Here is a 115343-nt window from a genome sequence, read left to right as displayed (position 1 = left end):
CACGTGGTAGCGGCAAGGGGCGGCGGGGTCATCCTCCGCCAGCGGCAGGTACAAACCGGTCAAAAGCCCCATAAATGCCATGCGCTCATCGTCGTTGAGCGTTTGCCACCACAGGCGCAGCACATCCGGTACATAGCTACGCAACAGCGCCAGCGTACCGTCCGGGTAACGACAGCGCAGACGTTGCTGCCAGAAATCAGCCACTGGTGTCAGTGACTGCTCGCTATGCATCAACATCACGCCCTGATGGCGCGCAGGTTGCGTATCCGCCAGCCAGTGCAGCAGTGTTTCCCCCGGCCCGCCTTCGTCTACCTGCACCACCATCGGCGCCCAGCGCTGCCAGTCATCACCGGCACCTTCAAAGCGTAAGGGTTGCCACATCTGCGCCGCTCGCGGCTGAAACGCGCGCCAGAAATCCGGCAATGCCGGATACTGCATCGGATCGACAATGGCATACAGCGGCAGCGAGCAACGCTGACTGAGTTCAAACAGGGTATAGCCCGTTATCGTCATGATTTTTTCACTGGGATAATTAATCGATATTTAAATAAGGAGAAAACCGGAATGAGAACAGCGACAAACGTCGTCAGAGGAAATGAATTCCACCACGACGGCGAACAAAAATAATCTATTGCTAGTGAAATACGAACCGACTGACCAGCGATGCTGTTTTAAAGTAATTCGCCTTTGGCGCGGCGTTCCCTGACTTCTGTCGGGGATAAGGGTGGAAATTTAATACCGCGTTGTTGTAACTGTTGTTTTACCTTTAACAACCAAGAATAATTTGGAGAATTGTTAGCAACTATCGATAAACTCTCATGAACTCTCCACGCCAAACTCCCCCCGTAGCGGAGTAAGTATCGACTTTAGCGCCGTGCTCAATGAGCCAATAAACGGTTTCATACTCATTAATATAAGCCGCATATAGAGCACTGTTTCGCTTCTGTGCATCCTCCAAATTAAGATCAGCACCCCGTGTTACTAGAAGCTTAATATCATCCCATCGCGACTCATTGATGGCACTAAATAGAACAGGTGATTTACCTGCATCCATAGAATTTGGATCGCCACCAGCATCCAACATCATTTTCAGCCATTCAGGTGATTTCGCACCAGCCACCATATTGACGGCAGATGAACCTGTACCGGTCCGAAAATTAGGATCCGCCCCCAGCTTTAACGCCAGTCTGGCTCCGGCCTGATCCTGCTGCATTATCAACCATAGCAGCGGCGTAATCCCTTCCTTACCCTGAATATTCAAGTTCAGCCCCTGAGCAAGCTGACGCCGGGCTTCCACTTCATCACCTTTACGGATGGCCTGCAATAATGTCGCCATCGGTGGCTGGAACAATTCACTGGCCTGCATACTGCGCCCTCCGGCCTGACAGGCGGTTAGCAGCGGCAAACAGGCCAGCAGCCAATGCCACCATTTCAAAGCGACTCTCCCTTTTCCCATTTATCCTGAACCTCTGCCGGAGACAGCGGGGGGAATTTAATACCGCGTTGCTGTAATTGCTGTTTGACTTTTAATAACCAGGGATATTGTGGAGAACTCTGTGCCATGATTGACAAACTTTCATGCACCCGCCAGGCCAGACTGCCACCTGTTGCAGAATAGGTATCAACTTTAGCGCCACGCTCAATTAGCCAATATACAATCTCATACTTATTTAAATATGCTGCATAGTGAGCACTTGTTGTTTTCTGTCCATCAACCAAATTAATATCAGCACCACGCTCTACCAGCAGTTTGATATCAGCCCAACGTTCTTCACCTATCGCACTAAATAACGCCGGTTGCTCAAGTCGTCCAATGGCATTCGGATTTCCCCCGGCATCCAGAACAATACGCAGCCAGTCTGGATCCCGCGCACCGGATACCCGGTTTACCGCACTGTCGCCTGAGCCGTCTTTGTAATTTGGATCGGCACCCAGTTTTAACGCCAGACGCACCGCATCCTTATCCTGCGTTTCATAAATCAACCATAGCAGCGGCGTAATCCCTTCCTTACCCTGAATATTCAAGTTCAGCCCCTGAGCAAGCTGACGCCGGGCTTCCGCTTCATCACCTTTACGGATAGTTTGCAATAATGTCGCCATCGGTGGCTGGAACAATTCACTGGCCTGCATACTGCGCCCTCCTGCCTGACAGGCGGTGAGCAGCGGCAAACAGGCCAACAGCCAATGCCACCATTTCAAAGCGTCTCTCCCTTTTCCCATTTATCCTGAACCTCTGCCGGAGATAACGGGGGGAACTTAATACCGCGTTGCTGTAATTGCTGTTTGACTTTTAATAACCAGGGATATTGTGGCGAACTCTGCGCCATGATTGACAAACTTTCATGCACCCGCCAGGCCAGACTGCCACCCGTTGCAGAATAAGTATCGACTTTAGCACCACGCTCAATTAGCCAATATACAATCTCATATTGATTGATATAAGCAGCATAAAGCGCGCTATTCCTTTTCTGCTTGTCTTCTAAATTGATATCCCCACCACGCTCTACTAACAGTTTGATATCAGCCCAGCGTTCTTCATTAATAGCACTAAATAATGCCGGTTGACCTAGTCGCCCAATGGCATTCGGATTTCCCCCAGCATCCAGAACAATGCGCAGCCAGTCTGGATCTCGCACACCGGATACTCGGTTTACTACACTGTCACCTGCGCCGTCTTTATAATTTGGATCGGCACCCAGTTTTAATGCCAGACGCACCGCCTCCTTATCCTGCGTTTCATAAATCAACCATAGCAGCGGCGTAATCCCTTCCTTACCCTGAATATTCAAGTTCAGCCCCTGAGCAAGCTGACGCCGGGCTTCCGCTTCATCACCTTTACGGATGGTCTGCAATAGTGTCGCCATCGGTGGCTGGAACAATTCACTGGCCTGCATACTGCGCCCTCCGGCTTGACAGGCGGTGAGTATTCCCGCAAAAAATACAGCGATCCATTTGATTTTCTGTAACCATCGCATTATGCCCCCTTAAGCGTACTGGTAATTTTTCCAATATCGTCCTTTTTCTCTTTCTCTATACCCGCAATAACCTGATCCATACCATGACGCGCTAGCGGCGACCCACCAGATGCAGGCAAAGGCATCATCTCTCCTGCTGCTTTGGGAAGCCCGCCGCTCAACAACGCAGCAACACCGACAGCGCCCCCTATCGCCGCGCCAACGCCCCCCCCAACCAGCGCACCAGCCCCCGACAGTAGACCGGGAACGGCCGCTTTGCCATAGGTTTGCACCATAGTCAGAATCTCGCCATCTACTGCCTGTGTCTTAATCAGGGAACTGGTAGTAGCCATATCTGCACCACCATTTTGAACTATTGTATTAGAATGCAATCCAGCTGCATTGAAGGTATAACCAACTAACTTGGTCGCACTCACAGCAGCAGAGGCTAATCCTCCCCCTAAAGAATGCCCAACAATGACTGGTGGAGATTTTGATAGTACTTCCTTCACCTGAGTAGCTAAATCCATGGCTTGTTTATATTGTGTCGTCTTTAAACCCATGCCTTGACCTGCATTAGTTAACCAATCTTTGGCCCCCGTTACAGCATTATTTGTGCCTCGAAAAGTAAGCATGGTTTCATCATTTATTGCAGATTTAAATAATGCGGCACCAAATCCTGAATCTGGATCCGTAAATACAGTACCTTCTAACTTTGGCAACTGCTCTATAGTTAAACGTTCCAACCCGACCGGTGGCTTTGGCAATACCGTTCTGGCCTTACGTGCTACCTCATCCACCGGATAAACATACTGCGCCGCCTCCGCGCGCAGTATGCTGTCGTTATTAAACGCCAGTCGGGTGGCGGCGTCTTTCAGGTCCGGCATGGTTGCCGCCTGCTGCGCCAGCTTCGCGCGCGCCAGATAGCGATCCTTACGCTGCAATATCGTCAGCGCCTCATCCAGCACCGGCAACTCGGCGGTCGCAGCCCATTCCATCATGGCGGGCAGCAGCATCGGCGTCAGCGCCAGCAGCGGAGCGCGGCTTTTCGCCGATTGTTCCGCACAGGATTTGACCGGCGACTGGTAAGGCGAATCGCCAATAATCACATCTCCGCTGCCGGCCGCCACCGATCCACCGCAGCCGATGGCATCGCCGATACGTGCGGCCAGCTTGCCGTTGATAATTACCGTACCGGAACCGGCGGAAATGGCCCGGTTGTGAACCCCGTGCGGCATATTCGGACACGGACAGGCATGCAGCAACACCGCATCGCCCTTACGTGCCGCCGGTTTGCCATTGATAATCACATCGCCACTCCCCGCAATCACCGGGGTGGCGGGAAAGCAGCCGTGACCGGCACAGCTGTCCCCTAAACGCGCAGCTCCTGGCATGGTGGCTCCTTAACGCCGATCCGGGGCATCCGGCAACGTCGGTCTGGTGGGTGCCTCCGGCTCGATGGACACCGGTGCCGTGCCCGCCCCTGCCGAACCGCCGTCGTTGATTTTCACCAACGTGCCGGAGATGGTGACGCCAGCGCCGTCGATTTTGATAAACCCGCCCGGCGCCTTGATGGTCAGCGACTGCCCGGCTTCCAGCACGATATCCGCCGCTTTGAGGTAGCTGTCGGTATTGACCAGCACGCGCTGATGCGCGCCAATCAATGTCTCTTCTGAACCGGACAGCGTCGTCTGGCGGCTGCCTTCAATACGAGTGATCTCGCCGCCGCCGATAAAGCGTTTGAATGACTGGGTGATGCTCTGTATCAGATGACGGCCGATCGACTGATGATGGTCCTGCCCAATCTGTTCAAAATCATCCTGTCCGATGGTGCGATGGCTATGCCTGTCCACCCGCTGGAACTGGTCCTTCGCCACGCTCAGATGCTGATCCAGCCCGACGCTCTGGCGATGAATGTTATTAATCACCGCGTCCATGTCTTTCTGAGCATGCAGGTAAATCTGCTCCCGGGTGGCCTCATCTTCGAAACGAAGTTCGTTGAAACCACTGCCTTTGTGGGTATCGGTTCGCAGCGTGGTGCGTGTTTTGTGTTCCGGCAGCACATACGGCGTGGGGTTGGTGGCATGAAACGTCCGACCGGTGATCAGCGGCTGGTCTGGGTCACCTTCCAGAAAACTCACCACCACTTCATGGCCGATGCGCGGAATAGCGATCAACCCGTACTGGCCGCCGGCCCAGCCCTGACTGACACGCACCCAGCACGAGCTCTGGTCGTCGCTGGCGCCGTAGCGGTCCCACGGGAATTGCAGTTTCACCCGACCGAACTGGTCGCAGTAAATCTCTTCCCCCGCCGGACCGACGACGGTGGCGATCTGCGGGCCGTCCACCATCGGTTTGTACGGCAACGCCGCCCGCCAGGTAGTCGCGCCCTTCACCACCTCGAAGCTGTTGCTGAGTGTGGTCGGCTCGCCGCCGCTTTCCTCTTCCAGCGCCTGCGGTTGCTGACCGCTGTGGGTCACCGCCACCACCTGCCAGGCGAGATTGAACGCCGGATTCGGGTGTTCGGTGAGAGTAAAGGTGCTGCCCGGCCGCAGTTCGGCGGCGTTGGATTCACCCACGCCGGTTATCGCATCCGCACGCAGCGCGTCCAGCCGGTAGCCGGTAAACGCCTTGCCGCTCGGGTCCTGCTTGAAACGGCCGGGGTAGTCGAAGTGCTGGTAGGACTCACGTTGGTGATCCAGCTCGTTACTGGTCTTCTTGTGGGACAACCCATACGCTGGGGTTTTAAAGCTGTAATCCTTCAGTTCCACCTCGGCGGTGCTTACCGCTTCGGCGTAGCGGAAACGGCGCACGTAAGCGCCTTCGGACAACCCTTGGGTGGCGAGATTGAAGAACAGCGCCGGGCCTTTGGCCAGCGCGCCGGCGTCGTCGGCGAACACCACCCGGTGCTTGCCGGCTTCAAACTCGTGGAAGTAGAACATCCCCTCTTCCGCCGCCAGCCGGTTGATGAACGCCAGGTCGCTTTCGCGGTACTGCACGCAGTATTCACGCACCGCGTGCTCGTGGCGCAGCGAAAAAGCAAAATCGCTGATACCGGCTTCCTGCAACAATTGCGTGATGATCTCGTCCGGCTTCTTGGTCTGGAAAATACGGGCGTTGGTGCGCAGCCCCAGCCGCCACAGCGCCGGGCGCACGTCCGCCTGATAGCGGGTGCGGCGAAAGCCGGTGTCGCCCTGGGCAAAGCGGCTGACGATGCCGCTGACCCGGCGCTGCAGCTCGCCTTCGTACCACACCATCAGCTCGCACGGCTGGTCCAGCACCGCGCCAAAATCAATATCCGCCTGGCTGCTGGCAAGGCTCAACGACAGCGCGAACGGCTGGTTCAGCGCCTCGCTCAGTTCGAAATCCACCACCGCGAAGGTGGTTTCCGCCAATGCGCCGATTTTCACGGTAAACTGCAATCCTGTACTGTTGGCCACCCCGCTTCCTCCTTTTCCCGGCTCCATAGCTACCGCACACCCGGCGGATGCCGTGCGTCAGCGCAAAATCATGATCAATACGACTGCACTCAGCGATGGGCGCGCCATCGCTCAGCGCAGACAAAAACGGAAAAACCCGGACCGCAGTCCGGGTTAAGGCGGCATTACGCTTCGATCGGCGCGCGCCAGTCGTCGGAACCGGAAGTGCCGGCGACGGTGTGCTCCCAATCAACTTTGCGGTAGGCCAGCGACACTTCGATCAGCTGGGTGTAATCCTGCTTGGACGGGTCCTGACAGTGCGGCATCTGGTTGTTGATGTCGACGATGGTGGCGTCGGTGAGGGTGGTGGTGAAAAAATGCTCCTGTTTGCCTTCCACGGACGTGCGGTACCACTTCAGGGTCACGGTCGGCAGCATTTCGCCGGACGCCAGCGCGTTATACAGCAGCGGCACGGCCTTGTTCAGGGCGACGGTGAATTTGAACGGTTTGTGCACACGCTGACCGGACGGCTGGCCGGACTGCGGGTCGGTCGGCACAGTGACGATGTGGTTGAATTCCTGTACCAGCATCTCGTCTTCGTGGCCCTGCACGTAGATGTTGCCGACGGAGTCGGAGGTGAAGGCACCGGCAGTGATATTGCCCTGAGTTTTACCTTCGATGCTGATATAGCATGGAGTTGGCATAGTCTTGCTCCTTGTTGTTGAACATGTGTTTGACTTCACCGTTCATAGAGCAATGACCATGCCACTTTTTATTTATTTGTTTTAAAAGGGAAAATCCACATCGCCATTTTCCCTAAGTCAAATTTGAGCAAAAAATTGCGCAGACCTCCCGAAAAAACGGCATCCATTGCGCAAACAGGGATTTATGCTGGAAAGTGAGCAAGAAGTTGCGCAGATTTTGCATTTATTCTTATGCGGATTGTTTAGTGAACAAAAAAATCAGAAAATTTGTGATTTTAGTCACAAATAATTTTTCTTAATTTTACTGCCATCGCTGCCGATACCGAGCCACAGAGCAAGTTATTCAATCTGTAAGGCAACCATCCTTTTCACGCTCATTAATGGAATATGTGAGGACATTGACATGATTCACCAGCAAAACACTGCCCCGGCTATCGGTATCGATCTCGGCACCACCAATAGCCTGATCGGTGTTTGGCAGGAGGGCAAAGCGCACCTGATTCCCAATGCGCTCAATGAATACCTGACGCCTTCGGTCGTCAGTCTTGATGAGGACGGCGCCATACTGGTCGGCCGACCGGCCGTCTCCCGCCTGACGACCCACCCTCACCTGTCCGCCGCATTGTTCAAACGCCATATGGGCAGCAGGAAAACCTTCCGGCTGGGTGATCACGCGTTTGACTCCGCAGAATTATCGGCACTGGTGCTGAAATCGCTCAAGGCCGACGCTGAAAGTTATCTCGGCCACCCGATCAAAGACGTGGTGATTTCCGTTCCCGCCTATTTCAGCGACGAGCAACGCAAGCAAACGCGGTTTGCCGCCGAACTGGCGGAGTTGAACGCCGTCCGGCTGATCAATGAACCCACCGCGGCGTCGATGGCCTATGGGCTGCACACGCAAAATCTGGGGCGCACGCTGGTGTTTGATCTGGGCGGCGGCACCTTCGACGTCACGGTGCTGGAATACGCCTTTCCGTTGATCGAAGTGCACAGTTCCGCCGGCGATAACTATCTGGGCGGCGAAGATTTCACGCAGTTGATCGTCAAAGCCGCGCTGAAGACATGGCAACTGGAAGAGAGCCAGATTCCCGCCACGGAGCTGGCGCAGCTTTACAACCTGGCCGAACAGTGGAAATGCCGGCCGGCGGCCGAACAGACCAAAACCCTGTGCTGGCGCTGGCAGGAGCGGGAATGGCGTCTGGAACTGGATGACGCCGCCGCGGAAGCCATCTGGCTACCGCTGTTAAACCGGTTGCGCGCGCCGATTGAGCAGGCGCTGCACGACGCCCGGCTGAAACCGGAGCAACTGGATCACATCGTGCTGGTCGGAGGCGCGTCGCGTATGCCGGTGATTCAGAGGCTGGTGGTGCGGCTATTTGGCAAACTGCCCTATCAGCATCTGGACGCCAGCACGGTGGTGGCGCAAGGCGCCGCGGCGCAGGCGGCCTGTCGGCTGCGCAATGAAGATATCGAAGAAGTGATTCTCACCGATGTCTGCCCGTATACGCTGGGCATCCGTACCGCCAACGATCACCAGAGCGGCCTGTTCTCGCCGATTCTGGAACGCAACACGGTGGTGCCGACCTCGCGGGTTGAGACGTTTTCCACCTCACGGCCCGGCCAGACGGCGATCAGCATCGCCATCTATCAGGGAGAAAGCCCGTACGTGGAGAACAATATTCTGATTGATGAGTTCGACATGACCATCCAGCCGAAGGACCACCCGCAGTCTATCGAAGTCCGCTTCAGTTACGACATCAACGGCCTGCTGGAAGTGGATATCAACCTGCCCGACAGCGGCGACACCTTTACCAAAATGATCGATCGCAGCCCGGTGGGGCTAAGCGCGGCGCAACGCGAGCAAAGCCAGCAACGGCTGAAAGCCCTGAAAATTCACCCGCGCGATAATCTGGTCAACCGTAATCTGCTTGCCCGACTGGAGAAAGCCTGGGCGCAGACGCGGGCCGACGAGCGAGCGCAAATCGGCATCTGGCTGCGGGAATTCGAGCAGGCGCTGGCCGCCCAGCATACGCCTCGCATTCAGGAAACCCGCGTTCGTCTGGAACGCGCGCTGGACGAGTGGGATAGATAGACAATTCGTTCGATAAATCCGCTCTATAAACACCAATAAAGGAGCTGAAGGCCCCTTTAATTGTCTGATTGCTGACAAAATCCTTAAGTACAGGATGAAGCATTTTCCTGGCGTCAAAAACTGTGCTGAGGTGGGTGACTTCGCCGGATGCGCGGCAGGGACGCCGCGCAAGCCCGTGCCGCGTCTGACAAAAACGCCGGGAGCGTTTTTGAACAGCGTTTACGCTGGCCCGCAGGGCGAGCCCCAGGGATGGGGCGAGTAACCGCGTCACGGGCGGTCCGAACGCCGAAGGAACCGCGTCAGCGGCACAGTTTAGCCACCAGCCAGTGGTCAAGGAGAGGTGGCGTTGAACCTCGCCTTGTCGTGCGTGCGATGAAGCAGCAAAGAAATGACACCGCTTATCCCGCACGAAACTATTCACTGACCGGACAAAATTCACCATTCACAAGACAGCATAGCTGTTGATACCAACCCGCTACTCCGACGTTATTTTAGGCGGGCCGAACCGGTTCCATCGTTTGCTGCCGTTAAGGCATAGCGGTAAAAAGACGAAAATCGGCAACAACACCACGCAGAACGCCGAAAGTGACGGGCTGTTGCTGCCCATGTCGTTGAAACGGCGTCTGGCGGCGCTGAACAGATTGAGCAGCAACAGAGCGATAATCACCAGGTTTTTATGCGGCGAATGCTCAAGCAGCATGTTGCCTCCGGTATAGAGCACCAGAGCGCCGATCCAGTTTTGCGCAAAGAAACCGGCGCGATCGATACGCTCGTTCATCCGCCAGAACTGCCAGAACCGACCGCGCGACGCGTCGTGGCGTTTAAAACGCGACTCTCGCTCATCGGCGTATTGCTGCAGTATTTTCGCCACCAGCCGCAGCGTCACATCGTCATGAGCGTGACGAAGACAATCATCCAGCAACGCCTGTTCGTCGTTATCCGGCAAATAGGCTTCATTCTGATGGAACTGGTCGATCATCCGGCCGATCAATCCGATGCGTTTATCGTCATCCAGCGGCTTGAGCGCCTGCTGCAGTTCGTCAGACTGGCGTTCCAGCACCGCGTTGGCAATTTGCTCCAGCTCCGGCGTTTTTCCTGCCAGTTGCTGCAACCACTCCCGGTGTTTCTCCGCCTGGCGGTCGCTCCCCAGATAGCAGTAAATAGCATGGAAGATAATCTGATAGACCAGCGGTGACTGCGCCACGGTTTCGCGCCAGCCGGGTTCAGAGGTATAGAATTGACTGGCGGCGACGATATAGCTGTGCCCATCCTGACGTAGGTAGTCCTCCACCGACACCGGCAAACGCATCCAGCAGTTATAGTGAAGCCCGTCGGACAGCACCAGCCATGTCGATAGCTGACGCATGGCGTCATCCGGTTCAACCGCGTCCAACTGGCGGTACAACCGATACAGCGCATACGCCGGGTGCGATTCCGGCAGCGATGGAATCTCAAGGTGGCGCAGCCATGACAGGTTCTCACGCGGGTAGGCCACCATCAGCGTCAGCAGCATGGCGTGGCGGAATTCGTCACGCGCGCTGACGCGCTCCTGTTCAGGCAGGACGATATCCCATACCGAAGCTAAAAACGCCAGCCAGTCTTTGACCGGCTCCAGCATCCGGTTGCATTCGGCATGTTCGGTCAGTTTGCGCAATGGGCCCGGCGGCAAGCGCCGCCATTGCATCAGCCACGAATAGACCTGATTCCAGACCACCGAATCGGTATCGTCGAACTCAGCCGGCAGCACGGCGTCCGACGGCGCCGCCAGCCACGCGGTGAACGCCTGAATCACCGAAGAGGTCGCCAGCCATTGCAGGCGCTGTTCCGCCTGCGCCCGTAATCCGTACATAACCAGCGCCGGCAGCGACTCGTCCGGTATCGGTTGATCCAGAATATCCTGCAGCAGTCGCTCGTTGCCGAACGTGAGCATACAGGCATGCCAGTAGCATTGATCCTGCAACGTGTCGCCGTGGTTCCGCACCAGATGCGCGTAGATGATTTGCGGCTTCCATGCGCCCAGCTTCCATTGCACATAGTCGGCCGCACGCGAAGACAACGGCAGTTGCGCGGCATCCCCCCAGCGGGCCATCATCTGCACCGTCTGCTCCGGCTGGAAGAAACGCTGCAGCGAATCCTCAAGGCTCACGCCGTCCAGCGACGGCGCCACGGCGCTATTGAACGACTGGATCAGTAACGGCAGCCACTCTGGCTGGCGCCGCGCGCACCAGTCGATCAGCCATTGCTCGGCCTGCCCGTGCCGGTTAAGCAGATACAACCGGCGCCACAGTTCGAACGCCTGCGGCTCATCGCCGGTCAGCGCGCAGTGATGTGCGCTCAACCGCAGCCACTCGCTATCCTGTGGTTGAGCGGCAAGTTGCTCCAGGCAGTAATCACGCAATAACGGCTGAGGCACTTCGGCCAGGCTGTACCAGCGAGCCAGTTGATGCATCAGCGCCGGGCAGTCCGGCCAGACAATCACGGCCGCATCGCTCAGCACCGTCTTCAACATGAAACCGGGCCGGTTCCAGAACAGTTCCCGGCACTGCTGCAGGAAAAAGATCGTTTCCAGCTGTGCCGGCAGGTTGAGCCCAGCCAGCGATGAGAAATCGAACCAGTCGCCCCGCGCCAGAAAATCCAGATACTCGTCCATCTCGCCGGCGAGTTCCTGAGGCAACTCGTTCAGCCGTTGACGCCAGCGCAGCCTCTCGGCCAGCAGCCCGGCGCAGGAGGCCGACAGACAGGGTTCCCGATACAGCCGTTTTAACAGCGGCCAGCGGGCCCGCTCAACCACCGTCATCCCGAACTGATCCAGCGTGTGAATAAAACGCTCCCAGCCGATGGGTTGCACACGGGCGGCAGGGTCGGACAATAGTTGCTCAAACGCCGCGCGCAGCGGCTCGGTGTCGGCGTCAAATTCAAACCGGTTGTCGGCCGGCGCGTCGGCTTCCGCCGGAGCCTGCTCGTCTGCCTGCGGCTCACCGGGATGCTGCGCCAGCCGGCAGGCGGCGTCATAAGCCTGCCGCAGGCGCTTAAACCCTTCCGGGTCGGTTTCGGGATGGAATTGCGGCAGCGTTTGCCGGTAAGCCTGACGAATGGCGTCCATATCCTGCGTGGGTTCAATGCCCAGCAGTTGCCAGCACAGATTATCCATTACACCTCTGCTCCCTGTAACGATGCGGGTTTCTCCATGTCCGGATGCGCCACGTCCCACCGCAGATGTTTTATCGGGCTGTCGGCGTGACAATAGAGCGCGTTGAACTGGGCGACATAGGAAGGGCGTCGGCAGAGATGACCCCATTCATACCGCTGAATCTCCGGCGATGCCTCATCCAAGGCCAGCCAGTAGGTTCGGCCGACGAAAAACGCCGCATAGTAATTTTGCCAGCTGCGATAGTAATAGTTGGCCCGCGCCGCCAGACGGGAGTGAAGCCACTGGCTTTCCGTCTGATTGATCCAGCCGCTAAGCAGACCGACCCGGCAGAGAAAACCCATACGACCAAGATCCCAGGCGCGGATGCCGGCTTCGCCGCACAACGCGGCCGTTTCCGTCACCAGCGTCAGCACGCCTTGCCGGCCTTCAGGCTGGCCGGCGCAATATTCCTGCCATTGTTCGGGGCTCAGCCGGTGCCACAAATGATAATCACGTTCCAGGTTCTCCGCGTGTCCGTTGTCGGTCATGCGATTAATCATGGCGATCAAGTCGTCGCGGGAAGCGATATCCCAGCTGTCTTTCAGGCTGAAAGTCTTGCCCGGCGGGTAAAACGTATCCGCATCGTAGCGGGCGCCGTAGTCGATATTCAGCGCCACCATCGGCGCTGACAACGCCAGCAGCCAGTGTTGATATTCCTGTTCCATCACCATAACGTCCAGAGGTTATTGGTTCGTCCTGTTCGTAACATAACAAAAAATGAGGAAAAACTGTCAGATACCGCCTGACATCTCCCCTTATATCGGTACGATCGCCGCATTCCATGAGCCTGACTTTTCAAATTCACTTTTATCCCATCGTGCCGTGATGTGCGGTATGCCACAATGGACGCACTGTATGGCGTCGGCCATCGCATCGGAAAAAAGGAGTAAAGATGAGTTATGCACCTGGCGCTGGCCTGTCCGCCAGCGAGGCGCTGGACCAACTGGAAGCGCGATATGATGCCGCGGTCAACGCGCTGCGCACCGCGATCGGCGATTTTATTACCCACGGCACCCCGCCGGATGCTGCCGCGCGCGCCAACGGACTGTTTGTCTACCCGGAGCTGCGCATCAGTTGGGACGGACAGTCCCAGAAGCACAGCAAGACCCGCGCGTACGGCCGCCTTACTCACGGCGGCAGCTACCGCACCACCGTCACCCGCCCTCAGTTGTTCCGGCACTATCTGGCGGAGCAACTGGCGATTCTGGAAAACGACTATTCAGCGACCATCGACGTCGCGCCTTCGGACAAGGAGATTCCTTATCCGTATGTGATCGACGGCGCCAATCTGGGGCTGGAGCGTTCGATGAGCGCCGCGCTGGCGCAGCACTTCCCCACGCCGTCGCTGGCGCTGATCGGCGATGAAACCGCCGATGGCCTGTTGCAGACGCTCGACCATTTCCCGCTGTCGCACTTCGACGCGCTACGCACCGATTTCTCGCTGGCGCGCCTGCGCCACTACACCGGCACCCGCGCCGAACACTTCCAGCCGTTTGTGCTGTTCACCAACTACACCCGTTACGTCGATGAGTTCGTGCGCTGGTCCTGCGACCAGATTGCCGATCCAGAAAGCCCGTATCAGGCGCTGGCCTGCGCCGGCGGCGCGGTGATCACCGCCGACACCGACAACCCGCATCAGGCGGTATCGGACCTGGCGTGGAAAAACCATCAGATGCCGGCCTACCACCTGATCTCGCGCGAAGGGCGCGGCATTACGCTGGTGAACATCGGCGTCGGGCCGTCCAACGCCAAAACCATCTGCGACCATCTGGCGGTACTGCGGCCGCACGCCTGGCTGATGATCGGCCACTGCGGCGGCCTGCGGGAAAGCCAGACCATCGGCGATTACGTGTTGGCGCACGCCTATCTGCGCGACGACCACGTGCTGGATTCGGTGTTGCCGCCGGATATTCCGATCCCCAGCATCGCCGAAGTGCAGCGCGCCTTGTACGACGCCACCAAACAGGTGAGCGGCATGCCGGGTGAAGAAGTGAAACAGCGCCTGCGCACCGGCACCGTGGTCACCACCGACGACCGCAACTGGGAACTGCGTTATTCAGCTTCGGCGCTACGCTTTAACCTCAGCCGGGCGGTGGCGGTAGATATGGAAAGCGCCACCATCGCAGCGCAGGGGTATCGTTTCCGCGTGCCTTACGGCACCTTATTGTGCGTGTCGGACAAACCGCTACATGGCGAGATCAAACTGCCCGGTCAGGCTAATCGCTTCTATGAAGGCGCGATTTCCGAGCACCTGCAAATCGGCATCCGCGCGGTGGACCTGCTGCGCGCCGAAGCGGAACACCTGCACTCGCGCAAACTGCGTACCTTCAACGAGCCACCGTTCCGGTAAGTAAAAAGCCGCCTTCAGAGAAGGCGGCTTTGATGTAGCCCCCTGAAAGGGGGCACAAAATATTTATTCGCCACTCTTTAGCCTTCTTCTCGAATGCATTACCGAGGAAAAAACCTCACTGCCTCTCTGAATCATCCAAGTGTAAGATGAAACATTTACGCATCGGCTTTCTTCAGGCTATAGCCTCACAGGAACAATCACCACCTCCCGAGGAGGTGGTTTAAAGCTGACAATAAAAAACCCGCCGAGTGGCGGGTCTGTCTAAAGATTTTGTCTCACTGTAACGTTTCCTACCGCAGGAATGGCAAAATATCGCAGCAAGATGATCAGATACTTAATTCACAGGCACTAGCAAAACTATTAACTGAATTAGTTGAACCGGATACTCCGCCGGAGAAGGAGGACTGGTGTCCACCATCTTTTGTCTGGATTCCGACTAAAAATTTTGATTTGGCAGTTTTGAGCAATTTAAGCACCTGAGTGACTTTATCCATATCATCGGATCCGACCTGGATAGTCTTGTCATTTCGTCGGGAAATCATCGCGTCAAACTTTATGGGATCATTACCATCAATCTTGATAATCAGATCAGCAGGGAAATCAGGGTTGTTAGATGTCTTGTCCGCCTCTGCATAGGCAATAGAGGCTTTTCCCTTTGTGCAGTCAAAAATCACAAGTGAGGATGAGTTACCCAAGCTACCCATCATCACGGCCTTATGACCGCCCGAAAAAACATCATCATCGACCTTGGTCATCCACTCTGCATGGGTGAACGGAGAGATAAAAATCATTGCTGCAAAAATAATTTTTACAAAACTCGAACGCTTCACGTTACATCCTTATTGCTTGTTAGACTTATTTTGATGATAACTGATTTTATAAAAAATATTCATTTATCCATGCTCTGATAGTTTTTTATATCCGCAAATTGTGCATTTGAAATAACCTGTTGTTGACCTCATAAACGATTGCCATCAGTCCTCCGGAGGTAAAAATCCGCCTTCAGAGAAGGCAGCTTTGATGTAGCTCCCTGAAAGGGGGCACAAAATATTTATTCGCCACTCTTTAGCCTTCTTCTCGAATGCATTACTGAGGAAAAAACCGCACAGCCTCTCTGAATCATCCAAGTGTAAGATGAAACATTTACGCATCGGCTTTCTTCAGGCTATAGCCTCACAGGAACAATCACTACCTCCCGAGGAGGTGGTTTAAAGCTGACAATAAAGCCGCTCCCGGTTAACGGGAGCGGTTAACTTTACCCCTTCACCGTATCTTCCAGGAAGAAACGTCCCAGCGGGTTTTGGTAGAAGCCGCTGATGTTCTTGCGCGTGACGTTACGGTACGGGCTGTAGTAGAGATCGATCCAGTTGGCGTCGTCCTTGGCCATCTTCTGCAGGTCGATGTACATCTGCTCACGCTTTTTCGGGTCCATTTCCACCCGCGCCGCCGCCACCAGCGCTTTGACCTGGTCATTCTGATAACGGGTCATGTAGTTCATGTTGCTGTCGTGGCCGAGCACGAAGGTGGTTTTCTGGTCCGGGTCCAGAATGTCGTTGGTCCAATAGTTGACCGAGATGTCAAAATCGCCCGCTATCAGCATGCTCCAGCTCTGGCTGGGGTCGACCTTTTGCAGATTGACGGTGACCCCGGCTTTCGCCAGTTGCTGTTGCAGTAGTACGGCGATCTGTTCATCCACTTCATCCCCGGCGTTGACCACATAATTCAGCGTTAGATCGGACGCGCCCGCCGCTTTCAGCATCTGTTTGGCTTTTTGCGGATCGTACGGGCGCTGCAGGTTGTCGGCGTAGTAATAGAGCGCCCCTTTCGGAATATACGAATTGGCGACCGAGCCGTAGTTGAACGTCACGGTCTTAACGATAGCGCTTTTATCAATCGCGTAATCCAACGCCTGACGGACCTCCACCTTGCCGAGCAGCCCGTGGGAATGGTTAATCAGCAGACTGTCCTCACGGGTGGATGGATCCAGCACCACCTTCAGATTCGGGTCCTTCTGCAGCGAAACGATGCGCGAGAACGGCACCGACAGCGCGGCATCCAGTTCGCCGGCCTGCACCTTCAGCATACGGGTGTTGTCGTCCGGAATGGTTTGCCACTCCACCCCGTCCAGGTTGACGTGGTCCGCCTGCCAGTAATAGGGATTTTTCGCCAGCACGATCCTATCGCCGCGCGCCCAGGATTTAATGACAAACGCGCCAGAACCTATCGGCCTCTCGGCAAAGGTTTCTTCACCCAGGCTGTGGACGATTTTTTCCGGCAGCACCGAGGCGTTTGGCAGCGCCAGTTGCGACAGGAACGGCGCGGAAGGCGATTTCAGCGTTACGACCAGCGTATGCGCATCCGGCGCCGCCAGCTTATCGATGATGCTGTAAGAGTCGCGCCACAACGACTCCTTGCTGTCGCGGATACGGGTCAGGCTGAACACGGCGTCCTGCGCCGTTACCGGCGAGCCGTCGGAAAAGCGCGCCTCGCGCAGCGTGAAGGTGTACACCGTGCCGTCCGGCGACACCGTCCAGCTCTGCGCCAGCCCCGGCTCCAGTTTGGTGCCGGTTTTATCCACCCGAATCAGCACGTCGAACACGTTCGAGAACACCCAGTTATCAGCGTTCTGCGCCGATTTAATCGGGTCGAAGGTGGTGCTGTCCTCACGCCGTCCGATGGTGAGAATCCCGGCCGCCTGCGCCAGTTCGCTGACCAGACTGAGCGCCAGCAACACGCTGGCGGCCGCCACATTGCGCTTATACATTTTCATGGCACGACTCCCCTGTTGATACGATTGGAATGCGAGTGGAAGCGGAAAAGTCCGCGGAAACGGCTCCCACGGCGTCGGCTGGCGCCGTGGGGCAAAACGCGATGTCGCCGGCCCGCAGGCAGGCTGAATACTGACGCCCCTGCGCTCGCAACGGCGGCGTTTCCTGCCGGCACGCCGCGATGGCATGCACGCAGCGCGGGTGAAACGCGCAGCCGGAAGGCAGCGCCAGCGGGCTGCGCGGTTCGCCCATCAGGCCGGTGGCCGGCAGTGAACGGTCAGGATCGATATCGGGAATGGCGGCGATCAGCGCGGCGGTGTACGGATGCTGCGGCTGGCTGAACACCGCCTCGGTCGGCCCTTCTTCTACAATGCGCCCGAGATACATGACCGCCACCCGATCGCACAGCCGCCGCACCACCGCCAGATCGTGCGCGATAAAGATCATCGCCAGCCCCATCTGTTCGCGCAGCGACATCAACAGGTTGATGATCTGCCCCTGAATCGACACATCCAGCGCCGACACGCACTCGTCCGCCACCACCAGCTGCGGCTCCAGCGCCAGCGCGCGGGCAATCCCGGCGCGCTGACACTGCCCGCCGCTCAGGTCATGCGGGTAGCGCCGGCCGTGCTCCGGCCGTAGTCCCACCATGGACAGCAACTGGCTGACGCGCTCGGCAGTGACGGCGGGAGATAACCGTTTATGGACTTTCAGCACCTCGGCGATGCTCTGGAACAACGTCTGGCGCGGATTGAGCGAGGAAAACGGGTCTTGAAAAATCATCGCCGTCTCTTGCCGTAAGCGGGCTACGTCGCTGTGCAGGCCATCGCTGACCGGAATGCCGTTGAAACGCACCCGGCCGCGCTTTAACGTCTCCAGTTGCAACAGAGCACGGCCCAGCGTGCTCTTGCCGCTGCCGGACTCACCCACCAGCCCGAGGGTTTCGCCGGGAGCAATCTGCAAACTGACGCCGTTGACCGCCCGCACTTCGCGTTTTTGCCACGGAAAGCGGCCCGATACCGGGAACGTCACGTCAATCTCTTCCGCCTCCAGCAGCGGGTATATCAGTCCACTCATCCGGCCTCTCCTTCATGTTCCGTCAACGGGTAATGGCACGCCAGTTGCCGCGCCGTACCGTCCAGCGGCGGCGTCTGCCGCTGGCAACGCTCGCCCGCCCGCGCACAGCGCGGCTCAAACCGGCACCCGTCGACGAACTGTTCCGGCAACGGCGGCTGGCCGGGCAACGTACGCAACGGCCCGCTGTCGCCCGCCTGCATCGGCTGGCACGCAATCAGCGCGCGGGTATAGGGGTGGCGCGGCGAAGACAGCAGCGCCCGCTTCTCCCCCAGCTCGCACAGGCGGCCGCCGTACATCACCGCCATGCGGTCGCAGGTCTGCGCCACCACGCCCAAATCGTGGGTGATCATGATGATGGCGATGCCCAGTTGCTCGCGCAGTTGCGCCAGCAACCTCAGGATCTGCATCTGCACCGTGACATCCAGCGCGGTGGTCGGCTCGTCGGCGATCAGGATCTGCGGTTCGCAGGCCAGCGCCACGGCGATCATCGCTCGCTGCCGCATGCCGCCGGAAAACTCGTGCGGATAATTGCCGGCCCGCCGTACCGGGTCGGGGATACCGACCTGCTGCAACAGCGCGACGGCCTCATCGCGCGCCGCGCGTCGACTGCTGCCGAAATGCAGACGCCGACTTTCGGCAATCTGCTCGCCGATGGTCATCACCGGATTGAGATGGCTGGACGGATTCTGAAAAATCATCCCCAGCTGTCGCCCGCGCACGGTTGTCATCTGCGCGTCGCTCAGTTGCATCACATCCTGACCGTTGAGCCACGCCTCGCCGGCGGCGATATGCAGCCCCGCGCCCGGCAACAGCCGCATCAGCGCCCGGCAGGTCAGGGTCTTGCCGGAGCCGGATTCGCCCACCAACCCCAGCATTTCCCCTTTCTGCAAGGTGAAGGAGACCGCATCCACCAGCCGGATTCCTTGACGGTTTTCCAGCGTCAGCCCCCGTACATTCAGCAGCGTCATGGCCGTGCTCCCAGTCGATCGCCCAGACCGTCCGCCAGCAGGCTAAAGCCCATCGCCAGCAGCACGATCGCCAGGCCGGGAAAGGTGGTCATCCACCATGCCGTGGTGATAAAGCTCTGCCCTTCCGCCACCATCACGCCCCACTCCGCCAGCGGTGGCTGCACCCCCAGCCCGAGATAGCTGATGGCCGCGCCGCTGAGCAACACCAGCACACAGTCGGACATCGCAAACACCAGCGAACTGGTCAGCGCGTTCGGCAACAGGTGGACGAACAGCACCCGCCAGTGGCTGTAGCCCAGGCTGCGGGCCGCCAGAATGTAGTCGCGCTGGCGGAGCGTCAGCACCTGCGAGCGCACCAGCCGGGCGTAGGACACCCACCCCACCATCGCCATCGCGATATAGAAGCTCATCAGCCCCGGCCCCAGCACCGCGATAATCGCCAGCATCAGCACCAGAAACGGGAACGCCAGCACCACGTCGATCACCCGCATCACCAGGGTGTCGGTCAGGCCGCCGAGGTAACCCGACAGCGCACCCAGCAGGGTGCCGATGCAAAATGGGAACAACACCCCCAACAGACTGATTTGCAGGTCGATACGGCTGGCCCACACCACGCGCGAGAAAATGTCGCGGCCGTAGTTGTCGGTGCCGAACAGGTAGGCGCCGCCCGGCGGCTGCAGACTGACCGACGGGTCCTGCGCTATCGGGTCGAACGGGGCTACCCACGGCGCCAGTAGCGCCAGCAAAACCCAGCACAGCAGAATCAGCGTGCCGGCCAGCAGCGCAGGCTGGCGGAACCGCCAGCGCGCCGCGGCAAAACGCGGGAAGAATGTGAAAGACGAAACCCGGCTCATAGACGAATCCTCGGATCCAGCGCCACCGTCAGCAGGTCGGCCAGCAGGTTGACCGTCACGGTGGCGACGGCAAACAGCATCACCACGCCCTGCACCACCATGTAATCGCGGCTGAAAATCGCCCGAACCAGCAGTTGCCCCATGCCAGGCAGTGCGAACACGCTTTCGATCACCACCGTGCCGCCAATCAGCCAGCCGATATTCACCGCCAGCAGATTGAGCGTCGGTACCAGCGAATTCGGCACCACATGCCGCCAGAAAATCCGCCGCTCCGGCTGGCCGCGGGCGCGTGCCGCCACCACATAATCGCTCTTGAGTTCCGCCAGCAGGCTGGCGCGCAGGTTGCGGGTCAGCACCGCCGATAACGCCAGCGCCACCGTCAGGCACGGCAGAAACAGATGATGCAGCCGCTCGGCCCAACTGCTGCCGTAGCCCGACACCGGAAACCAGCCTAGCCGCAGGCTGAACAACAGAATCAGCATGATCCCCAACCAGAACGCGGGAAACCCCAGCCCGGCGGTAGACACCAATCGAATGAGCTGATCCGTCAGCCCGCCGTGATACCGGGCCGCCAGCGTCGCCAGCACAACAGCCAGCGACAGGGCAATCAGCACACTGCCCAGCACCAGCAGCAGCGTCGGCTCCACCCGGGACGCCACCAGCGGCAGGGTATCGATTTTGTAGACGATGGAGCGCCCCATTTCGCCGTGCAGCAGATTGCGCAGAAAGTAGAAATACTGCAGCCAGACCGGCTCATCCAGGCCGTACTGCGCACGAATGCGGGCGATGGCGTCCGGCGTGCTGCGAATGCCCAGCAGCAGACGCGCCGGGTCGCCGGGAATGGCCCGTACCAGCAGAAAGGTGATCAGACTGATGCCGAACAGCACCGGCAGCATCTGCAACGGACGCAGCAATAAAAATCGGTAACGGTGCATGTTATTTCCCCCACTGCGCTGCACATAAACAGTGCAGTCTGCCCGGCGACGGCGTTATCGGAACCGGAACGGCGCAAGCACGCCGACGGGAAACAACAGCTCGATAGTCGTGACACTGGCGCATAAAAGCCTCAATTAACACCGCCTTAATCCGGCACTGGCATTTACGCTAGCGGTCACTCACCGCGCTGGGTAGTTAGTAAAAATGCTAGTTTTTGCGTGTAGCCAACTGGCACCCAAATTGCATTAACTCAGGAGATAAACGTCGGATTGTGTCGTGATCCATGCCGTAAGCGGGAGGGCAGCCGTGAGCGAAAAAACAGCCGTGAGCAGGAAAATAGACGTCGCCCCCCGTGGAGGAACCGCCGTGGGGCTGGCCGACAGCGACCATCGCGGAGCGGCGGCATTTGAACCGGCCTTCGAACGGTTGTACGACGACGTGCGGCAACTGGGGTTTGACGCGCTGATTTACGACTACACGCCGGTTCCGCGTTCGCTGGACGGCGAATTGATCACCCCGTCCCTGCTGCGCACCCGCAATGTGCCGGATGACATGGTGTCGCTATGGTGCCAGAGCGGCTACTACCAGGTAGACCCGGTACAGATCCACGCCCTCGACAGCTGCGCGCCGTTCACCTGGTCCTACTGTCGCCCGGAGAACACCTCGCTGCGCCGGGTGCTGAACGAACAGCACCGCCCGGTTTCCCACTATATGCAGGACCATAATATGCTGTGCGGCGTCACCGTGCCGATGCACCTGCCGAAAGGCGGCTTCGTCACCGTGACCGCTATTCATACCGGGCTTGATACCGACAGCGAGATCGAGACGGTGCTGGCGCGTATGGGGCTGCTGGCCCATACCTTTCAGGAACAGGTGTTCCCGCTGTTTGACCAAGCCTGGTACCTTTGCCGCCACGTGCATCTTAGCCCGCGCGAGCAGGAGTGTCTGGCCTGGTCGGCGGAAGGACTGACCGCCAAGGAGATCGCCCGCAAACTGCACCGTTCGCTGGCGACCGTCAATCTGCACCTCAACAACGCCGCCCGCAAGCTCGGCGCCAGCAACCGCGTACAGGCAGTGGTGCGGGCGATGCATTATCGGCTGCTGTAACGCCGCCGCGTCACGGCACCGTCACATGCACCCGGCGCAGCTGGTGCAACGCCAGTCCTGCGGATTGACGGCCTGATAGAAAAAGCGGAAATAACACTCTTCAATCGGCACCTGATGCTGTTCGAAACAGTCCGCCAGCCAATCGACGTTTTCCAGAATCCAGTCATCTTCATCCAGCCCGTCCCGGTAAAGCTCATCATCCGGGTCAATCACCGAATAAATCCCCAGTGTTCCCAGATGCTGCTCGCAGTATTTCTCCGGTAATTCAAACTCACGCCCCAGATAATCAATGATCCAGTGACCGTGACATAAAAGATTACCGTTCCGGCTCCATGATGCCGTAAAAGGATTTTGCATGATTATCTATACCCAAAATAATTCGAGTTGCGGGAAGGCGGCAACCGAGTGAATCCCCAGGAGCTTACATAAGTAAGTGACTGGGGTGAGCGAGGGCAGCCAACGCACCTGCAACTTGAAGTATGACAGGTATAAAATACCATTAATATCATTAGAATAAATATAAAACCTGACAATATCTGGATAAATAAATCGGCATGAATAATACAATCTATCAGAGTGGAAAAATATATGGATATATACCCAAAATAATTCGAGTTGCAGGAAGGCGGCAAGTGAGTGAATCCCGATGAGCTTACTCAGGTAAGTGATTCGGGTGAATGAACGCAGCCAACACACCTGCAACTTGAAGTATGACGGGTATAAACCTATAACCCTCAATGGGTAAATAATAAAAGCATTGATGAAAGACAACGTATTTTCGATTAGCAGAGAAATACATATAATTGCCTCTCGATAAATCCTCGTTATTCAGACGCGTTCTGCCGTCACGGTACAACCTCGTATTTTTGCTAGCTATTCACCGCAACGCGCCGGCGGTAGCGTGTGCCTGTCCATCATGAAAAAGGTATGCGTTATGTATAACGTCTGTGAGGGGTATGCCCCTTTTCGCGAGTACCAGACCTGGTACCGGGTCTGTGGCGATCTCGCCTCGCCGCTGACGCCGCTGGTGGTGGCGCACGGCGGCCCCGGTTGCACCCACGACTATGTGGACGCGTTTCGCGACCTCGCCCAAACCGGCCGGGCGGTGATCCATTACGATCAGACAGGCAACGGCCGTTCCACCCATTTGCGCGACAAACCGGCCGGGTTCTGGCAGGTATCGCTGTTTCTGGATGAACTCGACAACCTGCTGCGCCACCTTGGCATCGCGCAGCGCTATGCCTTGCTGGGGCAATCGTGGGGCGGCATGCTGGCGGCGGAACATGCCGTGCGGCAACCGGCTGGGTTGCAGGGGCTGGTGATCGCAAACTCGCCCGCCTCTATGGCATTGTGGCTGTCCGCCGCCGCCCGACTGCGCGCTGCCCTACCGCCGACGGTGCAGGCCACGTTGCTGGCTCACGAACAGGTCGGCACGCTAAACAGCGATGCCTATCGCGCCGCCAGCCAGGTGTTTTACCAGCGCCATGTTTGCCGGCTCGATCCCTGGCCGGACGAGGTGAAACGCACCTTTGCCGCGATGGACGACGATCCAACCGTCTACCACGCCATGAACGGGCCGACCGAGTTCCACGTGATCGGTTCCATGAAGGACTGGAGCATCATCGACCGTCTGCATGCCATCAGCGTGCCGACATTGCTGATTTCCGGCGAGTACGACGAAGCGGCCCCCGAGGTGGTGCAGCCCTTCGCCGACCACATCCGCCACAGCGAATGGGTGATCTTCCGGCACTCCAGCCACATGCCGCACGTAGAAGAGCGCGCCGCCTGCATGGCGGTGGTCGGCGAGTTTCTTGAACGCCTGCCCTGATGCCGCCTCGCGCCGTCCGCTAATCGCACGGCGTACCGACCCGAAATGTTGATACGCCGCAAACGTTTATTCACAGAATCGCTTTATAACTGGTTCACCACCCCCGCCCGGCGAAGATGGGACCGGGATTTCTGGTCTATGATGAAAAAGCCGTCACGTTGCCCGGCAAGAGAGCACATGCCGGACTGATGTTCATGGCGAACCAACACGCGATTGACAGAAAGGAGAGCGTTATATGTCAGGCAGTAAAAAGAAAAAGAGCCCGATTGGACTGGATGTGCAGCAGTCTGAAAAGATTGCCGCCAAACTGAACACCTTGCTGGCCAACTACCAGATTCTTTACATGAATGTGCGCGGTTATCACTGGAACATTTCCGGTGCGGCGTTTTTCGAACTTCACGCCAAGTTTGAGGAAATCTACAACGAACTGCTGTTGAAAATCGACGAACTGGCGGAACGTATTCTGGCGCTGGGCGCCCAACCGCTGCATGCCTACAGCGACTACCTGAAAGTGGCGGACATCAAAGAAGACGTCAACGCCACCGACGGCAAAAAAACGCTGGCAGGGTTGCTGGCCGGTTATGCCGTGCTGCTGCAACAGCAGCGGGAAATCCTGCCGCTGGCGGCGGAAGCCAGCGATGAAGGCACCGCGTCGCTGATGACCGATTACATCAAAGAGCAGGAAAAACAGATCTGGATGTTCAACGCCTACCTGAAATAACCCCGGCCTGACACCTCATCACCACCCCGCCCGCTCAGGGCGGGGTTCATGCACTAACCGCGTTTTACCGCACACCGGCGCTACTCTGTCTTACTTAAGGCAGCGTGACGATCTCAATCCAGTTAGCGCCTTTACCGGTCGGGAAACGGCCGGTCAGCGTCAATTCGCCGCTGGTTTGATTGATGCGATACACCGACAACTGATCGGATTTTTCACCGCTGGCGATCAGGTAGCGGCCGCTGGGATCGATCTGAATACCGCGCGGCTGGGTTTCGGTAGGATAGCGCGCCACATAACGCAATTGACCACTCTTGGGCGTAACCCGCAACAGGCTGACGGTGCTGCTGGTGCGTTCGGAAACATACAGGAAACGGCCGTTTGGCGTTAGCCGCAGATCCGCGCTCCAGATTTTCGGGCGGTTATCGATGCCCGGCGCTTTAGGGTCGACCGTGCCGGGTTGCATTCCCGCGTCCGCCGGGAGGGCATCGGTGTAATCCCGCAACGTCAGCCGACCGGTGGTTTTGTTCAGCGTCAGCCGCGCCACTTTACCGGACAGCTCATTACTGACGTACAGGGTGCGGTGATCCGGCGCCCAAACCAGATGACGCGGTCCATTGCCCGCCGATAACGCCAGTTCAGCCGGCGTATTCGGGGTCAGCTGTCCGGTTTTGGCATTAAAGCGGAACTGCAACAGCTGGTCGCTGCCCAGATTGCTGGCCAGCACAAACCGGTTCTGGCTATCGGCGATGATGCTGTGCGCATTCTTCCCGGTAGGCACGACCTGCACCGCCTCGGCGCTCACGCGACCGTCTGCCGCAATCGGGCTGACCGCCACCTTGTTGCCGCCGTAGGAGGCGCTGAGCAGCCAGCGTCCGGTGCGATCGGTAGAAATGTACGCCATGCTGTCGGGCAGCGGCGCCGTTCCGGCCGGGCTCAACGCGCCGGTCTTCCGGTCGATGGCGTAACCGGCCAGCGTGTACGGTTTGCTGCGCACCGCGGCGTACAGATGGCGCTGGTCCGGACTGAGCGCCATCGGCATGACTTGCGCGCCAGCGGCCACCGTACCAATGGCGGTCAACTGGCCGTTTTTGGTATTCAAGGTATAAGAGCGGATTTCCCCGTCTCCCGCCGCCGACACGTATACCGCGGTCACGGCCGATGACGCCAGCGGCCACAAACTGGCCGCCAGCAACGCCGCCATACCGCCCCATGTGGTGAGTTTCGTGTGTTTTGCCATATTTTATCCCTGATGATTTCGTGATGTTCTACGTATAAACCCATTCGTCCAATAAATTAAAACAGCATTTTAATCCAGAAGGAATAGCAAACGCCGCAGGGATATGGGATAGGCGGTCAGGACGGGGAAACAGTCTCCTGCCGACCGGCAGGAGACCGTTGGAAAGGCTCAGCGACGATCAGAAATCGACATTGACGCCCAGTTGGAAGGTGCGGCCCGGCATCACGGCCAGTTCGCGGTTGTAGCCATCCTGAGCGGTGCTCTGCGTCAGTTGACGGCTGCTCAGGTAGTCCCAGTATTTACGGTCGGTCAGGTTATAAACGCCGCCGCTCAGCCGCACAGTCGGCAGCACGCGCCAGTAGGCGGTCAGGTCCACCAGTCCGTACCCCGGCACGCGCATATACTGGGTGGTCGAATCGGTCAGCGCCGCGCCGGTATTGTTGTACCCCTGACGGTTGTTGGCGGTGGCGCGCTTACCTTTCTGGAACGTCGACGTGATGGCCGCGCCGTAGCGGTTGTTCGCTTCGTCCCAGGCCAGTCCCACCACCGCTTTCACCGGCGCTACGCTGTCGAGGTCGACGTATTTGTCGCCCAGATAGCGGGATTTCGATTTACCTTCGTTATAGCCGATCGCCATCGTGGTGCTGAACCCGCCGAGCGCGTCAAACCAGGTGCCCCACTGCACGCGGCTGCTGAATTCCGCGCCGTAGATATAAGCCTTGTCGCGGTTTTCCATCTGGTATGCGGTATAGATATTCGACGGTACGTTGGTGAACTTTTCCGGATTAGCCGCACGGGTATAGCGGGTGTTGGCGATAAAGTTCTTGTAGTCGTTGTAGAACACGGCGGTGCGGAAGGTCACCCCGTCGGTCATGTCGCCTTTCAGACCCCACTCATAGTTGTTGCTGGTTTCGGTTTCCAGATTGCTGTTGCCGATCAGCGCGTACTGCGCACGGCCGGCATAGCTGGAGCCCAGACTCCAGGAGCCGTACAGCTGGCTGGCGTCCGGGAACTGGGCGCCGCGGCGATACTGCAGGTAGGTGCTCAGGCGCGGCGTCAGTTCATACTGCAAACTGAGCGACGGCAGCACTTCGGTATCGCGGGTGGTCTTGCCGTACAGCGACTGTACATCGTTCGTGGTGATCGCGCTGCTGCCCGCGCTCAGGCTGGACAGGTTGCGTGACTTGGTGCTCTGGTGCGCCACCCGCACCCCAGGGGTGATCGCCAGCGTCCTGCCGGCCAGTTCAACCTCCATTTTATCCTGCACAAAGCCGCCCAGACTGTAGCTGCGGCTATCCGCTTCCGGCTGCATGATGACATTGGCCCCGGTCTGAGCCGGCGACTGATGGAACGGGCGTTCGGTATCGGACTGTTGGGCGTTGAAGCCCCAGGTGAACTGGTGCATGCCGACGGATTTCAGCAGGCTGGTTTCGATGCCGTAGGTTCTGACGTTGTAGTCGGAGTTGACTTTCTGCATGCTGCCGTCGTCCAGCGGCAGGTCGGTGTCGTCTTTCGCGGTGGAACGCTGGGCGTAGATGCGGGAATCCACCGCATCCACCCAGCCGGTGTTGGTGGCGGAGGTCCAGTTGTGGCGCAGGCTGCCGCTCCAGCGCTCGCTGTCGCTGTCCTGCTGCGAGGTGCCGACGATGCTGCTGCCAAAGTTATTCCAGCCGTCGTAGTGGGTGTGAGACGTCTTGCTGTAGTAGTCGAGCGTCCCGGTAAAACGGTGCTGATCGTTAGGCTGCCAGATGGCGGAAGTCATCACCGCCGTCGAGTGCCAGTTGAGCGGATAGGCGGACAACTGGTCGCTGTTGGTGCGGGTTTCCTGACCATCACGACGGCTGATCACCGCAATGCCGCGCAGGGTCTGATCGCCGCCGGCGACGGTGACGCCGTTGTGCCAGCTACGGCTGGCGGAGTCGTAGTCGCTCTGATAACCGACATAGTGGTCTTTCTGCGCGGATAAATACTGATCGGGCGATTTGGGGCGGAACGACACTGCGCCGCCGATGGCGTTATTGGCGCGCTCGATCGGCGTCGCACCCGCGTCGATGCTCACCAGGCCGTACATGTACGGGTCGATGTAATCACGGCCGATGCCGAAGGTGTTAAGACCGGGACGCCCGGCGTAACTGCGGCCGGTGGCGTTGGGCAACGGGATGCCGTCTACATCGATCGCCACCCGGTTGCTCTCCAGACCGCGGATGTTGTAACCGGTGTACCCGCCGCGATCAAACCCGCTTTTACCGGCGCCGGAACCGCCGCTGACGCCGGTGGCGCTCACCAGCGGCTGATAGCGCATGATAGAACCAAAGTCGTTGCCTCCGTTCTTTTGCATGTCGCTGTCGGTCATGGTGATGGTGGTGCCCGGTTTGGTGACGCGCGGCGACATCACCGTCATCTGATCGCCGGACCCACCAGCGGCGGTTTTGTCCGCCGACACGGCTTTTTTCGTCCCACTGTCCGTCGTGGTCGATGGCGTCGTGGTGGTCGATGGCGTCGTGGTGGTCGATGGCGTCGTCGTCGATGATGTCGCTGTGTTCGCGTCCGCCGCCAGCGTTGGGCAGGCAAGACCGGTCAATACGCCGGTCAAAATGATCCGGTTTAACCCGGTGCGATGCTTTTCTTTGTTGTGCAAGAACATACTGCAACCTCAATAGTGGATGTCATTATCTTCTTGCTCAGGGATTGCCAAACAGTATCATTTCAACCCGTTACGGTTGGAATACCCGTCATGTTTCACGTTGCCGGCGCATCAGCCGCCTGCCTGCAACCTGAAACCCCTCGGGTACGATCGTTGTTATTATAATTATCGAACTTTTTTCTTCATCGGCGCGCCCCGCGCGTCGTTAACGGCGCAACGCCACCTGCGGCATACCGGTGTCGCCGTGCGGGCTGACCAACACCTCCGCCTGATACCAGCGCTGAATCGCTGCCTCGGTCAGCACCTGCGTCGGCGCGCCTTCCTCCACCTTGCGCCCGCCCTGCATCACCACCACCCGGTCGGCCCATAGCGACGCCAGATTGAGATCGTGCAATACGCAGCACACCGCCAGTTTCCCGTCTTCAGTCAGCGATTTCAGCAATCGCAACAGCCGTTGCTGATAGAACAAATCCAGCGCCGAGGTGGGCTCGTCCAGAAACAGCCAGCCTTGCGGGCCGTCGCCCTGCCAGAGCTGGGCCAGCGCCTGCGCCAGCCGGACACGTTGCTGCTCGCCGCCGGACAATTGCGGATACAACCGCTGCCGCAGGTGCCCGCAACCGGTCAGCGCCAGCACCGCGGACACCACGTCCGGCTCCGGCGTATCGCGCCAGGGGGTTCGCCCCATCGCCACCACCTCTTCCACGCGGAACGACGCGGTCAGCGTATTGTCCTGACGCATCACCGCCCGCTGGCGCGCCAGCGCGCCCGGCGACCAGTTAGCCAACGCCCGGCCATCAAGCCGGCATTCTCCCCGCTGCGGGGTCAGATAACCGGTCAGCAGCCGCAACAGGGTGGATTTACCCGCGCCGTTCGGCCCGATCAACGCCACCAGTTCGCCCTGAGCCAGCGTCAACGACACATCGTCAATCAGGGTCCGACCGCCGGCGACCTGATAGCGCAACTGACTCGCCGCCAGTGGCGCAAAACTCGGTTCAGCCATGTTGTCGCCTTAGAATCAACCACAAAAACCACGGGCCGCCGATCAGACAGGTCAGCAACCCCACCGGCATTTCCGCCGGCACCACCAGCGTGCGGGCCAGCGTATCCGCCAGCAACAGCAGCAACGCCCCGCCCAGCGTCGCGCCCGGCAACAACCAGCGGTGATCCGCACCCAGCAGCAGCCGCATCAGGTGCGGCGTGATCAGGCCGACAAAAGCGATGACGCCGCTGACCGACACCGCCGCCGCCACCAGCACCGCGCACAAAATCACTACCCGGCGCCGGGTGCGGCGCACATCCACCCCAAGGTAATGCGCTTCCTCGTCGCCCAGTTGCAGCAGATTGAGCGGCGACGCCAGCCTTTGCAGCCACCACACGCACGGCACCACCAGCGACGCCACCGCCGCCACCGTTACCCACTGCGCCTGCCCCATACTGCCCATGCCCCACAGCGACAGCTGGCGCAGTTGCTGATCGTTGCTGATCCACGCCAGCAGGCCGGTGGCGGCGCTGCCGATGGCGTTGATGGCAATGCCCACCAGCAACAGACGCGACAGGGATCGATCCCCCGACAGGCTGAGGGAGAACAGCAGCAGCATGATCAGCAAACTGCCGACAAAGGCGGCCAGCAACGGCAGGTACAGCGCCAGCAGCGTCGGCAACGCCAGCGGAAACAGTATCGCCAGCGCCACGCCGACGGCCGCCCCGCTGCTGACCCCCAGCAATACCGGGTCCGCCAGCGGATTGCGAAACAGCCCCTGCATCCCGGCGCCGGACAATGCCAGCGCCATCCCCACCAGCAACGCCAGCACCACTCGCGGCAGGCGAATATACAGCCATACCTGCCACGCCATGCTGTCGATCGGACGGGTCATCAACTGCGTCAATGACACCGGCATCGCACCGCTACCGGCGGCGATTAACGCCAGCAGCGCCAGCGCGCCCGCCATCGCCAGCAGCGTCAAACGCGGAGGCAGGCTCACTTCGCCGCATCCACCGCCTGACGCAGGCGCAACAGCGCCGCGGGCGTATCCAGACCAAAGCCCAGCAACGCCATATCATCGACAATCAGTAACCGTTGGTGCTTGCCTGCCGGCGTCAGCGCCAGTCCCGGCAATTTCCACACCGCCGCGCCGCCGCCCAGCGATTTCGCGCCATCGGTGGTGATCACCACCCAGTCCGGCTGGCTCGCTACCACCCCCTCCTGCGACAACGGCTGATAGCGGTTGAAACCCTGCATCGCGTTCTGCAATCCGGCGGCGCGGAACGCGGCGTCCGCCGCGGTGTCCTGTCCGGCCGCCATTGCGCCCATGCCGCTATGACTGAGAATGAACAACATGCGGGCCGACGCCGGTTGCGACGGTATCGCCGCCAGTTGCTGTTTCACCTGTTGCGCCAGCGCTTCGCCGCGCGGCGTCACCCCCAGCGCACCGGCGATCGCCTGAATCTTTTCGCCGATGCCGTCGACCGTTTGCGGCTCCGGCACCGTCACCACGCGCACACCCCGGCTGGCTACCTGTTCCAGCACCGTAGACGGCTGCGCCAGCGCGCTCGCCAGCACCAGCGTCGGTTGCATCGACAGAATGCCTTCCGCGTTTAGCTGGCGCATGTAGCCGACATTCGGCAGTGATGTCACCGCCTCGGGGTGCAGGCTGGTGCTATCGCGCGCCACCACCTTGTCGCCTGCCTGCAGCGCAAACACAATCTGCGTGATATCGCCGCCAATCGTCACTACCCGGTCGGCAGCCAACAGCGATAACGGCAGCCACAGCAACATCAGACACAGCGTTCTCATGCCGCAGCCTCCGGCGTCACCAGCGACATCACCTGCTCGCGCCAGCGCGCCTGCTCCGGTTCCCCTTCCGAACGCTGACCGAATAGCTGGGCGATCGGCGTGCCGTCGGCGGCGAACAGTTCCAGGCTGGTGACAATGCCGTCTTTGGTCGGTTTACGCGTCACCCAGCTCTCTGCGATGGCGTCTTCGACCAGATGCAGCGTGAAGTCACGGTTGAACACATTCAGCCAGTTCTCCATCGGCGTCACTTTTTCAATTACGCCGGTGAAAATCTGCACGCAGCCGCGGTTGCCGACAAAAATCATGATTTCGTTGCCCGCCTGCTGGGCGGCATGCAGTAAGGCGCCGAGCGCCTGATTGTCCACCTGGCAGGCCAGATCGTCGCTGACGGCGCGAAACGCCTGCGGGCGCGTGACATTATGGCGCTTAAGCAACGGGAAGAACTGATGCACGTCGGTCATCGCCCGCCACTCCTGCTCCAGCAGCGCGGCGTCCGGCGCCGCGGCCGGGGCGTCGACCGGCGCAGGTTGCAGCGCCAGCGGCGGGTTATCCGCCAGCGTGAAGCTGTCGATCAGCGCCTGCCAGACGGTCAGTTCCGTGTTGTCGGTGGCATAGACCTTGAGCACCGCGTCGCCGTGGCGATCAAAAAACTGAATGCTGCGGCGCTCGCCGCGCGCGGTCTGTTCCGTCAGCGCAAACGCGCTATCCCACTGCTCGGGAAACAGGCGCAGGTCCAGCCCGCGCGGGTTGAGCACCAGACCGACGTGTTCGCCGATGCGCTGGTTGCGGTAAGCCCCGACCTGCTCATGCACCGCATATTCATTGCGGGTGATGGACTTGGTTTCGCCGACGGATTCCAGCCCGGCCAGCAGCGCGCGCATGTCGCCGGACAGGCGGCGAGCGTCATGCCCGACGCGCAGCGACGTCAGCGCCGCTTCGCTCAGCCCCATCATGCGGGCCAAATCCCGGGCGTACTTGCGCGGATGCTCAACTTTCAGTTGCAGATAGTGTGTGTAGTGGTGATGCATGTGCCAAAACTCCCTCGACAGCGCCGTCCGCTGGCTGCGGTATTGATGTGTGCCACAAAAGTTAATAATAATTATTATCATTACGAAAAAGTGAAAACAAGACACATTCGCAACAACAGCATTACTAAACCATTACACTTTTCAGGGGTAAACCCGCAGTTACGCTACATCGGGATGGGAAATCAGCTGCGGTTTTCAAATTCAGTTTTCATTATTATGGAACAATACCGCTCACATTTATCTTGTCATTTAATTTACCAATGATAATCAATCAATTAAAAATTCACTTGATAACATCGAAATATTATTTCCGCTGATCATTAACAACAGTGAAATTTAAATGGCATCAATTGACAAAATTACCCGTTCCCGGCGTCTATGATAATCACACTCAACAGAGAAACAGTCATCTCGATTTTTTCCACGGCACTTATTCTGTTGGGATAAATATAAATACCTTAACTATACCCAAAATAATTCGAGTTGCAGGACGGCGGCAACCAAGTGAATCCCCAGAAGCTTACTCAAGTAAGTGACTGGGGTGAGCGACAATTGGCGTAAGCCGATTTGAACGCTGCTGGCAGTGGCCCCGAAGGGGCGAGGCCCATGAAATGGGCCGAATAACGCAGCCAACACACCTGCAACTTGAAGTGTGACGGGTATAAAGATGGAGTTAGCTATAATGAACATTATGATCAAAAGCATCGCGGCAGGCGCTATTGCACTGGCCTCATTCAACACGCTGGCCGCACAGGAAATAAACCGTGAACAGGCAGATAGCTATCAGCAAATTGGGGTAATCACCTCAAACAACACGGATTCCCCAATGGACGCGACCCGCGAATTATCACAAGCCGCAGATACCCTGGGCGGAAAATATTTTGTGATTATTTCTATGGATAACGACGATCTGGTTCGCTCCAGCGCCATTGTCTATAAATAGCCACTGACTGAAAAGAAAACAGTCGGATTAATTAGCAATAGGGCCGGCGGGCGGATCTGCCGGCCTGTTTACTGACGCAGCTGACTGGCTGCACACTGTTTAACCCCTTTCACTGTGGCAGATAAAATACAGCCCCACTCCGCACGATCTACCTATTATACGTTGCTCCCGATCATTAAGTTTAAATCAAACCCAAACAAACCCGCGATAAATCGGTATTTGTTATTTTCACTAAATCAATGCTCAACAACATATGGGTTCTGATTTTTCTTTTCTTTGTCCTCTTTATAATCCCCAGCAACAGAAAGTGCGAGGTAAAAGATAAAAATCACCTTGTCTTTCTGCGTGGCAGGGTTTCCGAGCTTGCGTTTTACGGTAATACATCAGTACCGGGCATACGCTCCCCTGTGATTATTTTTACAGCACTATCTCACGGGGAATTAAAATGGAAAAATCATCGTCGCTGTCGCTTTTCTATCAATTATTAAAGGGTAATTTTTTCTCTGAAAAAATCTGGCGTAAGACCGATATAAAAGCCAAATTTTTATTACGCTCATTATTAATGCCGTCAATTACCTTACGTTATCTGAAGAATATTATTGAGATTCCCGCCATGCAAAAAGCGGTGAAAATCCGGCCGATGCTGCCGACCAAGATTCACCGCCCTTATCTGTCCGCCACGCTGCATGCCGCCGAGCGCGCCGACGCCATCTGTACCCATTACACTTTCGTGGATCAGTTGGCTAACCCGTTTCTGAAGCAGGCGTTTCTCAGTCTGGATGATTATTGTCTGGCGCGTTTTTCCGGCAAGAACGGCGAAAGTTTTTCACTGATTTGCAGCACCTCACGCTACGACAAAGAGGGCGAGGCTACGCTGCGCATCCGTTTCAACGATGTGGTGCTGGCGTCACTGACATTCTCGGTAATGCGCGACCAGAATCAGCTCGCCATCATGATTGGCGGTTTGCAGGGAAAAGGCCGCGACCAGACCCGTGAACTGACCAAAGACGCATCGAAAGCCTGCTTTGGGCTGTTTCCCAAACGCCTGTTGCTGGAGTGCCTGCTGACCCTCGCCGGTCTCACCGGCATTCATCGCATTCTGGCGGTAGGCGATGAAAACCATGTTTATCAGTGCCTGCGCTACTGCTACCGTAAAAATAAGGTGCGGTTTTCCAGTTACAGCGAGTTCTGGCAGTCAATCAACGCAGACAGAAACGCGACGGGGTTGTACCAACTTCCGCAGATCATTACACGCAAAACGCTGGATGAATTGCCAAGCCGAAAACGAGCCCAGTACCAGCGCCGTTATCAGTTGCTCGACGACATCAACGCCCAGATCAGGCTCACTCTGGGGCACAGCGCCTCATCCGACACGCTGCATCGCATCGCCAGTTAGCATACGCCGACACCGGGGAAAACGGCGTTCCCCGGTACGTCATCCCCCATTACGCAAACCCGCCGTTGCTGCGGACCACCTGACCATTGATCCAGCCCCCTTCCGGCCCGACCAGAAAAGCCACCACGTTGGCGATATCGTCCGGCTCACCCAGCCTTTCCAGCGGCGTCATGGCGGTAATGGCGGCCACCTGCGCATCGGTCTTACCGTTAAAAAACAGTTCGGTCGCCACCGGCCCCGGCGCTACGGCGTTTACCGTTACCTCGCGGCCGCGCAGTTCGTTCGCCAGCACCCGCACCAGCCCCTCGACTCCGGCTTTGGAAGCGATATAGGGGCCATAACCGGGCAGCGACCGGGCGATCACGCTGGTGGACAGCGCAATAATCCGTCCGCCGTTTTCCACCTGCCGGGCCGCTTCGCCCAGCACAATGAATGCACCGCGCAGATTGGTCGCCATCATGTTGTCGAACTGCGCCAGATCGCCATCGGCAATCGACGTGTTCGCCATCACCCCGGCGCTGTTGATCACGGCGTCGATACGCCCGAATTGCGCTTTCGTCTGCTGAAACAGCGCCGCCACCTGCTCGGGCGCGTCCACCTGCGCCTGAATCGCCAGCGCGACGCCGCCGTCCGCGCGAATCCGGCTCACCACGTCGCTCGCCTGTTGCTGCTGCCGGGCATAATTCACCACCACCCGCCATCCCTGCTGCGCCAGTTTCAGCGCAATCGCCCTGCCGATGCCCCGCGACGCACCGGTGACAATCGCCACGCGGGCATTCTGTACGCTGTCTTGTGTGTTGTGCTGCTGCATACGGTCTCCTGTTATTCCGGGATGAAAATGACTCCGGAATGAAAATTGTTCCGGGATGAAAACGATCGGGTTCGCCGCGACGTTAACACGGCGAAGCGGCCATCGCCTGCGTGGCAGATCCTGCCCGGATAGCGGCATGAGATAAAGGTGGATAAATGGATATGATTATTCCATTTTTACCGACAGTAATGCCGACACAGACAGTCTGCCGCTCAACCGTGCGGCGGATAGCGGTGAACCAACGAAAACGCCGCGTTCACGCTGGTGGGAAGATAATCGCAGGCGATCGTGTCGGGCTGCAACACCGCCTGCCTGATAACCTGTTCGGTCGATGCGGCGATATGACGCTGCCACCCTTGCCGGTCGAGTATGGCAAACCCCAACGCGCAGGAGGATCCGCCTGACAGGCTGTCGATCACCACCAGTTGACTGTGCTGCGCATTTTCTCCGATGTATCGCGACAGCGCCGCTGCGCCAAAAATGCGGACCGTTTCCCACGCAGGCAGGCTTACCGCATCCTCCAGCAACCCGGATTGCGACAGGGCGCTCGCCGACACCAGCATCAACGAGGGCTGATGGCGAATGAAAGTACAGGCAATCCGGCCCAGGCCGGGGATCGTCAGCCATTCAAAAGGATGACCGGTAATCAGTAAGGGGTGTGCTGATGGCGCCACTGACAGTCTCTTCGTATTTCGCTGGATGTTCAGGATTTACTCATATTGCATTTTATTATTAAAAAATACAATCTATGAAATGGCATCCCCGCTTCTTATGCCAACAGATCAACCGGATTAACACCCGAAGTGACTTTTAGTAAAATAAAGAACAATTGGCCGGCAGCACTGCCAGCCCGGTCGGTAACAGGTATAATCAGCGGTTATTTATTCTGGCTGGCAAGGAATCATGACGACCCTCACCCCTTTGCAGGCGCGCATCGTGCGCGATGTCATCAGTTATGTCAGACGCGAGCAACTCGCGGTGGGCCATCATCTGGTCGAGTCGGCGCTGGCGCAGGCGCTCAACACGTCGCGCACGCCGGTAAAACAGGCGATGCAGTACCTGATGGACAAAGGCATGGTGACCTATGACCGCAATCGCGGTTTTTTTCTGGCGCAACACGCCTCGCAATTGGGCAATCTGGTCGCCGAAGTGCTGGAGCAGGCGGAAGACCCGCTCTATCGCCAGTTAGCGGAACGCCGCATTACCCGCCAGTTGCCGGAACAATTTTCAGAAATGGAGCTGATGCTCGAATTCAGCGTTACCCGCCCGGTGCTACGCAAAGTATTGCTGCGCTGTCAGCAGGAAGGCTGGCTGGAGCACATGGCTGGTCAGGGCTGGCGCACGCTGCCGCTGATCGATTCGGTAGAAGCTTATGAGGAAAGCTACGCGCTGCGCGCCATTATCGAGCCAGCCGGACTGCTGTCGGCGACGTTTCATATTGACCCGCAGGTGCTGGCGCACTGCCGGAAGCAGCAGGAACACCTGGCCGAAGACGGTTACCTGACCATGACGGCGATGGAGATGTTTGATACCAGTTCCGGATTTCATGACACGCTGGCCGTCTGTTCCGGCAATCGTTTTCTGCTGCAAACCGTCCGTCATCTGGCCCGGCTGCGGCGGCTGGTGGAGTACCGCAAGGAGAGGTTTCGCCCACAGCGAAAACATCAGGCGGAAGAACATCTGCAAATCATTCGCTATCTGGAGCAAGGCGATCGGCTGAGCGCCGCCGATTTCATGCGTACGCATCTGGAAAAAGCGCGATGCCAGGCGGTCAACCCGGCGTTGTTCACGCCGCTTTAGCGGCTAAACCGTTCAGACGCAGACCGTGCAACCGCGACCGTTGTCTTTGGCCTGATACAACGCGGTATCCGCAGCTTTCAGCCAGACCTGATAGTCCTCCAGACCGGGGTGAAACTGCACCAGCCCAACGCTGATTCCCACCCGCAGCGTCGGCGCCTGATGCAGTTGCACGCTGTCCAGATACTCGCGCAACCGCTGGACGATACGCTCCGCCTCGACAGCCGGCGTCTGCGGCAGCACCACGCCGAATTCGTCGCCGCCAAAACGGCCGGTAATGTCGAATTGCCGCAAGGTTGATTTGATGCCGCCGCTCAGCAAGAGAATCACATCATCGCCCACGTGGTGCCCGAAGCTGTCGTTGATGCGCTTGAAATGATCGATATCCAGCAACGCCAGCGTCGCCACCTGCTGGTGGCGCAAACACAGTTCAAACTCATTTTTCAACAACTGCTCCCAGTAATGCCGGTTGTACAACCGGGTCATACCGTCGTGGATACTGATTTCCCGCAGTTGACGCTTGTGCTCCGCCAGTTTGATCGCGGTGCGATAGGTGACCAGCCCTACCGATATGGGATAGATGAATAGCATCGGCAGGCAGAAATAGATCTGCACAGGCGTGGTGGCAAAGGCGATCGTTCGGCCTGCCAGCCAGATAACAGCCAGCGCGCCGGTCAGTTGCACAACCAGCCCTTGCAAAAACAGCCGCAAACCGCCGGCCGCGATATTGTTCATGCCCATCATCGACATGATCAGCACCGACGGCAGTGAATTCAGCCCCATCATGCCAATCCAGACACCGCCCAGCCAGGCGTCAAACCGCAGATTGCCATACTCGAACCGCATCGGATCGCGGGCGCGCCGCGCCAGCAACAGCGCAAGATGCGGCCAAAGAAAACCGTTAAAAAACAATATCCCCCAGACCCACACAGGCTCTGTCTGGTCATACAGCACCGCGGCGACATAAAAAAAGCCCAGCCCCAGACCAATCATTCGGGGGATATAGACGCGTCTGGCAAACGCCAGACCGGAGCGACGACGATCACCGTCAGCCGGTGCCGCAACGAGTGTTGAATACATTCCACTCTCCTTCTTATATCCGTCACACTTCAAACCGCAAGTACGTTGGCTGCGTCTCGGCCCATTCGCCCTTGCGGGGCGGCTACCGACAGCGTTCAAATCGGCTTACATCGATTTGTCACGTCCCCAGCCACTCGCCTGAGCAAACGGCTGGGGATTCACCGTATCGCCGCCTCCTGCAACCCCAATTATTCAGGGTATATAATCCTTATGACGGGGAACTTGCAGTCATTATTCCAAATTCCAGCTCAAATCACTTCAGTAAGATATGGTTTTTATTAAGAACCTATCCCGGCAGGCGTAACTGGCGCAGCGAGTAAACCCGTGCGTTACAGACAAGCGAGGCGTTCAGACACTGCCCGGCAGGCAAAATAGCCCTGCTGCATCGTATTGAATTCTGGCTTAACACTGAGGGATAAAGGCCGTTATCAGCATGAAAAACGGTTGGGGGATCGCGTTCAGAGGAAAAGAACGTCAGGGGGAAAGCACGCGGGAATGAGAAAATGGCGAGGTGAAAAACCAACGCCGGTCAGCAAAAGCAATGCGGCCGGCCCACAGGGGGGAAGGCCGGCCGCGTTACGCATCAGGGATGACCCGGTCCGTTGGCGGGCTGGTAATGGAATCCGCCCGGCCCACCGCCGCCGGGGCCGCCATGACCGCCGCCCGGACCGCCCCACGGGGGAGGGAAAATACAACCGCTCAGGGTGGCGATCAATGCCAGTAAACCGACCATTTTGACTACGTTTTTCATGATTCACCTCAGTTTCAACGGGTGCATCATAAGAAACCGGCCGGCAGGCAACAAGTCGCTGATTCTTAAAAATCCTCTTATTTACAGTCATTTATACTGATTACGAACCACTTTCGTAAAACGATCGCATTCCTTACACTCCGCCCGGCGATCAGCAACTGACCAGCTTCAGTTCACGCATATCCAGATAGTCGCCGACGCTGGCGGAGGAGAGATTGAACGACAGCGCCAACAGCCAGGCGCTGCGCGGAATTTTCCAGATGGTGCCCGAGTTGCCCTTCTGCAATCGATCGCTGCTCTGAATGTAATCCTTGCCGTCGCGGGTCAGGTCCATCATCACCGGTCCGGGGCCGTTTTCGCCGTAGCCATGAAGCTTTTTGGTAATCGCCACCTTGCCGGCGACGGAAGTTTGCGCCTGCCAGGTCAGCCCGATTTGATCGTGCCCATTGATCGGTATCAGAAACTGCACCTGCACGTTATCGCTCTCGGCGATTTTCACAAACCGCCCGTTATCTTCTTTGATGTGCGCCGGGTCGTAACGACAGGCGCAACCGCCCGCGCCGGGGTAAACCAGCGTGCTGCCGCTGTCGTTCAGGGCGATCAGTTCCGCCATCTGATTGGTAAAGATCAGGTTATTTTTCCAGCAGGGACGGTTGGAGATCACGCAGGAAGTGACATTGATGCCATCGGTGGCAAAGCGAACATTGGCCAGCGTAGTCTGGTAATCAAACGCCTGATCGAAAATGAGGTAGGGTTGCTCCGGATTCTGACGCACAAAAATCGCCCCGCCGTTGAACACAAAGCTAGCGTTCTTTTTCCTCAGCACCACCGCGGGCTGCTTTCGCCTCACGTACTCGAAGTGGCCGTTGATCTCCACATGCCCTTCGTTAATCAACGCGATCCCCTCGCAGTAATCAAAGCTGCCCGCCTGCCAGTACACCACGCCGTCCGGATTATCGATTTCAAAAGCGTACCCGCCGTTTTGCCAGATACAGCCAATGAAGGTGAAGCGCTCGTAGGAATCCGGCTGACGGGTCAGATACAACAGGCGATCGCAGTTATTGAATCCGCAGGAGAACCAGTTCCAGCCCCAGCCGCCCGCGCCGTTGGAAAAGACTTTTCTGAACCCGGTAAAACGGCAGGAATAAATGCTCAACAGGCAGGACGCATTGCGGTTGGAATTGTTCTCCGGGTTATACGCAAAAAACAGATCTAACGTTCTCTTTTCAGAAATAAAATGCACGCCGGAAAAAAAACTGTCCACGATATTACTGTAGGCGGCATCCACGTCCGGGTTTCCGGTAACCACCACCGCATATTTATCGAAATTACCATTTTTGGTAAAAATAATTGTCAGTGGGCCATGAATAGAAACTTTCGATGCATCTATTTTTATTGTGGAAGAGACCTGCACCACGCCCTGTAACATTAACCTGACCTTTTGCTGGGCATTCGATAAAGATTGTGACTGTTCCAGCATATCATTAAGAAGTGTCTGAAAAGGCCCGGTGGAATCTTTCTTTCCGGAAAAATCAATATTGTAACGGGTGAGATCATTGGTAAATGCAACCGCATTATTCTCCTGCGATGCCGACGCCGTAGAGGTCACCGCCAGCGATGCCAGACTGCCGGCCAGGAAATCTCTTCTATTCATAACAATCTCTCCGATATCAATAAATTCAATGTGTTAAAAATCGAAATTCACATAATGGAAGATAATGCGTTGATAACAGGCAGGGTAAACAATAGCGCCGATAAATGTCATAAATTTTCTGCAAAAATAATTAAAGATTTAATTCAATCTGATTTATCATCACTAAAAATACACTTCAACTGAGTATGGGAGTTGAAAATTGAAAGCAACCATAAAACATAATTCTCTTTATTGGGCAATGCTTTGCATTTTCCTGATACCACAGTTTGTGTTTGTATTTCTCCAGCAATCCTCGCTGGCGCCCGGCATGATGGTAGCCATCACAGCCATCTATATTTATGGCTTACGCTGTATGAAGAAATTAGCCTTTTCCAGTGGAAAAATCTTACTTTTTTCGATAGCGGTATTTATATTAATGGCGCAGTCCGGTTATATCGCCGCCTTCTATGACAATTACAAACCACTCTTCACGTTACCGGCGCTGATTATTATTTTTCTTGGCGCCACGCTATTTTCCAACCGTCTGTTGACCGTCCCGCCCGCCACCCTTGCTTCCGTTTTCCGGGCCGTCACCTATACCCTGCTGCTGCTCGGCTGGATCTCGGTCATCCATCGCATTGATATCGGCAGTTACGCTGCGAAACCCAAGGCGGTGTTTCCTTTTTCCGAAGAGAGTCATTACGCCCTGACGGTCGGTATCTTTGTCTGCGCCAGCGGCATTCTGATGAAAAACCGGGAACGCGTGGTGCTGCTGGCGAACCTGCTGTTGCAGGCGTTGATTTTCCCCAGCCTGACGCTGCTGGTGTTCTGCATGATGGCGATTTTCATCTTCTGGATGGCGCGGCGCATTACCCTGATGCTGACGATCATCGTGGTGCTGGTTGCGGCGGTGTATTTCATGCTGACCTACTTTTCCGACCTGCCGGCCATCGCCTACTTCGGCTCGCGCCTGACCATCAGCGACGATACCGACAACCTCACGACGCTGGTATTCCTGCAAGGGCTGGATGACGCCAAAAACGCGCTGCTGGAAAGCCACGGCCTTGGCCTGGGGCTGCAAATGGCCGGCACCAATGGGGTCGGCCAATACGGCTATGTCATCCAGTCGCTCGCCGGCAGCGACTTCAACCGTAACGACGGCGGCTTCCTGGCCTCGAAAATCGTCAGCGAATTCGGCGCCGTCGGTCTGCTGATCAGTATCGGCTACATGCTGATCCTGAAAAAAGCCGTCAACACCATCAACCGCATCCGCGATAACACCGATATGGAATCAACGCTGCTGAAAATCGCCATGGCGGTGGTGATCGCCTACGCGGTCGAGTTTTTCCTGCGCGGCTATGGTTACTTTTCACCCGGGCTGTTTCTGTTTGTCACCATGATGATGGTCAGTAGCAAGCTACATCGCCAGCGGACCAGAGCGGTACGCCCGCTGCCTTCCCCCTCGTCACTACAGCCTCAACTCTGATACTGGCGGCGCCTCCCGTTTTCCGGAAGGCGCTGCACATTGACCGGGTGATTCGATTATCCCCTCACTACTCTTGATTATCCCCTGACCACCATTATTCCCGGTCCACCATGTTGTACAGTACGTCGCGCCGATCCAGCATCTGGCCGCCGTCGCGGGTCAGCGGTACCCAGCCGATGGAGCCGTGACGGGTGGTCGGTGAACTGAAGAGCAAATCGAACGGGATGGTGAAGTAGATCCCTTTGGTGAAACTGCCTTCGCCATATTCGCTGGCGCTGACATTGGTGACGGTGGCAAACGCGCCGGCCACGATCCCGCTGTCGAAACGGCGCGACAGATCCAGCGTGACGCCTTTATCGCCGGCCAGATAACGCCCGACGCTGATTTTCGCCAGCCCGCCTTTGACGAACGGCAGCGACCAATACGTGGTCAGGTGACCGGTGGTCACGCTGTAATCCCTCAGCCGCTGCGGATCGTCCCAGTCCCGCTGCTTGACGTAGTTGACGTCCATCCCCACCGCCCAGCTGCTGCCAAACGGCCGATACAGCACTTCGCCCCCGACCCCGGCGTACATCATTTCCAGATAACCGCCGTAGACCTGGGTATACCAGTCGCGCGACAGATGATCGTAACGCGACAGCTGCAGGTTGGTCAGTTGTACGTCCGAAGCGGTCACATATTCGCGAATGTGGGTACGGACCCGCGGCAGCGCCGCGCCGTCCTGCGGGGGCGATCTGAAGTTGAACTGGTTATAGTTATTGAGCAGGTTGATGCTCAGCATGCCGCCCAGCCGCCAGTTATTGGTAATACGGTAATCGGCGCTGGCGTTGGCCGACAGCTGATACATGTAGAACGATTCCGGACCGCCAAACGACTGCTGCAGCGAGGGGTCGATGCCGTAGGTGAAACGCGGCGGCTCGGTATGCAGCACCTGACGGCCACTCGGCTCCGGCAGCGGCTCGACATGATAGGGATCCGGCTCGTCCAGCCCCAGCGGCGTGCTGCCGGACTCCAGTTGGCGGAACGCCGACGCATCCACACGGGTACTGGTGGCGGTCAGCGGACCGCTACGGGTGACGATGTGATACTGCCCGACGTCGTCCGGCAGATTGTTCGCCAGCACCGTCGCCGCCCGCCGGCTGGCCTCGGCATCGCTGTTATATTTATACTGCTCCGCCACCACCGTCACCTGCTGGCCGTCGCTATAAATATCCGGTTGAGTAAAGCCGGCCTTTTCGTCCAGCTCCTGCGAAACACGTTGCCAGTCGGTGCCGCCCTGTGCATTTTTCGCCGTTGCGTTTTTTCCCGGTAACGTTGCGTTTTTTCCCGGTAAGTAAACCGGCGGCTCGTCGTCCGGGTGCTGCGGCCGCAGCCGGTTGAAGTTGGTGCGCAGCGTGAAGCCCCACATCAGGGTGTTGCCGCGCTCCCACGACAGCGACGTATCCAGCCAGTCGGTGGCGCGGTACACCAGGCCGACGTTAATCGGCGAGTCCTGCTTGATATGCTGCGACGCAGGGCGAGTCTGGTCCGCCGCCTCCACGCTGTAGTCGTTGCTGTCGTACTCCAGCTTGATACGCAACGGATCCCACGGCGTCTGGTATTCCAACCCAGCAAACAGCGCCGCCGGTCCGTGGAAAAAGTTCTTCGCCGCGAACTGCCCGGTCTGCGTTGAGGCGGAACGGGTACAGAATCCCGACATTAACCGGCAGGCCGGGTTGGTAATGTTGCCGCTCTGCGCCATGTTGCCCCAGCCCATACCCAGCGTGAAATCAAACGGCCCCCAGCGCTTGCTGGCTACCAGATACTCGCTGTCGAACAAACCGGTGCCGGCGATATCGCGCAACCCCAGCGATACCTGCGGCAGCCAGCGGCTTTCCTGCCAGAGCCGCGCCTTGACGTCGAAGCTCTTGTCTTTGTAGGTTTGGCTGCCACTGAAGCTGGGGGTGGTGCTGTAAGGCCGGGTACGAATATCGGTATACCGCAGCGTCGCCTCCAGCCAGTCGAGTGGCTGCAGTGAAATGGCATAGCGGCGATATTCCTGGTTGTCGCGGTAGCTGGCGCTAAACTCGCCGGTATCCGCCATGCGCGCCGTCGGCATCTGCCATAGCCCTACGCCGCCAAAATCCATCTGCGATACGCCGGCGGGCTGGTAATAACCGCTGCGGTTCGCCGCATCCTGGTTATCCGCTTCAGCCGCCCAGACCGACGTCCCTAATGTGCTGCCAATCGCCAGCGACAGGCAGCTCAGTTTAAAAGTTCGGTTGTTAGCCATTAGTGTGGAATCCGGTTGGCAAGATAGTCGGCGATCTGCTCATTCAGAGACGTGAAGCCCTCGGGCAGAATGGAAGGGTCAAAACCGATGAACAGCGTTTCTCCCGCCGCCGGTTCATTGTGCTGGCGGTTCCAGATGGCCAGCGGAACTTTGCGCCAGCGGCCGTCGCTCGAAATCAGATAACCGTCGCGGTTATCGCCGCCAGGCAGAAAACGCCGTCTGCCGATGTACTGTTCGACAGACCAGCCTGACTGGAGGTCGATGTCCTTGAACACGTTCGGAGTGCCGATATCAATGCCGGTGCTGATCAGCCCAAACAAAAAGAACTGATCCCGATAGGGTGACAGGTAGAGGGTATAGTTGCCCACCAGCGGGCGATTATCCCGCTGAGAAAGACGCACGATATCCGGGTCGATGCTGGCGCGGATCCGGCCGACGGTATTCACCTGTTTCAGCGCCTGCGCCATATACCAGGCGGCGATCGCCCAGTCGCCATCGCCCTCGACCTGCCAGACCAGCTGCAACTGATAGAGCCGGGCCTGCAGCCTTTCTCCCTTCTCTTTGACCTTTTCCGTCACAAGTTCGTTGGTGAGTAACGCAGTCTGCCAGTTGACCTTGTCCGGGAAAGTCATCTGGCCGTAGAACTGATCCAGACGGGTGCCGTCTTTCAGCACCACGGCGGGCAACGTTTCGCCCGCATACTTTACCGTTAACTGCGCCGCCCCTGATGTTCCGGCCACCAGCAATAACAAGGCAGCCAATCGATTGAATGACAACATAAAATTACCTTATTGATTGTATGGCTTAAGAACAGTGAACTGCACCAGAGCCATGTTTGGCCCCATATACTGATAGCTTTGGATGACCTGACCGGAAGTCGGGTCCAGCCAGTATTGGTTGGTATAGTGTTTGCCCAGCGCCGGTACGGTTACCTGCTCGTCGAAACGCACCGTCTGCCGTGGGATGTTCAGTATCGTCAGGGTCTCCGGGCCTTTGTTCTCGAATACCGATTGCTGGTCGTAACCGCCGCGCAGCACCTGCGACCAGCTGACGATGGTGTGCCACTGTTTTGGGGTGCCGGGTTTCAGCAAGCCAAGGCTGAGCGGGTCGGTGTCCAACTGGGTGACTTGCCGGATGTCTTCACCCAGCCCCTGCGTTTTCACCAGCCGGCCAAAGCGGGTTACCACCACGTTTTTATCCTCCGTCACCCACTTCAGTTGCTGGTTATCGACAAACGCCAGCACCACAAAGACGCGCGGCGCCTTACCCACTTTCAGATACGCTGAGGCATAGGGAAGCTGCTCCACCTGTTGCGGCGTCATGCTGACACCTTCCCTTCCCCACAACGCCAGCCGCAAGTCCCGGCCCAGTTGACTGATTTGCTGAGAACACCCTGTGAGTCCTAGCATGAAGAAAACGACCACCAACATCCGGAACAAGGCTAAATCAAGGATTTTTTTCATTGTTCGGGTTCTCGCCTGAACATCCTGAAGCAGAAAAAAGGCCACCGGAGTGGCCTTGGTTATTAGCCCATCATTAACCGCGAGTTGACGTCACGGTTGAGGTGCCGGTCGCAGTGGTGCTGGTTGTGCTGCTGGCGGCAGAAACGATGCCCCCCATGACGCCACGACCAACCCCGTGGCCATAGCCATAGCCATAACCCGACCCGCGGCCACTCGCTGCGCTAAACGCGTGTGAACCAGCTGCGGCCCCCCCCTGGAAAGCGGGTTGACCGTTACCTGCTGACGGCCCAGCCGCCAGTGCGCCCACAGGTACGGCCAGAGCCAGTACCAGGATCGCTAGCGTTTTCTTCATCATTACCATTTCCTTTTATTTCCTGTTTAAGGACATCAGGCAGGGGACACCCCGGAAGCTCTCCCCTGACCCACGACTGGCTGAATTAATCAGCCAGGTTGGATCTTCCCCACGGCCTGTGAAGCAATTATTTCAATTCATCCTTCATGAAATAATCACCAGCGCGTGGGAAGGATCCGAACCAATACTCAGATAAAGAATAAGAAAAGCAAAATTGAACGATTAAGGAAATAAGACAAGTCGCAAGAGTGTTATATTTTTCCCATTAATTACAATGAGATGAAATATTATCGGAAAAGTCTCATACCCGTCATACTTCAAGCTGCAGGTGTGTTGGCTGCCTCGCTCACCCCAGTCACTTACTTATGTAAGCTCCTGGGGATTCGCTCAGCTGCCGCCTTCCTGCAGCTCGAATTATTTGGGGTATAGTTATTAGAGGGGAGATATTGAGAAAGAAAAACCGGATATTTCTACCCGGTTTCAGAATATGAAAAATATTTCAGAATATTATTCCAACCATTCGGTGTGGAATACGCCTTCTTTATCAATACGCTTATAGGTATGCGCGCCGAAATAATCGCGCTGAGCCTGAATCAGATTGGCCGGTAATACCGCGGAACGGTAACTGTCATAATAGGCAATCGCCGCCGAGAAGGTCGGAGTCGGAATCCCCTGCTGTACCGCATAGGACACCACGTCACGCAGCGCCTGCTGGTATTCGTCGGCGATTTGGCGGAAATACGGCGCCAGCAGCAGGTTGGCGATATCGGCGTTCTCGGCGTAGGCGTCGGTGATCTTCTGCAGGAACTGGGCGCGGATGATGCAACCGGCACGGAAAATTTTGGCGATTTCGCCGTAGTTCAGGCTCCAGTTGTTTTCGTCAGACGCCGCTTTCAGCTGAGAGAAACCCTGCGCGTAGGAGACGATTTTGCCCAGATACAGCGCGCGACGCACTTTTTCGACGAACCCGGCTTTGTCGCCGCTGAACGCCTGGGCAGCCGGGCCGCTCAGCACTTTAGAGGCCGCCACACGCTGGTTCTTCAGCGAGGACAGGTAACGGGCAAACACCGACTCGGTAATCAGCGACAGCGGTTCACCCAGATCCAGCGAGCTCTGACTGGTCCACTTGCCGGTGCCTTTGTTGGCGGCTTCATCCAGAATCACGTCGACCAGGTATTTACCCTCTTCGTCTTTCTTGGTGAAGATATCGGCCGTGATTTCGATCAGGTAGCTGCTCAGCTCGCCCTTGTTCCATTCGGAGAAGGTGCTCGCCAGTTCTTCGTTGGAAAGCCCGAGCGCCTGCTTCAGCAGCGCGTAGGCTTCGGCGATCAGCTGCATGTCGCCGTACTCGATGCCGTTGTGCACCATTTTCACGTAGTGACCGGCGCCGTCAGCGCCAATATAGGTTACGCAAGGCTCGCCTTCAGCACGGGCTGCGATCTGCTCCAGAATCGGCGCGACCAGCTCATAGGCCTCTTTCTGACCGCCCGGCATAATGGACGGACCTTTCAGCGCGCCTTCTTCACCGCCGGACACGCCGGTACCGATGAAGTTGAACCCTTCGGCAGACAATTCACGGTTACGGCGAATGGTGTCTTTATAGAACGTGTTGCCGCCGTCGATCAGGATGTCGCCTTTTTCCAGATACGGTTTCAGGGACTCGATAGTTTTATCCGTCGCTTCGCCCGCTTTAACCATCAACAGGATACGGCGCGGTTTTTCCAGAGATTCAACAAACTCTTCAACGGTGTAGCACGGCACCAGTTTTTTCCCCGGATTCTCTGCAATCACCTCATCCGTTTTGTCTGCGGAACGGTTAAAGACGGAAACGGTATAGCCACGGCTTTCAATGTTCAGCGCCAGATTGCGCCCCATTACCGCCATACCGACAACGCCAATTTGCTGTTTGGACATTAAAGCAACTCCTGTCTGAAGGTAACCTGCCTGCGGCTGACTGCGCCCCAGGCAACAAAAAGCTGGCTGACATGGTAACCCAGCTAACGCCGGGTGGGTAGTTATTGGTGCAACAGGCGGGGAGTCTGCGCCCACGGCGTATTGCATGGGCGTAACTCGTCTCACTGTTATACGTCAGACAGGCTTCAGCAGGCGATATCGGCCAGAATCTGTTGGCAACGTTGCCGGTAGAGATGATTTTTCAGCACGTGCTCGCGCGACGACGCGGTGATCTTTTCCCGAATGGTCGGCTTCTGCTGATAAAAGCGGATTTTGTCATTCAGTTCATCGATACTGCGCCAGGTTTCGATATTAACGCCGGGGGTGAAGTACTCTCCGATTTCATCCACCCAGTCAGTCAACAGAAAACCGCCCGCCGCCGGTACCTCAAACAACCGCAGATTCATGGCGGTGCCAACCCCGTTCCAGGTGTGCACATTGAGATTAATGTGGCTCTGGTTGAATACCTGATTGGTTTTTTTACCGAACACTTCCGGCATCGGAATGACCCGGTCATTCGATCGGGTATGTTTTTTCCAGCCCGGACCGAAAGCATGAACCGGCACGGCAACCTGGTTAAGCACATTGCGTCGATACTCGGCAAAGGTACCGACAAAGCTCAGCGCATAACGCGACGCCGCCTTCTTCAGTGGATAAAACAGCGTCGGGTTGACGGCCGAAGGCAAGTGCCGGGCCTTGATGCCGTGGCGCGCATAATTGGCCACCGACCCGCGATCGTTGGTAAAGAAAATATCAAACGGCGCCGACGCAATCACCGAACGATCAAAATCCAGCGGATCGTCAATCCAGTAACTACAGGTCAGTATCCCCATATTGGAAATAGCTTTTACCGTCTCGGCGAACATATTGACCGGCTTTATTGCGAAAACCATATCCGGACGCAGCTCGGCGCATTGCTTTAACAAGCGCTCATTAAAATAGAGCCGACACTGTTCGGAAAACTGTTTGCTGCGCATGAATTTAGGCGTCAACGCCTGCATTAGCGGCCGGCAGTCGCTGTTTGCCAAATGAACTTCATGCCCTAGAGAAATGAACGCTTCGGCCAAATCGCGTCCATTTTTGGTCGTCCCATAACCTGTCGGGCAGACCATAAGAATCTTATTTATATTCTTCATCGAAATGCTATGTGTGTAAGAAAATCAGCAATATTGACAAAAAAAACAGCTTTTGTCGGATAAACCGAATAAAAAACAATATAATAAATCGAAATATAATTAATGATTAAGCTAATGATATGGAATTTAGCTAGAAAAAACCCGATAACACCAGGGTGTTATCGGGTATGGCGCGTTGATTAATATTTTTCCAGCAGCGCTTTGATTTTGGTTTTGAAAGCACCACCCAGTTCCGGATTGCGCAGACCGTAGGACACGAATGCCTGCACATACCCCATCTTACGACCGCAGTTGAAGCTACGCCCCGCCATCTGAACGGCATCAACCTGCTGGGTTTTGATAAGCTCGGCGATGGCGTCGGTCAACTGGATACGGCCCCACGCGCCTGCCAGGGTGTTTTCCAGAATCGGCCAGGCTTCGGCAGTCAGAACATAACGGCCGACCGCGGACAGGTCCGACCCTTCCACCGGCGCCAGCTCCGGCTTCTCGATCATGGAGGTGATCGCCGAAGCGTCGCCCGCCTGATTCAGCGCGTTCTCACATTCCACGATGGAATATTCCGGCAGCACCTCGTACGGACGGTGTTTTACCAGCACCTGGCTGTGACCGGTCTGCTCAAAACGGGAAATCAGCAGCGCCAGATTGTCTTTCGACTGATCGGCGGAAGCGTCGTCCATCACCACATCCGGCAGTACCACCACAAACGGCGAGTTGCCGACAATCGGATGAGCGCAGGACACCGCGTGCCCCAGACCCAGCGTCTGCCCCTGACGCACATTCATGATGGTCACGCCCGGCGGGCAAATGGACTGTACTTCCGCCAGCAACTGACGTTTGGCGCGCTCTTCCAGCATCGACTCCAGCTCGAAAGAGGTATCAAAATGGTTTTCAATGGCGTTTTTAGAGGCGTGCGTCACCAGCACGATCTCTTTAATTCCCGCATTGACGCACTCGTTGACAATCTTTTCGATTACCGGCCGGTCAACCAACGGAAGCATCTCTTTTGGAATCGCTTTGGTAACCGGTAACAAGTTCATCCCTAAACCGGCAACGGGGATAATCGCTTTTAATGCTGTCATTTCGTGTTCTCTCAAAAACATGCTGCTGTTTGCCGCGACGACAAAGACCGCGCCACATTAATTTTTCTGGCGCCAGAATACACCTAATCGGCGCCGAAGAGATCGCGGGTATACACTTTTTCCATTACATCAGACAATTCCGGCGCCATTCGGTTCGACAGAATCACGTCGGATATCTGTTTGAACTCATCCAGACTGTGAATCACGCGGGAACGGAAGAACTCCGACTCTTTCAACGCCGGCTCATACACCACCACGTCGATCCCTTTGGCCTTGATGCGCTTCATTACCCCCTGAATCGCGGAAGCACGGAAGTTATCAGAGCCGGTTTTCATCACCAGCCGGTAGATACCGACCACTTTCGGACTCCGTCTGATCACGGAATCGGCGATGAAATCCTTGCGGGTAGTGTTGGCGTCGACAATCGCCCGAATCAGGTTGTTCGGCACCGATTCGTAGTTAGCCAGCAGTTGCTTGGTATCCTTCGGCAGGCAGTAGCCGCCATAGCCGAACGACGGGTTGTTGTAGTGCTGGCCGATACGCGGGTCCAGCCCGACGCCTTCGATGATCTGTTTACTGTCCAGCCCCAGAGTCTGGGCGTAGGTATCCAGCTCGTTAAAGTAGGCCACGCGCATCGCCAGATAGGTATTGGCGAACAGTTTGATCGCTTCGGCTTCGGTTAAACCGGTAAACAGCACCGGAATATTGGTTTTGATGGCCCCTTCCACCAGCAGGCGGGCAAAACGCTCGGCGCGTTCAGAACGCTCGCCCACCACGATACGGGACGGATACAAGTTGTCGTACAGCGCGCGGCCTTCACGCAGGAACTCCGGCGAGAAGATGATATTTTCAGTGCCGAACTGCTCGCGAACCTGCGCGGTATATCCCACCGGAATGGTGGATTTGATGATCATCACCGCGTGCGGATTCACTTCCAGCACCTTGCTGATCACCGCTTCCACCGAGCGAGTGTTGAAGTAATTGGTTTTCGGATCGTAATCCGTCGGCGTGGCGATAATGACGAATTCCGCATCCTGATAGGCGGATACGGCATCCAGCGTGGCGCGGAAATTCAGCGCCGGGTTACGCAGATAGGCTTCGATTTCCTTATCCACGATGGGGGAGATGCCTTTGTTGAGCATATCCACTTTTTCGGCGACGATATCCACCGCGACCACTTCATTATGCTGCGCCAGCAGCATGGCGTTGGACAAGCCAACATAACCGGTACCCGCAATTGCAATTTTCATCATCTGTCCACATTCATCCTACGGGGTAACACACTGTACCCGCCACAGAACAATAGCAAAGCCGCAGAGACGTCCGCTGCGTAATGCCGTCTATACCCGCCATACTTCAAGTCGCAGGTGCGTTGGCTTTCCTCGCTCACCCCAGTCACTTACTTATGTAAGCTCCTGGGGATTCGCTGCGTCGCCGCCTTCCTGCAACTCGAATTATTTGGGGTATATATTTCTCTTTATTTCGCTCAGGCCTGATAGAAATCCCGGTACCAGTCCACGAAGGCCTGTACCCCTTTTTCTACCCCTACCTGCGGTCGATAGCCTGTCACAGCGAACAGGTCGCTGGTATCGGCATAGGTCTGATAAACGTCGCCAGCCTGCATCGGCATGAAGTTTTTTACTGCCTCACGCCCCAGCGCCGACTCCAGCGCGGTTACGAAATCCATCAGCCGCACCGGGCTGCCGTGACCGATATTGTAGAGCTGGTACGGCGCGGAACTGGTGGCCGGCGAACCGCCTTCCACCGTCCAGTCGGCATCGCGTCCCGGAATCTGATCCACCATGCGCAGCATGCCTTCCACAATGTCGGTGACATAGGTGAAATCACGCCACATATCACCCTGATTGTAGATATCGATCGGTTCGCCAGCCAGAATCCGGCGGGTGAACTTGAACAGCGCCATGTCCGGACGCCCCCACGGTCCATACACCGTGAAAAAGCGCAGCCCGGTGGTCGGCAGGTCATACAGGTGCGAATAGGAGTGCGCCATCAGTTCATTGGATTTCTTGGTCGCGGCATACAGCGAGATCGGGTGGTCGGTCGAGTCGGCGGTGGCGAACGGCGTTTTGCTGTTCAACCCGTACACCGAGCTGGAAGAGGCGTAAATCAGGTGACCGACGCCGTTATGACGGCACCCTTCCAGCACATTCAGATGCCCGATCAGGTTGCTTTCCGCATACACCATCGGGTTTTCCAGCGAATAACGCACCCCAGCCTGCGCGGCGAGGTGGATAACGCGCTCGAATTTTTCCGCCGCGAACAACGCCGCCATCGCCTGGCTATCCGCAATATCTATCCGCTCAAAATGAAAACCGGGCAGCGCGCGCAGTTTCGCCAGCCGCGCTTCCTTGAGCGATACCTCGTAATAGCTGTTGAGGTTGTCGATCCCCACCACCGTATGGCCGGCGGCGCAGAGTGACTGACAGGCATAGAAGCCGATAAAGCCGGCCGCGCCGGTAACAAGAAATTTCATTCAGGAACTCTTAACGTGACTTGAATGGCGGAGATAATACCATCCACCGCCCTGATTCAGCACCCGCTAACCACTGAAAACATGCAGAGGGTGCCAGAGATCGCCTCAACACTGACGCAACAGCGCCAGAATCGTACGGGTTTTTTCCTCCATCAGTCGGGGATTCTGCCGCGACTCCACATTGAGCCGAACCACCGGTTCGGTGTTGGAACGGCGCAGATTAAAACGCCAGTCGGTAAACGTCAGGCTGATGCCGTCGGTTTCATCCACCGCCAGCGCCTGCGGTTCCCAGGCGGCGCGCACGCGGGCAATCGCCGCGGCCGGGTCGGTCAGCAAGGAGTTGATCTCGCCGGAAGCGGGATACGCCAGCATCCGCTCGCTGACCAGCTGCGACAGTGAGCGCCCACGCACCCCGATCAATTCCGCCACCAGCAGCCACGGGATCATGCCGGAATCGCAGTAGGCGAACGACCGGAAGTAGTGATGCGCGCTCATTTCACCGCCGTAAATGGCGTCCTCCTTGCGCATCCGTTCTTTGATAAACGCATGACCGGTTTTCGACATCACCGGATTACCGCCTTTGCCGGTAACGATATCCACCGTGTTCCAGGTCAGACGCGGGTCATGAATGATGGTGGAGCCCGGCGCCTTGTTCAGGAAAGACTCCGCCAGCAGCCCGACGATGTAGTAACCCTCGATAAAACGCCCCTGATGATCAAACAGGAAGCAGCGGTCAAAATCGCCGTCGAACGCCACGCCGAAATCCGCCTGATGTTCAACCACCGCGCGGGCGGTATCCGCCCGGCATTCCGGCAACAGCGGATTGGGAATGCCGTTAGGGAACGTGCCGTCCGGCTGATGGTGGACCTTGATAAAGGACACCGACGCGCCATGACGGCACAGCTCCGCTTCCAGCGCATCCACGACGTGACCGGCGGCGCCGTTGCCGCTGTTGATGACGATTTTTATCGGCGTCAGATTGCGCGGGTTGATATACGACATCAGGTGCTCGATGTACGGTTTCAACGCCGCCAGAGGCTCATAGCGCCCGCGGCGCTGCGGGTCGGCGGGCGCAAAGCGGTTTTCCTCCGCCAGACGCTGGATATCCTTCAGTCCGCTATCACCGCTGATGGGTTGAGAACCGGCGCGCACCAGCTTCATCCCATTGTAATTGATGGGGTTGTGGCTGGCGGTGACCTCTATCCCGCCGTCCATCCCGAAATGGAAGGTGGCGAAGTAGACTTCCTCTGTGCCGGACAGGCCGATGTCATACACATCCACCCCGGCGTCGCGCAGGCCATCGGCCAGCGCTCGCTTCAATGATTCGCTGGTCAGCCGAACATCGCCGCCCACCACCACGCGCGTGGGTTGAATCACCTCGGCGTAGGCGCGTCCGATCCGGTAGGCGATGTCTTCATCCAGTTCGGTTCCCAGTTCACCGCGAATATCATAGGCTTTAAAACAGGTTAATGCGGGCATTGTCCTTCTCCCTTCATACCCGACCATAGCGGTCATGCAAACGGACGATATCGTCCTCTTCCAGGTAATGACCTGAGCGGACCTCAATCACCACGAGGTCGATCAGGCCCGGATTTTCCAGCGTGTGCACCGCGCCGGGTGGAATAAAGGTGGACTGGTTTTCCGCCAGAAAATAGGTCTTGTCATCCACCTGAACCCTGGCGGTCCCCGCCAGCACCACCCAATGTTCAGCGCGGTGAAAATGCTGTTGCAACGACAGCCCCTGACCGGGGTGCACGACCAGTTTTTTCACCCGATAGTGTTCGCCGGCATCGATATTGCTGCTCTTGCCCCAGGGGCGGAACGACTCGGTATGATCGCGGAACTGGTGCCGGTTTTGCGCTTTCAGGCGTTCCACTACTTTCTTGACGTCCTGCGCCCGTTCTTTGGCGGCCACCAGCAATGCATCCCCGGTGTTGACGATGATGACGTCGTCGATGCCGATGGTCGCCACCAGCGACGAGGACGAAGAAACGTAGTTGTTGCGGCTATCCAGCGCAATCACATCCCCCACCGTCACGTTGCCCTGCTCGTCTTTTTCCGACACCTCCCACAGCGACGACCAGGAGCCGACATCGCTCCAGCCGGCGTCAAAAGCGATCACCACCGCATCGCGGGTTTTCTCCATCACCGCGTAGTCGATAGAATCGCCGGGGCAGTCGGTAAACGCGCGCGACTCCACGCGAATAAAGTCCATATCGCGCTGGCTGCGCGCCATCGCCACACGGGTCAGCTCGTAGATATCCGGCTGGTTCTGTTGCAGTTCATCCAGATATTTCGCCGCGCGGAACAGGAACATGCCGCTGTTCCAGCAATACGCGCCGGATTTCAGGTAACGCTCGGCCGTCGCCAAATCCGGTTTTTCCACGAATTCGTCTACCGCGAAGCCGCCGCCGGACAACGCGCCGCCCGTCTTGATATAGCCATAACCGGTTTCGGGGCACTCCGGCACGATGCCGAAGGTCACCAGCTTATCGTCGTGGGCATAGGGCAACGCCTGGCGGATCGCCTGATGGAAGTTATCGGTTTTCCTGATCAGATGATCGGCAGCCAGCACCAGCAGCAGGCTGTCCGGATCGGTCTTGACGCTCAGATGGGCCGCCAGCGCAATCGCCGGCGCGGTATTACGCCCAACCGGCTCCAGAATGATGTTGCCCCCCAGTTGCTGTTGCTCGCGCAACTGTTCCGCGACCAGAAAACGGTGCTCCTCATTGCAGATCACCAGCGGTCGTTGCTGCGCCAGAAACGACAATCCCTGCAACCGCGCCAGGGTATTCTGCAACAGGCTGCGGTTGCTCTCGTCGCCTAATGGCAGAAACTGCTTGGGAAACAGCTCACGCGACAACGGCCATAGTCGGCTGCCGCTACCGCCAGCCATAATGACAGGAATAACGTTAGACATATCGCACCTTGATAAACTTGATAAATATGTGGCGGCTATTGACGCGATCAACGTAATTGACGTGAATTACGTTATTAACGTGATCGCCATTCAATAGCCGAAAATAAATTCAGTCCGTCGTCTCAGGCTTTAACATTGCCGGATACGCATTAACCCAATAGCAATGGGCTTATCAGAAAGCGTGCAGAAAAATTAATTACAGCGAGGGTGCTTGCCGCGAAAAAAAGCCTGCGTGGCAACCATAACGGTTTTAAAGCGTAATCGAACAAACTGTTTTAACAGCCGCCAGCCAAGATGGTAATACAAGTGAAACTGGGGATAGCGGCGGGCTGAAATAGCCAGGTCGATCAGGTTCTCTGCAATTCTGAATTCGCTTTCCTTTTTTTCCGAACGGGAAAGCCCATGCTCCAGATAACAGCTGCTTCTCAGCACAAATTTTTCACCGGACGCGCTCAGGCGATGTATGCGGCGAAACACGCTGACATCCACGCCGTACAGCGCGTAGTTTTCATCAAACAGCGACAGGCCACGCCGTTCGAAAACATCCCATAACCGGCGGTGGATAATCAGCCCGGAGCCGATGGAAAAGGCCGTCGCCGGGTCCAGATCCTGATAACTCAGTACAATTTCCCCTTTGGATACCGGGTAATAGGTTTTGTAATTAATGCTGGAAATAATCCGCGGGCATTCAATATCCGCCTGGGTGTGCTCCACCGCAAACCAGAATGATTCATTAATGGTGGTGTCATCATCCAGAATAACCCATCGTTCCACCTGCAGGTTATTGGCGATAAACCGATTGTATACCTGGCTCAATGGCTGGTTTTCCAGACAATTAACCAATTCCACCTGTTCATAAATCGTTTTCAGCCGCAGAAAAAAGCTGTCTTCTTCGGAAATACGAAAAGGACCATTATTATGAATAGTCAATTTTATAGATTTAAACGGATGCTGAATCAGCGTCTGCAAGGTTGTAGACGACTCCAGTCCCTTATTGTACAACACCACCAGAATTGCATTTTTAATCATGACTCTCTCTCCTGGCAAAACAGGATTGCAATGACGACTCCATTCAGATGCACGATATTTCCGTGTTGCATCATGAAATGCTGGCGCGGCGGTTATTTTATTGGGGCATCCCTAACATCCGGTTACCCAGAATGTTCTTTTTCATCACCATAAAAAAGAACACCACCGTGATGATGAACTCGGTCGCGCCCACCGCAATCGCGACCCCATATACGCCCCACCATTGGGCAAAGAAAAACAGATAGGAAAAATGGCACAACAGACCGATGAAATAGACCCGCTTCAGGTAGATGCTGAGCCCGGCCGGAATAATGATCAGGTTAACCAGAATAATCGACAACGAGATCACAAACTGGGTAACGATCATGATGGTCAGCAAATGCCCGATATCGTATTCCTTGCCGAAGACCCAGTGGATAATCGGCGTCCCCACCAGCAGATTGCCCAGAAAAGCGCTGGCGGTGAGCAAAGAAAACATCATCATGACCTTCATCAGCCGGGCCCGAATAGCCGGGTACTCCAGGCGGTTGTAAAGGCTGCAGATATGGCTGAAATTGCCTTGCACGATCGGGTTATACAACTGGCGCAGCACCGATGCCAGCCGATCCGCCACCGCGTAGTGACCCAACGTGGCGTCGCCGAACATAAATTTGATCACCACCGGATTCAGATAAGTAAAACCCAGCGTGAACAATGACGCGGAAAAGTTGTGAAAACTCTCCCGGATTTCGTCGGCCACCGTATGCCGGTTTACGCCGGAAAGCTGCCAGCTCACCGATTCGCGGCGTTTCAACTGACACTGAATCACCAGCCCGACCAGCACCGGCGGAAACAGCTGAATCACCGACGCCAGATAAATATCCGCCGGCGAGCTGACCAGCAGAAAGATCAGGCCCAGCGCCAGCGCACGGAACACCAGGTTCAGGATAGCCAGATGCGAGTTCTTCCCCAATCCCTGAAACAGCCAGGCGGCGGACAGCAGCGAACTCAGCGAGGACGCCAGCCCGATGAAGAACAGGATGCCGTCTATCTCCGACTGAGCCGTCAACAGGTCGACTACCGTCCCCGCCGCCATCACTATCAGGAACAGCAATGTTTTGGCGCATTGCACATTCGAGTACAGGGCATTGATGGCCGCCATATCGCCAGCATGCGCGCTGACTTTTCTGGCGGCCGAGAAGTTAAAACCAAAATCGACAATAAACAACGCGATAAAGCTGATGGACTGGGCGTAACTGAGCTTGCCAAAGAACTCCGCGCCCAGCACTCTGGTGAGATAAGGAAAGGTCGCCAGCGGCAGCAGCATGTTGGAAATCTGGATGATATAGAGATAGATAACCTCGCGCTTTATTGTCTTTTTGTCACTCATACCATCCACCAGATTGCACAGCTCAGCAGTTTCCGCTCGCCGTTACGGGCGCGCCGCATCAACGACAGCTTACTCAGCACGCCCGCTTCTCCGCGAATCACCCGCAGAAAATCGCTGCTGTCGGATTGATGCCGCTGGCAAAAACTTTTCAGGGCGGTCAACATCATGCGGCTGTGCTTGTGACCCGTGGGATAGCCCCTGAGACACAGCAGGCTGTCCGGCAGCAGGCGTTTTCGCAGGATACCGGGCACGCCGACGGTATTATTGCCGTGCTGGCGATACTTGATCAGCGGCCTATCCACATACGCGATCTTCCCGCTGTGAGCGGCGATCATCGCAATCCACCAGTCATGCATGCGGATGTCGTCCGGCATCGGTTCCATCAGCTGTTTCAATGCGCGATTGAACAACATGGCGCAGCCAGGAATATGGTTGCTGACCACAAAGTCTTCCGGCTGGCTGGCCGCCGAGGACTTGATCGACGCGCGATAGAAGGAGGGATAGATCGGCCCCAGCACCGCATCCACGATCTCCAGATCGGAAAACGCCAGCACCGGCGTCTCCCCTTCCTGTTCGTGCGCTTTAACTTCGTTCAGCAACCGCTCCAGCTTTTCCGGAACCCAATAATCATCCTGATCGCACAAAGCGATATAACGGTCTTCACAACAGGCAATGGCGCGGCGGAAGTTTTTCATCGCGCCCAACCCGCCTTTGCCGGGATAAAGGCGGACTTTACCCTGCTGATAGAGTTCATGGCTCCGGATTACCTCCAGCGTGTTATCACGGGAACCGTCGTCGCACACATGGATGATAAAGTCCTGATGCGTCTGATGCTGGATGGAATCCAACTGCTGTCTGACATAACGGCCACCGTTATAGGTAGCCAACGCGATACTGATCCGATCGTGACCTGTCATCTCTGTCAACCGAAGATAAGGAAATACGAGAACGATGTGCGGTATACCCGCCCTCTCCCGAGCTGCAGGCGCACTGACCGTACAAATCCGCATCAGGGATTCGCCCGGTTATCGCCTGCAACTCGAAAGGAAGAGGGCATCACGCCCCCACGGGTTTACCGCGCCTGAACATCATCAGACCAATTTGGGGATGATAACGCCCAACGCCTCCCGCCAGGCGGACGGCTGAATACCCAGCCGGGCGATTTTGCCGCAATCCAGCGTGGAATAAGCCGGCCGCGCTGCCGGCGTTGGGTACTGCTCAGTGGTAATGGCGTTGACCACCGGCGTGCGGGTCAGCAGTTGCTGCTCGCCGGCGATGGTGAAAATGGCGCCGGCAAAATCATGCCAGGACACCTCTTCATCGCCGCAGAAGTGATACAGATCGGCGTCGGCCTGCTGTTGCAACAGGCTGATGATGGCGTCGGCAATATCGCCGGCATAGGTCGGGCAGCCGCGTTGATCGGCCACCACGCCGAGGGTATCCCGCTCCCGCCCCAGCCGCAGCATGGTTTTGACAAAGTTGTTGCCGTACTCGCTGAAAACCCAGGCGGTACGCACAATCTGCGCCGCCGGATTCACCTTCAGCACCGCCCGCTCGCCATCCAGCTTGGTCTGACCGTACACGCCCAGCGGGTGGGTGGCGTCGGTTTCGCTATACGGCCGGGTCGCCGTACCATCGAACACATAATCGGTGGAGACATGGATAAAGCGCGCGCCCAGGTGACGGGCGGCGCGAGCCAGATATTCCGGCCCGGCGACATTGATACGCGCCGCCAGCTCGGGTTCCGACTCCGCCTTGTCCACCGCGGTATAGGCCGCGGCATTGACAATGGCGTCCGGCTGCCACGATTTCACCGTAGCCTGCACCTGCGCCTCGTCGGTGATATCCAGCGAGTCCGTATCCGTCGCCAGCACCGACCACCCGTCCGGCAGCCGATCCTGAAAGCAGCGCCCTAACTGACCGTTAGCACCGGTTAACAAGACTTTCATGCCCATAACTCCTTAAAGGATTTGCCCTTTTTATCCTTTTCCGACAACAGGGGGGAGGCTATCGGCCAGTCGATAGCGATATCCGCATCGTTCCATAGCAGGCAGCCTTCGTGAGCCGGGTTATAGTAATCGGTGCATTTGTATTCGAAATCCGCCAGTTCGGACAGCACCAAAAAACCGTGCGCCAGACCGGGCGGGATCCAGAACTGGGTCTTGTTTTCTTCCGACAGCACTATGCCTTCCCAACGGCCGTAGGTCGGGGAATCCGGGCGAATATCCACGACGACGTCGAACACCTCGCCGCGCACCACTCGCACCAGTTTCCCCTGCGGATTGGCAGTCTGAAAATGTAACCCGCGCAACACGCCTTTGGCCGAGCGGGAATGGTTGTCCTGTACAAAGTCCAGGTCGATATCCAGCATTTCCTGATAACGGTTTTTCTCAAACGTTTCCAGAAAAAAGCCTCTGGCATCACCGAAGACCTTGGGCTGAATGATTTTGACGCCCTGAATGGCGGTATCATGAACTTGCATATCACATCCCTGTAAGTAGCTGGGCCAGATACTGACCGTAGTGGGTTTTACCAAGGTACCGGGCTTCATCCGCCACCTGTTCGCGGGTCAGCCAGCCTTTGCGGAACGCGATCTCCTCCAGACAGGCGACCTTGAAGCCCTGACGCTTCTCGATAGTGCTGATGAACTGGGAAGCCTCCAGCAGGCTGTCATGAGTGCCGGTGTCCAGCCAGGCAAAGCCACGCCCCAGCACTTCCACATTCAGGTTGCCCTGTTGCAGATACATTTCATTGAGCGTGGTGATTTCCAGTTCGCCGCGCGCCGAGGGTTTAACCTGCTTGGCCATTTCCACCACGTGGCGGTCATAGAAATAGAGCCCGGTCACCGCCCAGTTGGACTTCGGTGTGCTGGGTTTTTCTTCCAGCGAAATCGCCTGATTGTTGTCGTCAAACTCCACCACGCCAAAGCGCTCGGGGTCCATCACCTGATAACCGAAAACGGTGGCGCCTTCGGTGCGGGCGGCCACGTTTTCCAGCTTCTTGCCGAAGCTCTGACCGAAGAAGATGTTGTCGCCCAGCACCAGCGCGCACTGATCGCCACTGATAAAGGTTTCGCCGATCAGAAACGCCTGCGCCAGACCGTCCGGCGAAGGTTGCTCGGCGTAACAGAGATTCACGCCGAACCGACTGCCGTTGCCCAGCAGCCGACGATAGGCGGGCAGATCATCCGGGGTCGAAATAATCAGAATGTCCCGGATACCGGCCAGCATCAGTACCGAAATCGGGTAATAGATCATCGGTTTGTCGTAAATGGGCAACAGCTGCTTCGATACCCCGCGGGTAATCGGATAGAGTCGCGTTCCTGAACCGCCTGCCAGTACAATGCCTTTCATTGAACTTTCCTTAACTAGAATACGATTAAAGGGTTAAACCTAAGCGTTCACCGGTATAGGAGCCATCCTTAACGCTGCGCCACCAGGCCTCGTTCGCCAGATACCATTCCACCGTTTTACGGATGCCGGACTCGAAGGTTTCCTGCGGTTTCCAGCCCAGTTCACGGTAGATTTTCGACGCGTCGATCGCATAACGCAGATCGTGCCCCGGCCGATCGGTCACATGGGTGATCAGCTCGTCGTAGTGGCGGATGCCTGCCGGCTTCTCCGGCCGCAGTTCATCCAGCAGGGCGCAGATGGTTTTCACCACCTCAATGTTTTTCCGTTCGTTATGACCGCCAATGTTGTAGGTCTCCCCAACCTCGCCGGTGGTCACGACGGTGTAGAGCGCCCGGGCATGATCTTCGACGTATAGCCAGTCACGGATCTGGTTGCCCTTGCCGTAAACCGGCAGCGGTTTTCCTTCCAGCGCGTTGAGAATCATCAGCGGAATCAGTTTTTCCGGGAAATGATACGGGCCGTAGTTGTTGGAGCAGTTGGTCACCAGCGTCGGCAGACCGTAAGTCCGCAGCCAGGCGCGCACCAGATGATCGCTGGCGGCTTTGGAGGCGGAGTACGGGCTGCTCGGCGCGTAAGGCGTGGTTTCCGTAAACAGATCATCGGTGCCGTGCAGGTCGCCGTACACTTCATCCGTGGAGATGTGATGGAAGCGGAAAGCCGCCCTGCTCGCCTCCGGCAGCGCCGACCAGTAATGCCGCGTCGCCTCCAGCAGGGTGTAAGTCCCGGTGATATTGGTTTCAATGAAAGCGGAGGGGCCGTCGATGGAACGATCGACATGGCTTTCCGCCGCCAGATGCATGACCGCATCCGGCTGAAAGGTCGCAAACACCCGATCCAGCCCAGCCCGGTCGCAGATGTTGACTTTTTCAAACAAAAAACGGGGATCGGATGCCACTTCTTTCAACGACGCCAGATTACCGGCATAAGTCAGGCAATCCACCACCATTACCCGGTCCTGAGTGTGCTGAATGATATGACGCACCACGGCTGAACCAATGAACCCAGCCCCACCCGTTACAAGAATATTCATGAATAGTGACCTTTCAGAAATGTGTTAATACGCGGATTTACTCACAAATCCTTTGAAGATTGTCAAAAATATAATCTTGATATCCAGCCAGACGCTCCAGTTTTCGATATAGAAAAGATCGCATTCCACCCGCTTTTCCATCTTCTCCAGAGTATCGGTTTCACCGCGCCAACCGTTAATTTGCGCCCAGCCGGTGATACCTGGCTTCATTTTGTGCCGCAGCATGTACCCCTTGATCAGCTTACGATACTGTTCGTTGTGCGCCACCGCGTGCGGACGCGGCCCGACGATCGACATTTCGCCGCGAATGACATTGATGAACTGCGGCAGTTCGTCCAGCGACGTGCGGCGCAGAAAAGCGCCCACCGGCGTCACACGCTTGTCGCCTTTGCTGGCCTGGATCACGGTATCGCCGTTCTCCATCACCGTCATACTGCGGAATTTCCACACTTCTATCGCCTTGCCATCCATGCCGTAACGTCTCTGCCGGAAAATCACCGGCCCCTTGGAGGTCAATTTGACCAGCAACGCAATACCCAATAACAGCGGGGAAATAAGCACAGTAATAATCGACGCGGCCACAATGTCTTCCAGACGTTTGAGCAAACGGTTCACGCCGCTCATCGGCGAATCATACAGCGACACCACCGGAATACCGTTGATGATGTCGCTGCGCGACTGCAGCACGTTGAACGCCAGAATGTCGGGCACCAGCATCACGGTACAGGTGGTATCCGTCAGTTCCGACATCAGGTGGTTGATCAATTCCGCTTCCTGCAGCGAGAACGAGACGTAAATCTTGTCCAGATCCCCTTTGCGGGCCAGCCGAATCAGCTCCTCCACATTCCCCAGACAACGCACGCCATTGCGCTCATAGCTGTACTGGAACTGGCTGTTTTCGGAAAAATAGCCAATGATGTTCAACCCCATCCAGGGCGCCTGCTTGATGCTCTCCGCCAGATAAGGCCCGGAGGGTTGCGCGCCGATAAACGCCACATTGACCTTGTTGTAACCCATTTTTCGCAGATATTGCACCACTACCCGAATCAGGGTGCGTGATATCACAAATCCCGCCACGGTAAATAAAAACCAGACCGCATGAAAATGATAACCGATATATTGATTCGGCACCAAAGATAAAATACCGGCACCGAAGGTGACGCTGACACCCCAATTAATAATCAGGGTACGGATTTCGGTATAAATACCGACACCACGCCACGAACGATAAAAATTGGTAAAACCCGCCAGCAACTGGAAGACGGAGAAACTGATTAAGGCGATCAAATACGACGCCGTCGATATCTCTTTTTTTGTCACCAGGCATGCCAGCAGCACGCTGATAAAGATTACAGTCATATCAGAAAAACGCTGTAATACTGAAACCAGCGAGGGAATAGCATAAATTACACTCTCTTTTTTCCTGACCATAGTCGTTCACCTGTACGAGTAGAAGTTATTGCCAGAATCTTTTATGCATACTCAGTTTCCTGATTAAGCCATGAGGTATTTTCCGATAATGTTGCCCTAATTTATATCCTGCGATTTTCAGGGCATTGTGCACGCATGCACGAGGGATCCACAGATAGTTATTTTCTTTCATGAGATAACGGAGCTCGGAAAAAATAAACCGCTTTCCTTCGCCGCCGGCGCCGCCAAATTCCTCCCTAATCCATTTTTCGTCGCAGTGAAATACACCGATATCAAAATAACGCTTGAACTCCTCCACCGGCGTATAGTTGTGTGAATGTTTGACCGCCGCATCCGCCACATACGCCACCCGGTATCCGGCCAGTACCGCCTGAGCCGCCAGATACATATCCTCGCTGAGAATAGTGTTGGACGGAAATCCGCCCAGTTCATGAAAGGTTTTCGCCCGATAAGCCGCAAACGAGTTGGAGGTAAACACCGTCTTGATGCCATAGTGCGACTTGTCCATCAGCCCCAGTACATGACTGCTGGTGCTGTAATTGAAACGGCGCGCATGGCAGGCCAGCGGATTGGCGTCGTCGTGCGGCAACTGGCGGCCGTAAGCCACCGCCACCTGCTCGTCCTCAAACGCCGCCAGCAGTTCACAAATAAAATGGTGCTGGGGAATGGCGTCCTGGGTCAGGAACACCACCACGTCGCCGTCGCTCATTGCCACACCGAGATTGCGCGTGCCGCCGTGGTTAAATTCGGCGGACGTAATGGTGTGACACCGAAAACCGTAGCGAGCGGCCACGTCGCGCGAGTTGTCGCGTGACGACGAATCAATCACCAGCACCTGCTGCGGCGGCAGTTGTTCGGCGGTCAGGCAGGCATGCAGCGACGCCGCGCATTGCTCCCAGATTTCACCGCCGTTATAAACCGGAACCACAAAATTGACTTTCATATTCGATTCTCTTGCACACCTGAAAAGTGAAAAAACAGTCGTCAAAGTGAAAAAACGGTCGTCGATTTCGCTACACAGCGCGTCGGCTTCAGTGCCCCAATACGCGTAACGTTTCAGATGCGCACTGCTTCCATGTCAGCGACCGGGCGAACGCCGCGCCCTTTTCCTGCATGCCAGCCGGACCCTGACCGGTCACCAATTGGTGAATTCCCTCGGCGATGGACTCCACCGACAGCGGGTCGACCAGAATCGCCCGCTGTTCGCACAGTTCCTTCATTGACGTGGTGTTACTGGTCAGCACCGGCAGCCCGTAGCACATCGCTTCCAGCGGCGGCAGCCCAAACCCTTCGTACATCGAGGGGTAGCAAAAGCCGCGCGCATGCTGGTACAGGCTCACCAACGCGTCATCGCTGACATGGCCGGTAAAAATGACCGCCTCGCTATCAACCAGCGCTTCGGCGCCGTCATCCCCGAACACCCGCGATACGCCTTTCTTACCCACAATCACCAGCCGGATGTCGGAACCGCTTTCCTGTCTGAAACGCAGAAATGCCTTGATTAATCTGGGAATATTCTTCCGCGGCTCCAGCGAGCCCACCGACAGCAGGTAGTCCCCGTCCACCACCGGCGCGCTTTTTTCCGTCGCACTCCCGTCGGCATCCGGCTGCAGCACGTCCACGCCGTTGTAAATCACCGAGACCTTGCTCTCCGGCACGCGCAAATGGTGCATGATGCGTTCCTTGGAAAATTCGGAAATGGTGATGATGTGTTCCACCTTTTTCGCCAGCCGTGGCTGCATGAATTGATACCAGGCGACAAATTTCTTATTCAGCCATTCCGGATGATCAAAAGGCACGGTGTCGTGAATAGTGACGATTTGTTTTTTAATCAGCAGCGGCCCCGTATTACAGGGAGACCACAATATTTCCCGCGAAGCAATTTTTCGCGGCAGAGAAAATTGCTCCCACAAATGTCCCTTCATGCCATAAATAATATTATCAGGCTGTATTGATGCCACCCTGACGCCGACAGTGGAAATATAATCAATAATCTTTTTGGTATAGCGTTGCACGCCGGTAGTATGTCCCAGCAGATTACGTGTATTCACATACATGAATGACATCCCCTTCCGGTTACACCGAATGGTGTAACCGTTTAAATAAAAGACAGTGATTGTTTCCGGATTCCTTTATTCCAAAAATAAGCCAATCATAAAGCCGTATTCCTTATTTTTTTATTCCGTTTGATTCCGCGGGCAATAAATCGCGCCGTCGGCTTTCGGGTATAAGCATTTTCACATAGACCTTTTCAAATTCCCCGGCGATGGCGTCAGGTGTAAATGCATGTAATGTTTCGGGACCAAGTGGTTTGATATGTTTATTTATGACCTCTTCAAGCGAGCACTCTTCCATAAAATAGATATTCGGCAGCAGGGACGATAATTCGCTCACCGCTCCCACTCGATTAGTCAGCACCACTTTTCCATAAAAGATGCTTTCCACCACTACCCGACCGAACGGCTCATGCCATTTCACCGGCAGCACCACCACATCCACCTGCTGCATGAAGTCTTCCAGGCTGACAAACCCCAGCAGCGTTACGCCGCTGTCCCGGGCTTCCTGCACCAGCGGGTTATCCGGCGTGATGCGCCCCGCGGCATAAAAGGCATACTCCGGACGATCGCGGTAATGCCGGGCCAGTACGCAGAAATCATCAAATCCCTTTTCCACCGCCAGCTTGCCGATAAAGCCGATGCGCCTGAACGTCTTACCGGCCTCCCCCGTCGTCGCTGGCTCTGGCGTCTGACCGGCTTCCAGCACGATGTCATAAATAAACGCGTGGTATACCTGGGGGAAAAACCCCGCATTGCGATGCAACTCGAAAATAAACCGGCTGATGCCGACATAACCGTCCACCAGACGGCTGCACCGCCGTTTCAACCAGGACATCAGACGAATGCCCACAGACGCCGGATCCTGATTCTTTCCTCCGCGAAACAGGGTCACATTGTGATGAAACAGGTAGTAATCCCGGCTGGTATGCAAGATTTTCACCCCGCAGGCTTTCGCCGCCGACCAAACCGATACCGAAAATCCGGCAATATTGTTGGTATGCACCAGATCCGGCGAGAAGGCCTGGATCACCTCCATCGCGGCGCGGCGCATATCAACGTTGTAGTAATCTTTCAGGTGCCAGCGTACTTTCTGGAAGAAAGATTTTTTTTCGCCATCAAACGGCCAGTAACAGTTGGCCAGCGGCACATAGCACACGGCAACACCGTTAATAACCGTTTCACGACGCTGGTTTTCCGGCGTCAGGCACAGTACCAGCACCTGATGCTGTCGTCGCACCAGCGCTTCCGCCATCAACTGCACGGACACCTCGGCCCCACCCACTTTGTACGGGTGGTACAGGGTGTTGATAATCAGAATTCGCATATAGAGTTGTCCCCGGCAAATACGGGGTGCCTTATTCAGGCACCAGACGGCGTGGCCGTCCTATTCCGCATCAAGAAAATAGTCTTATAAGTCATAACCATAGCCGTGCTAACCCAGAGCATGTAAAGCAATGTGTTAAGGACAACATCCTTGATGTGGCGACACCGTTATTGCCAGTGCGGCTTTATGCGTTTCCTTTTTTCGGTAACCCGTCGACAAGGACAACATCGCGCCTTAATCGACGGGTCTGCGTCAATCACTCCCACTTCGCCTCACGCGCCGAACTTATCGTTGAGTACGTTGTGGTAGGCCTGCTCGTACTCCTGCGCGATCCGGTCGGGAGTAAAATGCGCCAGTATTTCAGGGCAAAGCGGTTCGGCGAGCCGCTTCACCACCTCATCCACCGAGATCTCTTCCATGAAATAGATGTTCGGCAACAACGCGGCCAGTTCGGCGACGCCTCCCATTCGGTTGGTCAGCACCACTTTTCCATGGAAGATGCTTTCCACCACCACCCGCCCGAACGGTTCATGCCATTTCACCGGCAGCACCACCACATCCACCTGCCGCATAAAATCTTCCAGGCTGATAAACCCCAGCAGCGTCACGCCGCTGTCTCTGGCTTCCTGGATCAGCGGGTTATCCTGCGTGATGCGCCCCGCAGCATAAAAGGCATAGTCGGATCGATTACGGTAGTGCCGGGCCAGTGTGCAAAAATCATCGAATCCCTTCTCCGCCGAAAACTTGCCGATAAAACCGATCCGCCTGACATCCTCTTTAACCAGGCAGCTATCCCCGACGCACTCCACCGCCGGCACCGTGTTGTAAATAAATGAATGGCGCGCATTAGGAAAAAAACCCGCTTTGCGATGCAGTTCGAAAATAAACCGGCTGATGCCGACATAACCGTCCACCAGACGACTGCACCGCTTTTTCAGCCAGCACAGCAGACGAATGCGGATGGATTCCGGGTCCTGATTCTGGCCTCGATGAAACAGGGCCGCATTATGGTGAAACAGGTAGTAATCCCGGCTGGTATGCAAAATTTTCACCCCGCAGGCTTTCGCCGCCGACCAGACCGACACGGAAAATCCGGCGATATTGTTGGTATGCACCAGATCCGGCGCGAAGGTCCGGATAACCTCCATCGCGGCGCGGCGCATATCAACGTTGTAGTAATCTTTCAGGTGCCAGCGTACTTTCTGGAAGAAAGATTTTTTTTCGCCATCAAACGGCCAGTAGCAGTTGGCCAGCGGCACATAACACACGGCAACGCCGTTAATAACCTCGTTACTGCACTGTTTTTCCGGCGTCAGGCACAGTACCAGCACCTGATGCTGTCGCCGCGCCAGCGCTTCCGCCATCAACTGCACGGACACTTCAGCTCCACCCACTTTGTACGGGTGGTACAACGTGTTGATAATCAGAATTCGCATACATTGTTGTCCCCGGCAGATTGTTGTCCCCGGCAGATTGTTGTCCCCGGCAGATTGTTGTCCCAGGCAGAGAGGGTTGCCTCCCCGGTAGATACGGGATGCATCAGCCAGGCACAGATGGCATGACTGCCCGTCTCCGCACCCAAAATCGTGTTATAGCCGTATTAACCCAGAGCGTATAAGCAATGCGTTAAGGACAACGTCCCTGATGGCAACCCTGTCGCGTCCTGCGCCACGTTATGCGTATTCCTCTTTCCTCCTCCGTCGGCAGGGACAAGATGGCGTCTTGTCCACCGGTTCTTCCTCACTTCATCAATCAACACGTTTCGTATCAGGCGCCGAGCACATTGTTGTAGGCCTGCTCGTACTCCTGCGCGACCCGGTCAGGGGTAAAATGCGCCAGCATCTCGGGGCAAAGCGGCTCGGCGTGCCTTTCCACTTCCTCATCCACCGAGGTCTCTTCCATGAAATAGATGTTCGGTAATAAAGAGGCCAGCTCGCCGACGCCTCCCATCCGGTTGGTCAGCACCACTTTTCCATGGAAGATGCTTTCCACCACCACCCGGCCGAACGGTTCATGCCATTTCACCGGCAGCACCACCACATCCACCCGCCGCATGAAGTCCTCCAGACTGACAAACCCCAGCAGAATCACCCCGCTCTGGCGCGCTTCTTCTACCAGCGGGTTATCCTGCGTGATGCGCCCCGCGGCATAAAAGACATAGCCGGAGCGGTTGCGGTAGTGTCGGGCCAGCGCGCAGAAGTCATCGAACCCCTTCTCTGGCGAAAACTTACCGATAAAACCGATCCGCCTGACATCGTCTTCGCTCGGTTCGTTCTCTCCGGCGTCGTCCACCGCCGGCACCGTGTTGTAAATAAACGCATGGTGCGCGTTGGGGAAAAACCCGGCCTCCCGGTGCATCTCGCAGATAAACTGGCTGATGCCGACATAACCGTCCACCAGACGACTGAACCGTTTTTTCACCGCCGACATCAGGCGAATGCCCGCCGCATCGGGATCCTGATTCTGACCAGCGGAAAACAGGGTCGCGTTGTGGTGAAACAGGTAGTAATCCCGGCTGGTATGCAGAATTTTCACCCCGCAGGCTTTCGCCGCCGACCAGACCGACACGGAGAACCCGGCAATGTTATTGGTGTGAACGATATCGGGCGAAAACGCCTGAATTTCCTGCATCACCGCCATGCGCATGTCACGGTTGTAGTAGTCCTTCAGGTGCCAGCGTATTTTCTGGCTGGAAGAGTGCTTCTGACCATCAAACGGCCAGTAGCTGTTCGCCAGCGGCAGATAACACACCGACACGCCGTTAATTACCTGCTCGCTGCGATGCGGATCAGGCGTCAGGCATAACACCTGTACCTGGTGTCCGCGTTGCACCAGCGTTTCGGCCAGAAGCTGGACCGAGACTTCAGCCCCACCCACTTTATAAGGGTGATATAAGGTATTGATAATCATGATCTTCATATTATCTATCCTTGTTTTTAATTCTTTATGTTCAGGGACCCATTTCCGTTTCTGCGAAATGGACCAGCACGCCCTCCCCGAGGGCAGAGATGCGGCTGGCGTGCACTCCGGCATAACACCAGCTATCTCTACAGCTATTTCCACTGCCTTTACCGCGACTTCCCTTACCCGTTAGCGCGTGTCAGTCACCATCATTGACTCGCTGTTTTTCACATCCATCCTTGTAAATCCGGCCTTGCAAACATCCTGCTTCTTCTATTCATCCTGCTTCTTCTACTCATCAGCGGAGCTAGTTTTTATCCGCTCCGTAAGAGTACTGATATGAGTCATATCCATAGCTGTAGTAACTCAGCGCCCGGCGGATCACCGCATTCAGGATCACCCCTTTGATCGACGCGCCGTTCTGCTCAAAGCGTCGGATACTGATCTCTACCTCTTTCGGCGTGTTCATCTCAAACCGCGCCACCAGCAGCGATGTCCCAGCCTGTCGGCTGATAATCGCCGCGTCGGTCACCGCCAGAATCGGCGGTGTATCCAGCAGCACGATATCGAACTGACGGACGGCCCAGTCGACAAACGCGGTAAAGTTGCTGTGCATCAGCAGCTCCGACGGATTGGGCGGGATCTGGCCGCGCGGGATAAAAAACAGGTTGTCCACCGCGGTCGGTCGCAGCGCCTGCTGCGCATCGACCTGCCCGGACAGGATGTCCGACAGCCCTTTCTCAGGCGTCGCCCCCATCAGGTGGTGGGCGTAACCTTTACGCATATCGCAGTCGACGATCAGCACCCGCTGCCCGGCCTGGGCGATCACCGCGCCCAGGTTGGCGCTGACGAAGGACTTGCCGATCCCCGGACTGGCGCCGGAGATCATCAGGACATTGTTTTTCGCTTCCATCATCGCGAAATGCAGGCTGGTGCGCAGGCTGCGGATAGCTTCGATCGCCAGATCGGCCGGGTTGCCCACCGCCAGCAGGGAGTCGGAGCGGGTATTGCGCTTGCGGTTCTTGCTGGCGAACTCCCTGTCTTTCTTCTGTTGCCATTCCGACAAGGGCACGCTGGCGTACACATTAATACCCAGTTCTTCCAGCTGTTCCGGGCTTTCGATACCGCGGTGCAACAGGGTTTTCAGCAACACGAACCCGACGGAGGCCACCCCACCCAACATCGCAGCCAGCAGAATCACCAACGTCTTTTTCGGTTTCACCGGTTTCAGCTGGACCACCGCCGGGTCGATGATGCGCACATTGCCGACGGTACTGGCCTTGTTGATGCTCAGTTCCTGCTGCTTATTCATCAACTGGACATACACTTCCTGCCCGACATTCACATCCCGCGTCAGCCGTACAATCTCCTGCTGGGTTTTCGGCATGCTGCTGACGCGCCGATTCAGGTTGTCGCGCTCCTTTTCCAGCGTGACGCGCTTTTCCATCAACGCCCGGTAGGCGGGATGCTCGCGGGTATACAGCTTGGAGATTTCCGCCTCACGAAAGGTCAGTTGGTTAAGCTGAGATTCGACATCCACTATCGTGTCCAGCACCGATTTGGCTTCCAGCGACAGATCCACCGAATCTTTTTGCTGACGGTACTTATTCAGTTTGTCTTCCGCCGTCTCCAGCGACGCGCGTACCAGCGGCAACTGCTCTTTCAGGAACACCAGGCTTCTGGCCGCCTCTTCCGACTTACGGTCCACATTCTGTTGCAGGTAGTTGTCGCTGATGCTGGCCAGCGTTTTTCTTACCAGCGTCGGGTCGCTGCCTTCCAGCGTCAGTTGCAGTACGCCGGTATCCTTGCCTTTATCCGCCACCGCCAGTTCGCTCAGAATGTCGTTGATCGCGGTCAGCATGTTCTTTTTCCTGACCGAAAACACCGTTCCCGGCGCGGCGTTGGTGTCGCTGATCAGCAGATTGAAACCGCCGTGAGACTCCAGTTGCCCGATGTGACCGATAAACTCGGCGTCCTTACCGGCGGTAAAACGATATTTCCCTCCGTCCTGGATGGTCACGGTCATTTTTTCATCCAGCCAGATGTCCGGCACCGACAGGCGTGAGACGGCGATCCGGGCGGGCTCTTCATCCTTCAGCCGGGCGATACCTTTGCCCACCAGCGGGAAATACTTCTGCTCCACCTCGGTATCCAGTTCCAGATCCTGTACGGTCTTTCCTACCACCATGCGGGAGCGGAGCAGTTCGACTTCAGGCGCGGACTGCGGCTTGGTATCCGGCAAGACCTTGGAAATATCGTTCATTAGCGAATCGCTGACGTTCTGTTCCACCTGCACCATCGCATCCGCCTGATACACCGGCGTCGCCAGCAGCGCATACAGGATGCCCAGCATGGTAAAGATGGTGGTGATGCTGATAATCAGCCAGCGGTGATCCAGCACGGTTCCCAGTAAACGCCCCAGGTCAATTTCATCCGCCTTGTCCGCTTCAGATGTTTTCACGGCAATTCTCTCTGACATCGTAATCCCTGACTGGTTAACGGCTCAGCGCCTGCGCCCACTTGCGGGCAGATTGTTCAAGTTGGGTATACACAAACTCAAAGGCTTCCCGGCTTTTGCGGTACGGGTCGGTAATCTCCTGCTGGTTAAGCCAGTGCCCGAACAGCAGCGTTTTCCCGCGTACTTCCGGTGAGAAACGGCACACGGCATCAATGTGCGCCTTTTCCATCACCAGAATCAGGTCGTAATGCCGGCACAGCGATCCGGTCAACTGGCGCGCGACATGCCCATCCAGCGACAGACCGTGTTCGGCGGCCACCAGGCTGGCCGTTTCATCGGCAGGTTTTCCGTCCATCGCCCGCCAGCCGGCGGATGTCACCGTTTTCCCCGGCAATGCCTGCTGTAACAGGCGCTCGCCGGTCGGTGAGCGACAGATATTGCCCTCGCAAATCACAAGAATACTGTTGAACATCGACACGTCCCCCCTACGGCTACGGCCAGGTACGAACGCGCAGACTGCCTTCGCTCAAGTCGTTAAACCCGCTGATGGTCGGCACCAGTTGCGAAATCAGGCGGTTCCAGCGCGCGACCGGCGCCGAGGTGACATACACCACGTCATACGGTTGCAGCGGAAATTCGGAGCCCATCACCAACGCGGTCGCGTCTTTGGTATTGAGCTGATAAATGTTGGCCAGCTTCGGCCCTTGCGTACCTCGCAGCGGTCGGATAACAAACACGCCGGTGGCGTCGGCCACCATCTGGTTCATCCCTTCGGCGCTGCCCAACGCTTCGGTCAGCGTCATGCCGCTGCGGTCCATCTTGAGGGTGGACTGCTTGTTCACCTCCCCCATCACGAACACTTTCAGGTCATCGTTGCGCGGCACGAACAGGATGTCGCCGGGATACAGCAGGCGGTTCTGGGACAAATCGCCGTTCTGCATCAGCGCCTGCAGGGAAATGCGCTCGTCTTTACCGTTATGCGTCAGCACCAGATTGCGCCAGTCGGCAAACTCGCTTAGCCCGCCCGCGTTGTTGATCGCGTCCAGAATGGTCAACGGCACGTTGGAGATCGGTTGCTGACCCGAACGCACCACTTCCCCGGTCACATAGGCTTTTTGCGATCGGAACGCGGCAATGCTCACTTCCACCTGCGGCGATTCGATGTACTGCGCCAGACGGCGCATGATTTCCTCGCGCACCTCGGTCAAGGTTTTGTCCACAACGCGCAACTTGCCGATGTAGGGGTAAAAAATGGTGCCGTCCGAGTGAACCCAGTTACCGGTGTCGGCGGCGGTGCGGTAGGTCCCCGCCGGCGTGGTCAGTTCCGGGTGATCCCAGACGGTAACCATCAAAACGTCGCCGATGCCAATACGGTATTCGTAGCGTTTCAGCTCCGCATCCAGCGACGGGTTATTCTGGGCAATCGCCGGTCGCAGGCGCATTTTCTCTATCAGCAACGGGGTGACAGGATAAATATTGACCAGCTTATTGATGTTGAAATCATCATCCGGTTGTTCTACGACCTCTTTTCCACTGGTAGAAAGGTGCGTACCTGGTACCAGCGTACAGCCAGCCAGGAATGTCGCCGACAACATCAGCGGTATAACTTTCAGTGTTGGTTTTAACATCCTTTATGCCATCGCTTTTCAGTAAAGTGAGAAACAAAGAGCGGTACTGCCCGATCGATAGCGCATTGGACGATCCGATTTCGCTCCGCAATGCGTTGATCCCTAATGATTTGCTTGAAAATGTTTTCACCCCGCCCAAAAATCCAAAGATTTATAACCAAAATCACCTTCAACATCGTTAAAATATTCAAACGGAAATAAGAAAGTGTTATTTCAGGTGAGAAGTCTCCGGCCGGAACGTGACTCAGGGTTTATCGCCCAAATGGAGACAAAGCCAGGCCGTCGCGAGCCATAGGCATGCGTTTTGGTTTGGAAAGGGGGAATAGCGTCAGCATGGGTCGGTTGATGGCGACCCGTTTCGTCAGGCTGCGCGGTTACATCGTCGTTGCTGTAGGCAAAATCGTTGCTGCGGGCAAAAAAAGGCGACGCGGGCGCGGGCGAAGCGCCGGTCAGGGGGAATGCCGCTGGTTGTACCTGCGGTCTGAACGTCAGTGTCGGGTTTAACATCCTTTGCCATCGCCTTTCAGTCAAGTGAGTAACAGACAGCCCACACGTCAGGAATTCACGGTGGATCCGTTGACATCGTTGCCGTTTCGCTCATCGTCAAACAGGCGCTAAGGCCTGAATACCGGCGGCTGAACGGTTTCAACGTCCTGGAGGGCATGGTCTGAAACACAGCTCGCGGCTGTCGGGTGAATCGCATCAGGTACGCTACCGCCCTTGGCTCGTAGCTACCAACTCGCTGTCCCGTTTTCGTTTCAGACTCGCCCAGCTATTGCTGTGACTCGTCATAACTGACTCGTAAAAATGGCTTGCAAAAACATTAATGACACTAAAGTTTCGAATTAAATATTTTTAAAGTTGTGTCAATATCGCCACACCGGAGAGTAGTAAAAAATATTTGCTTATAACAAGACAAATATCTTCCTGGTGTTTTTTTTCGGAAAAATACTAACAATCCATGCAGTTTTTCTTATGAGCAAAGATATTTTTATCATTAATAAACAAAAAGTTATTTATATCAGAGACATCTTAATAAATATTTCATTTTCATATAATAATTTTGTTAACGCATTAATGGGCTTATTAAATAGCCAGGAAAAGGGGTAATTTTCCGCTCGCCTCTCGGATTTGGCATATAATGCATCACCTTAATGGAATGGGTTATTTTTTAACCTGATCGATGCTTTTTTGATTTCTCAAAACGTACTGCAATGCTTTCCATCTTGCTGAAAATCATGTGATCTCACTCACGCGGAAAAGGCGGGCGCCGACGCTTCGCAATTTGATATCAGTCAATCACGATCGGTCGCGTTATGGTTGAGCGACGCAACGCCTGATACGCTATGCAACTATCAACCTGATAAAGAAAAAGGTGAATTCAGCCTATGGAATGGATCGCTGATCCAACAATTTGGGCCGGTCTGGCCACGCTGGTGGTTTTGGAACTGGTATTGGGTATCGACAACCTGGTCTTTATCGCCATTCTGGCGGAGAAGTTACCGGAAAAGTCCCGGGATCGGGCGCGAGTTGTCGGGTTATTGCTGGCCTTGCTGATGCGGTTTGTACTGCTGTCGTCCATCTCCTGGCTGGTCTCGCTGACTCACCCGTTGTTTACCGTTTACGGACACCCGTTCAGCGCGCGTGATCTGATTATGCTGGTGGGCGGGCTGTTCCTGCTGTTCAAAGCCACCATGGAGCTGAATGAACGGCTGGAGGGCAAAGACCAGGCGCAGCAAACCCAACGCAAGGGCGCGCGTTTCTGGCCGGTAGTCGCGCAGATTGTGGTGCTGGACGCCGTGTTCTCGCTGGACTCGGTGATTACCGCGGTCGGTATGACCGAGCACCTGCCGGTCATGATGGCGGCGGTCACTATCGCCATCGGCCTGATGCTGCTGGCCAGCAAGCCTCTGACGCGTTTCGTCAACGCGCATCCCACCATTGTGATCCTGTGCCTGAGCTTCCTGCTGATGATCGGCTTCAGCCTGGTTGCGGACGCTTTCGGCTACCCGATTCCAAAAGGTTACCTCTACGCTGCCATTGGTTTCTCAGTCATGATCGAGATGCTCAACCAGTTGGCGCAGTTCAACCGTCGACGTTTTCTCTCTTCTTCGACCCCGTTACGCCAGCGTACGGCCGAAGCGGTATTGCGATTGCTGCGCGGTGAACATGAGGAAGCGGAGCTGGACAAACAGGCCGCCGACCGGGTGGCGGATAACACCGGCGGCATCGGCCAGCCGGTGTTCAACCAGCAGGAACAGCGCATGATCGAGCGCGTGCTCGGCATGTCGCAGCGTTCCGTCAGCAGCATCATGACCATCCGCCACGATATCGAACACGTGGACGTCAACATCGACCCGGCGGACTTCCACGAACTGATGGAAAAGAATCAGCACACCCGGCTGGTGATGTTCGACAGCCACGTTTCCAGCGAACCGCTGGGCGTGGTGCACGTGATCGATTTGCTGCGTCAACAGTTGCACGGGCAAGCGCTGAATCTGCGCGCGCTGATCCGCCAGCCGCTGGTGTTTCCGGAGCAATTGTCGCTGCTGTCCGCGCTGGAGCAGTTCCGTGAAGCGCACACTCACTTTGCCTTTGTGGCCGATGAATTCGGCTCCGTCGAAGGAATTGTCACCCTGAGCGATGTCATGGAAACCATCGCCGGCAATCTGCCGCTGGAAGGGGAAGAGCTGGACGCCCGCCATGATATTCAGGAAAACGAAGACGGCACCCTGACCGCCAACGGCTATCTGCCGGTCGAGGATTTACTGATGTATATCCCGTTGCAACTGAATGAAAAGCGCGAATACCACACGCTGGCCGGCTTGCTGATGGAGTATGCGCAGAAAATCCCGCAGGAGGGCGATGAGGTGCGAATCGACAACACCCTGTTCCGGGTACTGACCGTGGAAAGCCACCGCATCGTGAAGGTGCTGATTATTCCGGAACCCCATCCGCAGCCGGATTATGAGGTGTGATCGGGGTATCACCGGCACGCATGTACAACCACGCATGTACAACAAAGGCGGCCACGGCCGCCTTTGCTTTTTCACTGCCTGTATTTTACTGAATGCCTTTTCACTGAAAGCACGCCATGCGCGCTACATGCATACCCGTCACATGTTCGGCGCCGGGGTTTTTGACGCCGGTTGATTTTTCTCAGCCCAGTCATTCAGACGTTTTTTCACCTCGTCCTGCAGCCGCTTGCGCAGCAACTGCTCGATCTGCAACTGGTAGTTCAGATTGCCGAATTCGCCGTACAGACGGAACGGGATGGGAGTATCCTGCAGCAGTTGCACCAGTTGGCTATCCCCTTTCCACCCCTGCGTTACGCGCACATCCAGATTGATGTCGCAACGCTGGGCGGGCAAGTCGAACTGACCGTCGCCGTTGACCGTCAATGCCTCAGACTGCCCGGACAGTGACTGCAACTCCAGCTTGCCGGCGTTGAGCGTCGCTTCGCCGTTCATCTGCCGAATATCGGTATAGCGGGCATAATCGTCCGGCGTCTGGATACCGCTGTTGCTGCGCGCCGCCGCCTGCTGGATCAACTGCTGGACGTTCAGCCCCGACAGCCGCAGTTGGTCGAACTGCACCGACGCCGTTCCCCGCCATTGTGAGAGCAGCGCCTGCCGCGACAGGTCGTCGCCGCTCAGCCGCCCTTGCAGACTGAGTTTGCCCTGCAAACCGTCAGGCAACCCGAACAGCGGCAGCAACGTCGACAGCTCCATTGATTTCAGGGTGGGTTGAATGGCGATAGCCGGCGACGCCCCTACATCCATCGACCCCGGCAATGAGAAGCGCCCTTCCCCCACCTGGCCGCTGAAGTCGGTAACCCTGACTTTGCCGCGCTGATTGCTGCCCTTCAGGCTGAACTGGTTGACCGTCATGCCGTGGTAAACCAGCGTATTGGCGGTCACCGATACGTTGGCAATGGAGCTGCGCAGCCCCTGATAAGGCTCCGGCGGCTGATCGTGTGAAAACACCGGTTTGGCGATTACCGTTTTGTCGCCGCCGTCGCTGGACGAAGCGGCGTGCGTCAACCCCAGCAACGCGTCCAGATCCAGTTTTTCCGACTGCAGATCCAGCACGTACTCCGGCGTGACGCCGAAGGTGGTGGACAACGAACCGTTCAGCTGGCTGCTATTGGCGCTAAGGGCAAACTGGCTGATGGCCAGTTTCTCCGGCTGACGCTGATAACTGCCGCGAATCGTTCCTTTGCCGCTGATGCCCTCCGTCGGCAGCCCCGCGCCCTGCAACTGGTAACTGACGCTGCCGATATCGGCGCCGATCTGCTGCGGGTAGTTCTGCATATCCAGCATGGCGTTAAGCGAGAACGACAAATCACGCTGGTCACGGTTAAAACGGCTGGAGAGCGACACCCGCACCTGCCGGGCGCTGTCGCTCTCCATCGTCAGGTTGATGTCGCGAACATTCAGAACCGGCGCGTTTCCGCGCTGGAACACCAGCAGGCTGTCCGCCACTTCCACCCGGTTGATATCAAAACGCCACTGGTTCTCCGGCTCCGGCGACGACATCCCGCCCGGCGCAATCGGCACCGGACCTGCCACCCGCGCTTCGCTGTCGGACGTCAGGCGAATCACCGCGCCTTTGAGCATCACCTGCTTCACTTCCAGTTGATGCGACAACAACGGCCAGAGTTTTACGTCCAGCCGCATATTCTCAGCGCTGATCACCGGTGCGGCCGCGCCCGGCGCGCTCACCGACAGGCTGCCGGACAAAATGCTCAGTTGCGGCCAGACATGCCAGCGCAAGTCGCCATCCAGATTCAAGCGGTAGCCCGTACGCGCCTCAACCTGCCGCACCATATAGGCCCGGAAATCGTTCGGGTTAATCAACACCACCAGCGCCGTCATGCCTGCCGCCAGCACCACCAGCAGAATCACCAGCGTGGTAAACAGTCTTCTCATGCCATCCTCGTTCGCTGTCGTACCTGGCCCAGCTAGTCTTTGTCAATCCGGCTTGCCACCGCGCCCTGCTGGTCCTTGTATTTCGCGTCTTCACGTCGGTTATACGGACGCGCGGCGGGACCGGAGAGCGGTTCAAAACTCAGCGCGCCGATAATCATGCCGGGACGCAGCGCCAGCGGCAGTTTGCCCGAGTTGTAAAACTCCAGCACGATGCGACCCTGCCATCCCGGATCGATGCGGTGGGCGGTGACATGCACCATCAGCCCCAGACGCGCCAGCGAAGAGCGGCCGTCCAGCCAGCCCACCAGATTATCCGGCAGCGTGACCGACTCCAGCGTCACCGCCAGCGCCAGTTCTCCCGGATGCAGGAAAAACGCGTCGCCTTCCGCCAGATTGATTTCATCGCTCATTACGCGGTCCAGCGCGGCGCTGACTTCGTCCTTCGGCCCGCTCAGATCAATGAATGCGGCGGTGTGACCGCTAAACACCCGGAACTGATTACCCAGCCGCACGTCCACCGTGGCGCCGTTAATCCGCTCGATCGGGGGACGCGGCGTAATCGACAGCCGGCCGTCGTCCAGCCAGGTTTCAATGTCACGGTCGCACAGTCTCATCATCTTCTCCAGTCAGACTCTCGCAGGTGATCAAACTGCCACAGCAGCGCCGGAAATGCCATGCCGGCTCCACCTGCTTTAAGGGTTTTCTTAACGAACAGCCTACTCAAAGAACTGGCTGATTTTCGCCTTCAGAATATCAATGGCGATGCGGTTCTTGCCGCCGCGCGGCACGATGATGTCCGCATATTGCTTGGACGGTTCGATGAACTGCAGAAACATCGGGCGCACCGTTTTCTGGTATTGCTCCATCACGGAATCCATCGAACGGCCGCGTTCATTAACATCGCGGCGCATACGGCGCATCAGGCAGATATCCAGCGGGGTATCGACAAAAATGGAAAAATTCAGTTCTTCACGCAGCCGGGCATCGGTCAACAGCAGAATACCTTCAAGAATAATCACCTTTTTCGGCGCCATATGCAGCGTTTCCTGCAAACGCGTATGCTGTACATAGCTGTACTGCGGCAACGCGATCGGCTGACCGGCCTTAAGCATTTGCAGATGTTGCAGCAGCAGGTTGTGATCCATCGAACTGGGGTGGTCGTAGTTGGTTTTGACCCGTTCTTCCATGGTCAGGTGGGATTGATCCTTGTAGTAACTGTCTTCCGGGATGACGCCAATGTGTTCATCACCCACCTGATCGCGCAATTCGCGGTACAGGGTGCTGGCAATAAGACTTTTTCCGGATGCGGACGCGCCGGCAATCCCGATGATGACACACTGGCGAGACTTATCAGTCATGGCAATAAAGACCTGATTAACAAAAAATAAGGAGGGGGACATACCAGACTGTTCGGACGCGGCTTACGCCGGGTTGTGCGCCGAAGGATAGCCATCAGCAGCATGCATGATTCATTGCGGGACACAGCCTGAGGTGTCTGGACGCGGCAATTATAGGGAGTTAGCACGATTCGCGCCAGTATTACGCGGGCTTATGCTATCGGTGCGCACGGCATCCGACCGCCATATGCCGCCGGATGCCAAAGACAGCGGATACCGCGCCGAATCACGGTATCCGCCGGACGAGATCACACCGCGCGGAACGCGATCTCCGTCGGGATCACCTCGCCCTGCCAGTACAGCTGGGCCGCCACCTGCCCCGCCAGTTCGCGGTACAACTGGGTGAACTCGCTGTCCGGCTGGCTGACCACGGTCGGTTCGCCGCGATCCAGGTCCTCGCGTAGCGAAATGTGCAGCGGCAACTGGCCCAGTAAGGCGCAGTGGTATTTTTCCGCCAGCTTCTGCGCGCCGCCGGTACCGAAAATCGGCTCCAGATGACCGCAGTTGCTGCAGATGTGCACGCTCATGTTCTCCACGATGCCCAGCACCGGCACCTTGACCTTCTCGAACATCACGATGCCCTTCATCGCATCCACCAGCGCGATATCCTGCGGGGTGGTCACCACCACCGCGCCGGTGACCGGCACGTTCTGCGCCAGCGTGAGCTGGATGTCGCCGGTACCCGGCGGCATGTCCAGCACCAGATAATCCAGATCCGGCCACAACGTATCTTGCAACAGTTGCAGCAACGCCTTGCTGGCCATCGGCCCGCGCCACACCATAGCGTTATCGTCGGTAACCAGATAGCCGATGGAGTTGGTGGCAACACCGTGCGCCATGATCGGCGCCATGTGCTGCCCGTCCGGCGAGGTCGGCCGCTCGCTGGCCGCGCCCAGCATGGTCGGGATGGACGGCCCGTAGATATCCGCGTCCAGAATGCCGACATTGGCCCCTTCGGCCGCCAGCGCCAGCGCCATGTTCACCGCGGTGCTGGACTTGCCGACGCCACCCTTGCCGGAACTGACGGCGATAATGTTCTTCACGCCCTTGACGCCCGCCTGATTGTTGACGCGGCGCAGCGTGGCGATGTTATGGGTCAAGCGCCATTCCACTTCACGCGCGCCGCAAAGGCGCAGCAATTCTTCGCTGACGCTGTCTTTCAGAGCCGTCAGGCCGCTCAGCCAGACAAACGGCATGGTCAGTTCGATATGCAACACATCGTCCAGCAGCGCGCAATGGTGCAGCGCATTAAGCGTGGTCAGGTTATTTTTCAGCGTCGGGTGCGTAAAGGAGGACAGCACGCCGTTTACCATGGCGCGCAACATCTCGGGGTTTTGCGCAGGGAGTTTATCGTTCATCCCGGCTCCTTGAGTTGAATTAAAGTCGTTATAAAAACCGCCCTAGCATAGCAGAACGCCCGCGCGTGGGTGTATCGCCAATGTCCCGACGCTGAAAAAACGGCGGAACCGCCCCTCGCCCGGCGCCACTCAAACCTTGCCTTCCTGCTATATAAGGCGGGAAGAATGCTATATAACGCCGGAAGAGCGGGTTTTGTTGGAGCCCGCCGCGCCCCAAGGTTTACGCATCAAGGCGCGATGGGGTAACATCAGGACTCCTTCTTAATTCATTCACCAACCAACAAGCAAGTTCCCCACTATGACTCAAGTCGCAAACAAAATTTTGGTAACGTGCGCGCTGCCTTATGCTAACGGTCCGATCCACCTTGGCCACATGCTCGAACACATTCAGGCGGATATCTGGGTCCGTTACCAGCGAATGCGCGGCAGTCAGGTCCACTTTATTTGTGCGGACGACGCCCACGGCACGCCGATCATGCTCAAAGCGCAGCAGATGGGTGTGGCGCCGGAGCAGATGATTGCGACGGTGAGTCAGGAACACCAGCAGGATTTCGCCGGGTTCAACATCAGCTACGACAACTACCACTCCACGCACAGCGAGGAGAACCGCGAGTTGTCCGGGTTGATTTACCGCCGGCTGAAGGAAAACGGTTTTATCAAGAACCGCACTATTTCCCAGCTGTTCGACCCGGAAAAAAGCATGTTCCTGCCGGATCGCTTTGTGAAAGGCACCTGCCCGAAATGCAAGGCGCCGGACCAGTACGGCGACAACTGCGAAGTGTGCGGCGCCACCTACAGCCCGACCGAACTGATCGAGCCGAAATCCGCGGTATCCGGCGCCACGCCGGTGATGCGCGAATCCGAGCACTTCTTCTTCGACCTGCCGGCGTTCAGCGACATGCTGCAAAGCTGGACCCGCTCCGGCGCGTTGCAGGAGCAGGTCGCCAACAAGATGCAGGAGTGGTTCGACGCCGGGCTGCAACAGTGGGATATCACCCGCGACGCGCCCTATTTCGGCTTCGAAGTGCCGGACGCGCCGGGCAAATATTTCTACGTCTGGCTGGACGCGCCGATCGGCTACATGGGGTCGTTCAAAAACCTGTGCGACAAGCGCGGCGACCTCAGCTTCGACGAATTCTGGCGTAAAGATTCCAGCACCGAGCTGTACCACTTCATCGGCAAGGACATCGTTTACTTCCACAGCCTGTTCTGGCCGGCGATGCTGGAAGGCAGCGGTTTCCGCAAGCCGACCAACCTGTTCGTGCACGGCTATGTAACCGTTAACGGCGCCAAAATGTCGAAGTCGCGCGGCACCTTTATCAAGGCCGACACCTACCTGAAGCATCTGGATGCCGACTGCCTGCGTTACTATTACGCCGCCAAGCTCTCTTCCCGTATTGATGACATCGACCTCAATCTGGAAGATTTCGTGCAGCGCGTGAACGCCGACATCGTCAACAAGGTGGTCAATCTGGCCTCGCGCAACGCCGGTTTCATCAACAAGCGTTTTGACGGCAAACTGGCCGACCAACTGGCGGATCCGGCGCTGTATCAGACCTTTATCGACGCGGCGCAGACCATCGCCGATGCCTACAGCAGCCGTGAATCCGGCAAGGCTGTCCGTGAAATCATGGCGCTGGCGGACCTCGCCAACCGCTATGTCGACGAGCAGGCGCCGTGGGTAGTCGCCAAACAGGAAGGCCGCGACGCCGACCTGCAGGCGATTTGCTCGATGGGCATCAACCTGTTCCGCGTGCTGATGACCTACCTGAAGCCGGTACTGCCGTCGCTGGCGGAGCGCGCCGAAGCGTTTCTGCAGAGCGAACTGCGCTGGGACACGCTGGCGCAGCCGCTGACAAACCATCAGGTTGGCGCATTCAAGGCGCTGTTCAACCGCATCGACATCGCGCAGGTACAGGGCATGGTCGAGGCCTCCAAAGAAGAAGCCGCCGCGGCAGCCGCCAAACCGGCATCCGGCCCGCTGGCCGACAACCCGATTCAGGACACCATCGACTTCGCCGATTTCGATAAAGTGGACATGCGCGTCGCCTTGATCCAGAAAGCCGAACTGGTGGACGGCTCGGACAAGCTGTTGCGTCTGACGCTGGATCTGGGCGGCCAGCCCCGTCAGGTATTCTCCGGCATCCGCGCCGCTTACCCGGATCCGTCTGCGCTGGAAGGCCGCCTGACGGTGATGGTCGCCAACCTGGCGCCGCGTAAAATGCGCTTTGGCGTGTCCGAAGGCATGGTGATGGCCGCCGGCCCCGGCGGGAAAGACATTTTCCTGCTGAGTCCCGACAGCGGCGCCCAGCCGGGGATGCAAATCAAGTAAGCCTGCTCGCATCAGGCCGGTTTACCCCGGCCTGATGTGCTCTTCGTTAACGCACTATTTTTTCAACGCACCATTTCGTCAGCGCACGATCTCGCCACGACCCCGCTTCATCGCCACGCCGTCTTTTCCCTGCTTCACGCTGCTCACACCTCTGACCATGCCGTTATTCGGATAAACAGCATAGCGCTTTCGCCACAGCCGTGATAAACAGTGCCTGGTCGTGATTATCACGCCATGCACTCAGCTGCGTGCGCGTTGGCCTGCACCTTCGCGCCGTGCGTGATGGTCACGACGCCAGACCTATCATCGATCATGGAGGAATATCGAATGTCCCGAATTACCCCTTTGCTGCTGAGCGCAGCCCTGCTTGCCGCCGCAGCGCCGGCTATGGCGTCCAAATCGCTGAAAAGCGCTGATGAGGTGATCACTGCGCTGAATAAAGGGCGCAGCGTCAATGTCACCATCGACCTGTCCGCCTGTACGCCGCAGGATGGCACGCCAGCCAGCAAGACCCGCGGCGGCCTGCACATCAATGCGTATCGCCTGATTGACAGCGGCACGTTGTCGTTCAGCGACGAGCACTTCACCGTCGCCAACGACGGCACGCCGATTCAGCAGTTCATGCGTTATCAGGTCCAGCCGGACAACACGGTGCGTTTCACCACCTACATGTACAACTTGCCCAGCCTGCAACAGCGCGGCAATACCCTGAGCTACCTGTGCAAACTGGGTCAGGATATCGGTTTCTTCGTGCAGTAAGCCTTACCAGACGCGCCCGGTCGGCTGGTCGGGCGCGTTTCTTTTCCGCACGTTCCCCGCCAGTTTGCCGCCGTATCTCATTGAACGAAAAGTTATAAGCTAAACCTAAAAGACATAACTCGCCCCCTTTGCACGCTGCGGCGTTACCCGCTATGATTCCTCATCACTCAAATAGACATCCAGACATAAAGATATCCATAAAACTGGCAAACCTGATTTCACAACACCGAGGATTGATCATGAAGAAATTCCCTGTCGCACTGCTGGCCCTGAGCCTGACGGCCTCGTTCTCCACGCTGGCCGCGGAGACGCCGGCTACCGCCGCGCCGGTTCCGACTGCCATCGCCAACCATCAGGGACCGGTGCGCATCGCCGTGATCCGTAATCTCGGTTCGGACGACAACACCACCCAGTTCGTTTCCGGCGTGCTGGAAGAAGGCAAGAAGCTGGGATTCAAGGTCAGCACCTTCCTGAGCAACGGCGACGACGCCAAATTTCAGGACTTCGTCAATCAGGCCATCAGCCAGAAATATGACGGCATCATTCTGTCGCAGGGCCGCGCACCCTATTCCACCGAACTGATTCAGCACATTGTCGACAGCGGCATCAAGGTGGCGGTGTTTGACACCGCGGTGGATCGCACGATTCCGGGCGTCACCGTTACCCAGCAGGACGATGCCTCGTTGGCCAACGAATCGCTGGGTCAGTTGGTGAAGGATTTCAACGGCAAAGCCAACATCATCAAACTGTGGGTAGCCGGTTTCCCGCCGATGGAGCGCCGTCAGACGGCTTACCAGCAGATCCTGAAAGACAATCCGGGCATCAAAGAACTGGAATCCATCGGCGCGGTTTCCTCTGACGTGCAGGGCGATACCGCCAATAAAGTGGGCGCGATTCTGGCGAAATACCCGAAAGGCAAGATTGACGCCATCTGGGGCGCCTGGGATGCCTTCAGTCAGGGCGCGTACAAGGCGTTGAAAGAGAACGGCCGCACCGAAATCAAACTGTATAGCATCGATATTTCCAATCAGGACTTGCAACTGATGCGCGAAGCCAACAGCCCGTGGAAAGTGAGCGTGGCGGTGGATCCGAAACTGATCGGCAAGGTCAACCTGCGTCTGGTCGCCAACAAGATCGCCGGCGAGCCGACGCCGGCAACCTACGAATTCCGCGCCGCCAGTATTCCGCAGGCGCTGTTGCTGAGCCAGCCTGGCCCGGTTAACGTGGCGGGACTGGCGAAAATCATCCCTGGCTGGGGCCAGACCACTGACTTTATTGCACCGTGGTTTGCTACACTGGAAGCCAAAAACAAATAAAGGTCTGTCATAACGGAGGCTTATATGGCATCAACGCCCCTGCCCATGCCGGAATACAGCCGCAACATGCGGCTGATTGGACACAGCGATCAGGGCGGGCGCCCTGATGGCGTACAGGTCATGGTTCACCGAGGTTACGCCTATATTGGACACATGGTGTCCCAGGGCGTTTCCATCGTTGACGTGCGAGACCCGAAAAACCCCAAACCGGCCGGTTTCATCGCCGCGCCGCCGGGCACCTGGAACATCCATCTGCAAACCCACGATGACCTATTGCTGGTGGTTAACGCCCGCGATCTGTTCGCCGATGCCCGTTTCGCACAAGAAAAAGTCTACTACACTCGCTCCGTGGCGGAGACGGTCAGCACCGGCAAACAGGATAAAAGCTGGAGCGCGGGACTGAGGATCTTTGATATTTCCACCCCAGACCAGCCGCGGGAAATCAGCTTTCTGCCGCTGGATGGCATCGGTATCCACCGCATCTGGTACGTGGGCGGTCGCTGGGCGTACGTCTCCGCGCTGCTGGATGGCTACAGCGACTACATTTTTCTGACCATCGACCTGGCCGACCCGCGTAAACCGGAAGTCGCCGGCCGTTACTGGCTGCCGGGCATGCATACCGCCGGCGGCGAAACGCCGGACTGGCCGCAAGGCAAACGCTACGCGCTGCATCACGCCATCGTCAGCGGCGATACCGCCTACGGCAGTTGGCGCGACGGCGGCCTGACGCTGCTGGACGTGAGCGACCGCACTCAGCCGACACTCATCAGCCACCGCAACTGGAGTCCGCCGTTTGGCGGCGGCACCCATACCGCGCTGCCGCTGCCGGATCGCGACTTGTTGATCGTGCTGGACGAAGCGGTGCTGGATAATCAGGAAGACGGCGAAAAACTGATTTGGGTGTTCGATATCCGCGAGCCGTCCAATCCGGTGAGCATCGCCACCTTCCCGCAGCCCAACGAAACCGATTATGTGAAGAAAGGGGCGCACTTCGGCCCGCACAATTTGCATGAAAACCGGCCGGGCAGCTTTATCAGTTCGACATTGATCTTCGCCACCTACCAGAACGCCGGGGTGCGTGCTTACGACATCAGCAACCCATATCGGCCGAAAGAAACCGGCGCGTTGGTGCCTGCCGCGCCTGAACGCATGATGGACAAACGTCCCGGCCGGCCACAGGTGATTCAGTCCTGCGACGTGTTTGTGGACGCGCAAGGGATTATCTACAGCACCGACTACAACGCCGGACTGTCGATTATCGAATACCGCGGCTAACCGCCGTCAGCGGGTAACGCCAACCAGACATCGGGCTTCACGTCGACGACGTGAAGCCCGATGTCATGATAGGGGTCGAAAAGCGCGATTCGCACCGCATGTGCTTAGTAATTATGAAACCAACGCGGATCGGGATTACCGGTATCCAGCCCGTATAAGCTGGAAATCGACAGTAACGTCGCAAACCAGCGATGGGCATCGCGCTGTCCGACGTGGCTCGTTTCCCCTGCGGGGGAAAATGCTTTCCAGCCTCTGAAAAGCTTTGCAGCAGCAAGCAGCATAATTCCTCTCCTCTGATTGCCAGCGATATGGATAACCGTAACGCCAGTTAATCGAAGAATGGTTATAAAAGGAAATATTGCTTTTAGCAGTGTTTATACCAAAACCGCCTAACGTTCAGGATAAAACCGCCCTGCTTTTCGCCCTTACCACCGGTACGTTCCCGCGTAACGTTCGCCGTCACGCGGGAAAACGAATTACGCCAGCGCCAGTACCGACACCCACATCGGTCCCTGACCGACCGGATAGCGGGCCAACGGCGTCAGGCCGCCGTTATCCGGCTGGATACGATAGACCTCAATGTGATGGGATTTCTGACCGGCAGCGATCAGGAACTGGCCGCTGTGGTCGATATTAAAGCCGCGCGGCTGGGTTTCCGTCGGCTGGTGACCAACCAGCGTCAGCGTGCCGTCCTGCGCCGACACCTGGAAAATACTCAGCAGGCTGGCGGTGCGATCGGTGGTGTACAGGTGGCGGCCGTCCGGCGTGATGTGGATATCCGCCGCCCAGCAGGTGTCGGTGAAATCGGCCGGCATGGCGTTCAGCGTCTGAATGCGGCGGCCTTCGCCCTGCGCATCCAGTTCGAACACATCCACCGAGCTGTTCAGCTCGTTGATGCAATAGGTAAAACGGTTATTCGGATGGTATGCCATATGACGCGGCCCGGCGCCGGCAGCCGCACGCTGTTCGGCAGGCTGATGCTCGGTCAGGCGACCCTCACCGCCGACATCGTACAGCCGGATACGGTCTTCTTTCAGGCATGGCGCCCACAGTACGCGGTTAGCCGGGTCGATATTGGTGGAGTGGCAGCCTTCCAGCCCATCCAGTTGCTGGATCGGCGCCTGCGCCACGCCGTCTTCGCCAATCGGGCTGACGCTGACGCAGGCGTTGCTGTAAGACGCGCTGAACAGGAAACGCCCGGCGTGATCGGTAGACAGATGCGTCGGGCTGCCCGGCAGCGGCGCTACGCCGGCTTCGCTCAATTTTCCCTGTTCATCAATGCGGTAGCTGATCACACGAAACTCAGGGCGCACACCGACGTACAGGTGGCGCCGATCCGGCGCGATTACCATCGGCTGCACCTGTCCGGGCACCTCAACCACCTGTAACAAGCTCAATTCTCCGCTGGAAGCGAGTTGCCAGACATGGATCTGCTGACTTTCCGGACTGGCGATATAAACCACTTGCTGCATTCGATTCTCCTTGTTGGCCTTAATGAGGCGGCAGGCGCGCGCCTCGTTACGCTCAGGCTATGCTCTCGTTTATCGGTGATGGCTCTTATCGGTGATGACTTTACTATCGGTGATGACTTTACTATCGGTAATGACTTTCTATCGGTAATGACTTTCGCATAAGAACCAGCACGGAAAAAGGGCCTGTTGATCAGGACGGCCGACAGTGTACCATCGGGAAGAAGTGAACCCGATAATCCGATGAGAATACCATGACCTATCGCATCATTGCCCTCGATCTGGACGGCACGCTGTTAACGCAAAAGAAAACCATTCTGCCGGAATCGTTGCAGGCGCTGGCGCAAGCTAGACAAGCAGGCATCAAGGTCATCATCGTGACCGGCCGCCACCATTCGGCGATCCATCCGTTTTATCAGGCGCTGGCGCTGGATACCCCGGCGATCTGCTGCAACGGCACCTACCTGTACGACTACCAGACCGGGCAAACCGCCGAAGCCAATCCGCTCACGCCGGCGCAAGCCAAAAGCGTCCTGCAACGGTTGCAGCAGTTTGATATTCACGGTCTGATGTACGCGGACGACGCCATGTTCTACCAGCACATTACCGGCCACATTACCCGCACTCAGGTCTGGGCGGAAAATCTGCCCGAGTCGCAGCGCCCGACGTTTCGCCAGGTGGACAACCTGCTGGCCGCCACCGACCACACCCGTTCGATCTGGAAATTCGCCACCCACCACACCGATACCGCCGCCCTGAACGACTTCGCCCATCTGGTTGAGCAGGAACTGGGTCTGGCCTGCGAATGGTCGTGGATGGATCAGGTGGATATCGCCCAGACCGGCAACAGCAAGGGCCGCTTGCTGCAGCGCTGGGTGGAATCGCAAGGGTTCAGCATGAACGAAGTGGTAGCGTTCGGCGACAATTTCAACGACATCAGCATGCTGTCGACCGCCGGGCTGGGCGTAGCAATGGGCAACAGCGCCGACGAAGTAAAAGCGCACGCCAGACTGGTGATTGGTCATAACGAGCAACCCGGCATCGCCGAGGTGATTCGCAGCCGGGTGCTGGCCTGAACCGCCACGGTCTCCGCCGCAACGGGGGCCGTGGCTGGGTCTAGGTCTGGGTAGACGTTAAGCCGTAATCGACACGCTCTTGATCTGAGCGTACAGGTTCTGCCCGGAGGTCAACGCCAGTTCGTCCCGCGCCCAGGGAGTAATACGCGCCCACAGGATCTGCCCGCCGATATCCAGTTTGACTTCAACCTGCTCGCCCACATCAAGGCATTCAATCACCCTGGCGGACAGCACGTTGCGGATACTGCTCGCCGCCGGGCGCTGCGTCACCAGCGACACATCCGCCGCATTGATGCGGATACGCAGCGCCGAGGCGAGCGGCGCGTCGACGCGCCCAACCCACAGATGCTGTTCGCCCAGCGACAGCGCGGTCATGGCGTAATGCGGGTGGTGCTCCATCACCGTCACCTTCAGGATACTGCTCTGTTCCTCGCGCGGCAGCCAGGCCCGCAGCGCGTTACTGGCCCACACCTCTTCCAGCGAACCCTGTGCCTTAACCTGCCCTTTGTCCAGCACCAGCACCTTGTCCGCCAGCCGCAGCACTTCTTCCAGGCTGTGACTGACATACAGGATCGGCGTGTTGACCTCGCGCGCCAGACGCTCCAGATAAGGCAGCAGCTCGCGCTTGCGCGGCACATCCAGCGACGCCAGCGGTTCATCCATCAGCAGCAGCTCCGGCGCGGTCAGCAACGCGCGGCCAATCGCCACCCGCTGTTTTTCGCCGCCGGACAAGGTGAGCGGGTAACGTTTGAGCAAATGCCCGATGCCGAGCAACTGCACGATATCGTCGAACTGCGCCTGCATCTGCGCCGCCATGCCGTAACGCAGATTTCCCAACACCCGGTAGTGCGGAAATAGCCGCGCATCCTGAAAAACATAGCCGATACGGCGTTTTTCCGGCGGCAGGAACACGCCCTTATCCCGATCGGACAGCACCCGGTCGTTAAGCTGAATCCGTCCTTTATCCGGTCGGGTCAGGCCAACGATAGCGTTGATCAGCGATGTTTTACCGGCGCCGGATACCCCGAATACGGCGGTAATCCCGCTGGCGGGAAGCTGGGTGGCGACGTTGAGCGTCAGGTCGCCCAGTTGCTGAGTAAAATCCAGTTGCAGCATTATCCCCCCAGCCGCTTGCGGCTCCAGCGCGTGAGCCATTCCGACAACAACAGCGACACCAGCGACAGCGCGATGGCGATGATACACAACCGGGCGGCCTGCATTTCCGCGCCCGGCGTTTCAATCAGCGTATACATGGCATTCGGAATGGTGCGGGTTTCCCCCGGAATGTTGGAAACAAAGGTGATGGTGGCGCCGAACTCCCCCAGCGAACGGGCGAACGCCAGTACGGTGCCGACAATGATGCCGGGCAGGGTCAGCGGCAGCGTGATGGTGAAAAATACCCGCCAGCGGCCGGCGCCAAGCGTGCGCGCGGCCAGCTCCAACCGGGTATCCACCGCTTCCAGCGCCAGCCGGATGGCGCGCACCATCAGCGGGAACGCCACCACCGCCGAGGCCAGCGCCGCGCCATGCCAGCTGAAACTGAAGCTGAAACCGAACCAGCTATAGAGCCAGCTGCCTACCACGCCTTTGCGCCCCATGATGATCAGCAACAGATAGCCGATCACCACCGGCGGCAGCACAAGCGGCAGGTGGATCACGCTGTCCAGCAGCGACTTGCCGACAAAGCGGCAACGCGCCAGCACCCAGGCGGCCAGAATGCCCAGCGGCAGACTACAACTGACCGCTACCAGCGATACCTTGAGGCTCAGCGAGACCGCCTGCCATTCGTAATCACTGAGCAGCATTAACCGGCGTGAATCCGTATTGTTTAAACACCACCGCCGCCTGAGGCGTTTTCAGGTAGTCAAAGAAGGCTTTGACCGCCGGGGTATTGTGCCCTTTGACGATAGCCATCGGGTATTCCACCGGTTTGTGGGTATTGGCCGGGAAAATGCCGACCACTTTCACTTTGGTGCTGGCGACCGCATCCGAACCGTAAACAATCCCCAACGGGGCTTCTTCGCGTTCTACCAGCACCATGGCGGCACGCACATCATTGGCGCGGGCCATCAGCGGCGACAGCGCGTCCCAGGCATTCAGTTTCTGCAACGCTTCTTTGGCGTAGATGCCGGCCGGCACGTGATCCGGGTCGCCCACCGACAGACGTCCGCCTTTCAGCAGGCCTTTCCAGTCGGTTTTATCGTCGATCTTGAACCCTTTGGTGTCGGAAGACTTAGGCGCAATCACCACCAGTTCATTGCCCAACAGGGTGTAACGGGTGTCGTTTTCGGTCAGTTGCTTGCCCTGAGCGTAATCCATCCACTGCTGATCCGCCGAGATGAACAGGTCGGCAGGCGCCCCTTGTTCAATCTGACGCGCCAGCGTCGACGACGAGGCGTAAGACGCCACGATAGAAACCTGTTTTTCCTTCTGATATTGCGCGGCGATATCCTGCAACGCATTGGTCAGCGAGGCGGCGGCAAACACGGTTACCTTGTCCTGCGCCAGCGCCGTATTCGCGCTCATACCCAGCGTTAACGCGGCAGCGGTCAGCCAGTAAGTCCATTGCTGTTTCATTTTGTCTCCCGAGGTTTTCGTTGTGTAGTTAGTAACATAACGATAAATACCGAATCTTGGCCGCCTTGTCATTGTTCTTAAGCAAAAAAAGTCTTAAGCAAAAAAAATCCGGCAAATGCCGGATTCGTCAGAAAGGGAAATCTGGGAAGGGATTATTTGCGCGCCGCAGCCGACTCGCGATGACCGATGGCGGAAAACAGGTTGAAGACTTCGCCCAACCCATAAATGGCTCCCAGAATCAGCGCCATCATTACCGGCACCATGCACACCGCAAACAGCAGGCTTTTCAGCAATTCCAACATATCGACCTCGTCTTTCATCGTGGCTGGCCGTCGCGCCGCCAGTCTCTCATTGATTCAGGGTAGACTATGCTAACCCCCATGACTGCTGATGAGTTTACCTGAATCGCCGGAATTAGAGCGGCCATTTGTGCGGTTTGCCTGTTTCACGCAAAACAATGACAATACAAACGATTAGCGACCCAGATACGGATGTGACCATGCAAGCAGAAATTCTCCTTACCCTGAAACTCCAGCAGCGGCTATTCGCCGACCCGCGTCGCATCGCGCTGCTCAAGCAAGTGCAGCAGACCGGCTCCATCAGTCAGGGAGCCCGGCTGGCCGACATCAGCTACAAAAGCGCCTGGGACGCGATTAACGAGATGAACCAGTTGGCGGAGCAGACCATCGTCGAGCGCACTACCGGCGGCAAAGGCGGCGGCGGCGCGATGCTGACCCGCTACGGCGAACGCCTGTTGCAACTGTATGACCTGCTGGCGCAGATCCAGCAGAAAGCCTTCGATGTGCTGCAGGATGATAACCTGCCGCTGGACAGCCTGCTGGCGGCCATCGCCCGCTTTTCGCTGCAAACCAGCGCCCGTAATCAGTTTTTCGGCACCGTCCTGGAACGCGACCAGCAGCAGGTACAACAGCATCTGTCGATCCTGCTGGCGGACGGCCGTACCCGCATTCAGGCCGCACTAACCCAGCAGAGCGCCGATCGGCTGCAACTGACCAGCGGCAAAGAAGTGCTGGCGCTGATTAAAGCGCCCTGGGTTGCCGTCACCTCGCAAACCGCGCCCGCGCCCGCTCATGACAATGTCCTGCCCGGCCGCATCAGCCATCTGCAGCCCGGCCCGGCGCAAAGCGAAGTGCTGGTCACGCTGGAAGGCGGCGAAGTGGTGTGCGCTACCCTGCCCAATGATGACGTAACGCGCCAGAGCCTGCAGCCGGAGATGGCGGTTTACGCCAGCTTTAACGCCGACCGGGTGATTATTGCCACCCTGTGCTAACGCGCGCACGGCACAACGCACCTTGACAAGCCGGCCGCTTCCCTTTACCCGTAGACGTTCTGTCATTTCGCAAAGGGAATCATCATGTCATTGCTGCACATCCATCAGGCACAGTTCCGGTTAAGCGATACCCGGATGATGCGTCTGGATGAACTCACGCTGCATCAGGATCAGTGCTGGGCGTTCGTCGGCGCCAACGGCAGCGGGAAATCGGCGCTGGCGCGCGCGCTCTCCGGCGAGCTGCTGCTGTTGTCAGGACAGCGCCAGTGTGACTTCCAGCGCGTGGCGCGCCTCTCTTTCGAGCAACTGCAGCAGTTGGTGTCGCTGGAGTGGCAACGCAACAACACCGATATGCTGAGCGCCGACGAGGACGACACCGGGCGCACCACCGCCGAGGTGATCCAGGACAGCGTGCACGACGCCGACCGCTGCCGCCAGCTGGCGACGCAATTCGGCATCCTCCATCTGCTCGACCGACGCTTCAAATACCTCTCTACCGGCGAAACCCGTAAGACCATGCTGTGTCAGGCGCTGATGACGCAGCCGGACCTGCTGATTCTCGACGAACCGTTCGACGGGCTGGACGTCGCCTCTCGTGCGCAGTTGGCCGACCTGCTGGCGTCGCTGGCGGCGCAGGGGCAAGCGCTGGTGCTGATTCTCAACCGCTTTGAGGATATTCCGGCGTTTGTCGGCCAGGTCGGCGTGCTGGCGGATTGCACCCTGACCCGGCAAGGCGCGCGCGAGGCGATTTTGTCCGATGCGCTGGTGTCGCAGCTGGCGCACAGCGAAACCCTGACCGATACCGCGCTGCCGGAAGCGGAAGACCCGACCCAGCGCCCGACCTTGTCGCCGGATCAACCGCGCATTCGCCTGCTGCACGGCGTGGTGAGCTACAACGATCGCCGCATTCTGAACGATTTGAGCTGGGAAGTACTGCCGGGCCAGCACTGGCAAATCGTCGGGCCGAACGGCGCCGGCAAATCCACCCTGCTTAGCCTGATCACCGGCGACCACCCGCAGGGCTACAGCAATGACCTGACGCTGTTTGGCCGTCGGCGCGGCAGCGGCGAAACCATCTGGGACATCAAGCGCCACATCGGCTACGTCAGCAGCAGCCTGCATCTGGAGTACCGCGTCAGCACCAGCGTGCGCAACGTGATCCTCTCCGGCTTCTTCGATTCCATCGGCATTTATCAGGCGGTGTCGGACCGTCAGCGTTTTCTCGCCGCCCAGTGGCTGGAACTGCTCGGCCTGCCGGACAGCGTGGCCGACGCCCCGTTCCAGTCATTGTCCTGGGGCCAGCAACGGCTGGCGCTGATTGTGCGCGCGCTGGTGAAACACCCGGCATTGCTGATTCTGGACGAACCGCTGCAGGGGTTGGACCCGCTCAACCGTCAGCTTATCCGCCGCTGGCTGGATATTCTGATCGGTCAGGGACAAACCCAACTGTTGTTCGTCTCCCACCATGCGGAAGACGCGCCGGACTGCATCACCCACCGTCTGACTTTTGTGCCGAACGACGACGGCTACCGCTACCAGATAGAAAACCGCTGACCTTTCACAGACGGTTTCGCCTCAGTCGAAACCGTCGCCTCACACGCGTTGACGATCGATTTAGTGATAACGCTACCACAAAGAATACAACGTATTTCACCCGGCACCACATCGCGCTATGCTGGTCGTTCACTCAATCAGGGAAGGGGTGAAAAGTGAGACGACCGCCTTAATTATCGCTATTTACGGCGTTGATCACCTTTTTCCTGCTATGGTCATGCTATTTTTCCAACCAGTTTTCTGCGACAGAGGTCATTATGAAAGTATTGGTTACAGGTGGTAGCGGTTACATAGGCAGCCATACCTGTGTGCAACTGATCGCCGCCGGCCATCAGCCGGTTATTCTCGACAACCTGTGCAACAGCAAATCCAGCGTGGCCGACGCCATTACCCGTGTCAGCGGGCAGGCGCCGGTATTCTATCAGGGCGATATCCGCGACCGCGCACTGCTGCAGACCATTTTTGCCGAACATGACATCGGCGCCGTGATCCACTTCGCGGGTCTCAAGGCGGTGGGCGAATCGGTCCGCGAGCCCATCAGCTACTACGACAACAACGTGTACGGCACGCTGACGCTGGTGGAAGCCATGAAACAGGCGGGCGTCAAGACGCTGATTTTCAGCTCCTCCGCCACCGTGTATGGCGACCAGCCGCAGATCCCGTATCAGGAAAGTTTCCCCACCGGCACCCCTGCCAGCCCCTACGGCCGCAGCAAACTGATGGTGGAGCAGATCCTGCAGGATTTGCAGCGCGCGGAACCGGACTGGAGCGTGGTGCTGCTGCGCTACTTCAACCCGGTGGGCGCGCATCCTTCGGGCGAAATGGGCGAAGATCCGCAGGGCGTACCCAATAACCTGATGCCTTACATCGCTCAGGTGGCGGTGGGCCGCCGCGACTCGCTGGCGATTTTCGGCAACGATTATCCGACCGTCGACGGCACCGGCGTGCGGGATTATATCCACGTGGTGGATTTGGCCGAGGGTCATGTCGCCGCCATGAATACCCTGCACGGCAAGCCCGGCGTACACACCTATAACCTCGGCGCCGGCGTAGGTTACAGCGTACTGCAGGTAGTGGAAGCCTTCAGCCGCGCCTGCGGCAAGCAACTGCCGTACCATTTCGCGCCCCGCCGTGACGGCGACCTGCCCGCTTACTGGGCCGACGCGGAAAAAGCCGCCCGCGAGCTTAACTGGCGCGTCAGCCGGACGCTGGACGAAATGGCCGCCGATACCTGGCGCTGGCAGTCCCGCCATCCGAATGGCTTTTCAGACTGACAGGCAGTGATAAGACACCGTTTTCAGGACGCATCGTTTTTCCGATAGCAACGTTTTTCGATGACAGAAATAAGGTATCCCATGGCGTATTTTGACCCCGTTGAACATCCGCATCGTCGCTACAACCCGCTGACCGGTCAGTGGGTGCTGGTATCGCCGCACCGCGCCAAACGTCCGTGGCTGGGGCAGCAGGAAAGCGTGTCGTCCGACCCGCTGCCGTCGCATGACCCAACCTGTTTCCTTTGCCCCGGCAACACGCGGGCGACCGGAGATACCAACCCTGACTATCAGGACACTTTTGTTTTCACCAACGATTTCGCCGCGCTGATGACCGACACCCCGGAAGCGCCGGAAAATAGCGATCCGCTGATGCGCTGCCAGAGCGCACGCGGCACCAGCCGGGTGATCTGCTTTTCGCCGGACCACAGCAAAACCCTGCCGGAACTGTCGCTCGGCGCGCTGGAACAGGTGGTCGCCACCTGGCAACAGCAGAGCGCCGAACTGGGGCAAACGTACCCGTGGGTGCAGGTATTCGAAAACAAAGGCGCGGCGATGGGCTGTTCCAACCCGCATCCGCACGGCCAGATCTGGGCCAATGATTTTCTGCCCAACGAAGCGGAACGGGAAGACCGGCTGCAACGCGACTATTTTCAGCAGTACGGCTCGCCGTTGCTGGTGGATTACCTGCAACGCGAATTGCAGGACGGCGCGCGCCATGTGGTGGAAACCGAGCACTGGCTGGCGGTGGTGCCCTACTGGGCGGCCTGGCCGTTTGAAACGCTGCTGCTGCCCAAAGCCCACACCCTGCGCCTGCCGGACGTCACCGCGGAACAGCGTCAGGATCTGGCGCTGGCGTTGAAGAAGCTCACCAGCCGCTACGACAACCTGTTCCAGACCTCGTTCCCCTACTCGATGGGCTGGCACGGCGCGCCGTTTACCGACGGCGATCACCCGCATTGGCAGTTGCACGCGCATTTTTATCCGCCGCTGTTGCGTTCCGCCACAGTGCGCAAATTCATGGTGGGCTACGAAATGCTGGCGGAAACCCAGCGCGATTTGACCGCCGAGCAGGCCGCGGAACGGCTACGTGCCGTCAGCGACATTCATTACCGTGATTCAGGAGTTCAGGCATGACCTTATCAGCACGCACCCAGGCGGTTTTCCAGCAGCAGTTCGGTTACCCGGCGACGCTTACCGTGCAGGCGCCGGGCCGGGTCAACCTGATAGGGGAACACACCGACTACAATGATGGCTTTGTGCTGCCGTGCGCCATCAACTATTCGACCACCATCAGCGCCGCACCGCGCGATGACCGGCAAATCCGCGTCATCGCGGTGGACTACGACAACCAGCAGGATCTGTTTTCGCTGGATGCGCCGATCGAACATCATCCGCAATGGCAGTGGGCGAATTATGTCCGCGGCGTGATCAAGCATCTGAAAACACGCAGCGATGCCTTTGGCGGCGCGGATCTGGTGATCAGCGGCGACGTACCGCAGGGCGCGGGTCTGAGTTCGTCGGCGTCGCTGGAAGTGGCGGTCGGCAAGGCGATTCAGGCGCTGTACCAGCTACCGCTGGACAATGTGGCGCTGGCGCTCAACGGTCAGGAAGCGGAAAACCAGTTCGTCGGCTGCAACTGCGGCATCATGGACCAGATGATTTCGGCGCAGGGCAAGCGCGGTCATGCGCTGTTGATTGACTGCCGTTCGCTGGAAACGCGCGCGGTGTCCATGCCGGACAACGTGGCGGTGATGATCATCAACTCCAACGTCAAACGCGGTCTGGTGGACAGCGAATACAATACCCGCCGCCAGCAGTGCGAAGCGGCGGCGCGTCATTTTCAGGTCAAGGCGCTGCGTGACGTCAGCGAAGCGGATTTCGCCGCCAAAGTCGATGGACTGGATGAAGTGGTGGCCCGTCGCGCCCGCCATATCATTACCGAGAACGCCCGTACCCTGGCGGCGGCCGACGCGCTGACGCGCGGCGATCTGCGCCAGATGGGCGAACTGATGGCCGCCTCCCATGCGTCGATGCGGGATGACTTCGCAATCACCGTGCCGCCCATCGACACGCTGGTAGACATTGTCAAAGCCGTGATCGGCGACGAAGGCGGCGTGCGCATGACCGGCGGTGGATTTGGTGGCTGTATCGTGGCGTTGATCCCACAACAGCACGTGACAGCGGTGCAAAATGCCGTGATGCGGGACTATCCGGCAAAAACCGGATTGCAACCCACCTGTTACGTCTGTCAGGCCTCGCCAGGAGCCGGTTATGTCGAATGACCCTGTTGAACCGCGTGCGTCGCAAACGGCGCTCGCCCCGGATGGTCAGCCGTTTCAGCTGACCGTACTGCAAAATCGCCACGGTACGCGGGTAACGTTGATGGATTGGGGAGCCACCTGGCTCTCCTGCCAGTTGCCGCTGCCCGGCGGCGCAACGCGTGAAGTGCTGCTGGGCTGCGCCCCCGAACAGTACCCGCATCAGGCCGCTTATCTGGGCGCGTCGGTGGGGCGCTACGCCAACCGTATCGCCAACGCCGCCCTGCGTCAGGGCGATGCGCTCATCCGCCTGCACGCCAATCAGGGCGTACATCAGTTGCATGGCGGGCCGGACGGCTTTCACGCCCGACGCTGGCAGATACTGCAACAGAGCGACGATCAGGTCATCTACCAGTTGCATTCGCCGGACGGCGATCAGGGCTTTCCCGGCGCGCTGACCGCGCAGGTCAGTTATCAGCTCACCGACCAGAATGCGCTGGACATCGAGTATCAGGCGGAAGTGGACCAGCCCTGCCCGGTGTGCCTGACCAACCATGCCTATTTCAACCTCGACGGCGCGCCGACCGACGTGCGGCATCACCAGTTGCAACTGATGGCGGATTACTATCTGCCGGTGAATCAGGACGGTATTCCCGGCGACGCGTTGCGGGACGTGACGGACGGCAGTTTCGATTTTCGTCAGCCCAAAACGCTGTTACAGGATTTTCTGGCCGATGCGGACCAGCAGGCCGTTCGTGGTTACGACCACGCTTTTCTGCTGCACCGCACCGGCGGCTCCGGCGAAAGCCCGGCCGCCAGCCTGTGGTCGGCGGACGGCAAGGTGCAGATGCGGGTGTACACCAGCGCGCCGGCATTGCAACTCTACAGCGGCAACTTTCTGGCCGGCACGCCGTCACGCGACGGCACGCCTTATGCCAACTACGCCGGGCTGGCGCTGGAAAGCGAATTTCTGCCGGACAGCCCCAATCATCCGGACTGGCCGCAACCCGACTGCTGGCTGAAACCCGGCAAGCGCTACCGCTCGCTTACCCGCTATGCGTTTATCGTCAGTCCTGCTGAAAACCCGACAGATTGATAAACTGAGAGCCAGCACGGCTGGCTCTTTACAAATCTGTGCAAATTCCTGCTTGTCCGGCGCGGATTACGCCTCTTACACTGGCAGCACTTTTTATAAGGATATTCACGCCATGACAGCCTCGCGCCATCATTCATTCAACCTGCGACATCTGCGCCATAAAAGCGGATGGGGTTGGATGTTGGCGTTATGCTGGTTGCTGCTGAATGCCCAACTGGCGGTGGCCGGTCACCGTTGCGAGCTGGCCGTAACCGCGGCGCCGGTGAGTATTCAACATGATGCCCACCGTATGCAGCCAGACGTCGTCATGCCCGATATGCCGGCCGCGCATGCCATGCAGTCCGCCGCTGACGTCAGCCCGGTGTGTGAAAAACACTGTCTGCCCGACTCCGCCAGTCAGGATTTACCGTCACTGTCATTACTGGCGCTGCCGGTTAACAGTGAACTGTTGCCGGCTCAACCGCCGGAGCCCGTTACCGCCAGCAGCAACAGTTGGTTTACGCCGCCGGTCGCCGGCCCGCCCGCCGAAATCCGTTTTTGCCGATTCAGAGAATAGCTTCCGCGATAAACAACCGTCGTGCGCTTTGGCGCAATAACTTGTTATTTATCGTATTTATGGAGCTATTATCATGCGTATGCTTTCCGTGGCTATCGCCACCCTGCTGTTTTCCGCCCCATTGCTGGCTGAACAAAATCAGACTCACACCATGACCGGCGAGATGGGCAACATGTCCCATACCATGCCAGGCGGGATGAATCACGACATGTCGTCCATGACCGCCGACGCCGCCCCGGTTTACCGCACCACCGGCACAGTCAAACAATGGAACGCCAGCGGCGTTACCCTGGCGCACGCCGCCGTCCCCGCGCTTCGCTGGCCGGCCATGACCATGAACTTCCGTCTGCCCGCGAACAATCACTGGACGCCGCTGCCCCAGGGCAGCGCGGTCAGCTTCAGCTTCGTGCAAAGCGCGGACGGCTACACCCTGACGGATATCAAACCGCAGCAAAACTAACCGGAGACCACCATGCACATACGCAAGTTCCGCGCTTCACGCGCGTGGCTGGCGATGTTGTTGTGGCTGCCTGCCGCGTCATTCGCGGCAGCACTGGATCTGGATGGCGCGCTACAGGCGGCGGAGCAGTACTCCGCCGACCTGTCAGCCAACCAGCACCGGATGAACGCGCTGCAAAACATGGCCGATTCCGCCACACAACTACCGGACCCTCAACTGAAATACGGCATCGAAAACGTACCGCTCGGCGGCAACAACACCCGGCGCCTGACGCGCGAAGGCATGACCATGCAACGCATCGGCATCATGCAGACGTATGTCAGCGCCACCAAGCGCGAACGTAAGGCGCAAACCATTCAGGCGGAAGCCGACACGGTACGCGGCAACAGCGAAGCCCTGCGCGCCCAGTTGCAACGCGATACCGCCCAGGCCTGGCTGGAACTGGCGCTTTCCCGCCAGATACTGCAGGAAGTCAACGCGCTGGTGCAGGAAAGCCAGCGACAGATTGCCGTTCAGAAAGCCGGCGTGGCGGCCGGCGGCGAGTCGACCCGGGTGCTGGACGCCCGGCTGACGTTCTCCGCCATGCAGGATCGGCTGGCGGACGCCACCCGTGATGCGGCCATCGCGCAAGCGCGGCTGACCCGGCTGACCGGCGTCGCCGATGTCGCCACGCAGGGGCCGCTGCCCCGTTTCGAACGTCTGCCCGCCGACCCGGCGGTGCTGTACGCCGCCATCGCCCAGCATCCGGAAATCGCCGAGGCCGAGCAGGAAACCCGGCTGGCGCAGGCACGAGCCGCCCAGTCAGCGGTAGCGGCGATCCCGGATGTCGGCGTCGAGGTCTACTACGGCCGCCGCGGTAATAGCTTCGATGATATGGCGGGCTTCGAAATCAGCATGGACCTGCCGTTGTTCCAGTCCAGGCGGCAGGACAAGGATCACGCCGCCGATGTGGCGCGCAGCATGGAAGCCCGCGATCGGGTCGCGCTCGCCCAGCGGGAGCACCGGGTGCAACTCGACACCCTGCTGGCGCAGTATCAGGCGGCGCAGTCACGCTGGCGTCGCCAGAACGACGAGGTGTTGCCGTTGCAGCAACAGCGCATCCGGCTGCTGCAAAGCCAGTATCAGAGCGGCGGCAGCGATTTGGCCGGCGTGCTGGAAGCCCGTCGCGCGCTGCTGGACAGCCGCATCGCCGCGCAGAACGCCGCCCGTGACATGGCGACGCTGTGGGCCGCCCTCCGCTACCTGACGCCACAAGGAACCGCCGCAAAATGAACCGAACTTTTACTGTCAGTCTGATTGCCGTGGCGCTGGCGGCCGCAGCAGTTGGTTACTCAGTTAGTTATTACAGCGGCAGCCGCGCCACCGGCACGACGACGCATGCCGCCGCCGCGACGCCCGACGCCAACGGCGGGCGTAAGGTCCTCTATTGGTATGACCCGATGGTGCCGGACAAGCGCTTCGATCAACCCGGCAAATCGCCGTTTATGGATATGCCGCTGACGCCGCGCTACGCCGATGAGGTGCAGGATAACGGCGGCGTGACGGTCAGTCCGCGCCAGCAACAGAATCTCGGCGTGCGCACCGCCAAAGCCGAACGCCGCGAACTGCAACCGCACGCTACCGGTTACGGTACCGTGGCGCTCAATGAGCGCACCCTGCGCACGCTGGTCGCCCCCAGCGGCGGCGTGGTGGAGCAACTCGGCGTCAACGCGGTACAACAGCCGGTGCAAAAAGGCCAGATGCTGGCGGTACTGTGGAACCCAACCTGGGCGGCAGCCCAGCAGGAGTATCTGGCGGTACGCCAGTTGGGGGACGCGGAGCTAAGTCAGGCCGCACGACAAAAACTGGCGCTGATGTTCATGCCGGAAAGCGTGATCCGTCAGGTGGAACGCAGCGGCAAACCGCAACCCCGGCTAACCATCACCGCACCGGAGAACGGCTACATCAACCGGCTGGATGTCCGTACCGGCGCCCAGTTGACGCCTGCGCAACCGCTGTTTGAGCTGGCCAGTCTCGACCCGGTGTGGGTTGAGGTGGAGTATCCGGCGGCACAGGCGGCGGCGTTGCATATCGGCGATGAGATGCTCGCCGTTAGCGATAGCTGGCCGGGCGACACCTTTCGCGGGCGCGTTGCCGAACTGCTGCCGCAACTCGACAGCGCCACCCGCACGCTGAAAGCCCGCGTAGTACTGGACAACCGGCAACAGCGCCTCAAACCCGGCATGTACCTGACGGTGAAGCTTGCCGCCGGCGTCGCCCGTCAGGCGCTGATGGTTCCTCAACAGGCGCTGTTGGTCAGCAGCCGGCAGAACCGGGTATTGCTGAACGACGGTCAGGGCTATTTCACGCCGCGCCCGGTTGACGTCGGCGTCATTCAGGACGGCTGGGCGGAAATCCGCTCGGGTCTTAACGAGGGCGATAGTGTGGTGATCTCCGGTCAGTTCCTGATCGACTCCGAAGCCAGCCTGCGCAGCGCGTTGACCTCGTTCAGCGACGCACCGCAGAACCAGAGCCCGGCCGCCACGCCCGCCCCCGTCGGCGACTACCAGACCAGAGGAGTCATCAAGGCCATCAACGGCAAGCAGGTGACCCTCGCCCACGACGCGGTGCCGGCGCTGGACTGGCCGCCGATGACCATGGATTTCACCTTCGACGGCGACGCGCTGCCAGCGACGCTCCAGCCCGGCATGACGGTGACATTTCGGTTCCGGCTGGATGACAACGGCGCGCGGCTGCTGGCTATCCAGCCTGTCGCCGCGGCGGCTCACGGAGGTCACCTATGATTGCTGCGGTGATTCGCTGGTCGATCAAAAACCGTTTTCTGGTGCTGATCGCCACGCTGCTGATGGCCGGCTGGGGGGTGATTTCGCTGCAGAAAACGCCGCTGGATGCGCTGCCGGACCTCTCCGACGTACAGGTCATTATCCGCGTCAGCTATCCCGGCAAGGCGCCGCAGGTGGTAGAAAATCAGGTCACCTATCCGTTGACCACCACCATGCTGTCGGTGCCCGGCGCGAAGACCGTACGCGGTTTTTCCATGTTTGGCGACGCCTACGTCTATGTGCTGTTTGAGGATGGCACCGACCCTTACTGGGCGCGCTCCCGCGTGCTGGAATACCTGAGTCAGGTGCAATCCACCCTGCCCGCCGATGCCAAAGCCTCGCTGGGGCCGGACGCCACCGGAGTGGGCTGGATCTACGAATACGCGCTGGTCGACCGTACCGGTCAACACAGTCTGGCGGATTTACGCGCCATTCAGGACTGGCTGTTGAAATATGAACTGAAAACCGTGCCCAACGTGGCGGAAGTCGCCAGCATCGGCGGCATGGTGCGGCAATATCAGGTGGTGCTGAATCCGGAACGGCTGCGCGCGCTCAACGTGACGCATCAGCAGGTGATCGACGCGCTGCGGGCCGCCAATCAGGAAAGCGGCGGTTCGGTTATCGAACTGGGGGAAGCCGAGTACATGGTACGAACTTCCGGCTATCTGCTGAAAACGGAAGACTTTCTCAACGTGGCGGTGGGTCGGCGCGACGGCATTCCGGTGCTGTTGCAGGATGTCGCCACCTTACGACAAGGCCCGGAAATGCGCCGCGGCATCGCCGAGCTAAACGGCGAAGGCGAAGTGGCGGGCGGCGTTATCGTGATGCGCTCCGGCAAAAATGCGCTGGAAACGCTGCGGGCGGTGCATGCCCGCCTGCAACAGGTCCGCCAAAGCCTGCCCGCCGGGGTGGAAATCGTCACTACCTACGATCGCTCGCCGCTGATCGAACGCGCCATCACTACCCTCAGCCACAAACTGCTGGAAGAGTTTGTGGTGGTGGCGCTGGTGTGCTCGCTGTTCCTGTTTCACTTCCGCTCCTCGCTGGTGGCGATCATCAGCCTGCCGCTGGGGATTCTGGGCGCGTTTATCATCATGCGCTATCAGGGGATCAACGCCAACATCATGTCGCTGGGCGGGATAGCCATCGCCATCGGCGCCATGGTGGACGCGGCCATTGTGATGATCGAGAACATGCACAAGGTGGTGGAACAGTGGCGGCATCAGCACCCGGACCATGAACCGGATAATGCCACCTGGTGGCGGCTCGCCACCCAGGCGGCGACGGAAGTGGGGCCAGCGCTGTTTTGCAGCCTGCTGATCATCACGCTGTCGTTTATCCCGGTGTTCTCGCTGGAAGCGCAGGAAGGCCGCATGTTCTCGCCGCTGGCGTTCACCAAAACCTACGCGATGGCGGTGTCCGCCGGTCTGGGGATCACGCTGGTGCCGGTGCTGATGGGCTATTTCGTGCGCGGCCGGATTCCCGACGAGCAGACCAATCCCCTCAACCGCTGGCTGATCGCCCTGTACCAGCCGGTGTTACGGCAGGTGCTGCGGTTTCCCAAAACCACGCTGGTCGTTTCACTGGCGCTGCTGGCGCTGACGCTGTTCCCGCTTGCCCGCCTCGGCAGCGAATTCATGCCGCCGCTGGACGAAGGCGACCTGCTGTATATGCCGTCCACGCTACCCGGCATTTCGCCGCGCGAAGCCGCACGGCTGTTGCAACAGACCGACCGGTTGATCAAAACCGTGCCGGAGGTGGATAGCGTATTCGGCAAAGCCGGCCGCGCCGACAGCGCCACCGATCCGGCGCCGCTGACCATGCTGGAAACCACCATCCGCCTGAAACCACGGGAACAATGGCGACCGGGCATGACGATGGACAAACTGATCGCCGAGTTAGACCAGACCGTCAGTATTCCCGGCATCGCCAACGTGTGGGTGCCGCCGATTCGCAACCGGCTCGACATGCTGGCGACCGGCATCAAAAGCCCGGTCGGCATCAAGGTCAACGGCGACAACCTGCATGACATCGAACAGGTGGCGGCGCAGATCGAGCAAGTGGTGAAGCGAGTGCCCGGCGTGACGTCGGCGCTGGCGGAACGGCTGGCGGGCGGGCGCTACATCGATATCGACATCGACCGGGTGCGGGCCGCCCGCTATGGCGTGTCGGTGCAGGAATTGCAGTCGATGGTCGCTACCCTGATCGGCGGGGAAAACATCGGCGAAACGCTGGAGGGCCGCCAGCGTTACCCGATCAACGTGCGTTACCCGCGGGAAATCCGCGACTCGGTAGACGCGGTGAAAAATCTGCCGGTGGTGACGCAAGGCGGCGCGCGCCTGACGCTGTCCGATCTGGCCGACGTGCGCGTCAGCGAAGGGCCGCCGATGCTAAAAAGCGAAAACGGCCGCCTGTCCGACTGGATTTATGTCGACCTGCGCGGGCGCGACCTGAAATCCGCCGTGGAAGATATGCAGCGTCAGGTGGCGCAGCAGGTCACGCTGCCGCAGGGGGTATCGGTGAGTTGGTCCGGCCAGTTTGAGTACCTGGAGCGGGCCACGGAAACCATGAAGCTGGTGGTGCCCTTCACCCTGCTGATTATTTTCATCCTGCTGTACGTGACTTTCGGCCAGATCAAAGACGCGCTGCTGATTATGGGTACACTACCGTTTGCGCTGATCGGCGGCGTCTGGCTGTTGTATCTGCTCGGCTATAATTTATCTGTCGCCGGTGCGGTGGGGTTCATCGCGCTGGCCGGGGTAGCGGCGGAGTTTGGCGTGATCATGTTGCTGTACCTGAATCACGCGGTGGAAAAACATCGCCAGCCGGGACAACCGTTGACCGACGATCAGTTGACGGCCGCCATTCGCGAAGGCGCGGTGTTGCGCGTGCGTCCGAAAATGATGACCGTCGCCACCATCATGGCCGGGTTGTTGCCGATCATGTGGGGCGGCGGCACGGGTTCGGAAATCATGCAGCGCATCGCGGCACCAATGGTCGGCGGCATGGTCAGCGCGCCGCTGCTGTCGATGCTGGTGATTCCGGCGCTGTTTTTGTTGCTCCATCGCAATACGGTGGAGAAACACACAAGCTGAAACGATAAAGCCGCCTGTTTTGTCGCCATTATGACGGCATATAAATCAGGCGGCCCGACGACTAGCGATTGCCGATAACCGCTCTCCGGCCCTATAATGAGAGCAGTTATCATAGAAATCTTAGTATATGAAGGAGTTAAGCATGGCTGTAACTAAGCTGGTACTGGTGCGACATGGTGAGAGCCAGTGGAACAACGAAAACCGCTTCACCGGCTGGATGGACGTTGAACTGTCCGAAAAAGGCGTCAACGAAGCCAAACAGGCAGGTAAATTGCTGAAAGAAGAAGGTTTCAGCTTTGATTTTGCCTACACCTCAGTGCTGAAACGTGCCATTCACACCCTGTGGAACGTGCTGGACGAGCTGGATCAGGCCTGGCTGCCGGTGGAAAAATGCTGGAAACTGAACGAGCGTCACTACGGTGCGCTGCAGGGTCTGAACAAAGCGGAAACCGCCGAAAAATACGGTGACGACCAGGTGAAACTGTGGCGTCGCGGCTTCGCGGTCACCCCGCCGGAACTGACCCGTGACGACGAGCGTTTCCCGGGCCATGATCCGCGCTACGCGTCGCTGAGCGACAAAGAGCTGCCGCTGACCGAAAGTCTGGCGCTGACCATCGAACGCGTAGTGCCGTACTGGAACGAAAGCATTCTGCCGCGCCTGAAAAAAGGCGAGCGCGTAATCATCGCCGCTCACGGCAACTCGCTGCGCGCGCTGGTGAAATACCTGGATAACATGAGCGAAGAAGAGATTCTGGAACTGAATATCCCGACTGCGGTTCCGCTGGTCTACGAATTCGACGAAAACTTCAAACCGATCAAACGTTACTATCTGGGCAACGCCGACGAGATCGCTGCCAAGGCAGCGGCGGTAGCCAACCAGGGTAAAGCGAAGTAATTCGTTTTATACACCCAGTGTAAAAAGAAAAAACCCGGTCCAGACCGGGTTTTTTTATGGGTGAACGGGTCAGGCATCAGCCGCGACGCTGACGTACCGCCGCCGCCAGCTGACGCAGCAGGCTGTCGGTATCATCCCAACCGATGCAGGCATCGGTGACGCTCTTGCCGTATACCAGCGGTTCGCCGCTCTCCAGATTCTGGTTGCCTTCCACCAGATGGCTTTCCACCATCACGCCCATGATCGCTCGCTCGCCGCCGCTGAGCTGACGGCACACGTCTTCACATACGTCCATCTGCTTTTTGAACTGCTTGCAGCTGTTGGCGTGGCTGAAGTCGATCATCACCTGCGTCGGCAGACCGGCTTTTTCCAGACCGGCTTTCACCGCCTGCACATGTTCCGCGCTGTAGTTCGGCTCTTTGCCGCCGCGCAGAATGATATGGCAGTCGTGGTTGCCGCTGGTGTTGACGATCGCCGAATGGCCCCACTTGGTCACCGACAGGAAGCAGTGCGGCGCGCGGGCGGCATTGATGGCGTCAATCGCTACCTTGATGGTGCCGTCGGTGCCGTTCTTGAAACCGACCGGACAGGACAGACCGGACGCCAGTTCGCGATGCACCTGAGATTCGGTGGTGCGTGCGCCGATAGCGCCCCAGCTCATCAAATCCGCCACGTATTGCGGCGAGATCATATCCAGGAACTCACCTGCCGCCGGCAAACCGGTATCGTTGATTTCCAGCAACAGCTGACGCGCAATGCGCAGACCGTCGTTAATCTGGAAGCTGTTATCCATGTGCGGATCGTTGATCAGCCCTTTCCAGCCCACGGTGGTACGCGGTTTTTCAAAATAGACGCGCATCACCACTTCCAGATCATCGCGCAGTTCGTCACGCAGTTTCAGCAACCGCGCGGCGTACTCTTTGGCCGCTTTCGGGTCATGGATGGAACACGGCCCAATCACCACCAGCAGGCGGTCGTCATTGCCTTTCAGGATCTTGTGAATGGCGCTGCGGGCATTAAATACTGTCTGTGCTGCGCGTTCGGTGGCCGGAAATTTTTCCAGCAGCGCAACGGGGGGGAGCAACTCTTTAATTTCTTTAATTCTCAAATCGTCATTCTGGTAATTCATAATGGGTCCATGTCTCCGCAGCAACAGACGTTCATCCCCTGTCTGCCCGGAGTAAAAAACGAAAAAATAAAAACGTCGTCGTTCATATTGCAGGCTGGCTATTATAAGTCAAGCGGCTAAAAAATGGCGCAATAATACCCACATGTTTTCACTGTTGCAGTCATCGGCTCTGGGAGCGGTTCGGTCATGCTGACCACAGGCATCAACTGGTGGTCCTTCGGCCGGACAGGACGGCGTTATGCCGGATTAATCAACCTGATATAGGATATGCCATGGCTCATTCACACCCGGCCAACCAGGCCGAACATGACAGCATGAAACGCCTGAAACTGGCCTTCGTCATTACCGCCACCTTTATGATCGCCGAAGTGGTCGGCGGACTGCTGTCCGGATCGCTGGCGTTGCTGGCGGATGCCGGCCACATGCTGACCGACGCAGTCGCTTTACTGGTGGCGTTGCTGGCCGTCCGTTTCGCCCAGCGCAAACCGACGGTCCGGCACACATTCGGCTATTTGCGCCTGACTACCCTGGCCGCGTTCGTCAACGCCATAGCTCTGCTGGCGATTACCGGGTTCATCGTCTGGGAGGCCATCCAGCGGTTCTATGCCCCACAGCCGATCGCCAGCACGCCGATGTTGTTGATTGCCGTCGGCGGCCTGATTGCCAATCTGGTGGCGTTGTGGCTGTTACATCGCGGCAGCGGTGAAAAGAATATCAACGTGCGGGCGGCGGCGTTGCATGTCATGGGCGACCTGCTGGGCTCTGTAGGCGCTATCGGCGCCGCGCTGATCATCATGTTTACCGGCTGGACCCCGATTGACCCGATCCTGTCGGTACTGGTATCGGTACTGGTGCTACGCAGCGCCTGGCGGCTGATGAAAGAGAGCGTGCATGAATTGCTGGAGGGCACGCCGACCCGCATCAATGTCGACCAACTGAAAATCAAGCTGACGGCGGACATCCCGGAAATCCGCGACGTACACCATGTCCACTTATGGCAGGTAGGCGAAAAGCCGTTGATGACGCTGCATGTTCAGGTTATTCCGCCACACGACCACGATGCGTTGTTACAGCGAATCCAACACTATCTGCTGGATCATTATCAAGTTGCCCACACCACGATCCAGATTGAGTATCAGCCGTGCGACGACGACCACTGCGATATCCAGTATCAGGCTGGCGGCCAGCCGCACAGCCATTCGCATTAATCACGCAGGTTCGCGCCGTCCCGTTCGTCAGGACAACGCGAACCGACGTTCTTATAGCGCTCGCGCCAGCGGCCGGGAGTGATTATCCCGGGCGCCTTTGATCCACAGCCAGGAGCCGTTAAGAGCGATCAGCGTCAGCACCATATACTGCAACGACATGGCATAGACGCCCTGATAAGCGAAAATCACCACGCTGATGACGTCGATCACCACCCACAGCAGCCAGTTCTCCACATATTTACGGGTCATCAGCAGCATCGCCGCCACCGACAGCACCGTCATGGCCGAATCCCAGAATGGGAAAGCGTCCGGCTGCAATGTCGGCATCGTCACATCCAAACCGACCGCCTGCATCAACATCACCGCAATCCAGGTCAGCAGAGCAAAGAACGGATCGATATAGCGCGACATCAACACAATGGCAATTACGCAACCAGCGCCCCACCACAGCGTTTGCCGGCGCGATAGCCAGCGGACCCGCAATTCCGCCTCCTGCTCGTCGGTGGTGCGGCTCCAGGCGTACCAGCCATACACATTGGCCGCAATAAAGAAAATCTGTAGCAGCAGGCTGGCATACAGCTGTATCTGGAAAAATATCAGCGCAAACAGCGACACATTGACCAGGCCAAATAGGTAATTGGCGGTTTTTTCCAGACTGGCCAGCCAAATGCACACCAGCCCCGATAACGTCCCCAACGCCTCGACCCAGGATAGGTCATACCCGTTGTCCCCTAACGGGATGTGAACCAGAATATTGCTGGTACTAAAAAAATCCATTTCTGCTCCTGAATGACATTAACTATGATCTGAGTTTAGCTGCGAAATCCAGCATCCGATTGAGCGGCACCAGCGCACGCTCACGAACATCGGCATCCACTTCAATGGCATGATAGAGCGTATCCTGCTGCTCCAGCGCCGAGGCAATCGCCTGCAGCCCGTTCATCGCCATCCACGGGCAGTGCGCGCAACTACGGCAGGTCGCCCCTTCCCCCGCGGTAGGCGCCTCCAGCAACACTTTATCCGGGCAGGCTTGCTGCATCTTGTAGAATATACCGCGATCGGTCGCCACAATCAGTTCCCGGTGCGGTAGCTGCTGCGCCGCCTGAATCAACTGGCTGGTCGACCCCACCGCATCCGCCATCGCCACGATGCTTTGAGGCGACTCAGGGTGAACCAGCACCGCCGCCTGCGGATACAGCGCTTTCATTCGTTTCAGCGCCTGGGTCTTGAATTCGTCATGCACAATGCAAGCCCCCTGCCAGCACAGCACGTCGGCGCCGGTCTGTTTTTGCACGTAATGCCCGAGGTGTCGATCCGGCGCCCAGATAATCTTCTCCCCCAGACTATCCAGATGTTCGATCAGCTCCACCGCGATGCTGGACGTCACCACCCAGTCAGCCCGCGCTTTAACCGCTGCCGACGTGTTGGCGTACACCACCACGGTGCGATCCGGGTGGCTGTCGCAAAAAGCGCTGAACGCTTCCACCGGGCAGCCCAAATCCAGCGAGCATTCCGCTTCCAGCGTCGGCATCAGCACGGTTTTTTCCGGGCTCAATATCTTTGCCGTTTCCCCCATAAACCGGACGCCGGCGACGATCAGCGTACTGGCGGAATGGGTGCGGCCAAAACGCGCCATTTCCAGCGAGTCCGCCACACAGCCACCGGTCTCTTCGGCAAGCGACTGAATCTCCGGGTCGGTGTAATAATGCGCCACCAGCACCGCATTACGCTCTTTCAGCAGGCTTTTAATACGGTGACGGAACTGTTGCTTTTCCCCTTCTGATAGCCGCCTGGGCTTTGCGGGAAAAGGGTAATCGATAACAGGTGGTTCAGGAAACTGGCTCATCATGGGATTCCGTGCGGTTGCAGGCGTGAAGACAATGTCATTACCGGGACTTTTGTTTTATACACTAAACAAAATATCGCAATATTGTCATAAAATCTGCTTTTTCTTTAGTTAGAAATTTCAGAAATGCCAAATGTGTTTAATTTATTAAAAACACGATACCGCTGGATACCAGGCGACCTGAATAGGCCGCCCGCGAGACAGTCAGGGAAACAGGCGATGCCAGTAAAGGGAGAAAGGAATAATCAGCACTAACGCCGGCAGGAAGTTAACCACTGCGAAGGTTTTAATCTGGGCGATACGCAACCCGACAGCCATCATCACAATGCCGCCGCAAGCTGCAAAATCCCCCATGGTGATGTCATTCATGAACGGCATGATGAGTCTGGCGGAGAAAAACAACAGCGTCTGCACCAGAAATTGCGGAACGGCAATCGACATCACCGCAACGCCCAACGTAATGGCAAAAATCAGCGCCGTGAAAATGTCGAGCGCCGACTTGATGATTAGCAGCTGATAGTCGCCGGTTAGCCCTTCGGTCATCGCGCCAACCACACCGGTGCCGCTGGCGCAGAACAACACAATCAGCGCGGTAAAGTTCTGGGTATACACATCCTGCGGTAATTTGTGTTCCGGCGGCGGCACAACCCGACTCAGCAAGCGTTCAATCAGTATCGCCCCTTTCTGAACGCCGGCTTCAAGGCGCAGCAACTCGCCGATCCCTACCCCCAAAATAATCGCCAGCGCAACCGCAGGAAGCTGGTGAACTTTTACCACCAGCGTTATCCCCATTGCGATCGACACCATCGCAAACGCCGGTGGTAAACCATCACGCATACGCTGGGGAATAAAACGGTGCAACGCCACGCCCAATGCGCCGCCAATCAGAATGGCTGCGCCATTGATAACCGGACCAATCATCATCAATATATCTCTTAAGGCTCACCCTTCGGCCTGTCAGATTGCGAAGGAATATCGCCATCAGTCAAAAAAGAAGCCCTTACTATACGCCAAATGCGATGGCGTGATTAAACCGGTCTAAAGCAAAAAGAGATATAACAAAACCCACATGAGGAGATGATGCGCTGTTGTCTCGCTTCGCTCGACTCGAACCTGAACGCAGCTTCTCACCTGCACGACAGTGCGATATTTAAAATAATGGTGAGCGAATTAAAGAGGAGTGATTTATTTAGCGGTGGTGGGTCGTGCAGGATGACTCGGCCTGCGGCCTCGCCCTTCGGGCCAGCGCGACGCGCTGTTGTCTCGCTTCGCTCGACTCGAACCTGAACGCAGCTTCTCACCTGCACGACAGTGCGATATTTAAAATAATGGTGAGCGAATTAAAGAGGAGTGATTTATTTAGCGGTGGTGGGTCGTGCAGGATGACTCGGCCTGCGGCCTCGCCCTTCGGGCCAGCGCGATGCGCTGTTGTCTCGCTTCGCTCGACTCGAACCTGAACGCAGCTTCTCACCTGCACGACTGTGCGATATTGAAATAATGGTGAGCGAATTAAAGGGGGAGTGATTTATTTAGCGATGGTGGGTCGTGCAGGATTCGAACCTGCGACCAATTGATTAAAAGTCAACTGCTCTACCGACTGAGCTAACGACCCGCTACGGGATATGCTACACAGAGATTCTTTTGTTTTGGTGGGTCGTGCAGGATTCGAACCTGCGACCAATTGATTAAAAGTCAACTGCTCTACCGACTGAGCTAACGACCCAAAACACCTTGCTGCTTTCAGCGATTCAGCATCGCCCTGGCAACGGCGGCATATATTACTAATATAATTTTTCTGTGCAACCTATTTTCCGAAAAAAAAATTCAATTGCTTATCCCTTGAACGTTCTGGCGCAAAAACCACGCATATCGCGCAATTTTTGCACCAGAAAGGGAATTACAAATCGGCTAAACGCTTCTGAGCTTGCTTGGCGCCATCGGTATTCGGGTAGTTTTTTACCACCTGCTGGTAGACTGCCTTGGCTTTATCAGTCTGCCCTTTTTCCTGCATGATGACGCCAACCTTGAACATAGCTTCCGAAGCTTTAGGAGATTTAGGGTAACTTTTGACAACATTAGCAAAGTAATACGCCGCGTCGTCTTTTTTACCCTTATTGTAGAACAATTGCCCTAACCAGTAGTTGGCATTCGGCTGGTAGGTTGAATCAGGGTATTTCTTGACGAAATTTTGAAACGCCACGATAGCCTGATCATACTGCTTTTTTTCCAATACTAACGACGCCGCCGTATTGTAATCGGTGTTAGCATCGCCAGTCATGGCCGGTGCCGCTGCCGAATCAGCGCTGGGGCTATTCGCCGCGCCAGTATTACTGGTTGCCGCCGGCGCAGACGCCGCCGCGTTGCCCGCTCCTGCTGCCGATGACGCGGCAGAAGAAGACTGGCCGCCGCTTTGAGAACCCAGGCTGTCAATCTGCTGATAGATCTGTTTCTGACGCTCAACGACCTGATTCAACTGATATTGGTTTTCCTGG

Annotated in this window: 95 protein-coding genes, 2 tRNA genes, 2 other RNA genes and 1 pseudogene (2 of these 100 only partly in view); 28 read left to right on the top strand and 72 right to left on the bottom strand. The window is 57.5% G+C overall.

What is annotated here, in order from left to right; all coding sequences use genetic code 11:
- From CVE23_RS07440 to CVE23_RS07410, 7 genes and pseudogenes are all read right to left on the bottom strand, one after another.
- Positions 1-513: the 5' portion of a DUF4123 domain-containing protein gene (locus CVE23_RS07440; RefSeq protein WP_100849203.1), read on the bottom strand. The gene continues 456 nt to the left of window position 1, outside the view; 513 of the gene's 969 nt are visible here — the first part of the coding sequence; it begins with the start codon at positions 511-513; its stop codon lies beyond the left edge, outside the window.
- Positions 514-671: 158 nt separating this feature from the next.
- Positions 672-1435, bottom strand: a pseudogene (locus tag CVE23_RS07435) (ankyrin repeat domain-containing protein).
- Entirely contained in the window at positions 1432-2199 is a 768-nt protein-coding gene (locus tag CVE23_RS07430) for an ankyrin repeat domain-containing protein (protein ID WP_225622649.1), read from the bottom strand. Before CVE23_RS07430 ends, CVE23_RS07435 begins: the two are co-directional and overlap by 4 nt.
- A complete protein-coding gene (locus tag CVE23_RS07425) occupies positions 2196-2975 on the bottom strand; it encodes an ankyrin repeat domain-containing protein (RefSeq protein ID WP_049854146.1) in 780 nt (259 codons plus the stop codon). The genes CVE23_RS07430 and CVE23_RS07425 overlap by 4 nt, the downstream gene beginning before the upstream one ends.
- Positions 2975-4348, bottom strand: coding sequence for a Tle-like phospholipase domain-containing protein (locus CVE23_RS07420; RefSeq protein WP_100849201.1), 1374 nt, complete (start codon positions 4346-4348; stop codon positions 2975-2977). The genes CVE23_RS07425 and CVE23_RS07420 overlap by 1 nt, the downstream gene beginning before the upstream one ends.
- A gap of 9 nt (positions 4349-4357) precedes the next feature.
- Positions 4358-6394: a type VI secretion system Vgr family protein gene (locus CVE23_RS07415; RefSeq protein WP_100849200.1), complete on the bottom strand. Its 2037-nt coding sequence runs from the start codon at positions 6392-6394 to the stop codon at positions 4358-4360.
- Positions 6395-6558: 164 nt separating this feature from the next.
- Positions 6559-7077, bottom strand: coding sequence for an Hcp family type VI secretion system effector (locus CVE23_RS07410; protein WP_038918397.1), 519 nt, complete (start codon positions 7075-7077; stop codon positions 6559-6561).
- Positions 7078-7480: 403 nt separating this feature from the next.
- On the opposite strand from CVE23_RS07410, the gene CVE23_RS07405 reads away from it, so the two are divergent.
- Positions 7481-9169: a molecular chaperone HscC gene (locus CVE23_RS07405; RefSeq protein WP_100849199.1), complete on the top strand. Its 1689-nt coding sequence runs from the start codon at positions 7481-7483 to the stop codon at positions 9167-9169.
- Positions 9170-9644: 475 nt separating this feature from the next.
- Here CVE23_RS07405 and CVE23_RS07395 read toward each other — a convergent pair whose 3' ends face one another.
- Together CVE23_RS07395 and CVE23_RS07390 are read right to left on the bottom strand one after the other, a co-directional pair.
- Positions 9645-12320 carry a DUF805 domain-containing protein gene (locus CVE23_RS07395; RefSeq protein WP_100849198.1) on the bottom strand — a complete coding sequence of 892 codons (2676 nt, stop codon included), beginning with the start codon at positions 12318-12320 and terminating at the stop codon, positions 9645-9647.
- Entirely contained in the window at positions 12320-13024 is a 705-nt protein-coding gene (locus tag CVE23_RS07390) for a DUF1266 domain-containing protein (protein WP_038920855.1), read from the bottom strand. The genes CVE23_RS07395 and CVE23_RS07390 overlap by 1 nt, the downstream gene beginning before the upstream one ends.
- A 227-nt stretch (positions 13025-13251) precedes the next feature.
- Between CVE23_RS07390 and CVE23_RS07385 the strand changes: the two genes are divergently transcribed.
- Positions 13252-14709, top strand: a complete 1458-nt coding sequence (locus tag CVE23_RS07385) for an AMP nucleosidase (RefSeq protein ID WP_100849197.1) — start codon at positions 13252-13254, stop codon at positions 14707-14709.
- A 326-nt stretch (positions 14710-15035) separates the two neighbouring features.
- Here CVE23_RS07385 and CVE23_RS07380 read toward each other — a convergent pair whose 3' ends face one another.
- The 6 genes from CVE23_RS07380 to CVE23_RS07355 all read right to left on the bottom strand — a co-directional run bounded on the left by CVE23_RS07380 (position 15036) and on the right by CVE23_RS07355 (position 21311).
- Positions 15036-15539, bottom strand: a complete 504-nt coding sequence (locus CVE23_RS07380; protein ID WP_225622648.1) for a hypothetical protein — start codon at positions 15537-15539, stop codon at positions 15036-15038.
- 425 nt (positions 15540-15964) lie between these two features.
- Positions 15965-17479: an ABC transporter substrate-binding protein gene (locus CVE23_RS07375; RefSeq protein ID WP_100849196.1), complete on the bottom strand. Its 1515-nt coding sequence runs from the start codon at positions 17477-17479 to the stop codon at positions 15965-15967.
- The gene (locus CVE23_RS07370; RefSeq protein WP_100849195.1) at positions 17466-18554 is read right to left on the bottom strand and encodes an ABC transporter ATP-binding protein; all 1089 of its coding nucleotides are present in this window, start codon (positions 18552-18554) and stop codon (positions 17466-17468) included. Before CVE23_RS07370 ends, CVE23_RS07375 begins: the two co-directional genes overlap by 14 nt.
- Positions 18551-19522 (bottom strand): ABC transporter ATP-binding protein, encoded by a 972-nt coding sequence (locus CVE23_RS07365; protein ID WP_100849194.1) that lies wholly within the window; start codon positions 19520-19522, stop codon positions 18551-18553. The genes CVE23_RS07370 and CVE23_RS07365 overlap by 4 nt, the downstream gene beginning before the upstream one ends.
- A complete protein-coding gene (locus tag CVE23_RS07360) occupies positions 19519-20376 on the bottom strand; it encodes an ABC transporter permease (RefSeq protein WP_100849193.1) in 858 nt (285 codons plus the stop codon). Before CVE23_RS07360 ends, CVE23_RS07365 begins: the two co-directional genes overlap by 4 nt.
- On the bottom strand, positions 20373-21311 hold the full coding sequence (locus CVE23_RS07355; protein WP_038660567.1) for an ABC transporter permease: 939 nt from the start codon (positions 21309-21311) through the stop codon (positions 20373-20375). The genes CVE23_RS07360 and CVE23_RS07355 overlap by 4 nt, the downstream gene beginning before the upstream one ends.
- Before the next feature lie 373 nt (positions 21312-21684).
- On the opposite strand from CVE23_RS07355, the gene CVE23_RS07350 reads away from it, so the two are divergent.
- Positions 21685-22419 carry a helix-turn-helix transcriptional regulator gene (locus tag CVE23_RS07350; protein WP_202438458.1) on the top strand — a complete coding sequence of 245 codons (735 nt, stop codon included), beginning with the start codon at positions 21685-21687 and terminating at the stop codon, positions 22417-22419.
- 21 nt (positions 22420-22440) lie between these two features.
- Here CVE23_RS07350 and CVE23_RS07345 read toward each other — a convergent pair whose 3' ends face one another.
- The gene (locus CVE23_RS07345) at positions 22441-22776 is read right to left on the bottom strand and encodes a hypothetical protein (protein WP_100849191.1); all 336 of its coding nucleotides are present in this window, start codon (positions 22774-22776) and stop codon (positions 22441-22443) included.
- Positions 22777-23353: 577 nt separating this feature from the next.
- Here CVE23_RS07345 and CVE23_RS07335 point away from each other — a divergent pair.
- Positions 23354-24247: a proline iminopeptidase-family hydrolase gene (locus CVE23_RS07335; protein WP_100849189.1), complete on the top strand. Its 894-nt coding sequence runs from the start codon at positions 23354-23356 to the stop codon at positions 24245-24247.
- Positions 24248-24482: 235 nt separating this feature from the next.
- Positions 24483-24968, top strand: a complete 486-nt coding sequence (locus CVE23_RS07330; protein ID WP_038918391.1) for a Dps family protein — start codon at positions 24483-24485, stop codon at positions 24966-24968.
- 94 nt (positions 24969-25062) lie between these two features.
- On the opposite strand, the gene CVE23_RS07325 is transcribed toward CVE23_RS07330, so the two are convergent.
- The 6 genes from CVE23_RS07325 to CVE23_RS07300 form a co-directional block, all read right to left on the bottom strand.
- Entirely contained in the window at positions 25063-26205 is a 1143-nt protein-coding gene (locus CVE23_RS07325; protein ID WP_100849188.1) for a lactonase family protein, read from the bottom strand.
- 178 nt (positions 26206-26383) lie between these two features.
- Positions 26384-28849, bottom strand: a complete 2466-nt coding sequence (locus tag CVE23_RS07320; protein ID WP_100849187.1) for a TonB-dependent receptor domain-containing protein — start codon at positions 28847-28849, stop codon at positions 26384-26386.
- Between the two features lie 205 nt (positions 28850-29054).
- Entirely contained in the window at positions 29055-29849 is a 795-nt protein-coding gene (locus CVE23_RS07315) for a heme ABC transporter ATP-binding protein (protein WP_100849186.1), read from the bottom strand.
- Complete coding sequence (locus CVE23_RS07310; protein ID WP_049842380.1) at positions 29842-30798, bottom strand: FecCD family ABC transporter permease; 957 nt, start codon at positions 30796-30798, stop codon at positions 29842-29844. The genes CVE23_RS07315 and CVE23_RS07310 overlap by 8 nt, the downstream gene beginning before the upstream one ends.
- Before the next feature lie 29 nt (positions 30799-30827).
- Positions 30828-31643, bottom strand: a complete 816-nt coding sequence (locus CVE23_RS07305) for a heme/hemin ABC transporter substrate-binding protein (RefSeq protein WP_100849185.1) — start codon at positions 31641-31643, stop codon at positions 30828-30830.
- Positions 31640-32671 carry a hemin-degrading factor gene (locus CVE23_RS07300; protein ID WP_100849184.1) on the bottom strand — a complete coding sequence of 344 codons (1032 nt, stop codon included), beginning with the start codon at positions 32669-32671 and terminating at the stop codon, positions 31640-31642. Before CVE23_RS07300 ends, CVE23_RS07305 begins: the two co-directional genes overlap by 4 nt.
- 682 nt (positions 32672-33353) lie before the next feature.
- Between CVE23_RS07300 and CVE23_RS07295 the strand changes: the two genes are divergently transcribed.
- Together CVE23_RS07295 and CVE23_RS07290 are read left to right on the top strand one after the other, a co-directional pair.
- Positions 33354-33614 carry a YdgH/BhsA/McbA family protein gene (locus CVE23_RS07295; protein ID WP_100849183.1) on the top strand — a complete coding sequence of 87 codons (261 nt, stop codon included), beginning with the start codon at positions 33354-33356 and terminating at the stop codon, positions 33612-33614.
- A gap of 445 nt (positions 33615-34059) precedes the next feature.
- Complete coding sequence (locus tag CVE23_RS07290) at positions 34060-35010, top strand: VirK/YbjX family protein (RefSeq protein WP_038918384.1); 951 nt, start codon at positions 34060-34062, stop codon at positions 35008-35010.
- Positions 35011-35059: 49 nt separating this feature from the next.
- On the opposite strand, the gene CVE23_RS07285 is transcribed toward CVE23_RS07290, so the two are convergent.
- Both CVE23_RS07285 and CVE23_RS07280 read right to left on the bottom strand, forming a co-directional pair.
- Positions 35060-35821, bottom strand: coding sequence for an SDR family oxidoreductase (locus CVE23_RS07285; protein ID WP_049854136.1), 762 nt, complete (start codon positions 35819-35821; stop codon positions 35060-35062).
- Between the two features lie 212 nt (positions 35822-36033).
- Positions 36034-36495 (bottom strand): 2-methylaconitate cis-trans isomerase PrpF family protein, encoded by a 462-nt coding sequence (locus CVE23_RS07280; protein ID WP_049854135.1) that lies wholly within the window; start codon positions 36493-36495, stop codon positions 36034-36036.
- 229 nt (positions 36496-36724) lie between these two features.
- Between CVE23_RS07280 and CVE23_RS07275 the strand changes: the two genes are divergently transcribed.
- Positions 36725-37621, top strand: a complete 897-nt coding sequence (locus tag CVE23_RS07275) for a GntR family transcriptional regulator (RefSeq protein WP_100849182.1) — start codon at positions 36725-36727, stop codon at positions 37619-37621.
- A 12-nt stretch (positions 37622-37633) separates the two neighbouring features.
- On the opposite strand, the gene CVE23_RS07270 is transcribed toward CVE23_RS07275, so the two are convergent.
- The 3 genes from CVE23_RS07270 to CVE23_RS07265 all read right to left on the bottom strand — a co-directional run bounded on the left by CVE23_RS07270 (position 37634) and on the right by CVE23_RS07265 (position 41103).
- Positions 37634-38698, bottom strand: a complete 1065-nt coding sequence (locus CVE23_RS07270) for a diguanylate cyclase (RefSeq protein WP_100849181.1) — start codon at positions 38696-38698, stop codon at positions 37634-37636.
- 583 nt (positions 38699-39281) lie between these two features.
- Positions 39282-39449 (bottom strand): hypothetical protein, encoded by a 168-nt coding sequence (locus CVE23_RS22870; protein ID WP_162942913.1) that lies wholly within the window; start codon positions 39447-39449, stop codon positions 39282-39284.
- A gap of 151 nt (positions 39450-39600) precedes the next feature.
- A complete protein-coding gene (locus tag CVE23_RS07265; protein ID WP_038918377.1) occupies positions 39601-41103 on the bottom strand; it encodes a hypothetical protein in 1503 nt (500 codons plus the stop codon).
- A gap of 415 nt (positions 41104-41518) precedes the next feature.
- On the opposite strand from CVE23_RS07265, the gene CVE23_RS07260 reads away from it, so the two are divergent.
- A complete protein-coding gene (locus CVE23_RS07260) occupies positions 41519-42568 on the top strand; it encodes a hypothetical protein (protein WP_225622647.1) in 1050 nt (349 codons plus the stop codon).
- 94 nt (positions 42569-42662) lie between these two features.
- Here CVE23_RS07260 and CVE23_RS07255 read toward each other — a convergent pair whose 3' ends face one another.
- The 26 genes from CVE23_RS07255 to CVE23_RS07125 all read right to left on the bottom strand — a co-directional run bounded on the left by CVE23_RS07255 (position 42663) and on the right by CVE23_RS07125 (position 74877).
- Positions 42663-44840 (bottom strand): YjbH domain-containing protein, encoded by a 2178-nt coding sequence (locus tag CVE23_RS07255; RefSeq protein ID WP_038918375.1) that lies wholly within the window; start codon positions 44838-44840, stop codon positions 42663-42665.
- Positions 44840-45619 carry a capsule biosynthesis GfcC D2 domain-containing protein gene (locus CVE23_RS07250; RefSeq protein ID WP_038918374.1) on the bottom strand — a complete coding sequence of 260 codons (780 nt, stop codon included), beginning with the start codon at positions 45617-45619 and terminating at the stop codon, positions 44840-44842. Before CVE23_RS07250 ends, CVE23_RS07255 begins: the two co-directional genes overlap by 1 nt.
- A 9-nt stretch (positions 45620-45628) precedes the next feature.
- Positions 45629-46249, bottom strand: coding sequence for a YjbF family lipoprotein (locus CVE23_RS07245; RefSeq protein WP_308420906.1), 621 nt, complete (start codon positions 46247-46249; stop codon positions 45629-45631).
- A 913-nt stretch (positions 46250-47162) separates the two neighbouring features.
- The gene (gene gndA / locus CVE23_RS07235) at positions 47163-48569 is read right to left on the bottom strand and encodes an NADP-dependent phosphogluconate dehydrogenase (RefSeq protein WP_038918370.1); all 1407 of its coding nucleotides are present in this window, start codon (positions 48567-48569) and stop codon (positions 47163-47165) included.
- 185 nt (positions 48570-48754) lie between these two features.
- On the bottom strand, positions 48755-49636 hold the full coding sequence (locus tag CVE23_RS07230) for a CgeB family protein (protein WP_167389542.1): 882 nt from the start codon (positions 49634-49636) through the stop codon (positions 48755-48757).
- 287 nt (positions 49637-49923) lie between these two features.
- A complete protein-coding gene (locus CVE23_RS07225) occupies positions 49924-50823 on the bottom strand; it encodes a sugar phosphate nucleotidyltransferase (RefSeq protein WP_100850422.1) in 900 nt (299 codons plus the stop codon).
- 83 nt (positions 50824-50906) lie between these two features.
- A complete protein-coding gene (locus CVE23_RS07220) occupies positions 50907-52073 on the bottom strand; it encodes a nucleotide sugar dehydrogenase (RefSeq protein ID WP_038920852.1) in 1167 nt (388 codons plus the stop codon).
- Positions 52074-52309: 236 nt separating this feature from the next.
- Complete coding sequence (locus tag CVE23_RS07215; protein WP_038918369.1) at positions 52310-53317, bottom strand: NAD-dependent epimerase; 1008 nt, start codon at positions 53315-53317, stop codon at positions 52310-52312.
- Between the two features lie 105 nt (positions 53318-53422).
- On the bottom strand, positions 53423-54796 hold the full coding sequence (cpsG, locus tag CVE23_RS07210; protein ID WP_038660632.1) for a phosphomannomutase CpsG: 1374 nt from the start codon (positions 54794-54796) through the stop codon (positions 53423-53425).
- Between the two features lie 13 nt (positions 54797-54809).
- Positions 54810-56237: a mannose-1-phosphate guanylyltransferase/mannose-6-phosphate isomerase gene (locus tag CVE23_RS07205; RefSeq protein WP_038918367.1), complete on the bottom strand. Its 1428-nt coding sequence runs from the start codon at positions 56235-56237 to the stop codon at positions 54810-54812.
- Positions 56238-56429: 192 nt separating this feature from the next.
- Entirely contained in the window at positions 56430-57266 is an 837-nt protein-coding gene (locus CVE23_RS07200) for a glycosyltransferase family 2 protein (RefSeq protein WP_038660640.1), read from the bottom strand.
- Between the two features lie 97 nt (positions 57267-57363).
- Entirely contained in the window at positions 57364-58635 is a 1272-nt protein-coding gene (locus CVE23_RS07195) for an oligosaccharide flippase family protein (protein ID WP_100849178.1), read from the bottom strand.
- Positions 58632-59552 (bottom strand): glycosyltransferase family 2 protein, encoded by a 921-nt coding sequence (locus tag CVE23_RS07190; RefSeq protein ID WP_038918364.1) that lies wholly within the window; start codon positions 59550-59552, stop codon positions 58632-58634. Before CVE23_RS07190 ends, CVE23_RS07195 begins: the two co-directional genes overlap by 4 nt.
- 174 nt (positions 59553-59726) lie before the next feature.
- The gene (gene rfbD, locus CVE23_RS07185; RefSeq protein ID WP_100849177.1) at positions 59727-60584 is read right to left on the bottom strand and encodes a dTDP-4-dehydrorhamnose reductase; all 858 of its coding nucleotides are present in this window, start codon (positions 60582-60584) and stop codon (positions 59727-59729) included.
- Positions 60581-61117, bottom strand: coding sequence for a dTDP-4-dehydrorhamnose 3,5-epimerase (gene rfbC / locus CVE23_RS07180; RefSeq protein WP_100849176.1), 537 nt, complete (start codon positions 61115-61117; stop codon positions 60581-60583). The genes rfbD and rfbC overlap by 4 nt, the downstream gene beginning before the upstream one ends.
- A 1-nt stretch (position 61118) precedes the next feature.
- The gene (rfbA, locus tag CVE23_RS07175) at positions 61119-61988 is read right to left on the bottom strand and encodes a glucose-1-phosphate thymidylyltransferase RfbA (protein ID WP_038918361.1); all 870 of its coding nucleotides are present in this window, start codon (positions 61986-61988) and stop codon (positions 61119-61121) included.
- Positions 61989-62013: 25 nt separating this feature from the next.
- On the bottom strand, positions 62014-63078 hold the full coding sequence (gene rffG / locus CVE23_RS07170) for a dTDP-glucose 4,6-dehydratase (RefSeq protein ID WP_038660659.1): 1065 nt from the start codon (positions 63076-63078) through the stop codon (positions 62014-62016).
- Between the two features lie 24 nt (positions 63079-63102).
- Positions 63103-64509: an undecaprenyl-phosphate glucose phosphotransferase gene (gene wcaJ / locus CVE23_RS07165; RefSeq protein ID WP_038660661.1), complete on the bottom strand. Its 1407-nt coding sequence runs from the start codon at positions 64507-64509 to the stop codon at positions 63103-63105.
- 25 nt (positions 64510-64534) lie between these two features.
- Positions 64535-65452: a glycosyltransferase family 2 protein gene (locus tag CVE23_RS07160; RefSeq protein WP_038660664.1), complete on the bottom strand. Its 918-nt coding sequence runs from the start codon at positions 65450-65452 to the stop codon at positions 64535-64537.
- Between the two features lie 88 nt (positions 65453-65540).
- Entirely contained in the window at positions 65541-66566 is a 1026-nt protein-coding gene (locus CVE23_RS07155; protein ID WP_100850421.1) for a glycosyltransferase family 4 protein, read from the bottom strand.
- Positions 66567-66678: 112 nt separating this feature from the next.
- Positions 66679-67890, bottom strand: coding sequence for a glycosyltransferase family 4 protein (locus CVE23_RS07150; protein ID WP_038918359.1), 1212 nt, complete (start codon positions 67888-67890; stop codon positions 66679-66681).
- A gap of 272 nt (positions 67891-68162) precedes the next feature.
- Positions 68163-69326, bottom strand: coding sequence for a glycosyltransferase (locus CVE23_RS07145; protein ID WP_100849175.1), 1164 nt, complete (start codon positions 69324-69326; stop codon positions 68163-68165).
- 331 nt (positions 69327-69657) lie between these two features.
- Positions 69658-70809, bottom strand: a complete 1152-nt coding sequence (locus tag CVE23_RS07140; protein ID WP_100849174.1) for a glycosyltransferase family 4 protein — start codon at positions 70807-70809, stop codon at positions 69658-69660.
- A 289-nt stretch (positions 70810-71098) separates the two neighbouring features.
- Positions 71099-73270: a tyrosine-protein kinase Wzc gene (gene wzc, locus CVE23_RS07135; protein ID WP_038918356.1), complete on the bottom strand. Its 2172-nt coding sequence runs from the start codon at positions 73268-73270 to the stop codon at positions 71099-71101.
- 16 nt (positions 73271-73286) lie between these two features.
- Positions 73287-73721: an arsenate reductase/protein-tyrosine-phosphatase family protein gene (locus tag CVE23_RS07130; protein ID WP_038918355.1), complete on the bottom strand. Its 435-nt coding sequence runs from the start codon at positions 73719-73721 to the stop codon at positions 73287-73289.
- Between the two features lie 19 nt (positions 73722-73740).
- On the bottom strand, positions 73741-74877 hold the full coding sequence (locus CVE23_RS07125; protein WP_038660683.1) for a polysaccharide export protein: 1137 nt from the start codon (positions 74875-74877) through the stop codon (positions 73741-73743).
- A 1388-nt stretch (positions 74878-76265) separates the two neighbouring features.
- Between CVE23_RS07125 and CVE23_RS07120 the strand changes: the two genes are divergently transcribed.
- Positions 76266-77855, top strand: a complete 1590-nt coding sequence (locus CVE23_RS07120; RefSeq protein WP_038918353.1) for a TerC family protein — start codon at positions 76266-76268, stop codon at positions 77853-77855.
- Between the two features lie 138 nt (positions 77856-77993).
- On the opposite strand, the gene asmA is transcribed toward CVE23_RS07120, so the two are convergent.
- The 4 genes from asmA to apbC form a co-directional block, all read right to left on the bottom strand.
- Positions 77994-79808: an outer membrane assembly protein AsmA gene (gene asmA / locus CVE23_RS07115; RefSeq protein WP_100849173.1), complete on the bottom strand. Its 1815-nt coding sequence runs from the start codon at positions 79806-79808 to the stop codon at positions 77994-77996.
- Between the two features lie 32 nt (positions 79809-79840).
- On the bottom strand, positions 79841-80422 hold the full coding sequence (dcd, locus tag CVE23_RS07110) for a dCTP deaminase (protein WP_038660695.1): 582 nt from the start codon (positions 80420-80422) through the stop codon (positions 79841-79843).
- 102 nt (positions 80423-80524) lie between these two features.
- Entirely contained in the window at positions 80525-81166 is a 642-nt protein-coding gene (gene udk / locus CVE23_RS07105; RefSeq protein ID WP_038920850.1) for a uridine kinase, read from the bottom strand.
- Between the two features lie 287 nt (positions 81167-81453).
- Positions 81454-82563 carry an iron-sulfur cluster carrier protein ApbC gene (gene apbC / locus CVE23_RS07100; RefSeq protein WP_038918351.1) on the bottom strand — a complete coding sequence of 370 codons (1110 nt, stop codon included), beginning with the start codon at positions 82561-82563 and terminating at the stop codon, positions 81454-81456.
- A 298-nt stretch (positions 82564-82861) separates the two neighbouring features.
- On the opposite strand from apbC, the gene metG reads away from it, so the two are divergent.
- From metG to CVE23_RS07080, 4 genes are all read left to right on the top strand, one after another.
- A complete protein-coding gene (gene metG, locus CVE23_RS07095; RefSeq protein ID WP_100849172.1) occupies positions 82862-84895 on the top strand; it encodes a methionine--tRNA ligase in 2034 nt (677 codons plus the stop codon).
- Between the two features lie 327 nt (positions 84896-85222).
- Positions 85223-85654, top strand: coding sequence for a VirK family protein (locus CVE23_RS07090; RefSeq protein WP_038918349.1), 432 nt, complete (start codon positions 85223-85225; stop codon positions 85652-85654).
- A 239-nt stretch (positions 85655-85893) separates the two neighbouring features.
- Positions 85894-86970, top strand: coding sequence for a sugar ABC transporter substrate-binding protein (locus CVE23_RS07085; protein WP_038918348.1), 1077 nt, complete (start codon positions 85894-85896; stop codon positions 86968-86970).
- Between the two features lie 24 nt (positions 86971-86994).
- On the top strand, positions 86995-88245 hold the full coding sequence (locus tag CVE23_RS07080) for an LVIVD repeat-containing protein (RefSeq protein WP_100849171.1): 1251 nt from the start codon (positions 86995-86997) through the stop codon (positions 88243-88245).
- Between the two features lie 104 nt (positions 88246-88349).
- Here CVE23_RS07080 and CVE23_RS22865 read toward each other — a convergent pair whose 3' ends face one another.
- Together CVE23_RS22865 and pgl are read right to left on the bottom strand one after the other, a co-directional pair.
- Complete coding sequence (locus CVE23_RS22865; RefSeq protein ID WP_157987322.1) at positions 88350-88526, bottom strand: hypothetical protein; 177 nt, start codon at positions 88524-88526, stop codon at positions 88350-88352.
- Between the two features lie 195 nt (positions 88527-88721).
- A complete protein-coding gene (gene pgl / locus CVE23_RS07075; protein WP_100849170.1) occupies positions 88722-89717 on the bottom strand; it encodes a 6-phosphogluconolactonase in 996 nt (331 codons plus the stop codon).
- Positions 89718-89968: 251 nt separating this feature from the next.
- Between pgl and CVE23_RS07070 the strand changes: the two genes are divergently transcribed.
- On the top strand, positions 89969-90790 hold the full coding sequence (locus CVE23_RS07070) for a pyridoxal phosphatase (protein ID WP_038918345.1): 822 nt from the start codon (positions 89969-89971) through the stop codon (positions 90788-90790).
- Positions 90791-90847: 57 nt separating this feature from the next.
- Here CVE23_RS07070 and modC read toward each other — a convergent pair whose 3' ends face one another.
- From modC to CVE23_RS07050, 4 genes are all read right to left on the bottom strand, one after another.
- Complete coding sequence (modC, locus tag CVE23_RS07065) at positions 90848-91906, bottom strand: molybdenum ABC transporter ATP-binding protein ModC (protein ID WP_038918344.1); 1059 nt, start codon at positions 91904-91906, stop codon at positions 90848-90850.
- Positions 91906-92595 (bottom strand): molybdate ABC transporter permease subunit, encoded by a 690-nt coding sequence (gene modB / locus CVE23_RS07060; protein ID WP_038660719.1) that lies wholly within the window; start codon positions 92593-92595, stop codon positions 91906-91908. The genes modC and modB overlap by 1 nt, the downstream gene beginning before the upstream one ends.
- A complete protein-coding gene (gene modA / locus CVE23_RS07055; RefSeq protein WP_038660723.1) occupies positions 92582-93367 on the bottom strand; it encodes a molybdate ABC transporter substrate-binding protein in 786 nt (261 codons plus the stop codon). The genes modB and modA overlap by 14 nt, the downstream gene beginning before the upstream one ends.
- 152 nt (positions 93368-93519) lie before the next feature.
- Complete coding sequence (locus CVE23_RS07050) at positions 93520-93669, bottom strand: AcrZ family multidrug efflux pump-associated protein (RefSeq protein WP_038668761.1); 150 nt, start codon at positions 93667-93669, stop codon at positions 93520-93522.
- A 197-nt stretch (positions 93670-93866) separates the two neighbouring features.
- Here CVE23_RS07050 and modE point away from each other — a divergent pair, with 197 nt between their 5' ends.
- From modE to gpmA, 12 genes are all read left to right on the top strand, one after another.
- Positions 93867-94658, top strand: a complete 792-nt coding sequence (modE, locus tag CVE23_RS07045) for a molybdenum-dependent transcriptional regulator (RefSeq protein ID WP_100849169.1) — start codon at positions 93867-93869, stop codon at positions 94656-94658.
- An 84-nt stretch (positions 94659-94742) separates the two neighbouring features.
- On the top strand, positions 94743-96212 hold the full coding sequence (modF, locus tag CVE23_RS07040; RefSeq protein ID WP_100849168.1) for a molybdate ABC transporter ATP-binding protein ModF: 1470 nt from the start codon (positions 94743-94745) through the stop codon (positions 96210-96212).
- 257 nt (positions 96213-96469) lie between these two features.
- Complete coding sequence (galE, locus tag CVE23_RS07035) at positions 96470-97486, top strand: UDP-glucose 4-epimerase GalE (RefSeq protein ID WP_049854830.1); 1017 nt, start codon at positions 96470-96472, stop codon at positions 97484-97486.
- Between the two features lie 81 nt (positions 97487-97567).
- Positions 97568-98620: a galactose-1-phosphate uridylyltransferase gene (gene galT / locus CVE23_RS07030; RefSeq protein WP_038918340.1), complete on the top strand. Its 1053-nt coding sequence runs from the start codon at positions 97568-97570 to the stop codon at positions 98618-98620.
- A complete protein-coding gene (gene galK, locus CVE23_RS07025) occupies positions 98617-99768 on the top strand; it encodes a galactokinase (protein ID WP_049854829.1) in 1152 nt (383 codons plus the stop codon). Before galT ends, galK begins: the two co-directional genes overlap by 4 nt.
- Positions 99758-100840, top strand: a complete 1083-nt coding sequence (gene galM / locus CVE23_RS07020) for a galactose-1-epimerase (RefSeq protein WP_100849167.1) — start codon at positions 99758-99760, stop codon at positions 100838-100840. The genes galK and galM overlap by 11 nt, the downstream gene beginning before the upstream one ends.
- A 112-nt stretch (positions 100841-100952) precedes the next feature.
- Positions 100953-101396: a hypothetical protein gene (locus CVE23_RS07015; RefSeq protein ID WP_038918337.1), complete on the top strand. Its 444-nt coding sequence runs from the start codon at positions 100953-100955 to the stop codon at positions 101394-101396.
- Between the two features lie 73 nt (positions 101397-101469).
- Positions 101470-101856 carry a copper-binding protein gene (locus CVE23_RS07010; RefSeq protein ID WP_100849166.1) on the top strand — a complete coding sequence of 129 codons (387 nt, stop codon included), beginning with the start codon at positions 101470-101472 and terminating at the stop codon, positions 101854-101856.
- Between the two features lie 12 nt (positions 101857-101868).
- Positions 101869-103128 carry a TolC family protein gene (locus CVE23_RS07005; protein ID WP_038918335.1) on the top strand — a complete coding sequence of 420 codons (1260 nt, stop codon included), beginning with the start codon at positions 101869-101871 and terminating at the stop codon, positions 103126-103128.
- Positions 103125-104639, top strand: coding sequence for an efflux RND transporter periplasmic adaptor subunit (locus CVE23_RS07000; RefSeq protein ID WP_100849165.1), 1515 nt, complete (start codon positions 103125-103127; stop codon positions 104637-104639). Before CVE23_RS07005 ends, CVE23_RS07000 begins: the two co-directional genes overlap by 4 nt.
- The gene (locus CVE23_RS06995) at positions 104636-107773 is read left to right on the top strand and encodes an efflux RND transporter permease subunit (RefSeq protein ID WP_100849164.1); all 3138 of its coding nucleotides are present in this window, start codon (positions 104636-104638) and stop codon (positions 107771-107773) included. Before CVE23_RS07000 ends, CVE23_RS06995 begins: the two co-directional genes overlap by 4 nt.
- Positions 107774-107915: 142 nt before the next feature.
- Positions 107916-108668, top strand: a complete 753-nt coding sequence (gpmA, locus tag CVE23_RS06990) for a 2,3-diphosphoglycerate-dependent phosphoglycerate mutase (RefSeq protein WP_038660762.1) — start codon at positions 107916-107918, stop codon at positions 108666-108668.
- A 76-nt stretch (positions 108669-108744) separates the two neighbouring features.
- Here gpmA and aroG read toward each other — a convergent pair whose 3' ends face one another.
- Positions 108745-109797 carry a 3-deoxy-7-phosphoheptulonate synthase AroG gene (aroG, locus tag CVE23_RS06985; RefSeq protein ID WP_038918332.1) on the bottom strand — a complete coding sequence of 351 codons (1053 nt, stop codon included), beginning with the start codon at positions 109795-109797 and terminating at the stop codon, positions 108745-108747.
- Positions 109798-110069: 272 nt separating this feature from the next.
- On the opposite strand from aroG, the gene zitB reads away from it, so the two are divergent.
- A complete protein-coding gene (gene zitB, locus CVE23_RS06980) occupies positions 110070-111005 on the top strand; it encodes a CDF family zinc transporter ZitB (protein ID WP_100849163.1) in 936 nt (311 codons plus the stop codon).
- 51 nt (positions 111006-111056) lie between these two features.
- Here zitB and pnuC read toward each other — a convergent pair whose 3' ends face one another.
- The 8 genes from pnuC to cpoB all read right to left on the bottom strand — a co-directional run.
- Positions 111057-111782, bottom strand: a complete 726-nt coding sequence (gene pnuC, locus CVE23_RS06975) for a nicotinamide riboside transporter PnuC (RefSeq protein ID WP_100849162.1) — start codon at positions 111780-111782, stop codon at positions 111057-111059.
- A gap of 22 nt (positions 111783-111804) precedes the next feature.
- A complete protein-coding gene (nadA, locus tag CVE23_RS06970) occupies positions 111805-112851 on the bottom strand; it encodes a quinolinate synthase NadA (RefSeq protein WP_038918328.1) in 1047 nt (348 codons plus the stop codon).
- Between the two features lie 204 nt (positions 112852-113055).
- Positions 113056-113772 (bottom strand): DUF554 domain-containing protein, encoded by a 717-nt coding sequence (locus CVE23_RS06965; RefSeq protein WP_033569369.1) that lies wholly within the window; start codon positions 113770-113772, stop codon positions 113056-113058.
- Positions 113773-114047: 275 nt separating this feature from the next.
- Positions 114048-114172, bottom strand: a non-coding RNA gene (locus CVE23_RS06960) — RtT sRNA.
- 45 nt (positions 114173-114217) lie between these two features.
- A non-coding RNA gene (locus CVE23_RS06955) (RtT sRNA) lies at positions 114218-114342 on the bottom strand.
- Between the two features lie 45 nt (positions 114343-114387).
- A tRNA-Lys gene (locus CVE23_RS06950) sits at positions 114388-114463 on the bottom strand.
- A 35-nt stretch (positions 114464-114498) separates the two neighbouring features.
- Positions 114499-114574 (bottom strand) — tRNA-Lys (locus CVE23_RS06945).
- Between the two features lie 174 nt (positions 114575-114748).
- Positions 114749-115343, bottom strand: partial view of a cell division protein CpoB gene (gene cpoB / locus CVE23_RS06940; protein WP_038918327.1) — the 3' portion only. It continues 230 nt past the right edge of the window; only the last 595 of its 825 coding nucleotides appear in the window; its start codon lies beyond the right edge, outside the window; the stop codon is at positions 114749-114751.

The sequence above is a fragment of the Dickeya fangzhongdai genome (genome assembly GCF_002812485.1).
GTDB lineage: Bacteria > Pseudomonadota > Gammaproteobacteria > Enterobacterales > Enterobacteriaceae > Dickeya > Dickeya fangzhongdai.
This window is presented reverse-complemented; position numbering and strand designations above follow the sequence as displayed.

What these genes read in the sequence shown, in the direction of transcription:
- CVE23_RS07425 (WP_049854146.1), bottom strand. Translation starts at nt 2,975, where the DNA reads ATGCGATGGTTACAGAAAATCAAATGGATCGCTGTATTTTTTGCGGGA.
- CVE23_RS07420 (WP_100849201.1), bottom strand. Translation starts at nt 4,348, where the DNA reads ATGCCAGGAGCTGCGCGTTTAGGGGACAGCTGTGCCGGTCACGGCTGC.
- CVE23_RS07410 (WP_038918397.1), bottom strand. Translation starts at nt 7,077, where the DNA reads ATGCCAACTCCATGCTATATCAGCATCGAAGGTAAAACTCAGGGCAAT.
- CVE23_RS07405 (WP_100849199.1), top strand. Translation starts at nt 7,481, where the DNA reads ATGATTCACCAGCAAAACACTGCCCCGGCTATCGGTATCGATCTCGGC.
- CVE23_RS07395 (WP_100849198.1), bottom strand. Translation starts at nt 12,320, where the DNA reads ATGGATAATCTGTGCTGGCAACTGCTGGGCATTGAACCCACGCAGGAT.
- CVE23_RS07390 (WP_038920855.1), bottom strand. Translation starts at nt 13,024, where the DNA reads ATGGAACAGGAATATCAACACTGGCTGCTGGCGTTGTCAGCGCCGATG.
- CVE23_RS07385 (WP_100849197.1), top strand. Translation starts at nt 13,252, where the DNA reads ATGAGTTATGCACCTGGCGCTGGCCTGTCCGCCAGCGAGGCGCTGGAC.
- CVE23_RS07375 (WP_100849196.1), bottom strand. Translation starts at nt 17,479, where the DNA reads ATGAAAATGTATAAGCGCAATGTGGCGGCCGCCAGCGTGTTGCTGGCG.
- CVE23_RS07370 (WP_100849195.1), bottom strand. Translation starts at nt 18,554, where the DNA reads ATGAGTGGACTGATATACCCGCTGCTGGAGGCGGAAGAGATTGACGTG.
- CVE23_RS07365 (WP_100849194.1), bottom strand. Translation starts at nt 19,522, where the DNA reads ATGACGCTGCTGAATGTACGGGGGCTGACGCTGGAAAACCGTCAAGGA.
- CVE23_RS07360 (WP_100849193.1), bottom strand. Translation starts at nt 20,376, where the DNA reads ATGAGCCGGGTTTCGTCTTTCACATTCTTCCCGCGTTTTGCCGCGGCG.
- CVE23_RS07355 (WP_038660567.1), bottom strand. Translation starts at nt 21,311, where the DNA reads ATGCACCGTTACCGATTTTTATTGCTGCGTCCGTTGCAGATGCTGCCG.
- CVE23_RS07345 (WP_100849191.1), bottom strand. Translation starts at nt 22,776, where the DNA reads ATGCAAAATCCTTTTACGGCATCATGGAGCCGGAACGGTAATCTTTTA.
- CVE23_RS07335 (WP_100849189.1), top strand. Translation starts at nt 23,354, where the DNA reads ATGTATAACGTCTGTGAGGGGTATGCCCCTTTTCGCGAGTACCAGACC.
- CVE23_RS07330 (WP_038918391.1), top strand. Translation starts at nt 24,483, where the DNA reads ATGTCAGGCAGTAAAAAGAAAAAGAGCCCGATTGGACTGGATGTGCAG.
- CVE23_RS07325 (WP_100849188.1), bottom strand. Translation starts at nt 26,205, where the DNA reads ATGGCAAAACACACGAAACTCACCACATGGGGCGGTATGGCGGCGTTG.
- CVE23_RS07320 (WP_100849187.1), bottom strand. Translation starts at nt 28,849, where the DNA reads ATGTTCTTGCACAACAAAGAAAAGCATCGCACCGGGTTAAACCGGATC.
- CVE23_RS07315 (WP_100849186.1), bottom strand. Translation starts at nt 29,849, where the DNA reads ATGGCTGAACCGAGTTTTGCGCCACTGGCGGCGAGTCAGTTGCGCTAT.
- CVE23_RS07310 (WP_049842380.1), bottom strand. Translation starts at nt 30,798, where the DNA reads ATGGCGGGCGCGCTGGCGCTGCTGGCGTTAATCGCCGCCGGTAGCGGT.
- CVE23_RS07305 (WP_100849185.1), bottom strand. Translation starts at nt 31,643, where the DNA reads ATGAGAACGCTGTGTCTGATGTTGCTGTGGCTGCCGTTATCGCTGTTG.
- CVE23_RS07300 (WP_100849184.1), bottom strand. Translation starts at nt 32,671, where the DNA reads ATGCATCACCACTACACACACTATCTGCAACTGAAAGTTGAGCATCCG.
- CVE23_RS07295 (WP_100849183.1), top strand. Translation starts at nt 33,354, where the DNA reads ATGAACATTATGATCAAAAGCATCGCGGCAGGCGCTATTGCACTGGCC.
- CVE23_RS07290 (WP_038918384.1), top strand. Translation starts at nt 34,060, where the DNA reads ATGGAAAAATCATCGTCGCTGTCGCTTTTCTATCAATTATTAAAGGGT.
- CVE23_RS07285 (WP_049854136.1), bottom strand. Translation starts at nt 35,821, where the DNA reads ATGCAGCAGCACAACACACAAGACAGCGTACAGAATGCCCGCGTGGCG.
- CVE23_RS07275 (WP_100849182.1), top strand. Translation starts at nt 36,725, where the DNA reads ATGACGACCCTCACCCCTTTGCAGGCGCGCATCGTGCGCGATGTCATC.
- CVE23_RS07270 (WP_100849181.1), bottom strand. Translation starts at nt 38,698, where the DNA reads ATGTATTCAACACTCGTTGCGGCACCGGCTGACGGTGATCGTCGTCGC.
- CVE23_RS22870 (WP_162942913.1), bottom strand. Translation starts at nt 39,449, where the DNA reads ATGAAAAACGTAGTCAAAATGGTCGGTTTACTGGCATTGATCGCCACC.
- CVE23_RS07265 (WP_038918377.1), bottom strand. Translation starts at nt 41,103, where the DNA reads ATGAATAGAAGAGATTTCCTGGCCGGCAGTCTGGCATCGCTGGCGGTG.
- CVE23_RS07260 (WP_225622647.1), top strand. Translation starts at nt 41,519, where the DNA reads ATGGCGCAGTCCGGTTATATCGCCGCCTTCTATGACAATTACAAACCA.
- CVE23_RS07255 (WP_038918375.1), bottom strand. Translation starts at nt 44,840, where the DNA reads ATGGCTAACAACCGAACTTTTAAACTGAGCTGCCTGTCGCTGGCGATT.
- CVE23_RS07250 (WP_038918374.1), bottom strand. Translation starts at nt 45,619, where the DNA reads ATGTTGTCATTCAATCGATTGGCTGCCTTGTTATTGCTGGTGGCCGGA.
- CVE23_RS07245 (WP_308420906.1), bottom strand. Translation starts at nt 46,249, where the DNA reads ATGCTAGGACTCACAGGGTGTTCTCAGCAAATCAGTCAACTGGGCCGG.
- gndA (WP_038918370.1), bottom strand. Translation starts at nt 48,569, where the DNA reads ATGTCCAAACAGCAAATTGGCGTTGTCGGTATGGCGGTAATGGGGCGC.
- CVE23_RS07225 (WP_100850422.1), bottom strand. Translation starts at nt 50,823, where the DNA reads ATGACAGCATTAAAAGCGATTATCCCCGTTGCCGGTTTAGGGATGAAC.
- CVE23_RS07220 (WP_038920852.1), bottom strand. Translation starts at nt 52,073, where the DNA reads ATGAAAATTGCAATTGCGGGTACCGGTTATGTTGGCTTGTCCAACGCC.
- CVE23_RS07215 (WP_038918369.1), bottom strand. Translation starts at nt 53,317, where the DNA reads ATGAAATTTCTTGTTACCGGCGCGGCCGGCTTTATCGGCTTCTATGCC.
- cpsG (WP_038660632.1), bottom strand. Translation starts at nt 54,796, where the DNA reads ATGCCCGCATTAACCTGTTTTAAAGCCTATGATATTCGCGGTGAACTG.
- CVE23_RS07205 (WP_038918367.1), bottom strand. Translation starts at nt 56,237, where the DNA reads ATGTCTAACGTTATTCCTGTCATTATGGCTGGCGGTAGCGGCAGCCGA.
- CVE23_RS07200 (WP_038660640.1), bottom strand. Translation starts at nt 57,266, where the DNA reads ATGATTAAAAATGCAATTCTGGTGGTGTTGTACAATAAGGGACTGGAG.
- CVE23_RS07195 (WP_100849178.1), bottom strand. Translation starts at nt 58,635, where the DNA reads ATGAGTGACAAAAAGACAATAAAGCGCGAGGTTATCTATCTCTATATC.
- CVE23_RS07190 (WP_038918364.1), bottom strand. Translation starts at nt 59,552, where the DNA reads ATGACAGGTCACGATCGGATCAGTATCGCGTTGGCTACCTATAACGGT.
- rfbD (WP_100849177.1), bottom strand. Translation starts at nt 60,584, where the DNA reads ATGAAAGTCTTGTTAACCGGTGCTAACGGTCAGTTAGGGCGCTGCTTT.
- rfbC (WP_100849176.1), bottom strand. Translation starts at nt 61,117, where the DNA reads ATGCAAGTTCATGATACCGCCATTCAGGGCGTCAAAATCATTCAGCCC.
- rfbA (WP_038918361.1), bottom strand. Translation starts at nt 61,988, where the DNA reads ATGAAAGGCATTGTACTGGCAGGCGGTTCAGGAACGCGACTCTATCCG.
- rffG (WP_038660659.1), bottom strand. Translation starts at nt 63,078, where the DNA reads ATGAATATTCTTGTAACGGGTGGGGCTGGGTTCATTGGTTCAGCCGTG.
- wcaJ (WP_038660661.1), bottom strand. Translation starts at nt 64,509, where the DNA reads ATGGTCAGGAAAAAAGAGAGTGTAATTTATGCTATTCCCTCGCTGGTT.
- CVE23_RS07160 (WP_038660664.1), bottom strand. Translation starts at nt 65,452, where the DNA reads ATGAAAGTCAATTTTGTGGTTCCGGTTTATAACGGCGGTGAAATCTGG.
- CVE23_RS07155 (WP_100850421.1), bottom strand. Translation starts at nt 66,566, where the DNA reads ATGTATGTGAATACACGTAATCTGCTGGGACATACTACCGGCGTGCAA.
- CVE23_RS07150 (WP_038918359.1), bottom strand. Translation starts at nt 67,890, where the DNA reads ATGCGAATTCTGATTATCAACACCCTGTACCACCCGTACAAAGTGGGT.
- CVE23_RS07145 (WP_100849175.1), bottom strand. Translation starts at nt 69,326, where the DNA reads ATGCGAATTCTGATTATCAACACGTTGTACCACCCGTACAAAGTGGGT.
- CVE23_RS07140 (WP_100849174.1), bottom strand. Translation starts at nt 70,809, where the DNA reads ATGAAGATCATGATTATCAATACCTTATATCACCCTTATAAAGTGGGT.
- wzc (WP_038918356.1), bottom strand. Translation starts at nt 73,270, where the DNA reads ATGTCAGAGAGAATTGCCGTGAAAACATCTGAAGCGGACAAGGCGGAT.
- CVE23_RS07130 (WP_038918355.1), bottom strand. Translation starts at nt 73,721, where the DNA reads ATGTTCAACAGTATTCTTGTGATTTGCGAGGGCAATATCTGTCGCTCA.
- CVE23_RS07125 (WP_038660683.1), bottom strand. Translation starts at nt 74,877, where the DNA reads ATGTTAAAACCAACACTGAAAGTTATACCGCTGATGTTGTCGGCGACA.
- CVE23_RS07120 (WP_038918353.1), top strand. Translation starts at nt 76,266, where the DNA reads ATGGAATGGATCGCTGATCCAACAATTTGGGCCGGTCTGGCCACGCTG.
- asmA (WP_100849173.1), bottom strand. Translation starts at nt 79,808, where the DNA reads ATGAGAAGACTGTTTACCACGCTGGTGATTCTGCTGGTGGTGCTGGCG.
- dcd (WP_038660695.1), bottom strand. Translation starts at nt 80,422, where the DNA reads ATGAGACTGTGCGACCGTGACATTGAAACCTGGCTGGACGACGGCCGG.
- udk (WP_038920850.1), bottom strand. Translation starts at nt 81,166, where the DNA reads ATGACTGATAAGTCTCGCCAGTGTGTCATCATCGGGATTGCCGGCGCG.
- apbC (WP_038918351.1), bottom strand. Translation starts at nt 82,563, where the DNA reads ATGAACGATAAACTCCCTGCGCAAAACCCCGAGATGTTGCGCGCCATG.
- metG (WP_100849172.1), top strand. Translation starts at nt 82,862, where the DNA reads ATGACTCAAGTCGCAAACAAAATTTTGGTAACGTGCGCGCTGCCTTAT.
- CVE23_RS07090 (WP_038918349.1), top strand. Translation starts at nt 85,223, where the DNA reads ATGTCCCGAATTACCCCTTTGCTGCTGAGCGCAGCCCTGCTTGCCGCC.
- CVE23_RS07085 (WP_038918348.1), top strand. Translation starts at nt 85,894, where the DNA reads ATGAAGAAATTCCCTGTCGCACTGCTGGCCCTGAGCCTGACGGCCTCG.
- CVE23_RS07080 (WP_100849171.1), top strand. Translation starts at nt 86,995, where the DNA reads ATGGCATCAACGCCCCTGCCCATGCCGGAATACAGCCGCAACATGCGG.
- CVE23_RS22865 (WP_157987322.1), bottom strand. Translation starts at nt 88,526, where the DNA reads ATGCTGCTTGCTGCTGCAAAGCTTTTCAGAGGCTGGAAAGCATTTTCC.
- pgl (WP_100849170.1), bottom strand. Translation starts at nt 89,717, where the DNA reads ATGCAGCAAGTGGTTTATATCGCCAGTCCGGAAAGTCAGCAGATCCAT.
- CVE23_RS07070 (WP_038918345.1), top strand. Translation starts at nt 89,969, where the DNA reads ATGACCTATCGCATCATTGCCCTCGATCTGGACGGCACGCTGTTAACG.
- modC (WP_038918344.1), bottom strand. Translation starts at nt 91,906, where the DNA reads ATGCTGCAACTGGATTTTACTCAGCAACTGGGCGACCTGACGCTCAAC.
- modB (WP_038660719.1), bottom strand. Translation starts at nt 92,595, where the DNA reads ATGCTGCTCAGTGATTACGAATGGCAGGCGGTCTCGCTGAGCCTCAAG.
- modA (WP_038660723.1), bottom strand. Translation starts at nt 93,367, where the DNA reads ATGAAACAGCAATGGACTTACTGGCTGACCGCTGCCGCGTTAACGCTG.
- CVE23_RS07050 (WP_038668761.1), bottom strand. Translation starts at nt 93,669, where the DNA reads ATGTTGGAATTGCTGAAAAGCCTGCTGTTTGCGGTGTGCATGGTGCCG.
- modE (WP_100849169.1), top strand. Translation starts at nt 93,867, where the DNA reads ATGCAAGCAGAAATTCTCCTTACCCTGAAACTCCAGCAGCGGCTATTC.
- modF (WP_100849168.1), top strand. Translation starts at nt 94,743, where the DNA reads ATGTCATTGCTGCACATCCATCAGGCACAGTTCCGGTTAAGCGATACC.
- galE (WP_049854830.1), top strand. Translation starts at nt 96,470, where the DNA reads ATGAAAGTATTGGTTACAGGTGGTAGCGGTTACATAGGCAGCCATACC.
- galT (WP_038918340.1), top strand. Translation starts at nt 97,568, where the DNA reads ATGGCGTATTTTGACCCCGTTGAACATCCGCATCGTCGCTACAACCCG.
- galK (WP_049854829.1), top strand. Translation starts at nt 98,617, where the DNA reads ATGACCTTATCAGCACGCACCCAGGCGGTTTTCCAGCAGCAGTTCGGT.
- galM (WP_100849167.1), top strand. Translation starts at nt 99,758, where the DNA reads ATGTCGAATGACCCTGTTGAACCGCGTGCGTCGCAAACGGCGCTCGCC.
- CVE23_RS07015 (WP_038918337.1), top strand. Translation starts at nt 100,953, where the DNA reads ATGACAGCCTCGCGCCATCATTCATTCAACCTGCGACATCTGCGCCAT.
- CVE23_RS07010 (WP_100849166.1), top strand. Translation starts at nt 101,470, where the DNA reads ATGCGTATGCTTTCCGTGGCTATCGCCACCCTGCTGTTTTCCGCCCCA.
- CVE23_RS07005 (WP_038918335.1), top strand. Translation starts at nt 101,869, where the DNA reads ATGCACATACGCAAGTTCCGCGCTTCACGCGCGTGGCTGGCGATGTTG.
- CVE23_RS07000 (WP_100849165.1), top strand. Translation starts at nt 103,125, where the DNA reads ATGAACCGAACTTTTACTGTCAGTCTGATTGCCGTGGCGCTGGCGGCC.
- CVE23_RS06995 (WP_100849164.1), top strand. Translation starts at nt 104,636, where the DNA reads ATGATTGCTGCGGTGATTCGCTGGTCGATCAAAAACCGTTTTCTGGTG.
- gpmA (WP_038660762.1), top strand. Translation starts at nt 107,916, where the DNA reads ATGGCTGTAACTAAGCTGGTACTGGTGCGACATGGTGAGAGCCAGTGG.
- aroG (WP_038918332.1), bottom strand. Translation starts at nt 109,797, where the DNA reads ATGAATTACCAGAATGACGATTTGAGAATTAAAGAAATTAAAGAGTTG.
- zitB (WP_100849163.1), top strand. Translation starts at nt 110,070, where the DNA reads ATGGCTCATTCACACCCGGCCAACCAGGCCGAACATGACAGCATGAAA.
- pnuC (WP_100849162.1), bottom strand. Translation starts at nt 111,782, where the DNA reads ATGGATTTTTTTAGTACCAGCAATATTCTGGTTCACATCCCGTTAGGG.
- nadA (WP_038918328.1), bottom strand. Translation starts at nt 112,851, where the DNA reads ATGAGCCAGTTTCCTGAACCACCTGTTATCGATTACCCTTTTCCCGCA.
- CVE23_RS06965 (WP_033569369.1), bottom strand. Translation starts at nt 113,772, where the DNA reads ATGATTGGTCCGGTTATCAATGGCGCAGCCATTCTGATTGGCGGCGCA.